Here is a 115,343-nt window from a genome sequence, read left to right as displayed (position 1 = left end):
TCCGCGGTTCGGGGCTCGCGTTGCCGTTCCGCACGTCCTCGGTGGACATCTGCTTCTCCTCCAATGTGGCCGAGCACGTCAGCAAGCCGTGGGCGATGGCCGACGAGATGGTCCGGGTCACGAAACCCGGCGGCCTGATCGTCTTGTCGTACACGTTGTGGTGGGGACCGTTCGGAGGGCACGAAACCGGCCCGTGGCATGCGCTGGGTGGCGAATACGCCGCCCGCCGGTACGCCCGGAAAACCGGTCGTGAACCCAAGAACCGCTACGGCGTGTCGTTGTTCAAAGTCGGTGCCACCGAAGGTCTTCGGTGGGCCGAACGCACCACCGACGCCGAGCTCCTCGCAGCGTTTCCTCGCTACCATCCGCGGTGGGCGTGGTGGATGGTGCGGGTCCCGGGCCTGCGCGAATTTCTGGTGAGCAATCTCGTCCTCGTGCTGAAGAAGCGCTGACCGTGGCCCGCCTGGCGCTCGATATCGGCGGCACCAAGATCGCCGCCGGACTTGTCGCCGAAGGCGGCACCGTCCCGGAACCGTCGATCACCCCGACCCCCGCGTCCGGAGTCTGGGACGCGTGCGCCACGCTGTTGCGCGAAGTCGCGGCCGACGCCACGATCACCTCCGTCGGCATCGCCTGCGCGGGACCGGTCGACTCGACGAGCGGTCGTGTCTCCCCCATCAACATCGACGAGTGGTCGGCCGGGTTCGGCCTGGTCGACGCCGTCCGCGACCTCTTCCCCGACGCGCGGACGCGGCTCGCCATGGACGGCGCCGCAGCTGCCCTCGGCGAGCATCGCCACGGAGCCGGGCGCGGAACGGCGGATCTCGTCTCCCTGGTGGTCTCGACGGGCATCGGCGGCGGTGTGGTTCTCGGCGGACGTATCGCGACCGGGCGCACCGGGAACGCCGGGCACATCGGTCACCTGGTGGTCCCGGGTGGCACCGAGGCCTGCACCTGCGGCGGCGTCGGCTGCCTCGAAACGGTGGCGAGCGGTCCCGCGGCCGTGCGGTGGGCGCGTTCGCAGGGCTGGCACGGTACGACGGGCATCGACATCGCGGCATCGGCCGTGTCGGGCGACCCTGTGGCCGTCGCAGCACTCGACCGCGCGGGTACCGCCCTGGGCGTCGCCATCGCCTCCGCTGCGGCGTTGCTAGATATCGACCTCGCCGTCGTCGGCGGCGGATTCGCCCAGGCCGGTCCGGCGCTGTGGCAGCCCCTGCGCGCGGCCGCCGCCCGGCACGCCCGCTTGACGTTCGTCTCGGATCTGCGCGTCGTACCCGCGGAGTTGGGCGCCACCGGAACGCTCGTCGGGGCCGGAGTTCTCGCGCTCGACAGCTGAAGCCCCCCTCGATCCGGGCGCCAGTTCTCCCCTTCTATTCCGAAATTCTGTAACGTGTTCTAGTGTTCAGGGTCACACCACGTTCAGTCGAGGAGGAGGTGACTCGTGAGCACGAGCGCTGCCCGATCTGCCGACGACTCCACCCATCAGTCCGAGGTCGCCCGACCCAGCTGCTCCAAGCGCGACCCCGAAATCCTGCGCGAACGGCTCGAGCGGTGGCTGTCCGCCCAACTGCCCGTCGGCACTGCCGCCGAGGTCACGCACGTCCACCTTCCCGACGCCAACGGAATGTCCAGCGAAACCATCCTGTTCGACGCCGTGTGGTCGGGCGAACGATATCCGCTGGTCGCCCGGGTAGCCCCGGCCGACAGCACCATGCCCGTCTTCCCCCGCTACGACCTCGACAACCAGTTCCAGGTGATGACTCAGGTCCGCGAACACTCGTCGGTCCCTGTCCCGGTCGTCTACTGGTCCGAGACGAATCCGGAACCACTCGGTGCGCCGTTCTTCGTCATGGCCCGGGTGTCCGGCCAGGTCCCACCGGACGTGATGCCGTACAACTTCGGGTCCTGGGTGACCGAGGCGACCGACGCCCAGCGCGCACTACTCCAGCACACCTCGGTGGAGGTGCTCGCGAAACTGCACGACATCGACCGCCCGTGGGACCGGTTCGATTTCCTGCGACTCCCCGATGCCGGCCCCACGGCCGCCGAGTCCCTCGCCGCGCACATCCGCCAGCAACGTGAGTACTACGAGTGGACCACCCTGTCGGGGCCGCGGTCCCCGCTGATCGAGCGCAGCTTCGCCTGGCTCGAGGAGAACCGCCCCGACGATTCGTCACCCGCCGTCTTCTGCTGGGGAGACGCCCGCATCGGCAACATCATGTACGAAGATTTCCGGCCGGTGGCGGTACTCGACTGGGAGATGGCCACACTCGGACCGCGTGAACTCGACCTCGGATGGATGGCGTACCTGCATCGGTTCTTCGAAGACATTGCCGAAGTCGCGGGCTTGGGCGGTCTCCCCGACTTCCTGCGCGTCGACGACATCGCCGCGACCTACGAGGAACTGACGGGCCACGCTCCCCGCAACCTCGAGTACTACACGGTGTACGCGGCGCTACGGCAGGCCACCATCATGCTGCGAATCCAGACCCGCGCCATCCACTTCGGGCAAGCCGTCGCACCGGAAGACCCCGACGACATGATCATGCACCGCGCGTCGCTCGAAGCGATGCTCGACGGCACGTACGGGGAGAAGCTCCGATGAACGCAGACTTCGCGGGCAATCCGCTGTCGCCGATGGACGACTACCCGGTGCATCAGGTGGCCGAGCCGATCCGCCGGGTGGGGACGTCCGACCGGAATTTCTACGACCGCTATTACTTCAATTGTTACCCGTCGGCCGAGACGGATCTGTTCCTCATCGTCGGCCTCGGCCAGTACCCCAATCTCGGTGTGGCGGACGCGTTCGCGGTGCTACGCCGCGGTGACGACCACATCGTCGTGCGCGGTTCCAGGGCCCTCGGTCCCGACCGCTCCGACACCACTGTCGGACCCTTCCGCGTCGAGGTCCTCGAGGGCCTGCAACGACTGCGGATCGTGCTCGAACCCGGCGAGTACGACCTCTCGTTCGACCTCACCTTCGACGCCGCCGTCCCCGCGACGCTCGAGCCACGACATTTCCGCCGCCAGCTCGAACGGGTCACCTTCGACACCAGCCGCTTCGTCCAGACCGGTACCTGGACAGGCGAGCTGACGATCGACGGCGCACCACGATCGGTCACGCCGGACAGCTGGCGCGGCAACCGCGACCGGTCGTGGGGAGTACGCCCGGTCGGCGAATCCGAGCCGCCCGGCAGACGTGCCGTGGATGGTATCCAGAACTTCTTCTGGATCTACTCGGTCATGCAGTTCGACGACTACTCGATCTGTGTGGTGCTGCAAGAAGACGAACGCGGCAGGCGCATCGTCGAAGAGGCGGTCCGCATCTGGCCCGACGACGGTCGTGAGCCCGAGTGGCTCGGCAGGCCCGAGCACGAGCTGAAATTCGAGCCCGGCACCCGGGACGTGACCGCGGCTTCACTCACCTTCCACCGGCCCGGGCGTGAGACCGTCAGTGTCACCTGCGAATTCCTGGTTTCAAATTACATCGGGATCGGCACCGGCTACGGGCTCGAAGCCGACTGGCGGCACGGGATGTGGCAGGGCGAACTGGTGGTTCAAGGACTGCGCAAGCAGGCGTCCGAGATCGAGCCGGGACTGCGCATGTTCTGCCCCGTCGACAATCTGACCCGCTTCCGTCTGGACGACGGTGGCGACACTGTGGTGGGCACGGGACTTTTCGAAGTCGCGGCGATCGGCCCGCACGCACGTTATGGATTCGACAGTTTCACCGACACCGCTCGCTGACCGGGTGGGCAATCAACGAGGGAATGGAAGAATGACCGACTACGACAAGCTCTACATCGGCGGCAAGTGGGTAGCGCCGTCCACCGATCAGGTGCTCGAAGTGTTCTCTCCGGCAACCGAAGAACGTGTCGGCTCGGTTCCGGTTGCCGGGCCGCAGGACATCGACGCCGCCGTCGCCGCCGCAAGGCGCGCATTCGACGACGGCCCGTGGCCACGCATGTCGCCCACCGAGCGGGCGCAGGTGATTGCGAAGGCCGCGAAGCTCCTCGAAGAACGCGCGGCCGAGATCGCCGGCGTGCTCTCATCGGAGATGGGTCAGCCTCCCGCGTCGGTGCAGATGATGCAGGTGACTCCGTCCCTCGCCACGATCAACTACTTCGCCGGACTCGCCGATTCGTTTCCGTGGACGGAAGAACGTTCGGGTGCGTTCGGCCGCTCCCGCGTCACTCGGGAGCCGGTCGGTGTCGTGGCCGCCGTGATCGCCTGGAACGTGCCCCTCTTCCTGGCGATCAACAAGTTGGGCCCGGCCATGCTCGCCGGGTGCACGATGGTACTCAAACCCGCCCCGGAGTCACCGCTGACCACCAATATCGTCGGCGAGATCTTCACCGAGGCCGGTCTGCCCGAGGGTGTGCTGTCGCTCGTGCCCGGTGGCGCCGAGACGGGTGAGTACCTCGTCTCGCACCCCGACATCGACAAAATCACCTTCACCGGCTCCACCGCGGTGGGCCGCAAGATCGGCGCCATCGCAGCGCAGAATCTCAAGCGCTGCTCCCTCGAGCTGGGCGGCAAGTCCGCCGCGATCGTCCTCGAGGACGCCGATCTCGCGTCGACGATGCCGATGCTCGTGATGTCGGGGCTGATGAACACCGGTCAGGCCTGCGTCGGTCAGACCCGCATCCTGGCGCCGCGGTCGCGGTACGACGAAGTGGTCGAGGGCATGGTGGCCACTGCCGCTTTCTTCCCTGTCGGACTACCGTCCGACCCGGCGGCGCAGCTCGGTCCTCTGATCTCCGAGAAGCAGCGGGAACGAGTCGAGGGCTACATCGCCAAGGGCAAGGAGGAAGGTGCGCGCCTGGTGCTGGGCGGCGGACGTCCAGCAGGCCTCGAGACCGGGTACTTCGTGGAGCCGACGATCTTCGCGGACGTCGACAACTCCATGACCATCGCCCGGGAAGAGATCTTCGGGCCCGTGCTGTGCGTGATTCCCTACGGTTCCGTCGACGAGGCCATCAAGATCGCGAACGACTCCGACTACGGGCTCGCCGGCTCGGTGTACACCACCGATGTCGAGAAGGGACTCGAGGTGGCAGCCCAGGTCCGCACCGGTACCTACGGAATCAATTGGTACGCCTTCGATCCCGGTTCCCCGTTCGGCGGATACAAGAACTCGGGCATCGGGCGCGAGGACGGACCGGAAGGCGTCGAAGCCTTCTGTGAGACCAAGTCCGTGCTCTACCCGCCCGGCTACACAGACTAGGCGGCTCCGCCGCCCGTGCGCCTTTCTGGTAGCAGCAGCTACCAGAAAGGCGCACGAGCGCGAAGCGCTTCGACGTCTAGCTGCCGAACTGGATGCCATCCAGCGGGCCGCCGACGAAGACGATCTGCGGCAGCGTGGTCTGCGGGTTCGCGACGGTGCTGAGCGAGAGGCACTCGCCGATCACGGCGTAGGCGCCGTCCGCGAGTTCCGATGTGGTGAACGTCTTGACCGCGTCACCGGTGGCGTTCGCAACCACCCGTTCGGGCAGTGGAGTCATCCACGCCGCAAATCCCGGCTGGAGAACGACGGCGGGGTTGGAGAGGACTTCCGGGAGCCTGGTGGCGTCGAACGCGACTGCGCCACAAGACTGTGGATCGGTGAGCTCGAAGACATTCGGGTTGGTCACCGTGATGTCGAGGGTGTTTCCGTCCACCTCGGTCACCACGGTCGGAGGGGCTACCTCCGTTGCTGCCGAAGCAGTCGCCGGCATGGCCATGGATACGGCGGCCGCAGCGGCCGCAGCACATGCGGCACCTCCGGCGAGTCGCTTCATGCCCTTACTGGTTCCTGGCTGCATTCGTCAATCCTTTCGTCGGTGAGCTTCGAAATCATGACACTTACAGACCGAATGGTATGGGATTGGCGGCAGTCCTGCCGGGTTCCCTCCGAATCGGTCGGGTTTGTTCAATGCAGACACCTGCCCGGGCGGCACACTGGGACCATGACCAATACAGACGCTGTGCGCCCTGTACCGCACGGATACACGACCATTACGCCGTATCTGGTGGTGGCTGGCGGAGCCGCGGCCATCGACTACTACACCGAGGTGTTCGGCGCGACCGTTGTTCAGCGCATGGACGGCCCCGACGGTTCCGTCATGCACGCCGAGCTCGACTTCGGCAACGGCCGGCTGCAGCTCAGTGATCCGATGCCGACGATGGGCCTCCACGCACCCGACGGCACGAACACCGTCAACCATTCGTATGTGTTGTATTGCGAGGACGTCGATGCCACGTTCCGCCGCGCCGTCGAGCGCGGGGCAACCGTGTTCGAGGAGCCGTCCACTTTCGTGACCGGTGACCGCTTCGGCTCCATCCTCGACCCATTCGGGCACCGGTGGGCGATCATGACCCGCGTCGAGAACGTCTCGGACGAGGAGGCCCAACGGCGAGTCGAGGAGTGGGCAGCCGCGCAGGGCTGACCGTAATCGCCCCTTCGACGCCGAATGCCGCAGTGGTTCAGTCAGACTGAACTACTGCGGCATTCGGTTGTGTACAGGGACTAGCCCAGGCGCTGCTTCAGTGCCTCGAACTCGTCACGGATACCGGACGGCACCTTCTCGCCGAGGAACTCGAACCATTCCTCGATGAGGGGCAACTCCTGCTTCCACTCGTCGACGTTCACCTTCAGTGCCTCGTCCACGTCCGCCGTGTTCACGTCGAGACCGTCCAACTCGAGGTCAGCTGCGGTCGGGACGTAACCGATCGGGGTCGACTCGGCGCCGGCCTTGTGCTCGATACGGTCGACGATCCACTTCAGGACGCGCGAGTTCTCGCCGAAACCTGGCCACAGGAAACGGCCGTCGTCGCCACGGCGGAACCAGTTGACGTAGAAGATCTTCGGCAGCTTCTGGGCGTCGGCGTTCTTGCCGACGTTGATCCAGTGGTTCAGGTAGTCACCGGCGTTGTAGCCGATGAACGGCAGCATCGCCATCGGGTCGCGGCGCACCGTGCCCACGGCACCTTCCGCGGCTGCGGTCTGCTCGGACGACAGGGTGGCACCGAGGAACGTGCCGTGCTGCCAGTCGAACGACTCGCTGACCAACGGGACCGTGGTCTTGCGACGTCCACCGAACAGAATCGCCGAGATCGGCACACCCTGCGGGTCGTCCCACTCGGGAGCGAGGATGGGGCACTGGGACATCGGGGTGGTGTACCGCGAGTTCGGGTGGGCGGCCTTCTCACCGGACTCGGGCGTCCAGTCGTTGCCCTTCCAGTCCGTCAGATGCTGCGGGTCGCCTTCGAGGCCTTCCCACCACACATCACCGTCGTCGGTGAGGGCGACGTTGGTGAAGAGCGTGTTGCCCGACTCCATCGTCTTCATAGCGTTCGGGTTGGAACCGTGGTTCGTGCCCGGTGCGACACCGAAGAATCCGAACTCCGGGTTGACGGCGTACAGGCGGCCGTCTTCGCCGAACCGCATCCACGCGATGTCGTCACCGAGGGTCTCGGCGCGCCAGCCCGGAACGGTGGGCTGGATCATGGCGAGGTTGGTCTTGCCACATGCGCTCGGGAAGGCTGCGGCGATGTAGTACGCCTTGTCTTCCGGCGAAATGAGCTTGAGGATCAGCATGTGCTCGGCCAGCCAGCCCTCGTCGTGGGCCATGGCCGAGGCAATGCGCAGCGAGTAGCACTTCTTGCCGAGCAGGGCGTTGCCGCCGTAGCCGGAACCGTAGCTCCAGATTTCCCGGGTCTCGGGGAAGTGGGTGATGTACTTGGTGTCGCTGCACGGCCACGGCACGTCGGCCTGACCCTCTTCGAGGGGAGCACCCACCGAGTGCAGTGCCTTGACGAACGGCTTGTCCTTGCCCAGCTTCTCGAGGGCAGCGGTACCCATGCGCGTCATGATGCGCATCGAGACGACCACGTACTCGGAGTCGGTGATCTCGACGCCCAGTTTCGGATCCTCGGCACCGAGAGGTCCCATGCAGAACGGGACGACATACATGGTCCGACCCCGCATCGAACCGCGATAGAGGTCGGTCATGAGGGCCTTCATCTCGGCCGGGTCCATCCAATTGTTGGTGGGACCGGCTCCGATCTCCTCATTGGTGCAGATGTAGGTCCGCGATTCGACACGTGCCACATCCGACGGGTCCGAGTTGCCGAGGAACGAGTTCGGCTTCTTCTCCTCGTTGAGGCGGGTGAACGTACCGGCGTCGACCAGTTGCGAGGTCAGTCGATCCCATTCGTCATCCGAGCCGTCTGCAAAGACGACGCGATCGGGCTGCGTGAGTTCGGCAACCTCTCGAACCCAGGCGAGCAGCTCACTGTGCTCCGTGGGGGGCGTGCCGTCAGTTCCGTTCAGACCGGGAATGGTCGCTGAGGTCATCAAACTCTCCTGGGGTGAGCCGGAACCGGACCATCTGCCGTCCGTTGCGAAAGAGCCCCTCGCAACGAGTGCCAGACGGTCCGATTTTCCCCTCTCGGCGGGGTCCAGCCAGGCCGTCCATGCCACATGGAAGACGCGGGCGCCGGGTGTCCTATCCCTAGAGGTTAACGCCGCGGGTCCCATCTAGGGGAACCGGGTGCGGTAGGAAAGGTCACAGAAACGATTCAGTAGAGCCGTCCGGCGCCTTTCCCGCGCCTGACGGGCGTTTTCGGGGAGATACTAGCCGTTACCGAGGGTCCCGTCATCAGTCTGTTTCCACTGCGCGACGCCGTCCGTGCCGCGGTGGAATTCCCAGGATGCGTACGCGCCGTTGTCGGAGATCGTCGTCAGGTGGTCGGCGTCGCCGTCGCCGTCCATATCCGAGACGACTACCAGGGCATTTCCGGATTCGAAGGTCTGCGTGTCGAGGAGGCCGTCACCGTCGATGTCATGCGTGGGAGCGGTCAGAACCACCGCTCCGGAGTCCTCACCGAACGTGTCGGGATTGAACGAGGGCACATCGGGGACCAGAAAACTCTCAGCGGTGGCCACGGCGATCTCCCTTCACATCCCACAGTTTCACAGAGAGGCGGACGCAATTCAACATGGTTCCACACACATGTGGACACATTCGGCCGACCGCCTCTACGTAATCTGACGTTCCGGACGATGTTTCGGTTCCCTCGAGATGTCGCGAATTTCCCGCAACCCGCGATCAATGGCCGCGATGTCCCGTTCGCATGAAGCAAGCTGACCGTTGCGCCTCGACGTCAGTGTCCGCAACTCTCCGTCGATCGACGCCACCCGACTGTCGACCTCCTGGGCGCGCGACCTGCTTTCCTCGAGGATCATCTCGCTGATCTCCGCTTCGGCGGACAACAACCGGCCGAGAACCAGCTGCTCCCATTGCGCACGCACGGTCGTGAGCGACTCGGTGGCCCACTGACGCACGTGGGAGCGCTCGGCGATGTGACCACGCGCACGGGCGAGCCACCACGCCACCACGCCGCCGAGGGTCAGGGTGAGCGGAACGGACGCGATGTCGAGGGCGGGCACCACCGACAACGGTGCCACCATCAGGCGGCCCAGCCCGAGACCCGCCGATGCCCCGATCAGGATCGTCATGCGGTCTTCCAGCCCCCGGTGGCGGGGTTCGGGGCGTCCCGAGAAGAGGTAATCGGGTTTCGGGCCGGTGTCCCGCGGAGCGGGCGCGGCGACACCGGCGCGCGCACGCAGGTGGTCGAGTCGCGTGGTCACCACGCCTTCGAGGTCGGCGCCCAGCTGTGCCACGACGTCGGCGAGCCGGTCCGGGTAGTCGGCGAGATCCGCACGTCCCGCCCGATCGATGTCGGCGCGCACCGCCACCCCCGCCGCCCGGATCTGCGTGGACACCTCATGTATCAATTCGACCTTGCCGAGCTGCACCTCGCTGCGCAGTCGAGCAACCCGCTCGGCACGCCGGCCATCGCGGTGCGCGAGCAGGTGGGTCCGTTCGGCACGAAGGTCGGCACCCGAATCGGCCTCCCGAATGGATCGGCCGGTGGCCACGATCATCCGGCGGGTCTGCTCGAGAACCCTTTCGGTGCTCGACCGCGCGCTCCTCGATTGGCCGCCTGCCGCGGACAGGAGTGCCTCGAGCAGTGCCTCGACCCCCGATCCGCGTGCCGGGCCTCCCCCGACTCCGGCCGCGACCGGGTGGATGGTCACGTCGGCGAACCGCTCCGCATGACCGGCGAGCAGGGCGCGGTCACGCTCGCGGACGGTGGCCCACTCTCGGTGGACATCGATTTTCGTCAGGGCGAACACCACCGGGCATGCGGGACGCAAGACCACGTCGAGAACGGACAGTTCCTCGCGCCCGAGTGGCGCGGCGGCGTCGAGCACCATCAGCACCACGCCGGCGTCGAGCGGGTCGTCGACAAGGTCGAAGGCGGACTCGTCGAGGAAACGGAGCGCGTCGACGAGGGTGGTCTTGCCCGCCCGACGGGGCCCGGCGACGAAGAGCTCGTGTGCGGAGTCGGTCCGGGCCCCGAGCCGGACGGTTGCGGCGGGATTCCATCGGGAAACGACATCGACGGTCTCCGCGGGCAGATCCGTCAACTCCTGCGTCATCCGGGCCCGCGGACGGCGAGGGTCCGGCCGTCGTCCGGACTGCCGCCCATCCGCTGCCAAATCCGTAGGTAATGCCGCCGGACGTCGACGATGGCCCGTCGTTGCCGGGCAGTGGGGTTTCCACTGAGTTGCGTGCGCCACCAGTGCGCGCACCGGACGGCGTCCTCGGCGGTGCCGGGCTCGGCTGGGGCCTCCCGATTCCAGTCGACGAGGTGGAGTCGGCCGGCCGCGGCCGCGAGCGCCACGGCGGAATCTCCCGTGAGGTACTCCTCGAGTGCGTCGCGGACCCCGGCGTTGCGGGCAGCCAACGACCGGAGAGAAAGGAGCGCACACTCGCCTCGGCCCGCCCGGACGTGCGCCACCCGAGCGGCGACCGCTCCCACTACCTCGTCCACACCGCTGGCCGTGCGCAACAGGGCGGTGACTGCCGGCGCGTCGAGTTGCGCATTCGCCTCGAGCGCCGCGCTCGCTACCGCGACACCGTGGGCATCCCACACTGAAGAAAGGCCGCCCGGACGCTGACGAAGGACGGGCAGGTCGGCCTCCGTCACAGCTCGTGCGGTCGCCAGGGAGCCGATCAGCGGCAGCACGGGCAGGCCGGCATCCGACGAGCACTCCGCCGCCCGCGCGAGCGCCGCCGCCCACACGTCGGCCGGCTCGCGTGATTCGCCGAGTGCGTCCACCTTGTTGAGTACGAGCAGTGCGCGCTCGGCGTCCACCCCGTCGACTGCCACACGGTCGGCGGCACGCACTGATTCGACGAGAACACACACCACGACGTCACCGTCCAGAACGGGGTCGGGCGCGCCGGGCACATCGAGCGGACCGGGCTCTTCGATCACGGCACCCGGAATTGCACCTTCTTTTACTGCGGTCGCGACAGTGGTTCTCCCCACACCCGCACGACCGGTGATGTGCACGCGAATCGGCGCGCGGAGTAGTGCCGCGACCTCCCGAACGCTCTCCCCCGCCGCACGGTCCGATACCGCCACCCGATCTGCGAGTTCGCCCAATTCCCCGCCCCCGGCATCTACAGTGCCCATGACGCGATCACCCCCCTTCGTACCGTCAGGATTCTGTCAGACTTCCGCGAAACCGGCGTGGGCAACCATGCAGGCTGCGCCGCCGATCGACCAGAAAGTCTCAATGTCAACTTCAGACCCGTATGCCAGAAACGCCCCCCATGCGTGACAATGGTCCGGTGAACCACGCCGATCAGGAAGCACCCGCCGTCCCCGAGGAGGGACAGACTCCGCGTAAGACGGGATCTCGACTGCACCCCCGGGTGACGAGTTTCCGCTCCCGCCGGGGGGCGCTGACCCCTGCCCAGCAGGAGTCGTGGGATCGGCAGTGGCCGAAAATCGGTGCCGAGGTCTCCGACACCCGCCTCGACGCGGTCACTTGGTTCGGGCGCGACGCACCCCTGATCCTGGAGATCGGCTCGGGCACCGGAACCGCCACAGCGGCGATGGCGAAAGCCGAACCGCACGTGAATCTGATGGCCGTCGAGGTGTACCGCCCCGGGCTCGCACAGCTACTGCAGCAGATCGAGCGCGACGGCATCCCCAACATCCGTGTTCTGCGCGGTGACGCCATGGACGTTCTCGAGAACATGGTCGAACCCGAATCACTGACCGGTGTCCGTGTCTTCTTCCCGGACCCGTGGCCGAAGGCCCGTCACCACAAGCGCCGCCTGTTGCAGGCCCCCACCTTTGCGCTGATCGCGAGTCGGTTGAAGCCCGGTGGTGTGTTGCACGTTGCAACCGATCACGCCGAGTATGCCGAGGCGATCGCCGAGGCGGGCAACGCGGAACCGCTGTTGACCTCCCTCGACTGGGAGTCTCCGATGACACACGAGCGTCCGGTGACGAAGTTCGAAGACAAGGCCCATCAGGTCGGGAGTGCGATCACCGAGTTGATTTGGGGGAAGATCAGGTCATGAGCGTCAGCGAGCAGTACATCTCCGGCGGGTTGCCTACGGGCTCTGCCGGCACCGCGGTGTCGTCAGGATCTCCCGTGGTGGGTGCACGTGACGGACGCCACCAGAAGCGAGTCCTTCTCGTCTGGGACGCGCCGAACCTCGACATGGGCCTGGGCGCCATCCTCGGCGGTCGCCCGACGGCGGCCTACCGGCCACGATTCGACGCCCTCGGCCGCTGGCTCCTCTCCCGGACCGCCGAACTGTCGGCGTCCGGCACCGACACACTCGAACCCGAAGCGACCGTCTTCACCAATATCGCGGCTGGCAGCGCCGATGTTGTGAGACCGTGGGTCGAAGCCTTGCGTAATGTGGGCTTCGCGGTGTTCGCCAAGCCGAAGATCGATGAGGACAGCGACGTCGACTCCGACATGCTGGACCACATCGCGCTCCGGCATGGTGAGGGGCTGGCCGGTGTCATGGTCGCCTCCGCCGACGGTCAGGCATTTCGTGAACCGTTGGAGAACATCGCCGCGACCGGCATACCGGTCCAGATACTCGGGTTCCGCGAGCACGCCAGCTGGGCGGTTGCGTCCGATCTTCTGGACTTCGTCGATCTCGAGGACATCCCCGGCGTGTTCCGGGAACCACTTCCTCGGGTCAGCCTCGACACATTGCCCGACGAGGGTGCCTGGTTGCAGCCGTTCCGACCGCTTTCCGCCCTGCTCGTCGGGCGGAAGAGTGCTGCCGAGTAGGAGTTGATCAGTGTTCGCGAGCTGGGGAAGCGTCGTCTACCGGGCCCGATTCACCGTCATCGGCATCATGGTGGCTTTGTTGCTCGGTTCCGCCGCATACGGTCTGGGTTTGGAGAAGCATCTCAGCCAGTCCGGCTGGGATGATCCGGGCTCGGAATCGGTCGCCGCGTCCAAGCTTGCCGACAGCACCTTCGGCCGCGACACCAACAGTGATGTGGTGGCGCTCTACACGGCTCCCGAGGGCAAGACCATCGAGGATCCGGAGTTCCAGGCGAAGATCGTCGCCAACCTCGAATCGCTGGCCGCGGAACACCCCGACAAGATCCTCAAGATCAACGGCGGGTACTTCAAGGTCGGGTCTGCCCCGACTCTGAGCGCCGCCTCGAGCCCGGACAAGCAGCACGCGATCGAGAGCATCGCCATCGTCGGTGACAACGACACCGAGGTCACCGCCAACTTCCGCGACATCAAGGACGAGTTCTACATCGACGGCGTCGACGTGCAGCTCGCCGGCTTGCAACCGGTGTCGGGCGCGTTGAACGACACGATGGCCAAGGACATCAAGCGGATGGAGATCCTCGCGATCCCGGCCGTCGGCCTCCTGCTCTTCTTCGTGTTCGGTGGTGTCGTGGCGGCGGCGCTGCCGCTGATCATCGGCGGTCTCACCGTGGTCGGCGCCAACGGTGTCGTCCGTCTCATCACCAACTTCACCGAGGTCAACTCGTTCGTCGCGCCCGTGGTCTCCCTCGTGGGTCTCGGCCTCGCCATCGACTACGGCTTGTTCGTCGTCAGCCGTTTCCGAGAAGAGATGGCGGAGGGGTACGACACCCGCTCCGCCGTCCGGAGAACAGTGATGACCTCGGGACGCACCGTGGTGTTCTCGGCCACCATGATCGTCGCCAGCCTCGGTGGTCTGCTGCTGTTCCCGCAGGGCTTCCTGAAGTCCGTTGCCTACGGCGCCATTGCGACGGTGGGACTCGCGGCGCTCACGTCCATCACGATCCTGCCCGCGATTCTGGGCATCCTGGGCAAGCGCATCGACGCCCTCAGTTTCGAGCGCTTCCGTCAAACCAAGAACACGGAGGAAATCGAGGCCAGCGTCTGGGGCCGCCTCACCCGCTGGGTGATGCGCAATCCGCTGAAGGTCACCATCCCGATCGTGGTCGGGCTGCTCCTGTTGATCGTCCCGTTGACGGGCATCAAGTTCGGTGGCATCAACGAGACGTACCTGCCGCCGGACAGCTCGACTCGTGCCGCGCAGGAACAGTTCGACGAGATCTTCCCCAGCATGCGCACCGAACCCGTCAAGCTGGTGGTGTCGAACGCCGACAACAAGGCGCTGGGCCAGATCATCAAGGAAGCCAGCGGCGCGCCGGGCCTGATCGAGAAGTTCTCCCCGGAGGGCGCGGTCAAGGACGGCGTCGTCGTCCTCAAGGCGGGCCTGGTGGACCGTAACGAGTCGAAGCCCACGATCGACTATCTGCGCGCAATGGACGCTCCCGACGGCACGCAGGTGCTGGTCGGTGGAACGCCGGCCATCGAGCAGGACAGTATCGCCGCACTGCTCGAACACCTGCCCACGATGGTGATCTCTGTCCTTTTCCTGACGACGTTGCTGATGTTCCTGACGTTCGGGTCCCTGGTGCTGCCGATCAAGGCCGCGCTGATGAGCGCCTTGGGTCTCGGCTCCACGCTCGGCATCTTGACTTGGATCTTCATCGACGGTCACGGGTCGGCCTGGTTGAACTTCACCCCGGGCCCGATCATGTCGCCGGTGCTGGTGCTCATCATCGCCATCGTCTACGGCCTCTCCACCGACTATGAGGTGTTCCTGCTCTCACGCATGGTGGAGGCGCGTGCGCAGGGCGCGAGTACCACGGAATCCATCCGCATCGGCACTGCGCACACCGGGCGGATCATCACCGCCGCCGCCCTCATTCTCATCGTCGTCACGGGCGCGTTCGGGTTCTCGGAACTGGTGATGATGAAGTACATCTCCTACGGCATGATCGCCGCCCTGATCATCGACGCCACGCTCATCCGTATGTTCCTCGTCCCGGCCACGATGAAGCTTCTCGGCGACGACTGCTGGTGGGCGCCCGCGTGGATGAAACGCATCCAGGAGAAGACGGGTCTCGCCGAGCCGATCCTCGACAGCGAACTGATGCCTGCGGACGTCCCCGAACTGACCCCCGTGGGGGCAGCACCACCGCGCAGGAAGCCTTCGGCGCCGCCCGCTCCCCGTAAGCCCGAACCGCTCACCGAGCCGATTCCGCTCGTCACCGCTCAGGCGCTCGCCGCGAAGATGTCCGAGGACGAGGCGAAAGCACGGCGCGCGGAGACCGAGGCCCGTCGGTCGGCCACGGGCAGGCCTGCCCAGCCGCCGAAGCGGGTCGACGACGCACCACCGGCCGAGCCCCCCACCACGGTTCTGCCCTCGCCGGCTGCTCCGCGTCCTGCCACCGCTCCGTCGCGCACCAATCGGCAGACCCGTCCCGCGCAACCGCCTCGCCCGGCCCAGCAGCCGCCACGGCAAGCGACCACGGCTCCCGGGCCTGCCACGCAGTCTCGACCGATCGAGAGTTGGCTCGCAGACCTGCGGTCCACCTCCGCGGCGGGACCCCGCCCGGTCTCGTCTCCCGCGGAACCGCGGCCGAGCACGCCCACGCAACAGACGCCGTCGCTTCCCACCCGATCGCCGCGTTCGGTGCCGGCGCCGGACGAGCAGGAGACCCCCCAGTCGTCTCCTGCCCGGCCGGTTCCCTCGATGCCGACCCGGCGTCGTGCCCTGCCTGACCCCCCGGACCCCGCGACTAGCACTCGACGCGCCGGTGGCACCAACGGCAACAACTCTGGTGCCACCGACGGCACGGCACACGTCAGTCCGGCAACCAACGGGAGTCCGGGGACCAACGGGAGTCCGGGGACCAACGGCGGCACGGGGACCAACGGCTCCCGTCGACGCGGCGTCGAACACCCGCCGGCCGACCAGGAAGACACGTCGAGCGGCAGGCATCGCGCGGACGACGGCAACGCCGTCAGTGTCAGCGAACTCATCGCTCGGCAGAATCGGCGCTGACCGACGAGCCGCGCCCGGTGTCGCGCTCCGCGAACTCCCTGGCGTAACGCGTTCCCGCGAGCAGTAGCAGCAGGCCGACCACCAGGAAGGCGAGTACGCGGAACAGGCCGTCGAGCATGGCCAGGTCGAAGACGAACAGTTTGGCCAGTGCGGCCGCAGTCAGCGCCAGTCCGGCACCCAGTGCGGTGTGGGCGTACTCGCGGTGAGCCAGACCGAACACGAGTGCAGCAGTGGCGGCCATCATCCACACGATCGTGGCGACGCAGTGACCGGCGATGAAGCCGACGGATGTGCCCGTGATCGCCGTACCCACCGACACCGCGACCGTGGTGACCGCATAGAGGATCACGAGTCCGGCAAGAACCCAGAGGGGTTGTGCGGTAGCGCTGCGGATCAGCCGCAGCGAGTGCGCGTACCAGACGAGCAACACCACCGTGCCGACGAGAACCAACCCGGACAGCACAGTCGTGATCCCGAGCAGGTCGACCGCGCTGTGCTCGTCGCCGAGGACGAACGGCGGGGCGCTGTCGAGGAAGATCAGACCACCGATCACCGCGAACGCGGCCCCGACCGCGTAGGCGATGCGCGAGGACGCCTGGCCACCGATGGTGAGGAACAGCGTTGCCATCCCGAGTACGACGAGCGGTGCACTCCCTCCGCCGGCACCGACCAGGCAGGCGAGCAGCAGCGCGAGGGCCCCGGTGCCTGCGAGCGCACTGCGCGCATGCAGAGGCAGCGGCCGCACCGCCATCCAGGTCCCGAACATCGCGGCCGCGAGCGCGAGTGTGATCAAGGTGGACTGCACTCGGCCGAAGAGGTCTGACACCAGAAGCATCGGGACTGCGGTGGTCACGATCATCGCGGTCGCGGTGATGTCACGCCCATTTCTCCGGAGCAGCAGGATCGACGAGACGAGACCGAACGACGCGACCAGCACCGCACTGGCCAACGCCCAGTTTCTCATCTGCCCGTCGTCGGCCTCGAGGTCGACGATCACGATCAGCAGCGCAATCACCACGGGAAGGGTGCGCGTGATTGCCAGATACGGCCACGCGCGGCCGAGTTGGGCCGGGAAGCCGGCCACCTGGACGACGAAGAGGAACCCGATCAGGGTGAGCGATATTCCGTCGGTCAGGACCGGGGCGAGCACCGCGGCACCCGTCACGACCAGTACGGCGAGCGGTTGCGACGACCATCTGACGGCCAGAGCGACGCCGACTCCGGCGACCCCGAGTGCCACGACCATCGCCAGGGCTGGAAGCAGCCAGTGATACACGACGGCGACGGCGACCACGTCGAGATACGCACCCGCGATACCCGTTGCGGTGAGGGCGATTCCGCCGAACCTGCCACCCGGTCGGTCGAACACACGCGCACCGAGGACAACGAGCACCACTGACAAAATCGCTCCGGAAGCGACCCGCAGTCCCGGACCGAAGAACCCGGCCTGGGCGGCCAGCACCAGAAGCATGACAACCCCGATGAGCGTCACACCCACACCCGCGACCGCGAGGATGCGGCTGATGACACCGTCGCGTTGCCACCACGGTTCCCGGGCCACTCTGGGCGGCGGGGTGGGTGCAGGCCGGAACTGCGGCGGCGCCTGGGGTACCGGAGGCGGAGGCGCAGAAGGATGAGGACCCGGCGGCCGGTACATCTGCTGGGCTTGCGCAGGTTGCTGGACCTGCGGAGGTTGCGCCCATCCGGGCTGCGGTACGGGTCCGGGCCGAGGTGCCGGCTCGGAGGAAGGCTGCGAAACGGTCGACAACTGCGCCTGCAGGATGGCGAGATTTTCGCCCACGTGCCGCATTTGCTGGCCGAGTGCGGAGAAATCGCCGGACAGCTGGGCGATCAGGCGCGGATCGACGGACGGATTCCCGGGTGTGGACATGTATTCATCGTCCGGCGACCAGTCCGTCCGCACATGAGTAGACCTACTCGAGCGGGGTGGGGGTTTCGACGAACCCCCTTACTGAAACATGTTGCGGAGTGAGGTGCCGAACGGATGCCGGGCAGTGACGGTGCCGAACCGGACTTTGCCGCGCACCACCAGGTGCAGGGGGCCGATGGGCGGGCCGCTGCGCACCTTGTTGGTGGCGCTGCCGCCCACCGTCTCGATCCCGTTGAGGTCGACGGTCGCCTCCGCGGGGACGATCAGGGTGAGGGAACTCGCGTAGTCGTCGACATCGAGGTACACCACCTGTGTCGCCATGACCGCGCGAGTGAAGTCGAGATTTACGCTCGACACCCGGGTGTCCACTTTCAGGGACGCCGGCACACTCCATGAGCCCGTGCGGGTGACGGAGGACATCCGACCGCGGATGATCTCACCGGGCGGCGGCACGGACACGTGGTGGCCTACCGACGGTGCAGGTGCCGACGAGGGTGGGATCGGCCGCGCGGCGTACGGCCGGTCGGGATACGGGGGCGGGACGAACTCCGAGATCAGCTGTATTCCCGGGAGGTCGACGAGGACGGCATTGAGTTCGCCGCGCGTTTTCGCGGCCAGCGCCGTATCCATTCGTTCTGTGAACTCCCCCAGCGACAGCATCCCCTGGCCCACCGCTCGCTGCAGCAGTTCACCGACGTGTTCGCGCTCCGCATCGGATACGCGTAGATCCCGTGCCTCCATGCCGACCAGGTTAGTGCGCCTCCGCCGCCCGTGAGTACTTGTTAACAACGCGTTGTTAACAAGTACTCACGGGCTACTCGAGGCCCTGCTCAATGGCGTACCGGGTGAGTTCGACGCGGTTGGCCAACTGCAGCTTGCGCAAGGTGGCCTGCACGTGGTTCTCGACGGTGCGGTGGCTGAGCGACAGCTTGGTTGCAATCTGCTTCGCGCTCAATCCTTTCGCGACGAAACGCAGGACCTCCGTCTCCCGCTCGGTGAGCTTCGGAACGGCGGGTCCCCGCTCATCGGCGGGCGCACTCGACATCCGGCGATACTCGCCGAGAACCAGGCCGGCGAGGCCCGGTGTGAACACGGCCTGCCCGGCGGCGGTGGCTCGCACAGCCTCCCGCAGCTCCTCCACCGACGCGCTCTTCACGAGGTACCCGGATGCACCCGCCTTCACGGCGTCGAGGACGTCGTCGCGTTCCGACGACGCCGACAGCACGAGGACCCGGCTGTCGGGCGACACCTCGAGCACCGCAGCGGTGGCGGTCGCCCCGTTTCCGTCGGGCAGCTGCATGTCCATGAGTACGACGTCCGGGCGCGCTGCGGCGGCGCGGCGGCCCGCGGCGGCGACGCCGTCAGCCGTCGCGACGACGGTGAACCCTGCACCCTCGAGGTCCCGGGCGACGGCGTCGCGCCACATCGGGTGATCGTCGACCACCATCACGGTGATGTGACCGCCGGCTTGCTCCTCATCCATGCTGGTCCTCTCCCTTCGGCACGCGGATCTCCCATTCGGTGCCCTGCCCGGGTTCGGTGTCGAGTTCGGCAGTCCCGCCGAGTACTCGGACCCGCCCCAGGATCGACTTCGATATTCCCATGCGCCCTTCGGCTTCCGCCTCGGCCAGTCTGCCGGGGGCGATCCCGGCGCCGTCGTCGCGCACGCTGACGATCACCTCGTCCCCGAGGTCTTCGAGCAGCACGTAAGCCCTGGCTCCGGCCCCGGCATGCTGCGCCACATTGGACAGCGCCGTGTCGACGATCGCGGCCAGTTCCGTGGCCCGTCCCCGCTCGATCGTCACCGGGTCGGCCGGCGTCGACACCGACACCGTGGTGCTGGCCCGGGTGCTCAGGAGGAGCCGCAGGTCGATCGCCGCACCGCCCAGGTCTGCGGTCACCCCGGCGCCCTGTTCGGAGATCAGCATGCGCAGCGCCACCTCCTGCTCCCCCGCCAGGTCCGCGAGTTCGGCTGCGGGACCACCGATTTCGTTTCCGCGCCGACGAACGAGGGCAAGTACCTGGAGAACCCCGTCGTGGACTTCGCGGGCGAGGCGTTCGCGTTCCTCCGTCGCCGCTGCCAGCCGTACGGCCCGTTCCAGCTGGGCCTGCGCCCGCCTCGCCGTCGTGGTGGCAAGCCCGAGCGCAAGTCCGACCGACACCAGCACAGGCGCCGTGGCGTCACGCCACAAATCCAGGTTGACCTGGTCACGCACCACCGCGCTCACAGTGGCCATCAGGACGCCCGATGCCATCCCCAGCCACGGCCCGCCGAAGACAGCGGCCGAGATCACCGCGTTGGTGACCCACAACGTCGTCGGCAGAGTCTGGTGGTGCTGATACCAGTCGGGGTCGGACACGAGTCTCGTCGACGCCATCAAGGCGATGACGACGAGTTGGTCCGCGATGACGATCTGATAGCGCGGTATTTTCCCGTGCGAGAGCAGCACCGCCGAGACTCCCGACCACACCGCCATCAACGCAACGAAGAACCAGCTCAGCCGCTGATGGGAGTAGTACTGAACGGACACGAACTGGTAGCTGACCGCATACACCAGGGTGACCAGCCGGAACGCCTGCGCCGCACGCCACAGCGGTGCATCCGGCTGGGTGTCTCGCTCGGCGGCGGCTCGCACGGTCGGCCGGTAGTGCAGCCGAGTGCGGCGCTCATGGTCGTCGGTCATGGGGAACTGTCGGATCTTGAGTGTTGCGGTTCTTCCGGTTCGTCGGGTTCCGCGGGGTAGAGGGGAACGGCGGGATCATCGACCTCGATCGCGTCGAACGTGGCCTCGGGGTCCCCGGACAGCAGCGACCGGACCGCCGTGTTGAGCACGGCGACGATGGGAACGGCGAGTAGCCCGCCGACGATCCCGGCGAGCACGATCCCGGTCGTGATGGCGAGAACCACCGCGAGGGGATGCAGCCGGACGGCGCGACCGAGCAACAGCGGTTGCAGCACGTGGGCCTCGAGCTGCATCACGCCGATGATGATGCCCAGCACGATCAGCGCGGTGAGGAAGCCTTTGGTGACGAGGGCGACGAGGACAGCGAGAAATCCGGTGAGGAACGCGCCGACGATCGGGATGAACGCACCGATGAAGACCAGCGACGCCAGGGGAAGCGCGAGAGGCACCCCCAGGATGGCGAGTCCCGCGCCGATGCCGATGGCGTCGGCGGCTGCGACAGCAACGGTGGCGCGGACGTAACCGATGAGCGAGCCGAACCCCTGGCTTCCGGCCAGCCGAACGCGGGGGCGGGAAGCAGCAGGCACGAGGCGGGTGACGAACTCCCAGATCTGGCTTCCGCCGTAGAGGAAGAAGATGAGAGTGAACAGGGTCAGCAGTGCCCCGGTGAAGATCTCCCCGATGACGGTGGCCGTGGTCAGCGCACCGCTGGTGAGCTGCTCGCGGTTGTCCTGGATCGACTTGACCACGGAGTCGCCGGCCTGGTGGATCTGATCCTCGCTGAAGTGGAACGGCCCACTGGTGAACCAGTTCTGAATCTGGTCGATGCTCGCCTCGAACTGGGCGGTCAGCCCGGGAAGACCCGCGACGAACTGCTCGACCACGAACGTCATGATCCCGGCGACGACACCGATGGACACGACCAGGACCACCACCACCGCCGCAGATCGGGGCACACCCTTCTCCTGCAGCCAGTCCACGAGTGGCACGAGCAGAGCAGAGGCAAGCAGTGCGAGCCCCACGGGAATGAGCACCGTGTCGAGCCTGGCGACGATGTAGCCGAGGGTCAGCAGCCCGGCAACGATGACGAGCAGGCGCCACGTCCACTCCGCCGCCACCCGCACCACCGGATGCACGGACGCCGAGGCACGGTGCCTACGTTCCGCTGCGGTCACGGGTGTCGAGCCCTCGTTCGAGTTCACCTGCGGAGCGTATCGAGCTTCACCAGGTTGCCGGGGAGTTCGCGGCCGAAACAGGCGTGTCCGGACCCATTAGGGGATGTGTCCTGCGCTGCCGAACTTGCCCACCGCTAAATTGAACGGCGTGCGGAAATCATATAGAGCGATCGCGGCGACGGTCCGCAGCAGGTGGCCGCTCTATATGGTCTCGATGCTCCTCGCCAATTTCATCGGCGCCATCCTGGTTTTCGCGTTCGTGCGCTATGGCGTGCCGATCCCCGAATCGCAGGCCATCATCGCCGACCGGGTGCGCAATGTCGCGATCTTCGGCGGCTACCTGGCCTTCGCCGCGGTGGTGAGTCTCACTGCCGCAGCGATGATGCTGCGGTCCGTCATCCGCTGGCAATTACGCGGCGGCCCGCCCACCCGCAGTGAACAGATGTCGGCGCTGCACGCACCGCTGCGGCAGGCGATCGTGCATCTGGTCCTGTGGATACTCGGCGGCATCATCTTCGTGCTGCTCACCATCACCGAGATGCCCGAACTGGCGGTCGCGGTGATCGTCACGGTCTGCATGGCCGCGACCACGACCTTCGGCTTCACCTACATGCTCGGGGAACGCATTCTGCGCCCGGTGGCGGCGCGCGCCCTCAGCGAGGGGGAATTCGACCGGACCATGGCCCCCGGGGTCGGCACCCGCCTGGCGATGACCTGGGGCCTGGGCACATTGATGCCCGTCATCGGCATCATCCTGCTCTGCGTCACACAGTTGACCACCGACCTCGTATTCTCCCCCAACGCACTCGCCTGGGCGATCATGCTGCTGTCGATCATCGCGATCGCACAGGCCTTCGCGCTGTCGATGCTGACCGCCAGCCAAATCTCCGACCCCATCAAGCAGCTGCGGCGGGCCATCGAACGGGTCCAGCGCGGTGCCACCGACGTGCGGGTGGAAGTGTTCGACGGAAGCGAGATCGGACGGCTGCAGGTCGGGTTCAACCGGATGATGCGCGAGTCCGACGAGCGGCGACTGCTGCGTGAACTGTTCGGCCAGCATGTCGGGGAGGACGTGGCACGGCGAGCACTCCAGTTCGGCACCGAACTCGGCGGCGAGACGAGGTTCGTGGCCGTTCTGTTCGTCGACATGGTCGGGTCCACCGGTGCGGCGGCCGAACGTCCGCCCGGCGAGGTTGTGAATCTGCTCAACGAGTTCTTCCGCGTCGTCGTCGATGTGATCGACCGACACCACGGATTCGTCAACAAGTTCATGGGTGACGCGGCTCTCGCAATCTTCGGCGCCCCGCTCGACCGCCCCGACGCCCCGACCGCCGCACTGGCAGCTGCGCGGGAGCTGAGGTTCGCGCTCCACGAGATCACCGGCCTCGACATCGGGATCGGCGTGTCCGCGGGCCTGGCCGTCGCCGGAAACATCGGTGCCGCAGAACGATTCGAGTACACCGTGATCGGCGACCCCGTCAACGAGGCGTCGCGACTCACCGAGCTCGCCAAGCTTCATCCCAGCCGCGTCCTGGCGTCCACCAGCGCGCTGTACTTCGCCGACGAGGAGGAGCAGGCGCACTGGGAGCTGGGCGAACAGGTGCAGTTACGTGGGCGTCGTCGCAATACCCATCTGGCTTGGCCGGAGGACTATCCGGAGTAATCCGCTACCCGTTGGTTACGCTTGGGATGTGGCCCTGCCTCGTTCCGACCCGCCCACTGCCGAGCCCCCTCGGCAGCGAAGTCGATTCTGGTGGATCAAATGGCTGCTCGGGGCCGGGCTGCTCGCCCTCCTGACCATCGAGGGCATCTACCTGTGGCCGACCCTCAGCGATTCGTGGAAAGCACTCACCGAGATCCACTGGGGATGGGTCGCTGCCTGCATCGCGGCGCAGGCGGTGTCGCTGAGCGGCTACGGCGCCGTCCAGCAGCGGTTGCTGCGAGCCGGGGGCGTCGTCGTCTCCCAGTTGAAGTCCGTGTCCGTCATCTACGCGAGCACTGCGATGGCCGTCAGCCTGCCGGCAGGCCAGGTCTTCTCCACCGCGTTCACCTACAAGCAGACCCGAAAGTGGGGCGCGACGCCTGTCGTCGCATCGTGGCAGCTCGCGATCTCCGGGGTGATCGCCGCAGGTAGCCTCGCGTTCCTCGGCGTGGCCGGCGCGTTCGCCGTCGGAACCAGAGTCAGCCCCATCACCCTGGTGCTGTCGCTGATCGCCGCATTCGCCCTGTTCTACGGCTTGCGATACATATCCCGTAACCCCGACTGCATCGAGTCGACGGGACATCGGGTTCTCACTCGGTACAACAGGTTCCGTAAGAACCCTCCGGAAACCGGCGTCGAGCGGTGGAAGGAGATCCTCAGCCAGCTCGATTCGGTGGAGCTGGGCCGGCGCGATTCCCTCGCCGCCTTCGGGTGGTCGGCGGTGCACCGCCTCGCCGATGTGGCCTGTCTCGGGTTTGCCTGCTGGGCCGTCGGCGCCGAACCCTCGTTCGCCGGTTTGCTCATCGCGTTCGCTGCCGCCAAGGCGGTTGCCAGTATTCCGCTGGCACCGGGGGGACTCGGGTTCGTCGACGGCACCTTGATCGCCACCCTGACGGCGGCGGGAACGACGGCGTCGCAGGCGCTCGCAGCGGTCTTCGTCTACCGCATGGTGAGCTACATTCTCGTGGCCCTGATCGGGTGGATCGTCTTCCTCATTCTCTTCCGCCACAATCAGCACGAGGACCTGGAGATGGACCTCGAGTTCGAGCGCCGGGACCAGCCGGGAGCGGAACACACCCCGCACAGCACCGGCGAAGCCGACACTGCCTAGCTGCTGGTATTTTCGCGCCGAGCCTCGGCGAGCTGGTCTTCGAGCGAGACGATGCGGCAGGCCGCTTCGACTGCCGTGCCGCTGTCGACGAGCTCCCGGACGCGGGCGGCAAGCCGGAGCTGACGCCGCGAATAGCGGCGATGTCCGCCCTCCGAGCGGTACGCCACCAGCAATCCCATGTCGTCGAGACTTCGAAGAAACGCTGCGGTGACGCCGAGAAGATCGGCGGCGCGCCCCATGGTGTAGGCGGGGTAGTCGTCGTTGTCGAGTTCATTGGTGGTGCCGGTGGAGTTATCCACAGTTCCTGCGTCGAGCCCTTCCTTGCGTCGTAAGGGACCCCGGCGCGAGCTCGCGCCGGGGTCCGAAGGGGTTATAGCTGCACCGGCCGCGGCCGGCACAAGGACAAGACATTCATTGCATACGGATCCTGATGATGGATACGCAACACCCGCCTCTCACCTCGACTTCTTGTGAACAGCGTGAGTAGCTGACCTTCTCCTTCTCACGCCGGGTGTTCGGGGGGCGGAGCCACCTCTTCGTGCTTCCGGCTCCGCCCCGTGCCTTCGTCTTTCCTCGGTAGCCCGTCGGCCACCCCGCTAGTTGATTCCCTCTGTTGACGATCAATACTTTAGAACCGTCGCTACCAAAAGTCTACAGTCTCGGCTGGAGATTTTGAGGAGATGGTCAGCCCGGTCCACGTCGCCCGGATGCTGCGCCTCGTCTGCGAGAACAAGAGTCGGCCGTGCCCGTGGGTCGCATGTGCTGCCGCATTACGCTGATCGGGTGAAGAAGTTCCTTCCCGCACTTGTCGTCGATGTCGTGCTCGTGGTCGTCTTCTGCGCCATCGGCCGCCGCAGCCACGACGAAGCCAACGCGCTGACGGGACTCGCCATCACGGCGTGGCCCTTCCTCAGCGGCCTCGCCGTCGGCTGGGTCGCGACCGTAGCGCTGTACCGCGACAAGTTCGACGCCGTGTTGATCGTGCCGACGGGGCTGCTGGTGTGGTTCTCGACGCTGGTGGTCGGCATGCTGCTCCGCGTCGTCAGCGGTCAGGGCACGGCCTTCAGTTTCATCCTGGTGGCGGGCACTGTTCTGGCGGTGTTCCTTCTCGGCTGGCGTGCGGCCGCGAGAGCCGTCACGAAGGTACGCACGCCCAGCTGATCGGCAGCGGATCCGCCGCGTCGCCGCCCGAACCGACGTGCGAAGTGGGACAGTCGTTGCATGAGTGACACCGTCGATCCGCGGCAGGACGAAAAGCGAGCCGACACCGGTTTCTTCGGCCAGCCGTTCGCCCTCGCGAACCTGTTCGGCGTGGAGATGTGGGAGAGGTTCTCGTTCTACGGGATGCAGGGCATCCTGATCTACTACCTCTACTATTCGGCAGCCGACGGCGGTCTCGGAATCTCCGAGGCCTCGGCCACCAGCATCGTCGGCGCCTACGGCGGCACGGTGTATCTCTCGACGATCCTCGGCGCGTGGATCGCCGACCGACTCCTGGGTTCCGAGCGCACCCTGTTCTACAGCGCGGTACTCGTCATGCTCGGGCACATCGCACTGGCCGTCTTCCCGGGCCTGTGGGGTGTGGGGGTCGGACTCGTCTGCGTGGCCTTCGGCAGTGGCGGTCTGAAGGCGAACGCGACCTCGCTGGTCGGCGACCTCTACGACGAGCACGACGAGCGCCGCGACGCCGGGTTCTCCATCTTCTACATGGGTATCAACCTCGGCGCCCTCGTCGGCCCCCTGCTGACCGGCTGGGCGCAGGACACCATGGGCTTCCACGCCGGGTTCGCCCTCGCCGCCGTCGGCATGGCGTTCGGTCTGGTTCAGTACACGCTGGGCCGCAAGCATCTGCGCGGCATCGGTGCGACCGCCCCCAACCCGCTCCCGTCGGACCAGCGCACCAAGTGGATCGCCATTGCCGCCGCAGCAGTGATCGTGATCGCGGCGGCGTGCCTGACCGGTCTGGTCACCACGAGCAACATGTCGGATGTCGTCGTGGCGCTCACTATCGTCGCGGCCGTCGGCTACTTCGCCATCATCCTGTCGAGCCGCCGCATCACCGCGATCGAGCGGAGCCGGGTCTACGCGTTCATTCCGATGTTCATCGCGAGTGCCGTCTTCTGGTCGCTGTTCCAGCAGCAGTTCACCACCGTCGCGGTCTACTCCGACAAGCGACTCGACCGCAACCTCTTCGGATGGGACTTCCCGCCCTCCTGGGTGCAATCGATCAACCCGGTCTTCATCATCATTTTCGCGGGCGTGTTCGCCGCCGCATGGACGAAGCTCGGGCCGCGCCAGCCGTCCTCCCCCGTCAAGTTCGCGATGGGCACCATGATCATGGGGCTGGCGTTCCTGGCGTTCATTCCGATGTCCGGTGGTGGCGCCAACAGCGCTCCGCTGCTCGGCCTGTGCGGCATCCTCCTGCTGTTCACCTTCGCGGAACTGCTCCTGTCGCCGGTCGGGTTGTCGCTGTCGACCAAGCTCGCACCGGAGGCTTTCCACACGCAGATGGTTGCCCTGTTCTTCCTGTCCGTGGCGCTGGGTACCGCGATGGCGGGCACGTTGGCCGGTTTCTACAACGAGAACAACGAGGTTCCCTACTTCACCGCTATCGGCGTCGGGTCCATCGCGGTGGGCGTGCTGCTGGCGGTCGGCTCACCGTGGATCAAGCGTCTGATGAAGGGAGTGCATTGACCCCGGTTCGTGGTCGTCCGCTCACCGCATCCACAGCCACCCGGCGAGGCCGAACCCTGCCACCGCGATCACGACACGGAGTATCGACGGCGGAATCCGCTTGACCACCGGCGGGCCGCACCACCCGCCGGCAAGGGCACCGATCGCCATCGCCGCCGCGGCGCCCCAGTGAACGGGTCCGAACACCGCGAAGCCGAGAGCCGCCACGAGGTTCGCGATACCCAGGAGGAAGCTCTTCAGGATGGTGGCGCGCCAGATCGTCTCGGACGTGAGGATCAGCGCGCTCGCCAGGAAGATCACGCCGGCTCCCGCGCCGAAATAGCCGCCGTAGATTGCGACGACGAACAGGGACAGCATGTAGGTACGGGGCAGGTCGCGCTCCCCTGCGAACGCGCGGATCCGCGGCTGCAGGAGCAGGGCAAGCGCGGCGAACGCCACCATGAACGGCACCACGGCCTCGAAGGAACCCTCGGGGGCGCCCAGGAGGATGGCGGCCCCGACGATTCCACCGGCAGCGGACGCCAGAACCCAGCGCCACAACTTCGGGCCCGTGTCCGCCACCTCGCGCGTCGAGTTGGAGAGTGCGCCGACGCCGACGGCCACCATCGCAACGGTGTTGGTGACGTTCGCGGTGACAGGCGGCAGGCCCGCGGCGAGTAGGGCCGGGTACGACACGATGGAGGCCAGTCCGGTGACGAAGCCGACCAGTCCCGCGAAGAACCCCGCGACGACGAGTAGACCGATATCGAGCAGGGGCACAGGTGAAAAACTTACCCTTGCGTACTTACTCCTTCAGCGCCGCCGCACGACACCGGTGAACGCAGGGTCAGCTCGCCGGCTTGGCCATCTCCCGGAACAGCATGTCGGTCATCTTCACGGCGCGGTCGCCACCGTCCGCGTCGGCAACGAGCACCGCGAAGGCGAGGTCTCCGCGGGATCCGTAGAACCAGCGGTCATCGCCGCTGGCCCCGTTCATGCCGATGAGGTCGGGGTAGCCGTTCAGCAGAGAAGCGCCGCCGCGCACCACGTTGTCCCGCATCATTGCGCGCAGCTGATCGGTGACGTTCGCGGGAAGCGGCTGCGCCCCCACCTCGGTGGTCCCCGGCTGACCCTGCACGATCATCGGTGCGGGCGCACTGCCCCGGGCGATCGACGCCGCCACCATCGCCATTCCGAACGGTGTCACGGCGGGTAGGTCCTCGTTCTTGCGGTTCATCACCTGGTTCATTCCCGACTGGTCGGCAGTGAACACCGCGGTCTGGTGGTCGAGCCCCGGAACGTTGTAGTTCATCCCGAGTCCGAATTGGTTCCCTGCCTTCGCGATGTCCTCCAACGACAGCGACGACGGGTCGACGCCCTTCTGCAGTCCTGCGGCCTTCTTGATCAGGTCGAGGTTCGACCCGGCCGGGTAGAGACCCTGGAAGGTGATCGGCCCCTGCTCCATCGCCTGGTTGTTCTGCGCTGCGGCGAGGACGGCCCCGGTGGACGGCTGGATCGCGATGATCGATGCCGGGGTGCCCACACTGACCACCGCTTCCTCCGCAGCCAACTGCAGCCGCGAGTCCATGGTGGCGACGATGTCGGGTCCGGGTGGGCCCTGGAATCCCGCCTGCGGGATCAGCGTGCCGTCGGGATCGACGAGGTGCACGGCCCAGCCGGCGGTGGCGTCACGGTTCGCTTGCCACACCTTCCGCAGCGGGTCGAGCAGCGGGGTGGTGATGCGGCGATCCGCTGTGATCAGTTTCGGTGTCTTGATCACCACGACCCCGGGGATGTTCAAGTCCTCCTCGAGGTACAGGTAGTCCTGATCGCGCAGGAGGACTGCGGTGACCTGCTCTCCCGGTTTCTGGGCGAGATCGGCCATCATCGTGTCTGCCGTCACCAGCGGAGCCACCGGTTCGAGAACTTCGGCAAGGCGGCGGGTAGTCGCGACGGGATCCGGCATCGTGGCCGGATCCAGGGTGATCGCATTGATGGTCTGCTCGTTCATCAGCAGCGCACCGGCGGCGTCGAAAATCCTGGGCGGAGCGGCGTCCGTCCGGTCGTAGCGGACGATACGCCCGTTACCGAGGTCGGGCGCGAGGATCGACGGATCCCACGAGATGCGCCAGCCCACCGACAGATGCCGTACGCCGCCCTGCACCTGATAGCTCCAGTCCTTGCCCTTACCGAAGTTCCACGCGGCACCGACGGTGAAGAATCCGGAGTCGGAGCCGAGGTCCATGAACTGGGTGAGGTCGAACTGGGCGTCCTCGGGTTTCAAGCCGTCGAACATCTGCTGAATCGCCGACTCTGCGGCGTTGGGATACGAGGTGTGTGCGGCAGCGGCAGCGGCATCGCGCTCGTTCAGCGCTTCGACGAAGGAGGCGACGACCGACTTGGCGTCGGCCTCCTCTGTCGACATCACGCAGGACGCCAGAACGACCGCTGATATCACAGCCGTTATGAGGGCGATCACGTATTTGTTGCGGCGTCCAAGCGATCGTCCATTCCCCATGTCCACCATCTTGCTTTCAGTCACATGCGTAACAAGCACAACTTGCCTACGAAGGAGTTACGGTTGAGCCACAACTTATCTCGTCGAGCACGACCAGCGAACCGGTTTAGCGCAGAAAACGCCCCGCGGCCTGCACAGCAGGGGCCGAGCTGTCTCCTGTGGCGACAAATACGGCAAATGCGAGATCGTCCTTGATTCCGACGAACCAGCCGTGTGCCGGACCGTTACCGGACTCCGCCGTGCCGGTTTTTCCGAGCAGTCCCGGAATGTCCTGCAGCGCAGTAGCGGTACCGCCGGTCACGGTTTCACGCATCATAGTCCGCAGATCCGCGGTCACCTCGGCAGGCACCGGCGGGGCCGTCCGATCGGCAGTGCCCGGCTGGCCCGCCACGATCATGGGCGCCGGCGTGGAGCCGTGAGCGATCGACGCCGCGACCAATGCCATTCCGAAGGGGGACGCGGTCACCTGACCCTGACCGATCGCCGATTCGACACGAGCCGCCGGGCTGTCGGCGATCGGTACGTTGCCGGTCACGGTTGTCAAACCCGGTGTCACATAATCCACCCCGAGTCCGAACTGCAGGGCCGCGTTCTGTAGGGCATCGGCCGGAAGCCCCACAGCCAACCGGCCCATCGTGGTATTGCACGATCGGGCGAAGGCGGTGTGCAGCGGGACCTGACCCAGGTCGAATTGATCGTCGTTGGGTATCTGCCTGCCCTCGATGTTCTCGGTTCCGGGGCAGGGCAGCACCGTGTCGATGGTGGCGGATCCGGCCTGCAGGGCAGCCGACGTCGTGACCGTCTTGAAGGTGGACCCCGGCGGGTACAGGCCGGTGAGCGCGATCGGGCCGAGCGCGTCGGCGGGAGCGTTCTGCGCGACCGCCAGCACGGCACCGGTGGACGGGCGCAGGGCGACGATCGCGGCCTGCTGCGGCATGTCCGCCAGTGCCCGCTCGGCCGCCGTCTGCATCGGGAGGTCGAGGGTGGTCGTGATGTCGGGGGCGACGGGGCCGTCCTCCCCCGCGATGCTCTCCGCCGAGCCGTCGGCTGAGACCAACTGGACGGCCCACCCGGCGGAGGCGTCCTGCCCCTGCTGCCACAGGTCGGCGAGTCCGGACAGCGTCGGGGATGCCAGTGCCTTGTCGGTGCTCAGCAGTCGCGCCTGCGGGACGAGCGTCACCCCCGGAAGTGCGGTCAGTTGCGCCTCGATGGGCGCCAGATCCTCCGCACGCAGGCTGATCGCGGTGACGGGTTTGCCCTGGGCATCGGCCACATCCTTCTGCAGCGACGCCGGGGTGATCGTGGGTGCGAGGGGGGCGAGCAGCGCTGCGACCGCGGCGGTGTCCGCACCCTGGTCCAGGTTCACCAGAGTGACCACTTGCTCCGTGAGAATCGGCGCGCCCGACGCCGACAGCACCTTTGGCGGCCGCCCGGTCGTCGGGGTGTAGCGAACGGTCGTGTCTTCCGTGAGCCCGGGCGCAAGCACAGCCGGGTCCCAGGTGATCTTCCAGTCGTCACCCTGCTTCGCCGCGTTGCCACTCGTGCTGTACTTCCACTGCTGACCTTCGGCGAAGGGCCAGGTGACCTCCATCGTGAAGGTTCCGGCGTCGTCGCCCGACTCCTGCACTTCGGTACGGGCAAAGGTTCCGTCCTTGTTGCCCAGCCCGTCGTAGAGGGCGGTGATGGCCGCCGATGCGGCGGCGGGGTCGGTGGTGAGGGCCGCGGCTGCCTGGACGTCATCGGCATTCAGAGCATCGACGAACTCCTGGCTGACGGTATCCGGCTGATCCGGTCCGAAGAGGCCGCAGGCGGACAGCGTCATCGCGAGGACGGCTATGCCGGCGATGGCCTTACGTCTGGGGCCGGTGGGACTGTGACGAACTGTTGAGGTGCGCACGTAGTCGATCATGCCTGAGATGCTGGCGGCCCTGACGATACGGGTGTAATCATGTAATCAGTGCTTCGTCACACAGACAGAGCACCCAGGCTCCCAGGAGGACGCCATGAAGAACGCCCAGGCCCCCGGAGACCGCCGTTTCGGCCGTCCCGGCGGATGGCAGCAAGCAGATGTTCCCGATGCGAGCGACGCGGCCGACTGGTTCGCCGGCCGACTGCCCGACGACTGGTTCACCGGGCCGGCCACCGTCGAGGTCGACCGTGAGGAGATCGTCGTCGTGGGAGAGCTGCATCCCGTCGAGTCCGGCGACTCCGCCTCGGAGGCCGCCGTCGACGGGCGCATCGCACGCTTCCGCGAAAGCACTCGCGCCGACCGAATGCGCATCGCACACGAGGCCGAACTCCGCTACGGACGGAAGGTGGCGTGGGGAGTCACCCTCGACGGCCGCCGCTCGCTGTTCACTCACCTCGCCGTGCCGGTGATGACCCGACTTCGCCAGCCCGAACGCAAGGTTCTCGACACACTGGTCGACGCCGGGGTGGCGCGATCTCGCTCGGACGCCCTGATGTGGACGGTTCGACTCGCAGGCAAGCACAGTGAGCAGTGGCTCACCGAACTGCGCGAGGCGATGGCGAAGGTGGACGAACTGCGCGCGGACGGCCCGCAGATTTAATTCGATTGCCGCGGCATCGGGTGGGCCCTACCCTGAACTCACCCGATGCGCGCAGGGCGCGTCAGACGAAAGGACACGGGCCGTTGCTCCTGACGAGGTAGTTCCGCGAGTCTTCATCCGCACACACCTCGGAGTACCCCATGGCCCAGTCATATCTGTCCCTGTCCGATCTCACTTTCTCGTGGCCTGACGGCGAACCCGTCTTCCACGGCGTCGACGCCGTGTTCGGCTCGGGCCGTACCGGCGTGGTCGGCCTCAACGGCACCGGAAAATCCACCCTCCTTCGCCTGATCGCCGGCGTACTGCAGCCCGACCGGGGGTCGATCGTGACACGCGGGGAGGTGGCCTACCTGCCGCAGGACATCACCCTCGATCCGGGTCTGCGGGTAGACCGCATCCTCGGTATCGCTGATCTTCGCCACTCGCTGCACCGGATCGAATCCGGGGTGGGCACCCCTGAGGACTTCGACGCTGCCCAGGGTCGCTGGGACATCGAGGAACGCGCGATCTCGACGCTGCACAAACTCGGGCTCGAGCGGGTGCTCGGCTCCGCGAGCGACCTCGATCGCACGGTCGGCACACTGTCCGGGGGTGAAACGGTCCTGCTCGGCCTCACCGCAAAGCTGCTGACCGAACCGGAGATACTTCTGCTCGACGAGCCCACAAACAATCTGGACGGAAGTTCGCGCCGCAGGCTCTACTCCGTCGTCGAGCAGTTCTCGGGCGCCATGCTGGTGGTCAGCCACGACCGTGATCTGCTCGACCTGATGGACGCCACCGCGGAGCTACGCGGCGGCGGTATCCGGATGTTCGGCGGCAACTTCAGCGTCTACCAGGAGATCGTGGAGGCGGAGCAGGAAGCTGCATTGGCCGCGGTGCGGGACGCGCGTGGTGACGTACAGAAGCAGAAACGGGAGCTCGCCGAGGCGCGGATCAAGTTGGATCGGCGCAAACGCTACGGCCAGAAGATGTTCGAGACCAAGCGTGAACCGAAGATCGTGATGGGGATGCGGAAGCGTCAAGCCCAGGAATCGGCGGGGAAGCTGCGGAACAACCACATCGCGAAGGTCGACGAGGCCAGGGAGTCGTTGACGGAAGCGGAGAGTGCCGTCCGGGACGACCGCGAGGTCCGCATCGAACTTCCCGACACGGAGGTGCATTCGGGCCAGGATGTGATTTCGGTGCAGGACCTGGAACTCGGCAGCGGACAACGGGTGTCGCTGCACGTCGTCGGGCCGGAGCGTATCGCACTGGTCGGGCGCAACGGTGTCGGCAAGACGACGCTGCTCGACGCAATCGTGGCAGCGGGACCGCGCGTACCGTTCAAGTCCCTGCCACAGCGGCTCGACGTCTTCGACGAGACGCTCACGGTGGCGCAGAATGTCGCCGCCGCCGCGCCGCACGCCTCGCAGGAGCAGATTCGTGCACAGTTGGCTCGGTTTCTGTTCCGCGGGAACGACTCCGACGTGCTCGCCTCGGCATTGTCGGGCGGCGAACGGTTGCGAGCAGCTCTCGCAACGATGTTGCTGGCCGAACCTGCACCCCGCCTGCTACTGCTGGACGAGCCGACGAACAACCTCGACCTCCCGAGTCTGTCGCATCTCACGCAGGCGCTCCGCAGTTTTCGGGGAGCACTGATCGTGGTGAGTCACGACCGTCGTTTTCTCGAGGACATCGGGGTGACGCGGCGGCTCGAACTCACCGAGGACACGCTGCTGTAGGACCGACGGAAAGATCGTGCACACTGGGCGGGTGAAGCACGCTACCAATCCCGTCGACGGTGTCCGGGTCGCGTACGAGACCGTCGGCGACGGGGAACCCTTCGTCCTCATCCACGGCACTGCGCTGTCACATGCCATCTGGCGCGGGTTCGGTTACGTTCGCGCACTTCGGGATCGGTACCGGTTGGTCCTCGTCGATCTGCGTGGACACGGCCGCAGCGACAAACCGCACGATCCGGCCTCGTATGCCATGGACTTGATGAGCGCCGACATCGTGGCGGTCCTCGACGAGGTCGGGCTGCCCAGCGCGCACGTTCTGGGCTATTCGCTCGGTGGGCGTGTCGCGCTGGCACTGGCGGTTCAGTACCCCGAACACCTCGAGAGTCTGATCATCGGAGGCGGCAGCAGCCTCCCGCAGGCCGGCGCTTTCGATCGCTTGTTCTTCCCCGGCTGCATCGACGTGCTCGAGCAGGACGGGATGGATGCGTTTCTCGAACGATGGAATGCCCGGCGCTCCTGGCCGATCGACGCAGGCACGCGTGCGGCATTCAAAGCCAACGACGCGAAGGCATTGGCCGCGTACATGCGGCGTTCGGGTGACGAACCGGGTGTAGACGACGAGGTGCTACGTCGGATAACCGTCCCGACGCTGCTGTTCGTCGGATCCAAGGATGCCGAACGCCTCGGTGACACGCGGCGGGCGGCGTCTCTCATTCCAGGGGCGTCGTCGGTGATTCTTCCTGGCTTCGACCACTCGAGCGCGGTGGCCGCGAGCACCGAAGTGCTCGCGGCCGTCGAGCCGTTCCTGGCTTCGGTGTGAACGGCTACACCCACTCCACCAACTGGATGATCACTCCGTTCGGGTCGCTCATCTGGAAGTAGCGCTCACCCCAGGGTTCCGTTTCGATGGGCGTGACGATCGGGACACCCTCGGCCTGCAGCCGCTCGTACTCGGTGTCGATGCCGTCGACGACCAGCGCGATGAGCAGTCCCTGCCCGGCCGCACCCGCGATGTGCGCGGGCTTGAACGTTTCGAGTCCTGTCCGCAGGAAGACCAGGCTGAAGCCGACGTCCTCACGCTTCAGCGACACGAATCCGTCGGCTGCCATGTCCTCGACGAAACCGAGATGGGTCTTGGCGAAATCGGCCGATGCAGTCGGGTCGGCGACGTTCAGTGACAGTGCGCTTGCCGTGACCTTCACAGTGGTGTCCTTTCCTTGACGACACCCCTCTAACGTACGCCGTACGATATTTGTTCCCGAGGTGTCGACGACCTCAGACGCCGAGCAGACCCTTCGCGATGTGCGTCACCTGAATTTCGTTGCTCCCGGCGTAGATCATCAGCGACTTCGCGTCGCGCGCCAGCTGCTCGACCCGGTACTCGGCCATGTAGCCGTTACCACCGAACAACTGCACCGCCTCCATCGCCACCTCGGTGGCCGCGCGCGAGGAGTACAACTTCATCGCTGACGCCTCTGCCAGCGTCACCGGGTCCCCCGCCTCCGCCCGTTCGATGGCATTGAAGACCATGTTCTGCACGTTCATCCGGGCAATCTCCATCTCGGCCAACTTGAGCTGCACCAGCTGGAACTGTGCGATCTCCTTGCCCCACAACTTGCGGGACTTGGCGTAGTCGACACACAGACGGTGACATTCGTTGATGATCCCGAGCGACAACGAGGCGATGCCGATACGTTCGGCGGCGAAGCTCTCCTTCGCACTGGACTTCCCGTCGGATGCACCGCCCTCTTCCGTCTCGCCGAGCAGTCGATCGCGGCCGACGCGGACGTTGTCGAAGAACAACTCACCGGTGGGCGAGGAGTTCATCCCCATTTTCTTGAACGGCGCCCCCTGGGTGAGTCCCTCCATGCCCGCGTCGAGGACGAACGTAAGCACCTTGCGGTCGCGGCGGTCAATCGACGCGTCGCCGTCGTCGAGCTTCGCGTACACGATCATGACGTCGGCATAGGGCCCGTTGGTGATGAACGTCTTCTGCCCGTTGAGGATGTAGTCGTCTCCGTCGCGCCGGACATAGGACTTCATGCCACCGAAAGCGTCCGAGCCGGAATCGGGTTCGGTGATGGCCCAGGCGCCCACTTTCTCGAAGGTGACCAGGCCGGGTAGCCAACGTTCCTTCTGCGCCAGAGTGCCTCGACTGCGGATGGTGCCCGCCGCCAGGCCGAGGCTCACGCCCAGGGAGGCGACGAGCCCGAGACTCACCCCCGCCAGCTCGGCATTCATGATGACGCCCATGCTGCCCGCACCGAGACCGGCCGAGTTCTTGCCTTTCTCCGCGGATCCGGGGTCGTCGCCGCGTTCGCGGGCCAGCGACTTCTCGAGGGCGTCCCGCGCCATCTCGTCGATACCGAAAGTGGCGAAGAGCTTGCGGATGATGTCGAACGGAGGCAACTCCCCGGTCTCGAGCTTGTCGACGTGGGGTCGAATCTCCTTGTCGATGAAGCCGCGGATCGCGTCGCGGAACATCAGATCGGTGTCGGACCACTGATACATGCCGGGGACTCCAGTCGCTGAAAAGACAAGGACACTTCCCCGCAAATATAGAACAGGTTCTCGTTATTGGGAACGAGAACGCGCCCGCTACCGGATGAGCCCCAACCGTTGCGCCAGCCAGGGCGTTTCCTTCTCCAGTCCGGCAGACCACACGGCGAAGCTGTGACCCCCGGGGACCTCGAGGTACTGCACATCCATGCCCGCATCCTTCGCGGCCTGGAAAACCTTCTGCGCGCCGGGCCGGTAGTCCGCGTCGTCGCTGCCGACGACGAAGACCCCGGCCGAGTCCGGGTACTTCTTCGTCGCCATCAGATCGAGCGGATTGACTTTCTCGAATGCAGACTCGCTTCCGCCGAACGCTGCGTCGAGCGTCCGCTGACGATCACCGAGTGTGGGCTCCTCCTGCCCGGAGATGTCGAGGAACGTGGGGTACACCTCGGGATAGTTGGTTGCCATCTGCAGCGAACAGGTGCCGCCGTAGGAGAGGCCACCTATCGCCCAGGCTCGAGGGTCCCGGTTGACCTGAAGGTTCGAGGTCACCCAGGCCGGAACATCTTTGGCCAGATAGGTGGCCACGTTGCCCAGGGGCGAGTCGACGCACAACGGGTTCGCGATCTGTGAGCCGGTAGCGTCCGCAACCACGACGACGGGAGCGAGACCTTCGTGCTCGGCCGCGAAGGCATCCATCGTAGAGGTCAGCTTGCCTCCCGCGAGCCAGTCCTCCGGAGCGCCGGGCTGACCGGCGAGAAGTATCAGCACGGGCAGGAGAGGTCGAGGGTTCGTGAAATACGCAGGAGGCAGGTAGATTTCGGCGTCTCGGGCGGTGAAATTCGATTGCGTGGCGGGGATGTGCGCGGTGAGGACGCGACCCTGATCGCCCATCCCCGGCGGAGGAGTCCACGACGCGTCGAGTGGCGTCCCGGTGACAACCTTTTCGGTGACACCCCCCAGATCGTGAAGATCCACGCGATCGAACGGTTCGTCTCCGAAAGCGGTGCCCACAGTGGGATACGCGTCGAACACCAGATTGATCTGCGTCGCCGACGCGAGCACGACGGCGATCACCGCCAGTACCGACACCGCCGCCGATGCCGTCGTACGTCCGGCCCGAATCCTTGGAATCAGCAACAGAATTGCGGCCAGACCCACCCCGATCCACACATAGATGGAAATTTCGATCGGGTCGGGAAAGGGTCGGAGGACCTTCTCGACGGCGATGTAGACGGCGAGGGTGACCACGGCGGCTACGGCGAGACAGAGCGGCAGGGCTTTTCTGCGAAACCACGGGGCGCGGGCGGCCAGCAACCACACGCCACCGAGTGCGCCCAGGCCGGTGAGAATCCAGGGCAGAGGCCCTGAAATCACGGTGAGGTCGCTGAGCCATTCCACGTCACGAAGCCTAGAGCGCGAACCCGCACTGCGTCGGCTACTCGAAGCGACCGTTAAAATCGTGTGGTGACATTCATCAAGGTCTGCGGTCTGCGTGACCAAGCCTCGGTCGATCTGGCCGTGCGACTCGGTGTCGACGCCGTGGGCTTCGTCTTCGCCGAGAGCGTGCGCCGAATTGCGGTGGAGGATGCGGCGTCGCTGATCCGCTCCGTCACCGGTCCCACCGTGGCGGTGGGGGTGTTCAAGGGAAGTTCTGTGCCGGAGGTGATCGAGGTCGCGGCCGCAGCCGGGCTCGGCGCCGTCCAGGTGCACGATCTGAGGTCCGCCGAGGACGTCACCCGATTGCGAGAGGCAGGGCTCACGGTGATCCGTGCGGTGGTTGCCGGGGATTCGTCCGGCGATTTCGGGGCCGACCGCCTCCTCGTCGACGGGGCGACAGCCGGCGCGGGAGTGCCGTGGGACTGGGCGGGGCAGGCCCGACCCGATGGTGAGTGGATCCTCGCCGGCGGCCTGAATCCCGGCAACGTCCGGACCGCAATCGACGCCACCGGCGCGTGGGGTGTCGACGTGTCGAGCGGTGTGGAATCTTCCCGCGGCGTCAAGGACGCGGCGCTGATCGAGCAGTTCGTTTCCGCGGTCCGATCAGGGGCGTGACTCAGTCGGGCATCCCAGTCACGGAATCTTCGGCGTCCCAGGAGGCAAGTACCGTGCGGATACCCACCACTAGCGCCAACGGCTGGTCGATCATCACGTGATGCCCCGCGTCGGGGATGTCCGTCACCAGCGCGGTCGGGCCGAATCGCGCCCTTATAGTCTTCATCATCTCTTCGTCGACGATCCCGTTCTCGGCACGAAAGTACGCGATGCGGCAGCGGGGATCTGCCGCGACGAGCCGTTCGCTGCCGCTGCGGGCGAAGAATGCGGGGTCGAACTTCCACGACCAGCCGCCTTCCACTTCCTGCATCGAGGTCTCCGCGACGTGGTATCGGACGGCCGGAACCGCCGACTCCTGCGGCGGCACGAACCGGAAATGCGCGAGCGCATCGGCCTTGCTCGGATACACCTTCTTGGGCCCGAACGCCCGCTGCTGCCGCGCCGCTTCCTCCTCAGGTGTCTGGGCGCGAATGGGTGAATCGATCAGTTGGACACCGGCCAGATCCTCGCCGAACAACTGGGCGGCCACATACGACACCATTCCGCCCATGCTGTGTCCGACGAAGACCGGTGGACCGGAGATACCAGCGGGTTTCGCGACGGCCAGGGCCTCTTCGGCCCACTGCTCGAGCCCGTAGTGCTCGCGAGAGTCACTGTCTCCGTGTCCGGAGAGATCGAGAGCGACCACCCGTCGTCCGGTGGCCAGCATGGGTGCGACGTGATCCCACCACCTGCTGTGTGCCGCTCCACCGTGCACCAACACGATTCCGGGGGATCCCGTCGGCCCCCACGCGCGGTACCGGATCTGTGCGCCGGCCACATCTACCTGGCCGACCTCCACCGGGCAGGCCAGGGCCGAGGCGAACCAGCGGGGCGCGTCACTCTGCACGTTGCTCATCAATCGAACATACCGATCACTTTTTCCGACGCTGACGAAGGTCGAACATCGCGGCGACAGCACGGTCGACCACGGGAAACTTGTCCGGAGCCAGGTCGTGGCGCGCACCGTCGAACTCGACGAGGATCGTCGTCGCCGGAATCAGTTCGAGTGCCGATTCCATTTCTTCGGTGGTCGCGAACGGATCCTTCGAACCATGCACGATCACGGCGGGCGTCCGCAGGTCCGGAAAATGGTCTGTGCGACGCTTCTCGGGTTTCGCCGGCGGATGCAGCGGATACGACAGCAACAGCAGGGCATCGATCCCGGCGGGATTCTCCGCGGCCAGCATGGACGCTTGACGACCGCCGTACGAATGCCCGCCGGCCCACACCGGCCCGGGCCCGAAGTCACGCATGACGGCGACGGCCTCCGCAACGCCCTCGCGATCCTCCGCCGCCCTCGACGGATGCGGCGGGCCCGACGCACGGCGCTGTCGAAAGGGCAGGTCAAAGAGCAGGACCAGCACGCCTCGTTCCACGAAACCTTCGGCCATCGCTCGTAACAGCTTTGTGTCGCAGTTACTTCCCGCCCCGTGCGTCAGCACCAACCCAGCCACCGGATCACCCTCCGGGCGATGCAGCTGCCCCCGCACCCCCTGCTTCTGCAGCAGTTCGCTCATTCGATCACGGTAGCCGGTTCCGTTCCCTGGCCACCGCGCCCGCCCACAGGTTGGTTTCGATTGGCTTTCGATCTGTTTGCCGAGGGGGTCGAGTGGGTATCTTTACCCTACGACTGCTGGGAGTAGCACATGGATACCACCACGACCATCATCTGGATCGTCGTCGCGATCGTCGTCGTCCTTGCCCTGATCGCGCTGGCCGTTGCCGCAACGCGCAAGCGCAAGCAAGCACGGCTCCACGAGGCCCAGGACATCCGCGCGAAAGCCCAGGAACAGGCCTCCATCGTCGGGCAGCGTGAAGCGATCGCCGATCAGACGGCCGCCGAGGCACGGCGGGCCCAGGCAGATGCCGAGGCCAAAGCCGCGGAGGCGTCGCGCCTTCAGCACGAGGCGGCGACGCACCAGCGCACTGCCAGCACGTCCCGGGAAGACCTGGACAAGGAGTGGAAGCGGGCCGACAAGCTCGATCCCACCACCAAGTCCACGAATGCGGACGCAAACACGAACACGAACACGACCGGCACTCGGTCGAACGACACCCGGTCCAATGACGTCCGATCGAATGAGACCCGGTCGAACGACACGCCCGGTGCCCATTCAAAGCCGACCGATACAACACCGACGTAACACAGTCGGCGCGGCCTGCCTCGCCCCACAGAAGCAAAGTGTGACACTGTGCACCGGCTCGAGCCGGCACTCACCATGGGAGGTCGGAAATGCGCATCGGACGACTCGTCACGATCATCGTCGTGGTGTGGTTGATCATCGGGGCTATCGCCGTCTGGCAGCGCGGCTACTTCAAAGAAGCCAACGCCGACTGCGCGAGCGCGGGCACCATCGCCGTCACTGTCATCGCGGGCCCACTCAACTACGCAGGCGTGAACCCGAAGGTGAATTGTGAAGTGCCACAGCCGAGTCAGTAGTCTCGGTCCGTCGAAAAGGAAATGAGGCAATACCGTGATCATCCTCGGAATCATTCTGCTGATCATCGGTCTCGTCGCGAAGATTTCGATCCTCACGACAATCGGGATCATCCTCCTGGTCATCGGTCTCGTCCTGATGGTGCTCGGTACGACAGGGCGCGCCGTCGGCGGGCGAAAATACTGGTATTGACGGCTCGACCGTCCTCCGGTAACTGACCCTCTCCGACCGCCGTCGATCCCGACGGCGGTCGGAGATGCACGGGGATGGCAACTGGTCCGGCTGTCCGGATTTCAGCTGTCCGGGCTTCAGACGGTGGCGAGGACGTACGAGAGAACGAAGCCGGCCGCAGTACTCAACGCGACTGTCGGACCGCCTTTTTCGTATGCCTCGGGCATGAGGGTGTCGGCGAGCGAGGCCAGTACGGCGCCGGCGGCGAATGCAAGTGGCAGAGATATCGTCTCGGGTGAACTCGTGGCCAGTGGCCCCGCGCCGATGACGACGGCCGCGGTGAGCAGAACGGCGCACACCACCCAGGTGCCGACAACGAAGGCCTGCGTCCTTCCCTGTGCACGCATCGACGCACTGCCGACCAAGGCCTCAGGAAAGTTGGAGACGAAGATCGCGACGAGAAGGGTTACGCCCCCGGTACCCTCACCGAGAGACACGCCGAGCGCAATGTTTTCCGGCACGCCGTCGAGCGTCACCGCGGCGAGGAGGGCGAATCCGGCCATCCCGCTCACAGAAGCCGTCGAGGGGGCAGTCTCCGACGCGGCTGCGTCGAGGTCGAGTTTCTCACTCCCCTGACGTTGTCGATGCGTGCCCTCCGCGAGACGGTCGAGCCGCTCGCTGAGAACGGTGAAGACTACGGCCCCCACAGCCAGCCCGAGGACCGCCCGCCAGATACCGCCCTTCTCATACGACTCCTCGAAGAGTTCGAAGGTCAACGCCGTAATCAGGGCGCCCGAGGCAAACGCCAGCATGCCGGCGAGCATGCGTTTGGGAATGGTGAATCGGCCGCCGACCAGCGCTCCGATAACCAGTGCGCTCGACGCGATCACCCCGAAGATCAGCGACTCGACGATGAGGTTGCCTCCACGTGCGGAGAAGGCCCGATGACCTTCATGGATACACCGAGTACCCCGCACAGACGAGTTTGCGCAGCACCGACGAAATCATGTGGTTCAGCGGAGAAAATGCGACGGCACCGGCCGGATGGTAGAAGATCGCACCATGGCTTCTCGTTCGTGGATCGACACCCATGTCCATCTCGTCGACTTTCTGCAAGCTCCCGCCGACACCGCCGAGCTGCGCGACGCGCTCGTCCGTAACGGAGCCCGGCGTGCCGTAGTCTTCGGGCTTCCGGTGAAGAAGAAATGGTCGGTCGCCGAGCCCGTTCGGCCCGACTACTACCTCGACGACAATGCACCGTGCCACTACCATTCGCTGACCGATGCGACGGTCCTCGACCTCCTCCCCGACCTCGAGGCGGAGGGGCAACTCGAGGTGGCGCCGTTGATCTGCGGCTTCGATCCCACCGACAAGCTGGCGATCGACCACCTGGAATTCGTCTGGAGTCGCTCGGACCGGTGGGCCGGGATCGGTGAGGTGATGTTCCGCCACGACGATCTCACCAACCTGACACTCGGCGACGTTCCCGCACCCGATCACGAGGCCATGGACGCGGTTCTCGATTTCTGCGCCCAGCGGAAAGTCCCGATCTCCCTGCACCACGACTCGGCGTCACCGGGCCTGCCGGACCGGCACGAATACGTCGGCAAGCTCGAGAATGCGCTCGACCGGCATCCGACCACCTCGGTGGTCTGGTGCCATGCCGGTGTCTTCCGCCGCACCCGTCCCTCCAACCAGCTGGATCTGGTGCGCCAACTGATAGAACGTCACGCCCGCCTGACCATCGAACTGTCCTGGGTGCTGCTCGACCACATCACCGACGGCACCGACACCGACCCGGACTGGATCGCGCTTCTCGCCCGCCACCCCGATCGCTTCGTGGTCGGCACCGACACCGTCGCAAGCGCGGACACCGTCGACACCCGCGCCCGCCAGATCCACGCCCTGCTCGACGCTCTCCCCGACCCCGCCGCGAGGTGCGTCGCCGAGGACAACGCGCAGGCACTGTGGTTCCCCTGACAGTGCGCTACCGCGCCCGTGAGTACTTAGTAACCGCGGAAGGTTAATAAGTACTCACGGGTGCCGGAGGCGCTACTCGGGAGCCTGATCCTCGGGCTCTACCGGCTCGACCTCTTCACGATCGGACGCGTTGCCCTCGACTCCTTTGGCCTCACGCTCGGCGGTCAGACGGTCTTCCATGTCGTCGACGAGGTCGGCAATCCGCTGATGCTCGGGGAGGTGCTGACCATGTCGATCTTGGTTCGCCTTCATCACGCTCCTTCCGGGTGGGTGCGGGAGTTCGGTATCGGTCCGACTCGGGTCCACACATTTCGAACTGTACGCCGATCGACGTCCGGCGTCGGGATATGCGACACGGTACTGGACGCCCGTCCTGGTCGCGAAATACCGACAATGAAACGCGTTGCGGACCAGCGGCATACGCTCGACAGCACTGCGAATGTGCCACTGCGCTCGACTATTTCGCCATTGTGATGGCTTGTCCACTTCGACACGGCACGGACTTCGATACGCAATCGACACCGTCTTGTGCATACGGACGGCGAGCACCTCGTACTCTGGACCGGGTACCACCCGAAGGAGGATCGAGATGCCGGCAGTCACCACCCCCCATGTCTACGTGCACCGCGCCGGAGATCGGCTGAAAACCAGGATTTCCTGGTTGGATTCGAAGCATTCGTTCTCCTTCGGTCAGCACTACGACCCGGACAACACCCATCACGGACTCCTGCTCGTGAACAACGACGACACTGTGCTTCCGGGACAGGGATTCGAGACACATCCCCACAAGGACATGGAGATTGTCACCTGGGTGTTGCGTGGCTCACTCGTGCATCAGGATTCGATCGGCCATTCGGGCATCATCTATCCCGGTCTCGCTCAACGCATGAGTGCGGGCACAGGAATCATGCATTCGGAGAAGAACGACAGCTGGCGGCTGGCCGGCGAAGAACACCACGAACCCGTTCATTTCGTGCAGATGTGGGTGGTGCCCGACGAGGCAGGACTGACACCGAGTTACGAACAGCTCGAGATCGAGGACGAGATCTTGAAGGGTGGACTGGTACCGGTGGCGTCCGGAATGCCCGAATACCGCGACCATTCGGCCATCCGTATCAACAACAAGCACGCCGCACTACACGTCGCCCGCGTGTTTCCCGGCACACCGATCAGGTTGCCCGAGGCACCGTTCCTGCACGTCTTCATTACTCAGGGCACCGCCGACATGGAAGGTGTCGGCACCCTGTACGAGGGCGATGCCGTCCGTACCAGCGCATCCGGTGGTCAGGAGATCTCCTCGCATTCCGGCGCAGAGGTGCTGGTCTGGGAAATGCACGCCCGCATCGGCGGGTAAACGGTGTAAGTATGGAGCCATGACCACGGCTCAACGCTCAGGCATCGACCTCACACACCTCGGCAGCGGCATCCGTGCCCAGGACGACCTCTTCCTCCACGTCAACGGCGGCTGGATCGACAGTTACGAGATACCCGCGGATCGGGCCATCGACGGCGCGTTCCGCACGCTGTACGACAAGGCCGAAGTCGACGTCCAGAACATCATCGAGGAGGCTGCCGGTTCGGGCGCTCCGGCAGGGTCCGACGCTCAGCGTATCGGTGACCTGTACGGCAGCTTCATGGACTCCGACGTCGTGGAAGCCGCAGGCCTGACGCCGATCGCCGACGAACTCGCAGCCGTCGCCGAGGCCGGCGATCTCTCGACGCTGGCCGGAGTGATCGGCCGCCTGCAGCGGACGGGCGTGGGCGGCGCGGTCGGCCACTACGTCGACACGGACGCCAAGAACTCCGAACGCTATCTGGTGCACTTCAGCCAATCCGGCCTCGGACTGCCCGACGAGTCCTACTACCGCCAGGACGAGCACGCGGAGATCCGGGCCGCGTACGTGGCGCACATCGGCAAGATGTTCGAGCTCGCCGGTGTCGGGTACGACGCCCAGCGCGTGTTCGACCTGGAGACGAAGATCGCGGCCGGACACTGGGACGTCGTGAAACGGCGCGATGCGGAATTGAGCTACAACCTGGTAACCCTCGACCAGCTGCCGGAAGGCCTGGACTGGGCCGCGTGGATCGACGGGCTGGGCGGTACCCGTGATCAGTTCGCCGAGATCGTGGTCCGCCAGCCCGACTTCCTCACCACACTCACCGGGCTGTGGACGTCCGAGGATCTGGAGACGTGGAAGGCGTGGGCCACGTGGAACGTCATCCGCTCACGGGCGCCGTACTTGACGCAGGCACTCGTCGACGAGAATTTCGCGTTCTACGGTAAGACGCTGACCGGAACCGAGGAGAACCGTGAGCGCTGGAAGCGCGGGGTGTCCCTGGTGCAGGACCTCCTCGGTGAGGCCGTCGGAAAGTTGTACGTCGAGCGCCACTTCCCCGCCGACGCCAAGGCCCGTATGCAGGAACTCGTCGCCAACCTGCAGGAGGCGTACCGCCGCAACATCGCCGACCTCGAGTGGATGAGCCCCGCGACTCGTGAGGCCGCGCTGCGCAAGCTCGAGAAGTTCACGCCGAAGATCGGCTACCCGGACAAGTGGCGCGACTACTCGTCGGTCACCATCTCCCGCGACGACCTGGTGGGCAACTATCGGCGCGGGTATGCGGCCGAGTACGACCGTGACCTGGGCAAAGTGGGTGGCCCCGTCGACCGCGACGAATGGTTCATGACCCCGCAGACGGTGAATGCCTACTACAACCCGGGAATGAACGAGATCGTGTTTCCGGCCGCGATCCTGCAACCGCCGTTCTTCGACGCCGCCGCCGACGATGCCGCTAATTACGGCGGAATCGGTGCGGTCATCGGCCATGAGATCGGTCACGGATTCGACGACCAGGGCGCCAAGTACGACGGTGACGGGAACATGGTCGACTGGTGGACCGACGACGATCGCAGTGAGTTCGGTAAACGCACCAAGGCCCTGATCGAGCAGTACAACCAGTTCGAGCCGAAGGCACTGCCCGGCCATGCGGTGAATGGGGAGTTCACGATCGGCGAGAACATCGGCGACCTCGGTGGCCTCTCCATCGCGATCGCCGCCTACAAGATTGCGACGGAGGGAACGGAGCCTCCGGTACTCGACGGGCTCACCGGTCTACAGCGCGTGTTCTTCGGCTGGGCGCAGGTGTGGCGAACCAAGGCACGCGATGCCGAAGCTCTCCGGCGTCTCGCGGTTGATCCGCACTCGCCGCCGGAGTTCCGGTGCAACGGAGTGGTGCGCAACCTCGACACGTTCCACGACGCGTTCGACGTCCAGCCCGGCGACGCCCTGTATCTCGATCCGGAGCAGCGCGTCAAGATCTGGTAGCGGCCGGTCCCCCACCGACGCCCCGCTTGGAAAGGCCGTAGCCCGCACAGCGAACTGTGCGGGCTACGGCATGGTGTTTGGGATCAGATTCAGCGGTTCCAGTCACCCAGACCGTCGGAGCCGCTGAGCACGCCGCCGGCGGTGTTCTGCACGACCACGGCGTCGCCTTTCTTGGAGTTCTCGTAGAACCACTTGGCGTCCTCGGTGCTCACGTTGAGGCACCCGTGGCTGACATTGGTGTTGCCCTGCGCGTCCAACGACCACGGCGCAGCGTGGACGAAGATGCCGCTGTACGACATGCGCGTGGCGTACTCGACGTAGGTGCGGTACCCCTCTTCGGAGTCGACCGGCACCCCGTACGTGGACGAATCCATGTACATGTCGCGGAACTTCTCGCCGATGATGTAGGTGCCGTTGGGGGTCTCGTGATCCGGCTTACCCATCGAGGTCGGCATGGTCTTGACCACCTCACCGTTGCGGGTGATCGTGATCTGCTTGGTGTTGTCGTCGGCGGTCGCCACCAGGGCGTCGCCGATGGTGAACGTGGAATGCGCGTCTCCGGCATCCACGGTGACCTGCGTGTTGGCCGGCCAGAAGTCGGTGGGCTTCCAGCGCACCTGGCTGTCGTTGATCCAGTAGAAGCCACCCTCGACGGGCTGGCTGGTGGTGACCTTGATGGCACGCTCGGCGGCGGCGCGGTCACCGATCGCCTCGTTGAACCGGATGATCACCGGCTGCGCGACTCCCACGACCTCACCCTCGCCGGGGTTGAGGGACGGTGCCGAGAAGTTGGCCGGCGCGGGCGCCGGTTCGGGTAGCGGAAGCTGTGGGGCGCTGGGCAGACCGGGAAGGGTGGGAATCTCCGGTCCACCGGGGAACAGCGGGACGGCCTGAGCGGGTCCTACCAGCGCCGTTCCGGAAACCACCACTCCGGCCACTGCGACGGCGACGCGCGATGACCAGCGCTGATTCCGCGAAGTACAGATTCCTGTCTTGCCCATATGACCACTCTCGTTCGACGACGTGTGTTGACGCGCGTCCCCGACGGACCTAACAATCGCGCACTGCCATTAACACACATCATCCGGCGCCGAGCAATTTACCCGCAATCGTTGCCGCTCTGCGCCCTGTGAGTACTTGTTATCACTGGAGTGTTAAGAAGTGCTCACGGCGAGGTGTCGGCACGGGCTGCGGCCAGCATGCTGTCGATCGTCACAAGCTTGGTGCGGGCCCGGCCCGCGGCCCGGCCCCCAGCACGCTCGGTCTTGTCGATACGCTGCCAACCTTGGTAGTCGATCGCGTCGGGCGCACGTTCGGCAATCAACCGGTCGAGGGCCTCCCGGTCTTCGGGCGCGTCGAGCCGGCCCGCCGAGAAGTCATCGATCACCATGTGCACGGTCTCGGCCGAGCAGTACTTGTTCGTGCCGATCACGCCTGTCGGGCCCCGCTTGATCCACCCCGCCACGTACACACCGGGGATCGGCGTGCCCGACTCCGGGTCGATCACCCGCCCGTTCTCGTTGGGGATGACCCCGCGTCGGTCGTCGAACGGGAGCCCCGCCACCGGACGCCCCCGATAGCCGATCGATCGCAGAATCAGCCCGGTGTCGAGCGTCTCGATGACATCCGACGGTTTGGCACCGAGAACCCCGGAGGCGTCCGCGACCATCTCGTTGCGGGCGATCCGCACGGATTCGACGTGCCCGTCACCGAGGATGTCGACCGGTGAGGTGAGGAAGCGAAGCACGATGCGCTTGCGTGAGGGGTCGGCGGTTCGCTGCGCGAACTCCTCCACCTGCTTCACCTTCAACTGCAGCGACGGCTCCGCATCGTCCGCGTCGACGAGTGCACGGCTGGCCGGATCGAGCACGGCTTCCTCGGGGTCGACGACGACGTCCACGTTGGGCATCCGGCCCAGGGCAAGGAGTTCGGGGTTGGTGTATGCCGCCTGGGCAGGACCCCTGCGCCCGAGGATCACGACCTCCCGGATGTTGCTCGACCGCAGCGCTTCGAGCGCATGGTCGGCCAGATCCGTGGTCGCCAGGACATCGGGATCGGTGACCAGGATCCGGGCCACGTCGAGCGCCACGTTGCCGTTGCCGACGATGACGGCGCGCTCGCCGGAGAGGTCGAAGGTGCGGTCGGCGTAGTCGGGATGGCCGTTGTACCAGGCGACGAACTCGGTGGCCGCATGGCTGCCCGGCAGATCCTCGCCGGGTATGTCGAGCCTGCGGTCACCCGCAGCGCCGACGGCGTAGATCACGGCGTGGTGGTGCCGCAGCAGTTCCTCGTGGGTGACGTCCTCGCCGACTGCCACGTTGAAGTGGCAATGCACATTCCGTTTGCCCACTGCCGAACGGAACTGATCGGTGACACCCTTCGTGCCCGGATGATCGGGGGCGACACCGGCGCGCACCAACCCGTACGGGGTGGGCAGGCGCTCGAACATGTCGACCTCCATGCGCGGTTTGGCGGTCAGTTCCATCGCGGCGTAACAGGCCGCGGGACCGGACCCGACGATCGCGACGTGCAGCGTGCCGAGCGCGGCGTCGATCGACGGCAGCTTCACCGGATCCGGCCAGTCGGGACCGATGGGGTGTTTGGTGTAGTACTGCGCATTGATGTCGAGGTAGGGGGCGTCGACTTCTTCGAGGTCGTTCTCCGCATAGATCGCCTCGACCGGGCATTCCTCGACGCAGGCACCGCAGTCGATGCAGGTGTCGGGGTCGATGTACAGCATTTCCGTGGTCGCGAACGGTTTCTCGTCCGGTGTGGGATGGATGCAGTTGACCGGACAGACATCGACGCACGAGGCGTCGTTGCAGCAAGGCTGCGTAATCACATAAGTCACGGCTCTCCCCTACCTGAGTACACGCAGTCCGACGTCGACTGAAGCCCAGACTATAACGTGTTCCACTTTTGCGCGAGGATGTGACGAAGGGGACGTTCGCCGGGACAGCGTCCGTCCCCCTCCCGTCAGACCGCTCCGCCCGGCTCCAGCCGGAATCCGACCTTGAGTGTCACCTGGAAATGCGCCAGCGCACCATTCTCGATGTGGCCCCGTGTCGAGACCACCTCGAACCATTCGAGGTTGCGTACGGTCTCCTGCGCGCGCCCGATGGCGTTTTTGATAGCTCCGTCGATGCTGTCTGGCGACGAACCTACGACCTCGACGACCCGGTACACGTGATCACTCATCATGATTCCTTTCGTGGTTACTTGTCGTGACGTACGAGCGCTTGCGCTTCGACCCCGAGCCGCGCCAGACGCAGATCACCGAGAGCGGTGAACGAACTGCCGAGCCGGTTGGTGACGAAGCCGAGGGACAACCCGCTGTCCAGGTCCGCATAGGCCCCGGACCCGCCGACGCCGTAGTGCCCGATCGCGTTCCGTGGTTGCTCTCGGGACGCCAGGATCGGGCGGTGATAACCGAGCGACCACTGGGGCCGGATACCGAGCACGTAATCGCGGTCGCGGGTCTGCACGGTCGACATCTGCTCGATGGTGGATCGGCGCAGGAAACGGCGTCCGTCGAGCACACCGCCGTTCGCGATCGCGCCGTACATGCGGGCGAGGGCGCGGGCACTGAACACACCGTTCCATCCCGGCATCACTGCGCCGTGCACGGCCGGGTTGCGCACCAGCACGTCGAATCCGGTGGGCATGGCCGCCTCGGCGAGCCCGCGCGTGGGGCCGACGCGCGCGAGGACGGTGGACGTGAGCTCCCAGTTCAATCCGGCGGGGTTGATGTGCGGAAACAGCTTTGCGATCCGTGGCCGGTGCTGCTCCGGGACCAGGTACCAGAAGTCGTCGATTCCGAGGGGACCGGCGATCTCCTCCTCCACCACCTGGACGAACGGTTTCGCCGTCACCCGTGCGACGAGTTCGGCCACCAACCACCCGTAGGTGACGGCGTGATATCCGGGACCGCGGAGTCTGCGTGGGTCGGCCGGGGTCGACGCGAGAGCCTGCACGACCGCGTCGTAGTCGAGTAAATCGAGTGGGCTGCGCATCAGACCTCGCACTCGATGCAAACCGGCGCGATGTGTCAGCAGGTCGCGGACCGTGATGGCGTCCTTGCCTGCCGCACCGAACTCGGGCCAGTAGTCGGCCACCCTCGCGTCGTAGTCGAGCAGACCGCGCTCGGCGAGCCTGTGCACGACGGTGCTGGCCACCCCTTTGCCCGTCGAGAACGACAAGGCGACGGTGTCGCGGTCCCAGCGGCGATCACGATCGGCCCAACCCGCCCAGATATCCAGCACCTTCTCGCCGCGGAAATACGCGGTGAGGGCGCCGCCACCCTGCTGAGGTTGCCGGTACATCGCGAAGAAGCGGTCGGCGAGGGGAAGGAACCGAGGGTCGACATGCAGCTCGGTCCGGGGCGCGGCCGCGGGCCTGTGACTTCGAACGCTGGTCGTCATCGACCACCTCCGATCTACTGCCGCTTCATGCGGCAGATGCGTCAGCCCATTGTGACTGCCGTCACCATACGACGCCGACCGGGGGTGTGATCAGGAAACCCGCCAGACCGTTACCCCATCGGTGAAACATGCTTGACCTGCAAGGAAATTGATGGCAAGCGCCGGCCCGCCGGAGCACACGACACCGCGGGCCGGGTCGGCGACGAGGGCCTGACCCCCGGGGCCACTCAACACCAGCGCGGGGCCTGATCCGGCGACCGTCCCGATGGCGACGCTTTTCGGTCCGATCGCGATCGCGGCAACGCCGCCGCCGCGAGCTTCGGCGGCCCCGACACCCCCGCCAACGCCGGCGCCGAGTGCCGCCCCCGCCTCGGCGGCGTCGGCGAAACCGACACCATCGTTGCCGAGCGCTGCAGAGTTGCTGCTCGGGTCGGATTTTGCGCCGCACGCGGTGCGGTCGATGATCGAGGTGGTGTCGCGGCCCGGAGGCGACACGCAGGACAACGATCCTGCCGACGCGGTGGCCGGCGTCGTCATCAGAGTTCCGAGTGCCGTCGCAACGACACCGAGAACGAGTCCGGCAGCACCGGCTGTCGAACGCTCCATGAAGACCTCCCCATGTTCGGACGCAAGTCGCCCGCCTGAGCGTACGTCAGCGTCGGCTACTTTCGGTCTCGGTCCCGACTCGGTTGCACTCGCTTCGGTTCGCCCGGCATCTTGGGATAGTTGGGCGGGTACGGGAGATCGCCCAGGCCGTTCGCGGCATCCCGGTCTGCCATGTCGACTAGGACGTCGAGCGACTGCTCCACGTCACGGATGGTCGCCATGGGGTCTCCACGCTTGCCGAGCAGGGCGGGCACGGTGGCGATGGTGAAGTCGTCGGGGTCGACGTCGACGAGTTCCGCCCAGGTCACCGGCGTCGATACCGTCGCGATAGGAGTCTTGCGGGCGGAGTATGCGGAGGCGATGGTCTTGTCGCGCGCATTCTGGTTGAAGTCGAGGAAGATCCGTTCGCCGCGTTCCTCCTTCCACCACGACGTGGTGGCCCGGTCACCGCTGCGCCGCTCGATCTCCCGCGCGAGGGCGATGCCCGCCCGGCGCACCTCCACGAAGTCCCACCGCTGCGCGATGCTCAGATAGATGTGCAGGCCACGACCACCGGACGTCTTCGGGAAGCCGACCAGGCCGAGCTCGTCCAAAAGGGGCTGCACGACTTCGAGAGCCACCGCACGGGCATCGTCGAAGCCGGTGCCGGGCTGCGGGTCCAGGTCGATTCGCAGCTCGTCGGGATGGTCGACGTCGGGGCAGCGGACCGCCCACGGATGGAAGGTGATGTTGCCGAGGTTCGCAGCCCACACGATGTCGGGTGCGCTGCGGACGCGTAATACGTCCGCCTTTCGTCCTGACGGGAAAGTGACCTCGCAGGAACCGACGTGTTCCGGACGCTTGGCCGGCACCCGTTTCTGGTAGATCTCCTCGCCTTCGACTCCGTCGGGGAACCGCTGCAGATGCGTCGGCCGGTCCCGCAGCGCATCCAGCAGCGCACCCTGCAGGGCGACGGAGCGGTAGTACTCCACGAGGTGCCGTTTGGTGCCACCGTCCGCACCGAGTTTCGGGTAGTAGATCTTGTCGGGGTTCGACAGGCGAACGGCGACGCCGTCCACGTCGAGTTCGACGGCCGGGCTCGCCATCACGAACCTCCGGCCAGCACGTCGGCAAGGTCGTATCGCACCGGAACCTCCAGTTGTTCGAATGTGCACTCGTCGGGCGTCCGGTCCGGTCGCCAGCGCAGGAACCGCGCGGCGTGCCGGAAGCGTGCGCCTTCCATCTGGTCATACGCCACCTCCACGACCCGTTCAGGTCGTAGTGGCACCCATGTGCGATCGTTGCCCGACCGCCAGCGGGTGGGCTCACCCTCGGCGACGACGTCGTCCCCGACCCGCAGCTCTTCCAACTCGGCGAGCAGTTCGATTCGCCTCGCCGAGGTGAAGGCCGACGCACCGCCCACCATCGACAGCTGGTCACCGTCGTAGAGCCCCAGGAGCATTGACCCGATTCCGGGCTGGCTCTTGTGTGGCCGGTAGCCGATGACGACGCAGTCGGCGGTGCGGGCGTGCTTCACCTTCACCATTTCCCGCTTGTTCGGCAGGTACGGCCCGGCGAGCTTTTTCGCCACTACTCCGTCGAGGCCGGCGCCCTCGAACGTCTGGAACCACTCGGTTGCCAGCTCGCTCGACTCCGTGGCCGCGGTGACATGGCAACTGGGACCGCCACCGACGGCGCCGACCAGCTCCTGTCTGCGAATCGAGAAGTCCTCACGACTGAGATCCCGGTCGCCCAGGACCAGCAGGTCGAAGGCGACGAACTGAGCCGGGGTCTGCTCCGACAACAGTGTCACCCGGCTCTCCGCCGGATGAATGCGCTCCGACAAGGATTCCCAGTCGAGCCGGGTGTGGCCGTCGACAGTGCGGGGCACCACGAGCTCACCGTCCACCACACAGCGCTCCGGGAGCTCCGCGACGGCGGCCCGGACCATCTCGGGGAAGTACCTGGCCAGGTCTTTTCCGCCACGGGAGCCGAGCACCACCTCGTCACCGTCCCGGAAAACGAGGGCCCGAAAACCGTCCCACTTCGGCTCGTACGACCACACGAGACCCGACTCCGGTTGCGTCGGAACGGACGACGCGGACTTCGCGAGCATCGGTTGCAGAGGAGGCATCACGGGGAGATCCACCCGTCCATAGTGTCATTACGATTGGTAAATCGGTGACCGATGTAATCAAATAATGCGCGACACGGCATGCGCGTGGAGCCCGGGATGGCAAGCGGTCATCCGGGAAAGTCGGTGGCACCGCCATCCCGGGATTCGGGTGGCACTGCCATCCAGAACGAGGTGGGGTTGAGATGGCAGGTCTGGTTCGGCGGGTGTGCACCGCGGTCGTCGCACTGTCGGCGACGGCGGTTCTCGTCACGGGGTGCGGCTCGGAGGTCACTCCCACGGCAGTGCCGGAGTCGGGGGCTTCGGCCACCACCACTGAGTCGACGACCGTGATCGACGGACAGGAAGGTGAGGACGCCGGCGGAGACGTCGACTTCGAAGTAGCGATCGGCGAGTGCGTCAAGCTCGGCGGCACGATCACCGACGCCGAGATCGACAAGGCGGCGTGCGGCAGCCCCGAATCGAACTACAAGGTGATCGCCAAGGCGGAGCAGAACAGTCAGTGCATCAGCGACGCCGACTCGTACTACTACGAGACCCTCGGCGGAGTCGAGCAGGGCGCGATCTGCCTCGACGTCGACTGGGTCATCGGCGGATGCATGGACGTCGGTGGTGAGGATCCCAAGCGCATCGAGTGCACCGACCCCACCGCCGTCGACGGGGTGAAGGTGACCGAAATCGTGCAGGGCGCCACGTCCGTGGATTCGTGCACCACGTCCTCCAACGGCTACGAATACCCCGAGCGCAAGTTCGTCGTCTGCGTTGACGAGCTCTGACAGCGTCTACTTAAATCTCATACTATCTGCCACTGACGCGGCCGATGCCGGAGATGTAGGTACTTCACGGCTACCCGTAACAACATGCGATGCTGGTGCGGGTTTGACCGTGTCCCACACCGACGCTCGAGGTGCAGGAACAATCTTTTTCTGATTCACCCCCGCCTGGGGTGTCGCGGTGGGAACACTGCGGCGGACCCGGCGATGACGCGGGCGGCTCGGGGTGGGACTGGTCTTGTCGCGGCACTGCCGGACCGGCGCATGCGCGGTAACCCGAATCTCCGGGTTCTTCCCGCGCTTGTGAACAACTTTGCTGCGCCCGAGTAGTGCACGTTTGGCGAGGTTCACCCCTGCTACGTGGTCACGATTGCCGCCGACATTGCACCGTGGGCACCATGCCCGGTGATAGCCGCCTGGGCGGGAGAGTGTGTCGTTGCAGCCCGGGCACAGTGCCGACGTGCCGCGTGCCGGGACGGACACCACCGTCACACCGACCCCCGCGGCGGTGTGTGCGAGAGCGTCGACGGCTTTGCGGCGGGCGGACTGCGCGGCCCGGTTGTTGTTCACCCGGCCGTGTCCCCGGGTTTCGAGGGTGGTGAGGTCTTCGACCCCGATCACCGTCGCGCCCGCCGCGGTAGCGTAGTCGGTCACTTCCCGACCGAAGTGGAAGGCGAGTTCACGGTTGATCTTGCCCCGTTTGACACCGACCGCGGCGCGGTGGGCGTCGAGGACCGCGATCTTGCCTTCAAGTTCGGCGCGCACCTCGGGTGGTGCGGTCGCGGCGAGCCGCGTCAAACGTGCGGCTTTGCGGTGCAGGTGTTGGCCTTCCGCTTGCAGCCGGGCCAGCTTGATTCCCAGGCCCCGGTCGTCGTAGGTGAAGCCCCGGTAGTCCGAGACCAACCCGTCCTGGCGTTCGGTGACGATCGCGGCTGCTCCGAGGGTGGCCGGTGACCAATCCACCCCCACCGCCGTCGATCCCGACGTCAGATCGGGTGCTGGAACAGATTCGGTGGCCGCGCAGCGCAGCAGCAGGCCACGGTGGTCGAGGACGAGAGTCGGCAGATGCCAGTCCGTGATTGCTCTGGTGTGCAGGTGCGGTGGGATCGCGGCGATCAGGCGGACCCGCTGCCACTGCGCCCGCCCGGCCGGGGCCGGATTCGTGGGAAGTTTGACCGTCAACGTCAGCACGGCGTCGGTGACGGCGATCTGGGAGAGTTGCTTGTCGGCGGCCGAGAGCCTAGCCATCACCGAAGTTCGCGGCGGTCTCTGCACATCGGTGATCCGCAGCCGTTCATGGCTCGCATCCCCGGCCCGGCGGAAGCGCGCTCTCAGCTGCCGTACCACGCCGCGGGTGAAACCGGCCGGCACACACTCACCCGCGGCAGTCGGCGGCGCCAGTCGGCCGGTGACGGGATCGAACCTGGCCGCCAGCGACCCGATGGCGGTGTCCCGATACGCCAAGGTACGCAGAGTGCCGACCGTCTGGGAGGTGACCACCCGGGTTACCCGCGAGGGCACGTACACCCCGGTCGGGTAGCTCGGGTGCCAGCCCAGACGCGCCGCAGCGACATGCCCCTGCATCGGGAGCTTCCGGTCCGAACCGTCACGGCCGGCGGCGAGGACATCGAAGGTGGCCGGGTGCCACAACCGTGACACCAACTCAGACTCGGCACACGAAATCAGGTTCAGCATCCACCGGACACGAAGGTCGATGGTATCGAGCCCGATCGAGGTGTCGGTAGCGTCGTCGACCGCCGCGTACGGGCGGGTGGTGAACGAGAACTGACGCGGCACAGTGAACCCGGCAACAGTCATCGGCTATCCCTCCTCCAACCTCGCTGCCGCATCGCCCGAGAAGTCGGCGTTGATTCCGTTTCGACCGCAGCCGGTAGAACCGGCCCGAAAACGACGCGAGCAATGCATTGAAGTCATCCATCAACTCCTCCCCCAGCGATGTGTCGCCATGCTCCCGCAACACCTCGACCGTAACCCCGACCACCGACAAAAAACCTTTCGATCCAGGCGACTCCGAACCGGGCCAACCGATCCCGCCACACCACCCGCACCACCGTGAAGTAGCCTTGGGCGGCGTCGTCGAGCATCCGGTCCACACCGGCCCGCGTTTCCCTCACACCAGAACCGCGATCCCTGCACACCCGGAACACGGCCCCGGAAGCGCTCTCGCGCAACATCGACTCCTGATCGGCGAGCGAGGACTCCTGCCCCGTCGAGCCGGACACCCGGCACCACAACGCTTCCACCCGGTCGGCCGGAGCCTTGTCCAGGGCAGGAGGACGGCCGAGGTAGGCATCGAGGTCAGTGCGATCAAACACGCGCTGGCCGGAACCTGTACGCCGGGAGGGCAACCGGCCTTCCGACGCGGCCTTACGGACGCCCACGACTGACATGTTCAGATACGCCGCGGCCTCACCAATTCGCACGAATCGAAAGTAGCAAAAAGAATCAGGGAGTATCATATGTCACATCAACTGTTGAGAGCCCGAGGCTGCGGGTCGATGAGCTTTAACTAGTTGTCAGGTCGGCTGCGGGAATCACCCGCAGCCGACCTCGCTCACAACCAGCCACGCCGTTTGAAGATGGTGTATAGGCCCGCGCACGTGAGCATCATCAGCGACAGGGCGAACGGATACCCGCCCACCCAGTGCAGTTCCGGCATGTGGTCGAAGTTCATGCCATACACCGTCCCGATGAGGGTGGGGGCGAACAGGATTGCCGCCCAGGCCGATACCTTCTTGATTTCCTCGTTCTGCGCGTAGCTCGCCTGGGTGAGGTTCCGCATCTCCTCGTTCTGTTCCTGCGACACCAGAGTTGCATTGACGGTGAGGATGTTGCCGAGCAACTGACGGAACCCGTCCGCCCGCTCCACGACGACCGTCGCGTGATCGGTGACGTCGCGGAGATACCGCTGCAGCTCCTCGTCGGTGTTGTACTTCTCGAATCCCGCCGACAGCCCGCGCAGCATTCCGAGCAGCGGCCTTGTGGCCCTCTGGAATTCGATGACCTCGCGCGTGAGTTCGTAGATGCGCCGCGACACACCGGGTTCGCCGCTGAACACTTCGGTTTCGATCTCGTCGATGTCGTTCTGCAGTCCCGACACCACCGGGGCGTAGCCGTCGACCACCGCGTCGAGGATCGCGTACAGGACCGCCTCGGGTCCCAGCTTCAGCAGGTCCGGGTTCCCTTCCATCCTCCTGCGCACCGCCGACAGGTCGGGTGACTCACTGTGCCGCACGGTGAGCACGAACGTCGGCCCACAGAAGATGTGCAGCTCGCCGAATTCGACGCGCTCGGTTTCGTCGCAGTACCGTGCGGCCCGCAGCACCACGAACAACGTTTCGCCGTAGCGTTCGAGTTTGGGACGCTGGTGCGCGACGATCGCGTCCTCGACGGCCAGCTCGTGGAGATCGAATTGCGCTGCTGCAGCGTACAACTGGGCGTCGTTGGGCCGGTACATGCCGATCCAGGCCATCGACGATGCGTCCGGCAAGCTGCCCAGCGCTTCCGACAGCGTGGCCGGTGTGGCGATCTTCTTTCCGTCGCGGTAGACGGCGCTGTTGACCACAGTTTCTTCGGCGGGCGTCGGTTCGGGTGCGCGACGCGGGGTGACGTGACCGGTTTCGGCGTCGGACAGACCGGCGGAACGGCTCGGGAGCAGCGAACGAATGGGACGCAATTGTGGCATGGCACTGGTCTTTCGAGGAAGGATATGCAGCGCGGCAAGTGGACACACGACTGTGAAACCGTTCCCCGGCGAGGTGAAACGGTTTCAGTAAATACTGGGAGGTTGGCTTCTCATGGGACGCCTCACCTCCACTTCCTCGACATGCTCACAGACGTGAGCGGCGACTGCACTCTGCAGACCGCAGGACAGACTACTCCTGTCGGGCCGATTCAGGGAAGCACGCCTATGTCCGCCCTGGCCGGGTCATCGTTCACGAACCTTGAGCGAGCGTGCCAGGACGGGCCCGATGACGGCGAGGGACTGCGGTTCGATCATGTCGTTGTGCCCGCAATCCACGGGCTGCTCGTCGATCCGGCCGGTCACGAGCGACCGCCACTCCTCGGCGGACCGCGCGCGGGCGCCGCCGTCTCCGTTGCGCATGGCAGGGAAGAAGAGCACGTTGCCGTCGTACACCCGCGGAACGAACCGGTACCCGAGACGCTTGGAGTTCTCGTACCCCGCAGCGATCCGTTCGAGATGCTCTGCGGTGACGCCGGCTTCGGCCCCGAATGTTTCACCGAGCAACTGGGCCGCACGCTCGTAGGTGAGCTGGTTGTCCGACAGGTCGGTCTCCACGCCGAGGCCCCGGAGCAGCTCCCGCAGGTCGAGCTGACCGACTGCGGGTTGCTCTCCGTCCTCGGGGTAGCTGTCCATGAGGGCGAGGGTGGCCACCTCGTCTCCCGACGCCCGGAGTTCGACGGCCATGGCATGTGCGATGATTCCGCCGAGCGACCAGCCCAACAGGTCGTAGGGACCTTCGGGCTGTATGTTCCTGATCTCGTCGACGTAGCGGCGGGCGAGTTGTTCGATCGACTCGGGTAACGGCTCACCGCTGATCGCGGGAAGCTGCAGTCCGTACACCGGCCGGTCCGGCGGTAGGTACCGGACGAGGCCGGCGTAGCCCCACGAGAGCCCGATTCCTGGATGCACGCAGAACAACGGGGTACCTCTTCCCTGCGCCCGCAACGGAATCACGACGGCGAGTGCCTCTTCCACACCGGTGGCCCGGGCCGGCAGTTCGAGACGGTGGGCGATCCCCGCAGGCGTGGGGTCGAGGAACATCCATTGCAGCGGAACCGTCCGCTCCAGTCTGGCCTCGAGGGCGCTGACGATCCGGGTGGCGAGGAGGGAGTTTCCGCCGAGGTCGAAGAAGCTGTCCGCGGCGCCGACCCGCTCCACGCCGAGGACCTCGGCGAACACTTCCACGATCACGCGTTCGGTGTCCGTGGCCGGTGCCCGGAACGTCGCTCCACTGGAACCGAATTCCGGTGCGGGCAAGGCTTTTCGGTCGAGTTTGCCGACAGGGGTCATCGGGATTTCGTCGAGGACGATCACCGCGGCCGGCGTCATGTGTGCGGGTAGGCGCTCGGACGCGTAGGTGCGCAGTTCCGTGGGCCGCACCTCCAGTCCGTCCTGTACCCGCACATACGAGGCGAGTACGGCGTCGCCCGAGGGAGCTGTGTGACCGATGGTGGCAGCAAAGGCGACCGCCGGATGGCGGGCGAGCACGGCGTCGATCTCGCCGAGTTCGATGCGGAAGCCGCGGACCTTGACCTGGAAGTCGCTGCGCCCGATGTACTCCAGGGTGTGCGGTGTGACATCCCCCGTCGCCGGACTCGCCGACTTGCGCCAGCGCACCACGTCGCCGGTCCGGTACATCCGGCACCCCGGCTCGCAGAAGGGGCAGGCGACGAAGCGTTCGGAGGTGAGTGCCGCCCGGTTGTGGTACCCGCGTGCCATACCCGGCCCGGCGATGTACAACTCGCCGTGCACGCCGACGGGCACCGGTTGCAGTCGCTCGTCGAGGACCAGGAACGCAAGTCCTACTGCCGGCCCCCCAATGTTCACCCCTTCACCGGCATGCATCGGGGCGCTGACACTCGCCTGGATGGTGGTTTCCGTGGGTCCGTACCCGCTGTGCAGGCTGCGACCCGGCGCCCACTGCGCGACGACCTCCGGCGGGCATGCCTCGCCGACCAGGTCGAGGACACGAAGCGAGTGGAGTTCGTCGTTGTCGAGCGCCGCCAGCGCGGTGGGTGTGATGGTGGCATGGGTGACTCGCTCGCGCCGGAACAGATGAGCCAGTTCGCTGCCACCGACGATGGTGGGCGGAACGATCACCACCCGCGCCCCGGCGCTGAACGCCATCATCAGCTCGAACACCGAGGCATCGAAACTCGGGGACGCCAGGTGCGATACCCGGGCCTCGGGCGTGACCTCGAAGCAGTCGCGCGTTTCCGCGGTGAAGTTGGCCATGCCCTGGTGAGTGACGACGACGCCTTTCGGTTTCCCCGTCGAACCGGAGGTATAGATGAGATACGCCGGGTGGGCGAGTAACAATCGGCTCGTCCGGTCCTCGTCTGTCAGCGGCGCGGACGACTCCGCCGCCACCTGCTCGGTGACGTTCTCGTCGTCCAGCACCAGCCACGCAACAGTGTCCGGCAAAGTGTCTCGGTGAGCTCGCACGGTGATGCCCAACGAGGCTTGGCAGTCGGTGAGCATGAAGTCGATGCGCTCGCGTGGGTAGGCCGGATCGACGGGCACGAAGGCCGCGCCTGCCTTGGTGACCGACCAGATCGAGACCACGGCCTCGATCGAGCGGGGCATTCCGAGCGCGACGAAGGTCTCCGGCCCCACCCCACGGCCACGGAGGACGCGGGCCAACCGGTTGGACCACTCGTCGAGTTCGCGGTAACGCACGTGCCTGCCCTCGCAGGACAGCGCCACCGAGTCGGGGTCGAGTGCGGCGGCAGCGGTGAGCAGGTCGGGCCACAGTTCCGGGCGCATGTCGGGTGCGCCGCGGGCAGGAACCAGCGCCCGCGTCTCCACCTCGTCGAGGAGCGGGAGGTCGCCGACCGGCCGGTCGGGGTTCTCGGCCACAGCGTCGAGAATCCGCAGGAACCGGTCGGCGAAACCTCGGACGGTGCCGGCATCGAAGAGATCGGTCGCGAAATCGACGGCGCCATCCATGCCTGCCGGTGCACCGTTCGCGTCGAACTTCTCGGCCAGGAGGAATTCGAGATCCACCTTGACGACGGCGAGTTCCGGATCGAGTGCACGAACCTCCAGATCCGGCAGTGTCAGCACTGGTTGCTCGTTGTTCTGGAATTCGAGGGAGACCTGGACGATCGGTGAGTGCGCCGTCGATCGAGTCGGACCCACTGCCTCCACCACGCGTTCGAAGGGAACGTCGGCGTGGGTGAAGGCACCGAGGTCGACATCACGGCACTGGGCCGCCAGGGTGGTGAAGGACGTTGCGGAATCGACCTGCGTGCGCAGGGCGAGCGTGCCCACGAACATGCCGACCAGATCGTCGAGCGCGGGTTCTCCGCGGCCGGCGATCGGCGTTCCGATCACGACGTCGTCGGTGCGGCCGAGCCGCGCCAGCAGTACGGCGAGTGCGGCATGGACGGTCATGAACTCCGTGGAGCGAAGGCGCCGCGACAGTTCTTTGATCCGTCGATGAAGGCCTTGGTCGACGGTGAAGCCGATGCGGGCGCCGCGGAAGGATTGCTGGGGAGGCCGGTCGTGATCGGTGGGCAGTTCGAGGAGGTCGGGTGTTCCTGCCAGCACGGTCCTCCAGTAGGCGAGCTGCGTCCCGATCAGCGACTCGGGGTCGTCGGCCGAGCCCAGCAGCTCCCGTTGCCACAGGGTGTAGTCGGCGTACTGCACCGGCAGCGGTGCCCACGCGGGCGCGTCGCCGCGGGCGCGGGCTTCGTATGCCGTCATCACGTCGTGCACCAGCGGGACCATCGAGAACCCGTCCGCCGAGATGTGATGCACCACTACGGCAAGCACGTGCTCGGTGGCGGTGAGCGAGAACAGGCGCACCCGCAGCGGTACCCGCGCGGTGACATCGAATCCCGCCGACACCAGGCGGGTCAGCTTCTCTCGCAGATGATGCTCGTCCACGGCGACCGGGATCAGTGTGAGCGCTGCGCTCTCGGCGGGCAGAATTCGTTGGACGGGCCCGTCCTCGCCGATCGGGAACGTCGTTCGCAGGGACTCGTGCCGGGTAAAGACATCGGTGATCGCCGAGCTCAGTGCCCGCACATCGAGCGCACCGCTCAGTCGGACCACGATCGGGATGTTGTACGCGGCCGAGGTGGTGTCGAGTTGGTTGACGAACCACATGCGCTGCTGAGCGAACGACAGCGGGATGTTCTCGGGTCGCGTGCGGGGTGCGAGCACCGGGCGTTCGGACTGCCGCGCACCGGCGTGCTCGATCCGTGCGGCCAGCGCGGCCACGGTGGGCGCCTCGAACAGGTCACGGACCCCACAGTCGATGCCGAGCAACGCCCGCAACCGGGCCATCGCGCGGGTCGCGCTCAGGGAATTGCCGCCGAGGTCGAAGAATCCGGCATCGGCACCCACCCGTCCTAGTCCGAGTACGTCCGCGAAGACGTCGGCTACCGCTTCCTCGATCGGGTCGGCCGGCGGCCGGTATGGACCTGTCGTGGAAAGGAAGTCGGGCTCCGGCAGTGCCGTGCGGTCCAGCTTGCCGACTGCCGTCAACGGGATTCGATCCAGCAGCACGGTCGCGAACGGCACCATGTGCGACGGCAGACGGCGCTCGAGACGCCTGGTGAGCACGGCACTGTCGAGGACGCGACCCGCCGCCGGCACGACGTAGGACACCAGCAGCGTGTCTCCGGCGGGGCCGCGGTGCGCGATCGTGGCCGCGAACCCGACGTCCGGCTCCGACATGAGGGTGGCGTCGATTTCGCCGAGTTCGACGCGGAAACCCCGGACCTTGACCTGGAAGTCGCTGCGGCTCAGGTACTCGATGCTGTGGTCGGCGGTCCACCGCACGACATCCCCGGTGCGGTACATCCTTTCGCCGGGTCGTGTGGGATCGGCGACGAACCGTTCGGCCGTGAGCGCCGGTCGACGGTGATAGCCGCGGGCCAGACCTGCCCCGGCGAGATACAGTTCGCCCGGAATTCCGACCGGGACCGGTTGCAATCGGGTGTCGAGTACCAGTTCCGTCACGCCGCGGATGGGGCCGCCGATGGTGATCGGGCCGCCGGGAACCAGCGGTTCGCTGATGTTGGACATGATCGTCGCCTCGGTCGGCCCGTACCCGTTGTACAGCCGACGGCCCGGTGCCCAGCGGGCGATCAGGTCGGGTGGGCACGCTTCACCGCCGAACACCACGTCCGCCAGGTGATCCAACCCGGCTGGGTCGAGTGACGCCAGCGCCGAGGTGGTGATGAACGCGTGGGTGACCTCCCGTTCCGCGAGGAGCCGTGCCAGATCTTCGCCGCCGTATACCGTGGGCGGCGCGATCACCATCGTCGCGCCGGCCCCGAAGGCCTGCAGATACTCGTATACCGATCCGTCGAAGCTGGGCGTCGAGAAGTGAAGGGTGCGCGATTGTGCTGTCGCGCCGCATCTTTCGAGTTGGTCGAGGGCGAAGTTGTCGAGACCACGATGGGTGACGAGGACACCCTTGGGCAGCCCCGTGGACCCCGAGGTGTAGACCAGATAGGCGGCCGTGTCCAGCGCGATCGGACCGGTCCGCTCGACTGCGGTGACCGGCGCCCCCGAACAATCGGCGCATTCGGTTGTGAAGTCGGGGTGGTCCAGTATCAGCCAGTGCGCGGTGCCCGGGAGGCGGCCACGGTGCTGCGTGGTGGTCACGCCGAGTGCGGCTCCGGAATCGGTGAGCATGTGCGTGATGCGCTCGTCGGGGTAGCTGGGGTCGATCGGCACGAACGCCGCTCCCGTCTTCGCCACCGCCCATACCGACAGCATGGAGTCGAGGGACCGCGGTATTCCGATGGCCACGAAGCTCTCCGGTCCGACACCGCGGGCGATGAGTGCGCGCGCCAGACGATTCGACCGCTCGTCCAGCTCGCGGTAGCTCACGTGCTCGTCCTCGAAGGACAGTGCGATCGCGTCCGGATCGAGCGCGGCGGCATCGGCAAAAATTTCGGGCAGAGTGCGGGCCGACCCGCCGGGACGACCGCGGACCGGAACCAGCTCGGCGCGCTCGTCGTCGGTGAGCAGCGACAGCGCGGCCAACGGCTGTTCGGGCCGGGTGCAGGCGTCGAGTACCCGCAGCACACGCCCGGCGATGCCTTCGACTGCGTCCACCGCGAACACGTCGGGCAGGTACTCGAACTTCAGGTGCAGACGAGTGTCGACAGACGCGACCAGGCTCAGCGGGTAATGCGCGGCATCGTGCGCATCCACCCCCGTCACGCGCATACCGGCGATATCGGTGTCGGTCGACAGCCCGGCGCGATCGACCGGGTACGACTCGAACACGGTCAAGGTGTCGAAGCCGACCTCGGGCCCCGCGGCGCGCTGAATCTCGGCCAGACCCAGATAGTGGTGATCCAGCAACGCCGCCTGCTCGGCCTGGACACGTTCGAGGAGCGCACCCATTGATTCTTCGGGACGCAGCTCGATCCGGACGGGCAGTGTGTTGATGAACAGTCCGATCATCGTCTCGATGCCCGCCAGCTCGGGAGGCCGCCCCGAGACGGTGGCACCGAACAGTACGTCGTCGCGGCCGGTCGACGTACCGAGCACAATTCCCCAGCACACCTGGACGAGCGTGTTGATCGTCACCCCGCGAGAACGCGCCAGCTCGCGCAGGCGGGTGGTCTCGTCCTCGTCCAGATCGAACACCCACTCCTGCGGAATGGTGGACAACTGCCGGCCCCGTGTGACCGCTTTATTCCCCCTCGCTCCGCTCGACCGGGCTGAATTCCCCCTCGCTCCGCTCGACCGGGCTGCCAGCAGGGTCGGACCCTCCACCCCCGCCAGAGCCCGGGCCCACACCGCCCGGGAGGGTTCGAGATCCCGGTGCTTCATCCACGCCAGATAGTCGCGGTAGCCGCGCACACGTGGGAGGGGTGACGGGTCACCGTCGGTGGCGTAGAGGGTCAGCAACTCCGTGATCAGCAGCGGCATCGACCAGCCGTCGAGAAGGATGTGATGGTTGGCCGACACCAGCCGGTATCGGTTCTGCGCCAACGCGATCAGCGTGAAGCGAATCAGCGGGGCAGAAGTCAGGTCGAACGGGCGGATCCTGTCTTCGGCCTCGAGTCGTCTGATCTCGGACGCCGCCGCGGTGTCGTCGAGCGCGGTCAGATCGACCTCACGCCAGGGCACCTCGACGTGTCGCCGGACGACTTGCATGGTGTTGCCCTCGGCGTCGTGCAGGAAAGCGGTGCGCAGGTTGGCGTGTCTGTCGACCAGAGCGGCGACGGCGCGACGCAGGCGAGGTGCATCCACCGCACCGCGAAGGTCGAGACCGATCTGCACGAGGTAGGCATCGACGGAGGCGTCGGCAAGCTCGGCCTGAAAGAGCATGCCGAATTGCAGAGGCGACAGCGGCCACACGTCGATCAGGTCGGGGCAGCGACGTTCGAGGGTCTCGATCGCATCCTGCCCCAGTTCGACGAGATCGAAATCCGATGGCGTGAAGCCGCCACCGCCCGACTCGACGTGCGCACCGAGGGCGGCGAGTGCCTGTACCCACAGTTGCGCGAGTTCGTCGACCTCCTCTCGGGTGAGGACGCCCGGCGGGTAACTCCACGTGGATTTCAGCTGCGGGCCTTCGCCCGCGTCGATGGTCATCGCATTGACGTCGACGACCGCCGCGACGGGCAGGTCTGCAGCCGCCTTCTCGCGTAGGGCGGGTTCGTCGACGGGCACCCATCCCTCGGCGTTCTCCGGAGCTGTTCCGCCCATTCTGCCGAGATAGTTGAAACTGACCTGCGGCGGCGACAGCGGTGAAAGTGTCTCGGCAGTTTCGTTGTTCAGGTAGCGGAGCAGTCCGAAGCCGATGCCGTGGTCGGGTACGGCGAGGAGCATTTCCTTGACAGCCTTCACCGCGGCTCCTGCGGACGGGCCTCCCGCGAACGCGTCGTCGAGGTTCACTCCGCCGAGATCGAAACGCACGGGGAAGATGGTGGTGAACCATCCGACCGTACGGGAGAGATCTGCCCCGGGCACCACCTGCTCTTCACGGCCGTGGCCTTCGAGGTTTACCAAGGCGTCCTGGACATCGATCCTCCGGTGTCGCCGCCACCGGATCAGCGCCATGGTCAGCGCCGTCAACAGCCCGTCTCCGACGCTGCCGTGGAATGCCCGTGGCACGGTTGTCAGCAGTGTCTCGCTCAACGGCGCCGGAAGGTGCACTTCCACGTCCTCGGCGATCAGGGCGGTGTCCGATTCGGCCACGGGACGTGAGCCCAGGATCGGGTCGGGCTCGTCCAGTATCCGTTGCCACAGTTCGAGTTCGGCTGTTCGTCGAGGCTCGTGCGCGGCGTCGGCGAGTGCATACGCCCATCGGCGCATCGACGTTCCCGGTGGCTCCAGCACCGGTGTCGCGCCGGACTGCAGTTGCGCGCACGCCGTGGCGAGGTCCGGGATCATGATCCGCCAGGACACTCCGTCCATCGCCAGGTGATGGACGGCGATCAGCAACCGGCCATTCCCGCGGCGGTCGGCGTCGAGCCAGACCACCTGCATCATCACGCCCGTTTCGGGGTCGAGCCGATCGAGGGCCGCGTCGAGTTCTCTCGCGGCGAGATCGGAGACGTCGTCAACGTCCACCGGCACCCGGCGTACCAGCGTGTCCGCCCGCACCGCCCCTTCTGCCTGCACCTCCATCGACCAGCCGTCTTCGGTGTGCGAGGTGCGGTACAGACGCGACCGCAGGAGGTCGTGCCGATCGAGCAGGGCCTGGACGGCCTGCGTCAGGGTGTCCTCGTCCAAGGTCGCAGGCACGGTGAACAGCGCGGTCTGCGAGTAACGCCGGAAATCTCCGCCTCGGCCGAGGAGCCACCGCACGATCGGGGTCAACGGAATCTCCCCGACGCCGCCGCCGGGCAACTCCTCGAGGACAACTGTCTCGTCACCCTGTCCCGCGATCTCGGCCAGAGCCGCAACCGTTTTGCGTTCGAACACGTCTCGCGGCGAGATCACGACCCCGGCTGCCTTGGCGCGGGTGACCAGCTGGATGGACATGATCGAATCGCCACCGATGGCGAAGAACGAGTCGTCGACGCCCACCGTGTCGAGGCCCAGGACCTCGGCGAACAGGCCGGCGAGAATGCGTTCGATCTCGGTGAGGGGGGTACGGCTCGTGGTGACCCGTTGACCGAAGTCCGGTTCGGGCAGAGCTTTCCGGTCGAGCTTGCCGTTCGCCGTCAACGGCATCTCGTCGAGAACCACCACTGCTGCCGGCACCATGTGCGAAGCCAGCCTCTCTGCGGCTGCCTCGATGACCACCGCCGGGTCGATCGATACGCCGGTCTCCGGCACGGCGTACCCCACCAATCGACTCCCGTGTACCGTCACCGCAGACTGCGCCACTCCTTCACACGCGAGGAGTGCCGACTCCACCTCGCCGAGTTCGATCCGGTAACCCTTCATCTGCACCTGGAGGTCGTTGCGGCCGAGGTACTCCAGTTGCCCGTCGCGGTTCCACCTGCCGAGGTCACCGGACCTGTACATCCGCGACTCCGGCAAGAAGGGGTCGGGAACGAACCGGGCGGACGTGAGGGCGGGACGGCCGAGGTATCCGCGCGACACCTGCTCTCCTGCGACGTACAGTTCCCCGGTCACGCCCGGTGGCACCGGATGCAGCCGGTCGTCGAGGACATAGACGCGCAGCCCGGGTAGGCCCCGGCCGATCACGGATGCGGGCTGCTCCGTCACGGTGTCCCGGTCGATCGGCAGGTGGCTGACATGCACCGTCGTTTCCGTGATGCCATACATATTGACCAGAACCGGCGCGGTGTCGTACCGGCGTGCGTACCAGCGCTGCAGTTGCGCGAATTCGAGGGCTTCCCCACCGAAGATCACGTACCGGAGGGACAGTGCGGGACCACCGGCCAGACGATCCGCCTCTGCCAACTGGTAGAAGGCAGTGGGAGTTTGGTTCAGGACTGTGACGTGTTCGCCGCGCAGGAGTTCGAGGAACTTCTCGGGTGAGCGCGCGGTGAAGTAGTCCACGAGTACCAGCCGGCCACCGTGCGCGAACGCTCCCCACATTTCCCACACCGAGAAGTCGAATGCGGCGGAATGGAACATGGTCCACACGTCTTCGGGCCCGAAACCGAACAGCGACTGGGTTTGTGCCAGCAAGGCAACCACGTTGTGATGCGCGACCTGCACACCCTTCGGCCGTCCAGTGGAGCCCGACGTGTAGATCACGTACGCCACCGAGTCCGGGTGCAGCGGGCTACACCGGTCGACATCCGTGATCGGCAGTGGCGAGAAGCGTTGCACCGAGGTCAGGGTGTCGGGGTCGTCCACGACAATGACCGGGGCGCGGGCAGTACCGACAACCGGTGCGTCCGCGGTGGTGGTCAGTACACATCTCGGCTGGGCATCGCTCAGCAGGAAGGTCAGCCGCTCCGGAGGAGAGGTCACATCGACCGGAAGGTACCCGGCGCCCGACTTCACCACTGCCAGAAGCGCAACCACCAAGTCTACCGACCGCGTCATGACCACGGCCACCAGTGTTTCCGCGCCCGCTCCCTGGTCGGCCAGCAGTCTCGCGAGCCGGTTCGCCCGGTCGTCGAGTTCCCGGTAGGTCACGGACGAGCCGTCACAGCGCACGGCGACGGCATCGCCGGCGGCAGCCACCGCACGGTCGAAAACGTCCGCCAACGTCGACGGCGCGACGTGCTGTGCCGGTCGATGCGCGGACGTGAGTACGAACTCGCGCTCGGCCGGGAGGAGGAGATCGATGTCGTCCACGAGCACCGTCGGGTCTGCCGACACGGTCTCGACCACACGGAGGAAACGCTGCGCGAGACGCTCGACCGATGCCCGATCGAACACGTCGGTCGCGTATCGGAATCCGGCGGTGATCCCGGTCGGCATTCCGTTCTCGTCGAGCCGCTCTGCCAGGCTCAGCTGCAAGTCGAATTGCGCCACTTCGAGATCGACGTCGAGAGATTCCACTGCCAACCCGGGCAGTTCCAGGCGTACGCGCGTGTCGTTCCGGAACTCCAGGAGCACCTGGAACAGGGGTGTGTGCGCAGTGGACCGCTCGGGCACCAACTCGTCTACGAGCCGCTCGAACGGGATGTCCGCGTGCTCGAATGCGCCGAGGTCAGCCGAGCGCACCTCGGTGAGTACGTCGGCGAAGGAGGCCCCCGACGGCACCGACGTGCGGAGCACCAACGTGTTGACGAACATCCCCACTACATCGTCGAGCGACCGGTGGCCGCGGCCCGCGATCGGCGTTCCCACCACCACGTCGTGTGAGCCGGACAGCCGTTGGAGCAGCACTGACCAGGCGGCGTGCATCACCATGAACAGCGTCGAACGAGTATGGCGTGCAAGGTCGAGCAAGGCGGAGTGCACGGTAGGCGCGATGTCGCTGGTGATGACGGCACCCCGGGAGGATCTTTGTGCGGGTCGCGGTCGGTCCAGCGGCAGCGGCACAACCTCCGGGCTCCCCGACAGCGTCCGGATCCAGTAGCCGAATTGCTCCGACAGCACCGACAGGGGCTGGTCCTCGGTGCCCAGGACCTCGCGCTGCCACAGGCTGTAGTCGGCGTACTGCACGGGCAGTGGTGCCCAGCCGGGCGCGCGCTGTTGTTTGCGCGCGGTGTAGGCAAGCATCACGTCGCGCGCCAGGGGCGTCATCGAGAAGCCGTCGGCCGCAATGTGATGTACGACGAGTGCGAGGACGTGCCTCTCGGGAGCGAGGCTCACCAACGTCACCCGGATGGGAAGTTCCTCGGTGACATCGAATCCCCTGCCGAAAAAGGTGGCGAGGAGATCTCGAAGGTCCCGTTCGGCAGCGGGGGTCGAATCTAGTTCGGGGATGGCGGTTCTCGTCTCCACGATGACCTGATGGGGTCCGTCGGCAGAGCCGGGATACACGGTACGCAGTGTCTCGTGCCGTTCGATGACGTCACCGAGTGCCGCCCGGAGAGTCTGCAGGTCTATCACGCCGTCCATACGTAGCGCGACCGGAATGTTGTAGGCCGGTGAGGAGGTGTCGAACTGGTTGATGAACCACATACGCTGTTGCGCGAGAGAAAGAGGAAGCCGATCGGGCCGCGGTCGCGCGGTCAGTTCCGGGGCGGCGGATTCCGTCAGCAGGGTCGGCCCGACCCGATCGGCCAGGTCGGATACCACGGGGTTGTCGAACAGCACGCCCACGGAGAGTGTCGTCTCCAGCGCGCTGTTGATGCGGGCCACCGCCCTGGTGGCGCTGAGCGAATCGCCACCGAGAGCGAAGAAGCTGTCGTCCGCGCCGACGCGATCGACACCGAGGACGTCAGCGAAAGCTGTTGCGACGGACTGCTCCACGGGTGTCGTGGGAGCGCGATACCCCGCTGTGGTGAAGTGGGGTTCGGGGAGGGCCTTGCGGTCGAGCTTGCCATTCACCGTCACCGGCAACTCATCGAGCACCACCACCACCGACGGCACCATATACCCCGGCAACACCCCCGCCACCCACTCGACCACCGCCGGACCCTCCACCACCACCCCACACTCAGGAACCACATACCCCACCACGAACTCCCCACCCGACCCACCCCGCAACACCACCACCGCCTGCGCCACACCCCCATACCGCAGCAACACCGCCTCGATCTCCCCCAACTCCACCCGCTGCCCCCGCAACTTCACCTGAAAATCCACCCGACCCACATACTCGAGCTCCCCACCCGACAACCACCGAACCCGATCCCCCGTCCGATACAACCGCGAACCACACCCGAACGGATTCGCCACAAACCGATCCGCCGTCAAATCCACCCGACCTCGATACCCCCGCGCCAACTGCACACCCCCCACATACAACTCCCCCACCACCCCCACCGGCACCGGCCGCAACCACCCATCCAACACAAACACCTGCGTATTCCACACCGGAACCCCGATCGGCACCCCGACCACATCCGCATCGGTCACCTCATGAAACGTCACATCCACCGACGCCTCCGTCGGACCGTACAAGTTATGCACCCGCACACCCGGCACCAACCCCCGCATCCTCGACGCCACCGACGCCGACAACGCCTCCCCCGACGCGAACACCCGCCGCACACTCACACACCGCGCCACCGCCGGCTCCGCCGTGAACACCGCCAACATCGACGGCACGAAATGCACCGTCGTCACCCCATTCCCGACGATCACATCCACGAGATAAGCCGGATCACGATGCCCACCCGGCTCCGCCACCACCAACCGCGCCCCCACCAACAACGGCCAAAACAACTCCCACACCGACACATCGAACGTCACCGGCGTCTTCAACAACACCACATCATCGCAGCCCAGCCCATACTCCCCCTGCATCCACAACAACCGATTCACAATCCCCGCATGCGAAACCACCACCCCCTTCGGCCGACCCGTCGAACCCGACGTGAACATCACATACGCCGGATTCTCCCCACGCACCACCCCCAACCGCTCCCCATCCGAAATCGGCTCCCCCGAAAACCCCGACACATCAACAACGTCCAACTCCACCACCACAACCGAACCCGGCAACCCCACCCGCTCCACCGACGTACTCAACACCAACACCGGAGCGGCCACACCCAACACATACTCCACCCGCTCCACCGGCTGATCCACATCCACCGGCACATACCCACCCCCCGCCTCGAGCACCGCATAAATCCCCACCACCAACTCCACCGACCGCCCCACCGCAACCCCCACCAACGACTCCGGACCCACCCCCAACCCCATCAACAACCGCGCCAACCGACGCACCCGCACACCGAACTCCCCATACGACAACACCACCGAACCAGACACCACCGCCACCGCATCCGGCACACACCCCACCCGCTCCTCGAACAACCCCACCAACGACACCCCCGAAACCACACACCCCGTCGCATTCCACCCCCCCAACACCAACTCCCGCTCACCCGGCGCGAAGAGATCGACGTCGCCTACCAGAGTGTCGACGTCCCGGGCGATGGTGCCGAGAATCGCGGTGAGTCGCCCCGCCATTCGGGTAACCGTCTCGTGGTCGATGGCATCGGCCTGGTAGCGAAGGCTCAGCCGCAGTTGTGGCTCGAGACTCGTCATCAGGGTGAGGGGATAGTGTGTGGCGTCGCGGGCATCGACGCCCGTCACTCGCATGCCTGCGATGTCGGTGCCCTCGCCCAATCCGGACGTGTCGATCGGATACGATTCGAACACCGACAGCGTGTCGAACAGGGTTCCCAGACCGACTCGCTGCTGAATGTCACCGAGCCCGACGTGGTGGTGATCGAGCAGGGCAGTCTGCTCCCCCTGCATGCGGCCGAGCAGTTCCGCGATGGTCTCCGCCGGGTTCACCCGTACCCGCACCGGCAGGGTGTTGATGAACAATCCCACCATGTTCTCGACGCCGGGTAGGTGCGGCGGTCGGCCCGAGACCGTGGCGCCGAAGATCACGTCTTCGCGGGAGAGCAACCGCGACAACAACACTCCCCACGCCGCCTGGATCACCGTGTTCATCGTGCCGCCGAGGCGCCGTGTCACCGCCGCCAGCGGGGCGATCACATCGGCGGGCAGGTCGACGTCGACCTCGCCGGGCACTCCGTACTGCGTCGCCGACGCGTGTGGCGCCACCAGTGTCGGCTCCTCGACGCCGTCGAGGGCCCGCTCCCAGGCCCGGGCCGACGCCTCCCGATCGCGGTTCGCCACCCATTCCAGATAACTGCGGTACGACGGCGCCTCCGGCAGGATATCCGAGCTGTCATCGGCGTAACGCACGAGCAGTTCCCGCACCAGCAGCGGCATCGACCAGCCGTCTAGAACGATGTGATGGTTGGTGATGGCGAGCACGTAGCTGCCAGGACCTGTGTGCAGCAGCATGAATCGCACGAGCGGGGGTGCTTCCAGATCGAACCTGGCGCTGCGGTCTTCGTCGAGGAGGCGTGTCAACTCCGCGGCGGCCACGGGCCCGTGTCCGGTCAGATCCACCTCCCGCCACGGCACCTCCACCGCATCGAGCACCAGCTGCGCCGGAACCCCGTCGTCGTCGTAGACGAATGCAGACCGCAAGTTCGAGCGGTGGGCCAGCAGTCCGGCCGCGGCAGCCCGCAGACGCTCGGTGTCGACCGTCCCCTCCAGGTCGATCCGCATTTGCGCCGTGTAGACGTCCACCCTGTCGGTGACCAGCGACGCGTGGAAGAGCAATCCCGACTGCAGCGGCGACAGCGACCACACGTCCCCCAGCGCCGGGAACCGCTCTTCCCAGCGCTCGATCTGCTGCTGGCCGACCGACACCAGCGGCACATCGGACGGTGTCAGCCCGCCCGCTCCCGGCCCTGCCACGTGCGCCGCAAGTCCGCCGAGCGCGCTGCGCCACAGATTCGCGAAGGCCGTGACGTCGGCGTTGTCGAGTACGCCGCGGGGATAGGCGATCGTCGCCCTCAGGCGGGGGCCGTCGGGGCGGTCGTCGATCACGGCGTTGATGTCGAGAACGGATGCAACGGGCATGTCGGTGTTCTGGGTTCCGCCGAGCGTGCTCTCCACCGGGAGCCAGTCCTCCGTTCCGCCTGTGGTGACGACCCGGCCCAGATAGTTGAAACTGACCTGGGGAGAACGGAACCGGCGAAGCGCCATTGCCGTGTCTTCGTCCAGGTAGCGCAGCATTCCGAAACCGATCCCGTGATCCGGAATGGCGAGCAACTGTTCTTTGACCGCCTTGACTGCCTGCCCTGCCGCGCGGCCTCCGGTCAGGGCGTCGTCGATATCGATCCCGGTGAGGTCCACTCTTACCGGGTACACAGTGGTGAACCAGCCGACGGTGCGGGACACATCCGCGCCCGTGACGACGTGCTCCTCGCGTCCGTGCCCTTCGAGTGTAATCACGGTGTCCGCTGCGGCACTGCCCTGTTCGCCTCGCCAGGCGGTCAGTGCCAATGCCAGCGCGGTCAGCAACCCGTCGCCGACGCTGCCGTGGAAGGCCGCCGGAAGCGTGGTGAGCAGGTCGGCGGTCACGCGCGGCGGCACGTCGACGGTGACCGTGTCCACGGTCGCGGCGACGTCGACTTCGGGGTCCAGCGGGCGCGAACCGATCAACGGATCGGGGCCGTCGAGAATTGACTCCCACATCGGCAGTTCCGGCATTCGTTGCGGCACCGCGTCGCGCAGGCCGTGCGACCACCGCCGCATCGACGTTCCTACATCCGGCAGAGTAGGAGTCGCGCCCACCTGAAGTTGACTGCACGCCGACGCGAGGTCGGCGACGAGAATGCGCCACGACACACCGTCGACCGCGAGGTGATGGACCACCACGAGTAGTCGCCCGACGCCGTTCGGAACGTCGAACCACACCACCCGCAGCATGGCTGCGCCGGCCGGATCCAGGTGGTCGGCCGCAGCATCGAGTTCTGCGGCCGCGAGCGCTGTGAAGCCGTCCCCGTCGACCGTCTCGACCGGCATGTGGCGAACCAACCCCTGCGCCCGCACCGAACCCGATGGCAGCACTTCCATACCCTGGTCGTCGGCGAGCAATCGTGCCCGGAGCATGTCGTGCCGATCGAGCACCGCGTCCACGGCACCGTCGAGAACGTCCCGAGTGAGGCCGGCGGGGGCCGCGAGCAGCAGCGCTTGGGAGAACCTGTCGAGTCGGCCGCCGCTGCGCTCGATCAACCAGCGCGCCACCGGCGTCAAGGGCAGGGTGCCGACGCCCCGGCCCGGCATCTCATCAAGCGCGACTGGACCTCCGTCGTCGAAACGCGCCACCTCCGCGAGGGCGGCCACCGTTCTGCGATCGAACACGTCTCGGGGAGAGAGGATTATCCCGGCGGCCTTGGCGCGGGCCACCAACTGTATCGACATGATGCTGTCGCCGCCGAGCGCGAAGAAATCGGCCGTGGCACCTACCGAGTCGATCCCGAGAACGTCTGCGAAGAGTCCCGCGAGAAGCTCCTCGGTCTCCGTTCGCGGCGGCCGGCTCTGCGGCATCGAGGCTCCGAAATCGGGGGCGGGAAGCGCTGCGCGATCGAGCTTTCCGTGAACCGTCAGCGGAAGCGCGTCGAGTACGACCAGCGCGGCCGGCACCATGTACAACGCCAACCGACCACCGACGAAGTCGAGCACTGCCCTCGGGTCGATCACCACGCCGGATTCCGGCACGAGGTAACCGATCAGCCGATCACCACTGCCGTCCCCGTTCCACACGCTTGCGACGGCCTGGGCCACATCGTCGTGGGCAAGCAGGGCGGACTCGATCTCACCGAGTTCGATGCGAAAGCCCCGGATCTTCACCTGGGTGTCGTTGCGGCCGAGGTATTCCAGTTGCCCGTCCCTCGTCCAACGCACCCGATCCCCGGTGCGATACATCCGGCTGCCCGCCGGGCCGAAGGGATCGGCGACGAAGCGTTCGGCCGTCAGAGTGATCCGTCGGTGATAGCCGCGCGCGAGGGCGGCGCCTGCGAGATACAACTCCCCGGGCACATTGACTGGTACCGGCTGCAGACGCGAGTCGAGCACGACCTCGGAGAAGCCACGAGTAGGCGCGCCGATCGTGACCGGCGCCCCCGGTGACAAGACGTCGCTGATACTGGACACGACTGTCGCTTCGGTCGGACCGTACGCGTTGAACATTCGCCTCCCCGGCGCCCACCGCGCACACAGTTCCGGGGGACACGCTTCGCCGCCTGTGACCACGCACTCGAGGTCGGTGAGTTCAGCGGCATCAACCGACGCCAGCGCGGCCGGGGTGACGAAGCAATGCGTCACCCGCTCGTCTTCCAGGAGTTGCGTCAGTTCGGCGCCGCCGTACACGGTCGGGGGTGCGATCACCATGGTGGCGGCCGCCCCGACGGCCAACAGCAATTCCAATACGGAGGCATCGAAGCTCGGTGACGCGAAATGCAGCACTCTGGACGCGGCCGTCGTGGCGAAGGTCTCCCGCTCCTGCAGGGCGAAATCTGCCAGGCCGCGATGCGTGGTCACCACGCCTTTAGGCCTGCCCGTCGACCCCGAGGTGTAGATCAGGTAGGCCGGATTGTCGAGCCGGACCGGCGAAATCCGCTCGTCCTCGGTGACTGCCGACGCCGGGTACGTCGACAGCCCGTCCGCGTCGTCCACCACCAGCCACGGCACCCCGCCGGGCAGTGCGCTGCGGTGCGACGAGGTCGTCACACCCAACACGGCCTCGGAGTCGGTGAGCATGTACTCGATGCGCGCCGCCGGGTGCTGGGGGTCCACCGGAAGGAACGCGGCACCCGACTTGGCCACCGCCCACACGGCCAGAACGGACTCGACGGAGCGGGGCACGCACACGGCCACCACGGTTTCCGGCCCCGCCCCACGCTCGATCAAACCGCGAGCCAATTGATTCGAACGTTCATCGAGTTCGCGGTAGCGCACGTGACGACTCTCGAAGATCAATGCGCCGGCGTCCGGATCGTGGGCGACCGCCGCCGCGAGCAGTTCCGGCAGCGTCCGCGCCGCACCCGCCGCAGCGCCCGTCACCGGAATCAGGTCGGCGCGTTCGCGAACGCCGAGGATGTCGATGTCACCGACCGGGGTGTCCGGGCCGGCCGTAACGGTCGCGAGGATGCGCTGGAGTCGTTCCGCGAACCCGGCCACCGTAGCCTCGTCGAAGAGGTCGGTCGCATAACCGAGTCCCGCGGTGATCCCTCCGGGGTTGCCATCCGCGTCCACGTTCTCGGCCAGCGTCAACTGGAGGTCGAAGTTGGCGGTCTCGATCGCCACATCGATGCTCCGCACCCGCAGATTCGGCAGTTCCAGCGTGGGTCGCTCGATGTTCTGGAATTCGAACATCACCTGGAACAGCGGTGAGTAGGCCGTCGAGCGGGACGGACTCACTGCCTCCACCACGCGTTCGAACGGAATATCGGCGTGCATGAAGGCACCGAGGTCGGTTTCCCGAACATTGTCCAAGAACTCGGTGAAGGTGGCGCCGCCGTCGACTCGGGTGCGGAGGACGAGCGTGTTCACAAACATCCCCACCACGTCGTCGAGTTCACGCTCGCCACGCCCGGCGATCGGCGTCCCGACGGCGATGTCATCGGACCCGCTCAGTCGTGCCAACAAGATCGCCAGCGCGGCATGCACTGTCATGAACACCGTCGTGGTGTGTTGCCGCGCCAACGCCACCACGCCGGCGTGAATCCCCGGAGCGATCTCGAACTCGACGCGTCCGCCGTGAAGTGATCGGACAGCAGGTCGGGGACGGTCGGTGGGTAAGTCCAGTACTTCGGGCAGGTCTGACAGCGCGGTGGTCCAATAGCCGAGCTGTCTCGACATCGGTGAGGTTTCCTCTGCCTCCGAGCCCAGCCACTCGTACTGCCACAGCGTGTAATCGGCGTACTGCACGGGTAGCGGGGCCCAATCCGGCGCGGTCCCATCCGCTCTCGACACGTATGCATCCATGACATCGCGGGCCAGCGGAGACATCGAGAAGCCGTCGGCCGCAATGTGGTGCACGACCACCGCGAGCACGTGCGCATTCTCGTCGAGCCGGAAAAGGCTCGCGCGCAATGGAACTTGCTGCGTCACGTCGAATCCCTCGGACAGCACCCGCAGGGCACGTGCACGGAGTTCGGCCTCTCCCGTCACACCGACCGGAGTGAGGTCGGGCAGCGCGCTCGTCGTCGGCACGATCACCTGACGCGGTCCGTGGTCGGTCAGGGGGAAGAGGGTGCGCACGGCCTCGTGCCGCTCGATCACGTCGGCGACCGCCGCCTGGAGCGCAGGTATGTCGAGTTCACCGTCCAGCCTCAACGCAAACGCCACGTTGTATGCGGACGAGGAGGTGTCGAATTGGTTGATGAACCACATCCGCTGTTGGGCGGGTGACACGGGAACTTCCGCACCGCATTCCCTCGCCTTCAGCGGCGGGCGAGATTCACGCCCTTCGTGCGACTGCGCCAGCATCGCCAGACCGGCCGCGGTGGGGGCGTCGAACACGTCGCGAACGCTGATCCGGTTTTCGACCGCGGCATTGACGCGCGCCACCAAACGAGTGGCCGTCAGGGAGTTTCCGCCAATGGCAAAAAAGTTGTCGTTCACTCCCACCCGCGGAATTCCGAGCAGGTCGGCGACAACCGTGGTCACAATCTCCTCGAAAGCATCACGGGGAGCTACGTATCCGAGCATCTCGGCGCCGAAGTCAGGTTCGGGGAGGGCCTTGCGGTCGAGCTTGCCATTCACCGTCACCGGCAACTCATCGAGCACCACCACCACCGACGGCACCATATACCCCGGCAACACCCCCGCCACCCACTCGACCACCGCCCGACCCTCCACCACCACCCCACACTCAGGAACCACATACCCCACCACGAACTCCCCACCCGACCCACCCCGCAACACCACCACCGCCTGCGCCACACCCCCATACCGCAACAACACCGCCTCGATCTCCCCCAACTCCACCCGCTGCCCCCGCAACTTCACCTGAAAATCCACCCGACCCACATACTCGAGCTCCCCACCCGACAACCACCGAACCCGATCCCCCGTCCGATACAACCGCGAACCACACCCGAACGGATTCGCCACAAACCGACCCGCCGTCAAATCCACCCGACCCCGATACCCCCGCGCCAACTGCACACCCCCCACATACAACTCCCCCACCACCCCCACCGGCACCGGCCGCAACCACCCATCCAACACAAACACCTGCGTATTCCACACCGGAACCCCGATCGGCACCCCCACCACATCCGCATCGGTCACCTCATGAAACGTCACATCCACCGACGCCTCCGTCGGCCCGTACAAGTTATGCACCCGCACACCCGGCACCAACCCCCGCATCCTCGACGCCACCGACGCCGACAACGCCTCCCCCGACGCGAACACCCGCCGCACACTCACACACCGCGCCACCGCCGGCTCCGCCGTGAACACCGCCAACATCGACGGCACGAAATGCACCGTCGTCACCCCATTCCCGACGATCACATCCACAAGATAAGCCGGATCACGATGCCCACCCGGCTCCGCCACCACCAACCGCGCCCCCACCAACAACGGCCAAAACAACTCCCACACCGACACATCGAACGTCACCGGCGTCTTCAACAACACCACATCATCGCAGCCCAGCCCATACTCCCCCTGCATCCACAACAACCGATTCACAATCCCCGCATGCGAAACCACCACCCCCTTCGGCCGACCCGTCGAACCCGACGTGAACATCACATACGCCGGATTCTCCCCCCGCACCACCCCCAACCGCTCCCCATCCGAAATCGGCTCCCCCGAAAACCCCGACACATCAACAACATCCAACTCCACCACCACAACCGAACCCGGCAACCCCACCCGATCCACCGACGTACTCAACACCAACACCGGCGCGGCCACACCCAACACATACTCCACCCGCTCCACCGGCTGATCCACATCCACCGGCACATACCCACCCCCCGCCTCGAGCACCGCATAAATCCCCACCACCAACTCCACCGACCGCCCCACCGCAATCCCCACCAACGACTCCGGACCCACCCCCAACCCCATCAACAACCGCGCCAACCGACGCACCCGCACACCGAACTCCCCATACGACAACACCACCGAACCAGACACCACCGCCACCGCATCCGGCACACACCCCACCCGCTCCTCGAACAACCCCACCAACGACACCCCCGAAACCACACACCCCGTCGCATTCCACCCCCCCAACACCAACTCCCGCTCACCCGGCGCGAGAATGTCGATAGTGCCCAGTGCCGCAATCGGATTCGCCGCCACAGCACGTAGAATTCGAAGGAATCGCTCCCCGAAACCCACCACCGTCGGCCGGTCGAAAATATCCGTCGCGAACGTGAAGGCTGCGGAGATACCTGCGGGACTGCCGGATTCGTCGTAGCGCTCCGCGAGCGTCAACTGCAGATCGAATTGGGACACACCGGTGTCGACCTCGATGACCTCTGCGGTCAGTCCCGGCAGTTCCAGGTGAGCCGTCGCTGTGTTCCGGAATTCCAACATAACCTGGAACAGGGGTGAATAGCTGGTCGACCGGCCGGGATCGAGCGCCTCCACGACACTCTCGAAGGGCACTTCCGTGTGCCCGAACGCTCCGAGGTCGGCGTTCCGTGCACGGGAAATCATGTCGTCGAACGTAATTCCGGAATCCACGGTGGTTCGCAGAACCAACGTGTTGACGAACATCCCCACCAGGTCATCGAGCGCTGCTTCGCCGCGTCCCGCGATCGGCGTCCCGATCGCGATGTCGTCGGATCCGCTCAGCCGCGCCGCCAGCACCGCCAGAGCCGCGTGCATCACCATGAACATCGTCGCGTCATGTCGACGCGCGAGCACCAGAAGCTCGCGATGCAGTTCCGCAGGCACCGAGAACGGGGCAGTGTCGCCTCGCAGCGTCCGGTTCGCGGGTCGCGGACGATCAAAGGGAAGGGCTATCGCGTCGGGGAGGCCGGTGAGTGTCCTCTTCCAGTAGTCCAATTGCGCCGACATCACGCTCTCGGGGTCCTGATCACTCCCGAGGACCGCCCGTTGCCACAGGCTGTAGTCGGCGTACTGAACCGGGAGTGGAAGCCACTCCGGCCTCTGCTGCCGAACTCGCGCGGAGTACGCCACCATCAGGTCGTGTGCCAGCGGTGCCAGCGAAGCGCCATCCGCGGCGATGTGGTGGACCACGAGAAGGAGGACGTGCTCGTCGGGGCCGGTTCGCAGCAGTGCACCACGCACGGGTACTTCACCGCTGACGTCGAAGCCCTGACGAGTCAGCGCGGCAATGTGTTCGCGAACCCCGTGCTCGTTGTCGACGACTCTCGGCGTGAGGTCGGGAACAACCTGCGGCGCAGTCACGATCAATTGTTCCGGTCCTGCTGCCGAGTCCGGGTATTTGGTGCGCAGGGATTCGTGTCGTTCGATGACATCCTCGGCGGCGGCCCGGAGTGCCTCCGCGTCGAGGGTGCCGGACAGTCGGACCGCCATGGGAATGTTGTATGCAGGCGAAGAGGGGTCGAACTGATTGATGAACCATACGCGCTGCTGCGCAAGCGAGAGGGGTATATGGTCCGGACGCTCGCGTGCGACCAGACTCGGGCGGTCGGTTCTCCGCACGTCCGCAGGCTCGATCCGCCCTGCCAACTTTTTCACCGTCGGCGCCTCGAAAAGGTCCCGGACACCAAGGTCGACGCTCAGCGCGGCATTCACGCGAGCGATTACTTTGGTTGCCACGAGGGAGTTTCCACCGAGATCGAAGAAGTCGTCGTCGACACCGATGTGCTCCACTCCCAGCACGTCCACGAATACCTGCGCGACAGTCTGCTCCACCGGATTCGCCGGGGCGCGACGCTCGGTGGCCGCGCCGCCGAATTCCGGCGCAGGCAGAGCCACACGGTCGAGCTTTCCCACCCGCGTCAACGGCATCTCGTCCAGCACCATGATCGCGGAAGGAACGAGGTATCGCGGCAGCTGTTTTCGGGCATAGTCCATCACATCGGCAGTCGAGAGCCGCTGGCCGGGAACCGGCAGTACGTACGACACGAGGACGGTGTCACCGGACGGCGCGGTCCGCGGTATCGTCACCGCAGCTCTCACCCATGGATGAGTGTGGAGAACCGTGTCGATCTCGCCGGGTTCGACACGGAACCCACGGATCTTCACCTGGAAATCGCTGCGCCCCACGTACTCGATCGTGTGATCGGCCCGCCACCGTACGACATCTCCGGTTCGGTACATTCGGCGGCCAGGGTCGCCGAAAGGATTGGCGACGAAGCGTTCCGCGGTCAGCGCCGGCTTGCCGTGATAACCGCGCGCCAGCGCGTCACCCGAGAGGTAGAGGTCCCCGGCCACTCCTATCGGTACCGGTGTCATTCGCGCATCGAGGACCACCTCGTGGAATCCGCGGAGCGGACCGCCCAGGGTGATCGGTCCTGCAGGCGACATCGGTTCAGTGATGTTCGCCATGATGGTGGTCTCGGTCGGTCCGTATGCGTTGCACAACCTGCGGCCCGGGGCCCACCGCTTCACAAGTTCCGGCGGGCACATCTCGCCGCCGAACACCACGTCCTGGAAGTCGGTGAGTCCGTCCGGGTCGATCGATCCGAGCGCAGCGGTAGTGATGAACCCGTGAGTGACCCGCTCGAGTTTCAGGATTCGGGCCAACTCGGTGCCGCCGTATATCGTCGGCGGAACAATCACCATGGTGGCACCGGCACCGAAGGCCTGGAGATACTCGAACAGGGACGCGTCGAAGCTCGGTGTGGAGAAATGCAGGGTCCGTGAGGTCTGCGTTGCTCCGAATCGGAGGCGCTGCTCCACCGCGAAGCTGTCCAGGCCACCGTGGGTGACCGACACTCCTTTGGGGAGTCCCGTCGAACCGGACGTATAAATCAGATAGGCCACATTCTCCATGCGCAGCGGTCGCACCCGTTCGATGTCGGTGACGGCGGAGACTGGGAATGCCGCACAGCGGGTACGGAACTCGGCGTCGTCGAGTAACAGCCACGGAATCGAATCGGGCAGCCGGGATCGCTCGGCAGACACCGTCACACCCACGGCGACGCCGGAATCGGTGAGCATGTGCACGATGCGCTCGGCCGGATAGTTCGGGTCCACCGGCACGAATGCCGCGCCCGATTTCGCTACCGCCAGCATCGACAGGACCGACTCGATCGAGCGCGGCAAGCCCAGCGCGACAGCGTCCTCCGGACCGATCCCACGTGCCATCAAGACCCGCGCCACTTGGTTGGAGCGTTCGTCCAATTCTCGATATGTCACTTCGACGCCGCGGAAGGTGAGTGCGATGCCGTCAGGATTATTTCTTGCTGCCAGGTCGAAGATTTCGGGCAGCGTGCGTTCGGATCGACCCGGCACTCCCGATACGGGGACGAGAGTGGCGCGTTCGGGGTCGGTGAGGATATCGATCTCGCCGACACCTGTCTCCGGGTTTGCGGCGACCGTCGCCAGGATGCGTCGAAATCGCATTCCGAGCCCGATGACCGTCTCCGGGTCGAACAGATCGGTGGCGAATCCGAGACTCACCGTGATTCCGGACGGAGTGCCGTCGGCGTCGAAGAATTCTTCCGTCGCCACCCGAAGGTCGAATCGGCCGGTCTCGGGCCGGACACCCTCCGGGTCGTCGCGACGCTCGAGAAGCACCTGGACAATCGGCGAATACGTCGCGGAATCGCCGATCTCGAGCGCCCGCACCACCTGCTCGAACGGAACGTCCCCATGGTGGAATGCTTCCTCTTCCACCTGGTGCACGTGGTCGAGCAGTGCGGTGAAGGCCAGGTCCGGTCGAACGCGCGTCCGCAGCACCACGATGTTCCGGCCGCCGGCCGCGGCGGCAGTCGTCCCGACGGCCACATCCGAGGTACCGGCAAGCCGGCTCAGGAGCACTGCCAGGGCTGCGTGCAGCACTGGAAAGGTTGTCGTACCGCGTTCCGATGCCAGCGCGACCACCCGACGATGTGTTTCGGCACTGATCGGGAGTCCCACCCGGTCTCCCCGCAGGGATTGCACGGCGGGCCGGGTTCGATCGGAGGGCAGATTCAGCACCTCGGTAAGACCCGACAACCGTGCTGTCCAGAACTCGAGGTGACCCGCTTCGAGGCGGAGTCGCTCGCCTATGCGGGCGGTCGTCTGGTGCACGGTCGACAGGGGCACGTGCGTGTCGGCCGCGATGAACTCCTCGAGCAACTCGACGAATTGCCGGTGATGCGTGCGCAGCGCCGCGTCCTCGTACCGATCCGGATTCGCCCGGAAATCGACGGAGACGTCTGCCGGCGTGCCGCTGGAATACACGTTGACCAGCAGATCTTCCACCGGGCCGGAGGTGACGATGTGGTATTCGCCCACCAAGTCGCCCAGCTGGACGTCATGCGGGAAGAGCATGACGTTGACCATGGGCCCGTACAGCCGGGCGGCACTGCTCGCGCTCATGTCGCGGCGGATGTCGTCGATGCTGCACCTTTGATGGCGCAGCGCGCCCATCAGTTCACGCTGAACCCGCGACACGAGGGCCTCGACCGTGTCCCCTTCCTCGACCGAGATCGACAGTGGCGCGACATTGACCATCATGCCGCCGGAATTGCGCAGCAACGACGTGGTCCGGCCGGACAGGGGAACGTGCACGAGTACATCGGTTTTTCCGGTCAGGCGCGACAGGTAGCAGGCGAATGCGGCGATGATGGTGGCCGCGGCCGCCGCCGTTGCCTGCCTGCCGGACCCGTGGAGGCCGGTAGTCGCCGCCTCGGACAGCACGGCGCTTTCGACCTTGCTCCTAGCCACCGCCGGCGCGGGCCGCTCGGCCAGAGTCGATCCCTCTACGGCCTCGATGCGTTGTGCCCAGTACGTCCGATCCGCCGTGTACCTATCCGAGGATCGGTAGCGGGCATCGATGTCGTACAGCTCGCGCAGGGTCGCCGCCCGGCTCTGGTCCGGCTCCCGCGCGCTCACCGAGGCCGAATACCGGTGCGCGATGCGGCTGAGCATCGTCATGGCAGCGTATCCGTCCAGGGCGACGTGGTGGATGCGGCTGTACCAGAGGTAGTGCGACTCGCCCACACACAAGATCGACGTCTCGACCAGTCGATCGGCCTCGAGGTCGAGGGGGGTTCGGTAGTCCTTGTCCATCCAGTCGTGGGCAGCCGCGACCGGGTCGTTCTCGCCGCGGAAGTCGAGGAAGGCGATCGACGTGTCGGTCGTGTGGTCCACGTACTGCATCGGCCGGCCGTCGACCTCGACCACCTTCAGAAAGGGTGACTGAAATTCGCGACCGGCGGCGACGGTTTCCCTCCGCAACAGGTCGACGTCGAGGTCGCCGTGCAGCTCCACGTACTGCGCGATCGAAATCGGCACCGCGGGCTCGAGTTGCTGCGCGAACCACGTGGCACGCTGCGCCGCGGACAGCGGGAAGAGTGCCGCGTCCGGATTGTGCGTCAGGGGGCTGGGCGTGTCGAGACGTTTCACGGCGGCTCCTCCGCGTACGGTATCCCCGACCGAAGAAATCGTGGCCGCGTCCGAACCTGGACACGCGCTTGTGTGAGGCGGACGCTTCTCCCCGCCCCCCGGCTCATCCGTTCGGCTTCACCACAAAACACAACACTTCATGCTTGCATAGCTACACGCCTCTTTTGGGCGGATTCGGCCGGTCGCGATGACCGGTGTGTCAGGTCTGCTGAGCTGTGCAAACCTGCGATCATCCCGTTTCGTTCGACCGACTCCGCGTCCCCTCGATGCGCTGCCGCTGCCGGGCCCCGTACGCCGCCTCCGTGACGGCGGCGTCGTCCTCGAGGCCCGACCCGAGCGCCCCACCGATGGTGGCGATGGACGCCAGCAGCCAGGCGAGCGTGAGGTAATCGGAGAAGTTGACCCCGTGCCCCAGAATGCGGGACAGCAGTTCCGGGGGAAGAGTGAGGCACGCCGTGAACAGCAGCAGGCAGAACAGGGCCACGTGGAGGACGATCACGCCGATGACCAGGGTGACGACGGTTGCGGTGTTGTACAGCACCGAACGGTCGCGTTCCTCCGGCGACCGAGGCCGCTCCCAGAGTTCATGATCAAGGATCAACCAGAGAATCATCGCCACGATCGACAGGACCGTTGCCGCACTCATACGCCACGGACCCATCGTGTCGGCGAACATCCAGATCGTGCTGGTAGCCAGCGCGACAGCACCAGTGGCGAAGGCGCCGACGAGGACCTTCGACAGTCCGGTGACCAAGCGCCACGGCCGGTTGGCCCGCACCATCCCCGACAGCAGTCGAAGTCGCCGCAGACCCGAGGGCGCGAAGTACCGGATGCCGTCCTCAATCTCCACACACGGGAACCGTCGCGCCGCGCCCGGCGCCGTCAGTTCCGGTTCACCGAGGATGCGGGCGATCGCGAGTTCGGTGACAGTGCGGACGCGGCCCTCGATGTCGACTCCGCCCACCCCGACGACCGAGATCAGCGCAAAAAGGTGGTCGGCGCTGACGTCGGCGACCACCGGCAGGGTGTCCTCGCGGCGCGGCAGATCGGTGAGGTACACGACGATGTCTTCCCCCTCGGAGGACGGATCGACCGCGTCGATGACATCTGCGAAGTTCGCTTGCTCGTCTGAGAGGTACGGCTTGCTGCGCACGCACGCCGTCCACCGGCGCTCGAGCCGGTCACGGCTCCGCAGGCGCTCGGGCAGGTACTCCGCGACGCGTTCCGCGAGAGCCTGAGGCTTGCCCGGATCTGCGATCAACAGCACCGAAGCCTGCTCACCTATGGCACCGGGCCCTCCCTGCAGATGCTCGTTCGCCTTCACCTCGTTCGCGTACCCGCTCGTTCCGACCCGAAACTAGTGGCGCGGTCTTTCCGCCGCACGGCAGTCGCCACCTGATCTGCGAGCGGACTGTAGCAAAACGGGACACTGCCACCGATGTGAGCCAAGTTACATTGCCAGGGAGGAATCAGCTCAGGAATTCAGTAGTTATGTAAGGTGGCTATGAGTATCTACAAGGCGCGCCGCGGGCCATGGAACGAACGTGACCGATTCCGGCCATCAGCGCCATCGCGAGAGAACCAAGAGTTGAGCAATCTCCGACCCGAGATCGAAGCGTCGTGGCGACGGTGTGAAGTTATCGGCGTCTCGTCCGGCGATGACGACCTTCCCTACACGCCGGACGTGGATCGCGACAGCCGGTTGAGAAGAGCCGCCGATCCCGTGATCGACAACCTCGTCCTCCATCTGCTGGACGCCCCCGCGACCATCCTGCTGGCCGATTCCGCCGCGCAGATCGTCGACCGCAGGGCTGGCAACGCTGGGTTGCGAGCGCGTTTGGACCGCGCCTACGTGGCACCCGGATTCCGGTATGCCGAGGAGGACACCGGCACCAACGGGATCGGCACCGCGTTGGAGGAGCGACGACCGTTCCAGGTCAGCGGTGGCGAGCACTACCGTGAGGCGCTACAGAGCCTGGCGTGCGTCGGTGTTCCCATCATCCATCCGATCACCCGCACCGTGGAGGGGATACTCGACATCACCTCCAACCTGTCGGATTCCAACGCGCTGATGGGCGCCCTGGCGAAATCAGCCGTTCGCGAAATTCAGTCGCGCCTCTATGCCGAGTCCTCCGATCGCGAGCAACGGCTTCTCCAGTCCTTCCTGCAGGCCTCTCGCCGCGGCTCCTCCGCAGTGGTGTCCTTGAACCAGGATGTCATCATGACCACTCCGATGGCCGCGCAGATCATCGACACGTCCGACCAAGCGCTCCTCTGGGATTGGGCATGCCGAATGCTCGCCGGCCGCGACGAATTCATCGGGGAAGTCAGGCTCGCCGACAACGTCACGGTATCCGCGACTGCACGTAGAGTCGGAGACTCCCGATCGCCGGCGGGCATCGTCATCGAGATGCGGCAGCATCTCCGCGATACGAAGAAGTCGTCCGCCCGTCAATTGGCGTCAGCCTCCGCCGTCGAAAAACGCGCGGAGACTGTCAAGATTCCCGGCCGCAGCTTGTCGACGAAACGACTGCAGACCGAACTCGAGCGGCTCGCCTCGATCGACGCGCCTGTCCTCGTCACCGGAGAACCCGGCGTCGGCAAGTTCTTCGCCGCGACCGCCCTCCACCGGATGCAGGATGCCGACGGCCGTTTCACCGTGTTCGACGCTGCTACCGCCTCTGTCGACCCCGACGCGTGGATTACCGGACTGGTCAATTGGAACAAGGTCGACGGCGCCCTTATCATCCGGCACCTCGATCTCCTGCCGGAAAAACTGGTCCCCAACGTCTGCGCGGTCCTCAGTGAGGCAGTCGACCATCGCGCGCAGATCATTGCCACCGCGGGCGAAGCGATCCGTCAAGGTCCCGCCGGACGACTGTGCGATCACTTCATGCGCCGCATCGAGATCGATCCACTGCGACTTCGGTCCGAAGATATCGCCGACATCAGTGTCGCCCTACTACGTAAGCACTCCCCCGACCGAAACGGCCTGCGACTGCAACCCGCTGCTCTGCAACTGCTGGTCGCGCGGGACTGGCCGGGAAATGTCCGAGAACTCGAATCGGTTCTGGCGTCCTCGCTCCTGCGGTCGATGGGCTCCGACATCGGAGTGCAGCATCTGCCCGACGGTTACCGCGACGGTGATCTACGCCGCCGAAATGCCTCGACGTCGCTCGAATTGGCGGAGCGTGACGCGTTGCTCAAAGCACTCGTCGAGACCGACGGCAACAAACTACTGGCTGCGCAACGCCTGGGGGTAGCTCGCTCCACCCTCTACCGCAAAATGCGCGCCCTGGGGATCGACGGGAGCCGGTTCCTTCCGCAGTAACGCCAGTCGATGACGGAACCGTGCCGAGCGCGAGATGGAGCGTCAGTCACCGGCTCGCGCCCAGGCCTCGAGCATGCGCCTCGCAATCGAGGCTGCACCGGGCAACAACACGTGCGCCTTCGTCGAACTCGTCCAATCCCCGGCAGCCAGAGCCTCCCGTACCTCCGCGCGGGTGCACCAGACAGCTTCGCCGATCTCGCCATCCCTGAAGACGAACTCGTCTCGGGGGTCGGCCGTCGCATGGAATCCGAGCATGAGGGAGCGCGGGAAGGGCCAGGGCTGACTTCCGACGTAGACCACATCGGAGACCGTGAGACCGACCTCCTCTGCAACTTCCCGTGCCACACAGCTTTCCAGAGACTCGCCCGCCTCGACGAAGCCCGCGAGCGTCGAGAAATTCCGTGCCGGCCAGTTCGCCTGACGCGCCAGCAGGACTCGGTCTGCCCCGTCGTGCACCAGACAAATGATCGCGGGATCGGTACGCGGATATTCCTCCCGACCGCACGCCGTGCACACGCGCATCCAACCACCTGAGGTGATCGTTGCCGGCGCCCCATCCTTGACGCAGAAAGGGGCGTCGTCCTGCCACGTCAGCAAGGCCATCGCTGTGACATACCGGTCGGTGTCGGCAGCGTCGAGGATTGCTCCGTGTGAGCGCAGGTCACCGAGCTCGACCACGGTTCCTGTCGTGGAATTGTCAGCGAGGGACTCGTCCCGCACCGCCCACTCGTGAACCGAGCCACAGACGCCGAGCAGTACGGCGTGCGCGGGAGGCTCGGCGTAGAAATCGGTGGCCGGTTCCAGCATCAGTTGTCCGTCTACAAGCCGGACCTGACCACGCCCGTTCACACGAAGTATTCGCGCATCCGGCCACGCCTCCACCCACGCGGTCGAGTCGTCACGCACCGAGACGGGACGGCTCACCGGCACAACGTGATTCAACATGGTGAATTCTCCCTGACTTCATAATTCGAACGTGGCACTCCCGGTACCCGGCTTAAGTTCCCGGTCAGATCAGTACAGGGATTGCTCCCACAACGCCACCGTCTCCGGAGCGTTCTCCACCATGGGGTAGTGCCCGGCTTTGCCCCGCACGGTCCTCAGGTTCCCGTGCGGCAAGGCCACCAATGTGTCCCCTAGGTACTCTGCCGTCACGAAGGGGTCGCTTTCACCCACGATCAGGGTGGTAGGCCCTTCGTAGGTGCCTATCCGGTCGAGGAAGTCGGGGCTGGTCCAGTTCTTCAGGTAGGACTCCCACGTCGCCTGGTCCATCGTCGAGCGGTTGCGGTCGGCGAGGTTCTTCAAATCTGTCTCGTCGATGTGTGGTGCCAGTGCGCCCCGGATGGCTGCACCCGGATCTGCCCAGGCCGCGGCGAAAGATTCGTAGGTCGCCTGGTCCAGAGGGGTACCCGCCGGGGACACGGGCGTCAGTGCGACGACCGAGGTCACGCGTTCAGGTGCGAGGGTCGCCACCCGAAGAGCTGTGGTGCCGCCCATCGAATGTCCGAGTACGGAAAAGGTCGACCATCCGAGCTGGTCGGCGGCGCCGAGGGCGACCGCGGCCATCCCGTCGATTCCGTCGGCCGGCGCCTCGGGACGGTTCACCCCGTATCCCGGAAAGTCGACGTACGCGTAGGTGAAGCGGGACTGATCCGTCAGGGCGCGTGCTTTGAGCCACACGCTGCTGTCCAGCGCCCAGCCGTGCAACACCAAGACCCGATGGTCACCGTTTCCTTCGATCGCTGCAATCGCGTTCACTGCCGTACCTCCCTGTCGGCGACGCTGAAACTCCAGCCGTCGGTTGATCACTCCGAACGAACCTAGAACCGCAGTAAGGCGTCGGCGTGTCCGATTGTGAAACACACCCACGCGGCGGATGCATGTGCCATTTTCGGACACTTTCCGCGCCGGACGCGCACATAGTGTGGCGCCACCTGCCTGCTGAACAGACTTGCCCATGACACGAAGGAGAACACACCATGGCACTCGATCCTGCGGTCAAGAATTTGATAGACACTCTGAACGAGCAGGGACTGAAGTCGTTCGAGCAGATGAGCATTGCTGAAGTCCGTGAGGTCGTCGAGTCCTTCAGCGGCCTCCAGGCACCGAAGGCAGACGTCGCGCGTGTTGTCGATACGGTCTACCCCGGACCCGGTGGCGATCAGGCAATTCGCCTCTACATCCCGGAGTCCGACACTCCGCTGCCGGTCGTGGTGTACATCCACGGTGGTGGCTGGGTCGCCGGCAGCCTCGACGTCACCGAGCAGCCATGCCGCGCGCTGGCATCCGACGCGCACGTCATCGTCGCCGCACCGAGTTACCGGAAGGCACCCGAGCACAAGTTCCCTGCCGCACCCGGCGATGCGTTCGCCGCACTGAACTGGGTGGTCGAGCACGCAGCCGACTTCGGTGGCGACAGCACGCGGGTAGCCGTCATGGGCGACAGCGCCGGAGGCAACCTGGCCGCGGTCACGGCCCTCCGAGCGCGCGACAACGGCGGCCCGGCATTGCGCGCTCAGGTATTGATCTACCCGGTCATCGACGGCACGGCACGATTCCCGTCGCGCGAGGAGAACGCCGAGGGGTACTTGATCACCACGGCAGCGATCGACTGGTTCTGGGAGCAGTACCTGGCCACGCCGGAAGACGCTGAGAATCCGTACGCCTCCCCGGCCAAGGCCGCGGATCTGTCTGAACTTCCCACGACCTTGCTGTTGCTCAACGAATACGAGGTCACTCGGGACGAGGGCGTGGACTACGGCCGGCGGCTGGCCGACCATGGCGTCCCCGTGCAGGTCGAACTGTATGAAGGCCTTGTCCATGCCGTGTACTGGATGACCGGTGCCATTCCGCGCAGCGCTGAACTGCACAGCGCCGTCGTCGAATTCCTCGGCAAGCAGTTCGCCGACTGAAACACTGCCCGAGCGAGTACGCAATTGCCCCTAGAGGTTCTATCCCTCCGAGTGGTCACCACCCAACGCAATGTTACGTATATTTGTAATAGACTCCTTTATTGCGGAAAATCACCACGACTGTCATAGTCATAAAAATGCTTCCTGTGCAGCGAAAGAGGTTCCAGTGGAACTCACACCCGGCGCTCTCCATGGTCTGCGCGTCATCGATCTGACGACCGTGATCATGGGCCCCTTCGCCACCGCAACCCTCGCCGACATGGGCGCAGACGTCATCAAGGTCGAGAGCCTCGACGGTGACATGAGCCGAGATATAGGTTCCCGCCGCCATGACGGGATGAGCGCTCTGACACTCAACCTCCAGCGCAACAAGCGCAGCATCGCGATCAACCTAGCCTCCGAGGAGGGCCGCGAGATCCTCGACGATCTGGTGCGCAATGCCGATGTGCTGGTGACTAATCTACGGCCACGCTCCCGGCAGAAGTTGGGCATCACCTATGAGCGGCTCTCGGAGAACAATCCGGGACTGATCCTCTGCACCGCACAGGCATACGGCTCCGAAACCGCCTTTCGCGACTACCCCGCCTACGACGACATCGTGCAAGCAGCGTCCGGCGCCGCGAAACTCACGGAACTCATCGACGGTGAACCTCGCTACGCGCCATACGTCATTGCCGACAAGGTCGTCGGTCTCTACATCGTCATCGCCGTCCTCGCCGCCGCGATGGAGAAGAGCCGCACCGGCCTCGGCCAGGAGGTCGACGTGCCGATGGTCGACGCAATGATCGGTTTCAACCTCGTCGAACACTTCGGTGGCCACACCTTCGCCCCGGCCGAAGGGAACTTCGGATGGGCACGCGTGCTGACACCGGAACGAGTCCCACACCAAACGGCCGACGGCTGGATTTGCATTATGCCGTACTCGGCGAAGAACTGGAACGACTTCTTCACCATCGCCGGCCGCGACGACCTGGTGAACAATCCCCGCTACGCCTCGGTGAACGACCGCCACACTCACATGGGCGAACTTCTCTCAGCGATCCGAGAGGCCGTCCCGAGCCGAACCACCCAGGAATGGCTGACCTTGTGTGAAGCACACGGAATTCCCGCGTCCGACCTACTCGATCTCGCCCACGCGCACGAAAACTCCTACGTCCTGGACCAAGAACTGATCACCAAGCGTGAACATCCCACCGAAGGCGAGTATTACGCCACCCGCACTCCGTTCACGATGTCGCGCACACCGATCTCATTCAGCCGGCACGCTCCCCTGCTCGGCGAGGACACCTTCACGATCCTCGAAGATCTCGGTTACTCCGCCGATCGCGTCCATGCACTGGCCGATACATCCGTCGTGAGGGCGACGTCGCCTCAGGGGACCTCCTCCTAGACGGCGCCCTTGTGCAGTAGCGCTCACGGGGCATCGACCAGGCCGTGTCTGCAATTCGGATGCCCATTGGCCAGGTTTCAAGCCGAACGACATTCACGAACTCCTGATTGCCGTCGCCAGTCGTGCGCCGGCCACGTGGCATCGTTCGTCGTCCATCGTGGCCACCAGGTACACGGCGCGATCGGCAAAACCCGCGTGGACGAGCTGCGGGAATCTACCAATCCCGCCCTGGCCGGCGCTCGCAATTCGGATCCGCCCAAGACTTGTAAAAAGAACTCCGTGGAAGCGTCAATTCACTTCCACGGAGTTCTTCGTTTCTCGAGCACGTCGCGTGTCGGTGGAGGCGGCAGTTCGCTTCTCCCTGAGGGTGTTGCCTGCCTCGGTGTGATCGGTCGTCTGCTGAGCCAGCGCCTGCACGGCAGCGGGTATTTCGAGCAGCCTGTCGAGGCTGGTGCTGTCGCTCGCGCAGGAGCCTCGTGCCCATCCGTACCGAGTGAGGCGTATCGCTGCCACCCGGCCAGGAGCGCGGGCTTCGTCGAGCAGCCACGTGCCACCGTCACCCCGGACGATTCCCACTTCACGAAGCTCCCTTTCACCGGCAACGCGGAGGTCGCACCTGGGGGCGAGGTCGCATCCGGCACCGATGGCAGGGCGGTTTGTCTCGAGAACCCGCCGCGTAGGAAGAGGACTGGACGATCCATGAGTGTATTTCCCCAATCTTTACTGCGATCGATCCTTCGACTGGTGCTCGACCGGTGCACATACGAACTCGGCGGCGGCCTAAACCGGTGTAGACCGGTATAGACCGCCGCCGCGAACACTTTCACCCCTTGTCGCCGAGAACCTTCGCCTTCATACGCATGCTGCGCATTTGAGGTTCAGGCGAGGCCCAACTTGGGACGCAGCCACTGGGCGATCCGGCTCAGCGCTTGATCCGCCTCGGGTGCCCGACCCGCATTGAAGTGGAATACGTGCTGTTGCTCATCGACCACGTCCAGCACCACCTCGCCGCTCACCTTCTCGATCAATTCGGCCAACCGACGTGAGTCGTCGAGAAGCGTCTCATAGCCTCCGACCGATACGTACACCGGAGGGAAGTCGGTGTAGTCGCTGAGCAGTGGGTTCGCCCGCGGGTCCGTTGCATCTGCGGGTTCGGAGAGAAACATTCCCCGCATCGTTTCCAGAACCGCCCTCTTGGCCAAAACGTCGACTGCGTCGTTCGATTCGACTGTCATCCCCTTGATCTCCATATCGAGCCATGGTGAAAGCGCGACGACGGCAGCAGGAGTGGGAAGGTTTAGACCCGCGAGCTCGAACGTTGTCGAGATCGCGAGATTGGCACCCGCCGAGTCGCCGGCGGTCGCCGTGTACTCCGCCTTGTAACCCTGCGTGCGGAGCCACTTCTGGACGGCCATGCAATCTTCGAGTTGGGCTGGGTGCTTGTGCTCCGGCGCGAGCCGGAAGTCCACGATCAGGGCGTGAACACCCGTCAGCTTCGCCAGGTGTGCTGCAAGCTTGCGGTGTGAGAAGCGTGAACCCGTCGCGAAGCCGCCACCGTGGGTAAAGACGATTACGCGGTCTTCGGCGGCCCCCAGAGGCTTGGCCCACATTGCCGGCACACCGTTGGCTGTCACTTCCTCATAGGTGACATCGGTAGGCTCGATGGTCGGAAGATGCCACTCTTCGAACATATCTCGCTGACTGGCGAGGTCCATTCCTTCGGACCGGGTCAGCCACGACGCGTACAGGTCGTTGAGGAACAGAGATTCTTTGCTCACGGACATGTGTTGCTCACTTTCATCACTACTCGAGGGAGGGAGATTGACTGTTCAGGAAAGCGCGAAGCCCTTGTATCCCGCACACACGGTCTCGTCCCACTTGGCCAGGTAGAGGGGAAGACCACCGGGGTAGTTCAGCAACTGCCGCGGCTTACCCGGGACGTTGGCACCCATGTACCAGGAGTCGGCTTTGTCGTAGAGCGCCTCGGCCGTCAGCTCGGCGACGTGATCGGACCAGGCAGCATCCGCATCCGCCTCGGATTCGATACGGCTCAACCCGTTGTCCCGCATGTAGTCGATGGTGTTGATGACGAGGTCACCTTGGATCTCGGCGCAGCTGGGCCCGTTACAGAAGCCCGACGGGCTGAGTGGTCCGTAGAGGAACAGCAGGTTGGGGAATCCTGCCGTCGCGACCCCAAGGTTTGCCCGTACACCGTTCGACCACTTGTCCCGGAGCAATGTGCCGTCGGTGCCGCGAATGTCGATGGCGGTCAGGCCACCGGTGACGGCGTCGAAGCCCGTTGCATAAACGATGATGTCGAACTCGTGCTCTTCCGAAGCGGTCTTCAGCCCGGTGCGCGTGATCGTCTCGATCGGGTCCTCGTGCAGATCGACGAGACGCACGTTGTCCTGGTTGAAGATGTCGTAGTACGTCTGCTCGAGCGAGGGGCGCTTCACGCCGAAGGGGTACGCCTTCTTCATCGGCGCCAGCTTCTCGGCGATCACCGGGTCCTTGATCCGGGCACGCGTCCGGTCACGCCAGAATTCGTAGGCCGTGTCGTTTGCAGCATCGTCGACGAAGACGTCTTGGTACGTTCCGAGCCAGAACTCGAAACCGTGCTCCCACAGTCGCTCATAGGTGGCGGTTCGCTCTTCGTCGCTCACCTCGAGGGCTGACTTGGGAATGAAGTCGAAGTCGAAGCCGGAGAATGACGCCGGACGACGACTGAACCTGTCCGCCAGATCGGACTTGATCTTCGAGTTGTCCTCGTCGGAGAGCCGACGCTGGCGCATCGGGAGCGCCTGGACGGGGGTGCGCTGGAAGACGGTCAGCTGTGCGGCTTCCTTCGACGCCTCCTGAGCGACCTGCACGCCACTGGCGCCGGTACCGATGATGGCGACTCGCTTTCCTGCGAAATCGATTCCGCCTTCGGGCCACAGACCGGTGTGGTGGTTGATCCCTGCGAAGCTGTCCATTCCCGGGAGATTCGGGAAGATCGGCTTTGCTGCGAATCCGGTGCACAGAACGAAGTACTGACAGACGAAAACGTTTCCGTTTTCCGCGATCACGGTCCACGTGTTCGCCGTCTCGTCGAACTCGGCGGAAGCGACCCGGGTGTTGTAGTAAATGTCCTTGCTCAGGTCGAGCTTCGCATCGACGTACTTGAAGTAGCGGCGCAGTTCGTCACCTCCGGGATAGAGCTCGGAGAAGGCGAATTCATCCCACAGGTCGGGGCGGGTGAACTGGTAGATGGGACCTTCGCTGTCTACTCGGGCACCCGGGTAGCGGTTCCAGTGCCAGATCCCACCCAGGTCCTCACCCGCCTCGACTACTTTCACCGAGTACCCTCGACTCCGCAGATTCTCGAGCTGGTACAACCCGGCGAATCCTGCTCCTACAACGAGGACGTCGAGTACCTCGGTTACGGCTGGTGCGGTAGTGCTCATTGTTGTCTCCTCTTGTTACCAATTGCTGCTTGGGGTCTGCTGCCTGGGGTCTGTGTATTGCGCTCTGCGTCGCAGATTGTGGTGAGCTGAAGTATCGGAATCCTGTCCGGCGCGGCTTCTAGGTCCAGCGGACATACGCGGTCTTGGTGGTTGTGAAGAAGGTACGTGCGGCCTTCCCCTGTTCTCGGCTCATGCTGCTCGAGCTCTTGAGCCCACCGAACGGCACATGTGGCTCGACACTGCTGGTCTCGCGATTGATGTGCACCAACCCCGATTGTGTGCGCCGGATGAAGGTCATCGCGGTCGCGATGTCTCTGGTGAACACTCCGGAGGACAGGCCGTAGTCCGTGTCGTTCGCGGCCTTCAGCGCATCGTCGAAATTATCGACTTCCTGCACGGTCACGACCGGTCCGAAGATCTCCTCCCGGACGAGCCTGCTCTTCTCCGACACTCCGGTCAGGATGGTGGGTGCGATATAGCAAGTGTCGGAATCGAACTCCCGCCTCGTGAGAAACTGGACGTTCTCGTCGCGGGCGAGTTGCAGGTAGCCGGCCACCGTGTCACGTTGCTCCACCGAGGCTAGTGGGCCGATATCGGTGGCCGCGTCGTACGGATTACCGACGACGAGCGCGTCAGCGTGCTTCACCAGCAGTTCTTGTAGTTTGGGAGCGACGGCGCGGTCGACGTAAACCCGGCTCGTCGCGGTGCAGCGCTGTCCCGTGTGGAGCATCGCGCTCTTCACGATCTGTAGCGCTGCATCCTCGACATCGGCGTCGGCGAGAACAATGGACGGGTTCTTGCCGCCAAGCTCGAGCTGGACCTTGATGTTGCGATCGGCGACGGCTTGACGGAGTCGCGACCCGACTGCACCCGAACCGGTGAAGGTCAAGGCTGCGAGTCGCGGGTTCCCGGTGAGTGCCGCCGAGAGCTTTCTACCACTGCCTGTCACCAGATTGACGACCCCCGCGGGCAACCCGGCTTCTGCGAGAATCCTCGTCAGGAACACTGCGGATCCGCAGGCCGGTTCGGCGGGCTTCCACACAACGGCATTCCCGAAACCTATTGCAGCCGCGATCTTCCACGCCGGAAGCGCGAAAGGAAAGTTCCACGGTGTGACTACACAGACGACACCGAGCGGCTCCTCTACCGTCATCAGCATCGTGTGTGAGTCGGCACTGGGGTATGTCTCTCCACTGGGTTGCAGTATTTCACCGGCGTAGTAGCGGAGGATGGCGACACTGCGCAGGACCTCGGCGCGTGCGTCACGGATCGCCTTCCCCATGTCTGCGGTGATTGTGAGGGCAGCTTCGTGAACGCGGCTTTCCAGAAGGTCAGCGGCAGAACGAAGATAGTTCGATCGCTCGATTGCTGTCGTCTCGGACCACGCTGGTTGAGCACCGCCTGCGGCCGCGTACGCAGCGTCGACATTGCCGGGAGTCGCTGAAGCGTAGATTCCCGTCACCCGGCGGAGATCGGAAGGATCTAGGCGCTCGAAAGTGTCGGTGGCGGTGCTCCATCGACCCGCGATATACAACGTGGTCCCGTCAGCGATCGACGACGGCAACGTTGGGCTGTCCAAGTTCACGGACATCTTTGTTCCCCGATCTGTGTAGGCGCAGAGGTTGTTGGATTCGCCCTCGGCGCGGAGGTGTTGTGTCTTGTCACCCGCACGCGCAAAGCGGCGGGTGTGCCGGTATGAAAATCTTCTCGGCAATCTTGTAGTGCGTGCTGTCACCGCGGGCGTGTCGATATCGGACGTTCCGGTCTCAGTGCAGTCGAGCGGCGGTAGTCGAAGTGACTGGGAATCCACTCTTTTGTGGCGATAGCCAGTGGGCGGCCAAAAGCCCTCGGACACCTCACAAAACGATTCAGCAATGACCACTCGAGTGACTTGGAACACGCTGTAGGGAAAGCATGACACCCGGCCTCTGAAAATACAATAGGGGAATTTTTTACGTATATAAGCAATCTTTGGAATGCATGCAGCGGGAAGATGCGAGCCAATCCGACTTGCCTTCAAGGACTTCGAAACCCAGCGCTCGAGAGCAGGTATGACCGTCACTCCCGGTCCCCGACGCCATTGTTCACTGAAGGGCACGTGGGGTGGCAGCCGCGACTGTGGCTGGAACTAATGCATTTTCATAGAAAAAAGACTTCACTGCCATATCGCCACCGGCAAGGTTGCCGGGCCACGCAAATCGCTAGAAAGGCACCTGGCGGAGGTGGGGTTCAGAATAAGAGAACGGCAAGCCCGTTCGTCTGAACCAACACCGCCGACCAAGTACTCACCGCGGCAAACCGCCAAGTAACTTCAACAGCGAGCCACTAGGGACTGAGGTCTGCCGCATTCGCCATTAGACGCCGACGAGAGGGCCTATGACTGGATTCCATTCGTAGATGCGCTCTCCTACGACGACGCCCTGCGTGACGTAAGGATCCTCCGCAAGCAGAGAACGCAAGGCGTCTTCGCTGTCCGCTTTGAACACCAGTAAGGCCCCGGCGCCGTCGGCCCAGGCGCCGGCCTCCTGCAGCACGCCTCGGGCAGCGGCATCCTTGACGAAAATCAGATGTTCAGCACGCGCAGCCTCTTTGACCGACGCATCGGTGGTATACGACCAGATCACAGCGAACAAGGCCATGGTTGCTCCTCAAACGGGGGAATGAAACGGCTCCGAATATGCGCATGAACTGCACACTCGAAGAGGGTAGAAGTACGGATGAGGTGACTCGTGTCCTATTTCGCGACACTGATTGCTCCATGAGTGGAGGTATGAAACGGAATCGGATCTGACCAGCGTGTCGCAACCGTCCGACGAGGCCCTCGATGACGTTCGCGCCGGTCTCACCGGAGCCGCACCTCTCCCGCCAAGAGGGAGATCCCCTGCTCCAGCGGCTCGAGTGCCGTTACGTTCAGGCCATGGTAGACGAGAAGGTATACGTGGTCGATCGTGTGGTCACAAAACCCGGACGTGCCCGGGAGTTCGTCGACGCGTACGTCACCGAGTACGTACCGGGGGGACGGACACGCGGAATGACCCTGGATCGAATTCTCGTCAGCCCCCCGATCTGGTGGGCGGACGAGCCCAACACCATCACGATCACGTGGGTGGTCGACGGGGTCGACGCCTGGTGGGACATGACCCGGCGGGGCCGCCCCGACCCGGAGCTCGGCCGGTGGTGGTCGCGGATGGACCCGATGATCCTCGACCGAACCCGTTCCATGGCGGCAGCGGCCGAGGACGTCGACGGTGTGTGCGATGTATAACGTCACGAGGGTCGTCCACTTCACCGAGGCAGCCGATGCCACTGCGCGGGAAGAGTACGCGAACAATGCGCGTCGAACCATCCTTGCCGCCGGCGTGGAACGGATACTCATCGCCCCGACTTTGCCGGGAGTCATCAACGGCGGCGACCTGATCGTGCACCTACAGCTCACCGACACCGCCAGCTGGCGGAACCGCGCGGACGACATCGACTCCGCACTTTCCCAGCCGATTGCCGACCGAGTCGACGGGGTCGAGTACGCCCCTGGACTCGGCGGTCGGGGGCCCGGACAGCATTCGAGCCGCCTGTACCGCGCACTGCTGCTCCGTGTGGAGTCGGGTACACCGGACTCCGTCGTCCAACGGTTCGAGCGGGAACTACTCCGGATGCCCGAACATATTTCGTCGATCACGGCGTGGCAGCTCAGCAGAGTCGACGCGGCCCTGGGTCCGCAGCGGTGGACTCACGTGTTCGAGCAGGAGTTCACCGACCATAGTGCCGTGTCGGGTCAATACCTGAATCATCCGATCCACTGGAGCGTCGTGGACCGGTGGTTCGATCCCGAGTGCACCGACATCATCGTCCGAGACCGGGTGTGCCATACCTTCTGTGAACTCGACGACCTCGTCATCCCCGACCGGTAGTTCCCCCGAAAAGCGCTGTGGTGCGGCCGGACCGGTGACCGGTCGACCGCACCACAGGTAGCGCGGGTGCTATGCGTTACCGAGTACGTCGCGCACCATTTCCCAGATCTGTTCGCGCGCCGGCGCGGTGAGCGAGAGCGAAGGGAAGGTCAGGAATCCGTGGAAGAGTCCGTCGAACCGGTGGTGCCGGACTCGGACACCGTCCGCGGTGAGGCGCGCCGCGTACGCGTCACCCGATGAGCACGGCGGATCGAGTTCGGCGGTAATCACCACCGCCGGCGGCAGACCGGCCAGTGTCTCCGCCCGGGTGGGAACGAGACGCGCATCGTCGGTCCCGTTCGGCGCGTACTGCTGCCAGTACCACTTCATCGCCTTGGTGGTGTTGTAGTACCCGGTCCCGTAGAGGCGGTACGACTCGGTGTCGAAGTCGTCGTCGATCACCGGATACAGCAGCACCTGCGCGGCGACGGCCGGGCCACCCCGGTCGCGGGCCGCAATCGCGACCGTCGCGGCGAGGTTACCTCCGGCGCTGTCGCCCGCCAGTGCGATCCGGGTGGGGTCACCGCCGTATTCGGCGGCGTTCTTCGAGGTCCACTCCAGGGCGGCGTAAACGTCGTCGTGCGCGGCCGGGCCGGCATGCTCGGGAGCCAGGCGGTAGTCGACCGACACCACGACCACGCCGGCACCTTGCGCCATGGAACGGCACAGTTCGTCGTGACTGTCGAGGTCACAGAACACGAACCCGCCACCGTGGGCGAACACCACCACAGGCAGTTCCGGATCGTCGCGATAGGGCCGGAAGATTCGTAGCGCGAGGTTGCCGTCGGCAGTCTCGATCGTGAGATCGGTGACCTCACGCATGTCCGGCAGTTGCTGCAAGGGCGCCCGCCGGTCGCGGATCAACTCACGCAGTTCGGTGGGCGGCACAGCCGTAATGTCCGGAAACCCGGCATTCAGGGTGGCGAGCATCGCTGCAACTTCGGGATGCAGGGTGGGTCGAACTGCCATGGTGTGGTCTCCTGGTCGGTCGGCGCGTTCCTGCGGTCACGGTAAGCGCGCCGCCGGATGAGCCGGAACCAGGATTCCCGATCAGCGGTCGCCCATCATCCCTTTCAGTTCATGATCCATCCGCCGTCGATGGCGGAGACCATACCGACTATTTCCAGACATCCCAGATCGGGATTACAGGGACGAGTGTTTTCTAGCCGGAGGCGGCACCGAGGGCCGCCTGAGTGAGCTCAGCCGCAGGGTCTTTCGAGCCGAATGTGAAACGGGACCGGTAGCTTCTCACAATCAAACCCCAGCCTGCGGCCCGTGAGTGGTTAACGAGTGCAGGGACTCGTTAACCACTCACGGGCGGCGGAGCCGCCTCACCGAAGGGTCAGGACACTCTTCCCGACGGTTCGGCGGTGTTCGAGATCGAGCAGGGCCTCGGCCGCCGCCTCGAACGGGTACCGCGTCGGCTCCGGAATCGTCAACGCGCCCGATGCGAGCAAGGGACACAATTCGATCCACTGCGCCGACAGTCGTCGGGGGTCCTCGGCCCACCACGAGCCCCACGCGACTCCGACTGCGGACGCGTTCTTCAGGAGCAGTCGGTTCACTTTCACCGAGGGGATGTCCCGGCCGGTGAAGCCCATCACCAGAATCCTCCCGCCCGTCGCCAGCGATCGGACGCTGTCGGTGAAGCGATCGCCCCCGACAGGGTCGACCACGACGTCCACCCCGCGGCCGTCGGTGATCGCGAGGACCTCGTCCCGCCAGTTCCCGGTGGCCACGACGTCGGAGGCGCCGAGACTCCGCACGTACTCCGCCTTCTCCTCACTGCTGACGACCGCGATGGTCCGCGACGCGCCCAGGTGAGGCGCCAGTGTCATCGCGGCGGTGCCGATGCCTCCCGCAGCGCCGTGGACGAGCACCGACTCCCCCTTCTCGAGACGCCCACGACGAACCAGTGCGAAATGCACGGTGAGGTAGTTGAACAGCAGGGCAGCGCCCGCGGACATCGAAATCGTGTCGGGGAGAGAAAAAGTCGTCTCCGGCGGCAGTGCGACCAGGTCGGCCATGGCGCCGCCCACACCGGTCAATCCGACGACCCGGTCCCCCGGAGAATATCCGCTGCCGACAGGCGCTGACCGCACGATCCCGGCGACCTCGCCGCCGGGGACGAAGGGCAATTCCGGCTTGTACTGATACCGACCTTGGGTGAGAAGCAGATCCGGGAATGACACCCCGACCGTATGAACCTCGACGAGGATCGCGGAGTCGTCCGCGACGGGTTCGTCGACCTCGACCGGGGCGAGCGCCCGGGGACCGTCGAGCGCGGTGACCATCAGTGCGCGCACGCGGTTGCCCCCGCTCCTGTGATCGGGAGTTCGCGGACGGCAGCCCGGCGCAGCTTTCCGACTTCGGTACGCGGGAGGTCGGATCGGAAGTCGACGACTTTGGGTGCCGCGTAGGGCCCAACGCGCTGCGCCACAAGGTGTTTCAGTTGCGTGACAAGGTCGCCGTCGTCGGCCCGAGTGTCCGCGCGGACGACGACGGCCCGGACCACTCCGCCGCGAATCGGATCGTCGTACGCGACTGCCGCGGCGTCGGCGACCGCCGGGTGCTGCAACAGCGCGTTCTCGACCTCGACCGGGCTGATGTTGTGCCCCGACGCGATGATCATGTCATCGTCCCGGCCCAGTATCTGCCACCGCCCCTGTGGGTCTGTGACGGCACGGTCCTCGGTGAGGAATACGTCGCCGCGCCAGCGGTCGGCCCACAGGTCGGGGGCGTTCTCGTAGCCGCTGGACATCTGGTGCCGAGGCTTTCGTACCGCGATCAATCCCGGTTGGCCGTCGGCTACCGGTTGACCGTCCCTGTCTGCGAGGAAGGTGTCGAAACCCGGAATCGTGGCGGACATCCAGCCCGGACCGGACCGCGTTTCGGTGCCCTGGGTGTCGCCCAGGAGCATGCCGACCTCGGACAGTCCGTACCCGTTGCGCACGACGGGGGCACCGGTGCCGGCCCACTCCGCGGCGACCGCTGCGGTGAGCGGTTCACCGGCAGCGGCGACTGTCCGGAGGGATGACGGCACCCTGTCCTGCCCGAAGGTCGCCGTCAGTCGCCGCAGGGCGGCCGGGGCGGTGGTGAGGATCGTGGCCTTCTCTTCCCGGATGACGCGATGCCAGGCCTCGGGGACGAACTTCCCGGAGTACATGACCCGCGGCACGCCCAGCGCCATGACGGCGGCGCCGGTGCTGTACAGCCCGAACGCCCACGCCGGATCCGACGTCGAGAAGACGACGCTGTTGCGGGTCGCCCCGAGAACGACCTTCGCGTAGGGCATGACCGAGACGAAGGCGGCGTGGGTCATGGTGCACGCCTTCGGTGTTCCGGATGTTCCGCTGGTGAACAGCAGGGTGGCGGTGTCCCCGAGTGCCGTGGTCGCGAGCGGGCCGTCGGCGTCGGCCCGGTCGACCTCGGTCCAGAAGGACCGGTCGTCGTTGCCGGCCGCGACGTCGCCGACGACGAACACCGCGGGATCGAGTCCGTGGGTCGCCTGTGCTTCCGCGAGGGCCGGCCGGTACCGCTGATCGACCACGACCGCGCGGACTCCGGCCGCGTCGAGGCGCAGGCCGATCGCGTCCGGGGCGAACCCGCCGAACAGCGGCACGTACACCAGCCCGGAGCGCCACGCCGCCAGTGCGGTGATCCAACTCTCGACCTGTCGCGAGAGCAGTCCGCCGACGCGATCTCCCCGCGTCAGCCCCGCGCGTGCGAACACCCGTGCCGCCTTGGCCGCGAGCCTGTCGAGTTCGCGGTACGTCCAGCGGTCGGCCGAGCCGTCCTCGTGCCGGACGGTCAGCGCCACCCGCTTCGGATCGGCCGCGTAGCGGGTGCAGATCTCGTGGGCGGTGTTGAAGTCGCCACCGAACGGGTCGCGGTCCAGCAGAGATTCGATGTCCTGCCAGGCACCGGCGAGTGCGGACGATGCGAGTCTGTCGAGAGACATCAGTGATTCACCTTTGCAGTTTTCGTCAGGGTCAGGACCAGGACCGTGATGGCGCACGCCGCGGCGATGTACGCGGCCAGTGCCCATGAACCGTCCGTCTCCGCAGCGATCGCCACCGCGATGAACGGTGCGGGAGCACTGAACACGACACCACCGAACTGGTAGGCGACGGACGCGCCGGTGTACCGGACTTCGGCCGGGAACAGACCGGTGACGTAACCGGCCACCGCGGAATAGGTGACGGCGTGACCGATCGTAATGATGAGAATCATCGCCAGCAAAACTGCGGCACCGGCGCCGGTGGACAGCAACCAGAAGAACGGGTACGCGATCGCCGCCATGTAGAGGGACCCGTAGATCAACATCTTCCGTGCTCCGATCCGGTCCGCGATCATCGAGGCGTAGGGCACCGACAGGATGTCGAGGACACACGCGACGAGGATGCTCAACAGGATCGTCTGCCGCGAGATGCCGAGTTCCTTCGGACCGTACGACAGGACGAAGACGGTGACGAGGTAGAACGGCACGAGGGAGGCGGCCTGGGTGAGAATCCCGACGCCCAGCGCGCGCTTCTCACCCCGCAAGACCGCGAGGATCGGGAAGTCGGCAATCTTCTTGTTGCGCTTGACGTTCTCGAACTCCGGCGATTCGACGACCTTCAGTCGCACGTACATGCCGACCGCGACCAGTCCGGCGCTGGCGAGGAACGGAAGACGCCACCCCCACGCCTGTACCTGGTCCTCGGGAAGCTGCTCGACCAGCAGGAACGCGAGCGTCGCGAGCACGAGTCCGGCAGGTACACCTGCCTGCGGCCAGCTGCCGTAGAACGCCCGCTTCTCGCGCGGTGCGTGTTCGACTGCCATCAGCACCGCGCCGCCCCATTCGCCACCGACCGCGAAGCCCTGCGCCAGGCGCGCGAGGACGAGGAGCACGGGCGCCGCGAGGCCGATCGCTCCGTAGGTGGGGATGAGTCCGATCGCGACCGTCGACGACCCCATCAGCACCAGGGAGAACACCAGCATCTTCTTGCGGCCGATCCGGTCTCCGAAGTGCCCGAAGACGATCGCGCCTGCGGGCCGCGACACGAATGCGACACCGAATGTCGCGAACGCGGCCAGCGTTCCCGACAGCGGACTCAGCGACGGAAAGAACGCCTTCCCGAATACCAGGGCGGCCGCGGTCCCGAAGATGAAGAAGTCGTACCACTCGATTGCCGTTCCGACGAAGGACGCGAAGGCAACCTTCTGGGGTTTGACCCGAGTGACCTCCAGGTCGTCGATGACTCTCATATCGAATCTCCCATCGCTGCTGATGTGGGGCGGTGTGGCTGCCGTGTCGATCCGGTGCCACCGCGCTTGTGATCGGGCCGTCGGGCCTCGTCCAGGGCTCGCCGATCGGACATTGCCTCCGCGCCGTCACCCTGTGTGGCCACAGTCACAGGTCTAGCACACCGCACACACCATCGCAAGCATTCTTGTACCGATCGATCCAATTCGAGCTGCCAGATAAAAGTGCAGTACAACCAACTTGTAAGAAGGCTTTAGCGAACACTCTGGACTATTTTTGGATCGATCAGTACATTCCTTGTCATGAACGAGAACGATCACGACGCCGCCCGCGTCGCGCTGGTCTCCGGCGGGTCCCGCGGCATCGGGGCCGCCGTCACCACGGCCCTGATGCAGCGCGGCTGCCGGGTGGGATGCACGTATCGGACCAGACGTGACGAGGCCGAGAAGCTCGCCGCGGACGCCCCCGAACAGGTACTCCCGATCCGCTTCGACCTGCATGACGACACCACGGCGCCCACGGCGGTGGAATGCGTCGTCTCCCACTGGGGACACCTCGATTCGCTCGTCCTGAACGCGGGCCAGTGGTCGGGCGGGCGGCTCGTCGAGACGGACCCGGACGCCTGGTGGAGCGTGATAGAGACGAACCTCCGCGGCACCGTCGCCCTCGCCCGGGCCGCGCTACCCCACCTCCTCCACGGCAGGTCACCGAGCATCGTGCTGGTGTCGTCGGTCGTCGGCCTGATCGGTCACGCCGGCGACACCGCGTACGCGAGTGCGAAGTCCGCGATGATCGGCTTCGGTCGCTCACTCGCCAAGGAGGTCGCACCTGACGGCATCCGGGTCAACGTGCTGGCCCCCGGCTTCGTCACCACCGACATGACCGACGCGGTGCCCGACTCCGCACGCAGGCGCATCGAACGAGAAACCGTCCTCGGCCGATTCGGCACCGTCGACGAAATCGCGAAGGCCGCAGTCTTCCTCAGCGAAGACGCCACATTCTGCACCGGCTCCGTCCTCACCGTCGACGGTGGCTGGGCGCTGTGACGCCCTGCCTTCCGTCACCGCTCACCAACGAAAAGGAAGTTCACACCATGACCGCGACACTCCACACGGCCAGCCTCCCCGAGGAGGACTACATCACCCTCCGGGATCGCATCTTCGAGGCGATCTGGTCCGAACTCGATCCGCTGGAACAGCGAATCGAGGACGACGAGCAGGTTCCGCACGACATCGTCATGCCCATCCTCGACCGGATCGGCGCGCTCGGCCTGCTCGTCCCCCGCGAGTACGGCGGCAGCGGCCTCTCGATCGCCCAATACCTGCCGATCATCGCCGAATTCGCCAAAGTGCAGGGCGGGCTCCGGGTCATCGTCCACGTGCACAACTCCTTCGCCCACGCACTCTCCGAGATCGGCAGCGACCGGCAGAAGGCGGACGTGCTGCCGGGCACGGCCACGGGCAAGAACTCGGTCGCGTTCGCGCTGACGGAGCCGGGTTTCGGGACGGGCGCCGACCTCGGGTCGACCGCGGTGCGCGAAGGTGACGGCTACATCCTGAACGGTGAGAAGTGGTTGATCACCAACTCGGACATCGCATCTCACTTCATCGTCTTCGCGAAGACATCCGACACCGACGTCTCCGCGTTCCTCGTTCCCCGCGAGACCGAGGGTCTCTCGATCGCAGCGCTTCCCGAGACGATGGGCTGCAAGGGCACCGAGCACGGACGCGTCACCCTCGACTCCGTCCGGGTGCCCGCCACCGCCCTCGTCGGCGCCGAAGGGCAGGGAAACGAGCACCTCGAACGCGCACTGGAGATCAGCCGGGTGTTCATCGCGGCAAGCTCCCTCGGCACGTCCGAGCGTGCCCTCGAACTGTCGATCGCCCACGCGAAGAGCCGTGTCACGTTCGGCAAGCCGATCGGCACACGGCAGGCCATCCAGCGCTACCTGGCGGAGATGGCCACCGATGTCTACGCCCTGCGCGGGATCCTGGCCGACGCAGCGCAGAAGTGGGATGCCGGCGAACGGATTCCCGCCGAGGCCAGCATGTGCAAACTGTTCGGCCTCGAAGCCGTCGGCCGGGTCACCGACCGGGCCCTGCTCATCCACGGCGGAATCGGATACACACGCGCGCATCCGATCGAACGCCTCTACCGGGACGCCCGCCTCAACTGGCTCGAGGAGGGAACCCCGACGATCCAGTACCTGGTCACGGCGGGACGACTGCTCGACGGGTACGAGTTCTCCGACGCCTTCGAGACGTCGCGCAACAACTGACACCAGTTTCCCTGCGGCCGGGACCGGCCGCAGGGAAGCACCACGCTCGCGAAGGAGACGAACAATGACCGACCACGACCCCACCGTCCTCGTCGCGGGGGCGCGAACCCCGTTCGGACGTTTCATGGGATCCCTGTCGAGCCTGAGCGCCCAGGAACTGGGTAGCCATGCGATCGGTGGTGCGCTGGAATCGGCCGGCGTCGACGCACGCGCCGTCGACCACGTCCTCATGGGCCAGGTCCTCACCGCAGGCAGCGGCCAACTGCCCGCGCGCGTCGCGGCAGCGGCCGCGGGAATCCCCATGACCACACCGGCACTGACCATCAACCGGATGTGCCTCTCCGGAATCGACGCGATAACACTGGCGCACCAGATGATCGTCGCCGGCGACGCGGACATCGTGGTCGCCGGCGGTCAGGAATCGATGAGCACTGCGCCGCACCTGCTGACGAACAGTCGGCGCGGGCACAAGTACGGCGACACGGTACTGATCGACCACCTCGCATTCGACGGGCTCCAGGACGCGTTCACCGGGTCGTCGATGGGGGCGCTGACCGAGTCGCGGAATCCCGAGTACGGGATCGGCCGCGCGGCCCAGGACGAGTGGGCCGCACGCTCACACCGTACGGCCGCACGCGCGCGCAAGGACGGTGTCTTCGCGGCCGAGATCGTTCCCGTACCGATCACGTCCGGTCGGGGTGAGTCGACCGACGTGAGCCACGACGAGGGCATCCGGGCCGACACCTCGGCAGCGGACCTCGCAGGTCTACCTCCGGCCTTCGCCGCCGACGGCTCGCTGACCGCGGGCAACTCGTCACCGATCTCCGACGGTGCCTGCGCCGTCGTGGTCACGCGGAAGTCGACCGCCGTCCGGCTCGGACTGTCGTGGCTGGCCGAGATCGGATCACGCGCCGTGGTAGCCGGACCTGATTCGGGTCTGCACGAGCAGCCGTCGAACGCCATCCAGGCCGCGTGCCGACGCGAGGGGATCGCGCCTCGCGACCTCGATCTCGTCGAGATCAACGAGGCATTCGCCGCCGTCACACTCGTCTCGTCCCAACGCCTCGGTCTCGACACGGACCGGGTGAACGTCAACGGCGGCGCGATCGCGCTCGGCCACCCGATCGGCGTCTCGGGCGCACGGATCGTCCTGCACCTCGCGCTCGAGCTGCGACGCCGCGGCGGTGGCGTCGGCGCAGCGGCGCTCTGCGGGGGCGGCGGCCAGGGGCAGGCCCTGATCGTGCACGTCGAACGGTAATTCGATGAGCACCAAGTACGAGCTCAACCGCGCCGAAATTCTGCGCGTGTCCGCCGAGCTGTTCGCGAGGTCGGGCTACCACGGCACCGGGATCGCCGACCTTGGCACGGCGGTGGGACTCGGCCGCGGGGCCCTCTACCACTACATCGGCAGCAAGGAGGAAGTTCTGTTCGCGATCAGCAGCCGGCAACTCGCGCAGATGAACGACGTGGCCGACGAACTCGCCCTGACCGAACCGGATCCGGAGCGCCGCCTCCGCGGTCTCGCGCGGGCCCTCCTCCGCAACATCGCCGAACACCGTGCGGAGTGGACGGTGTTCTTCCGTGAGTACCACGCCCTGACCGGTGATCGGCGTGCGCGGGTCGTCGCGGCCCGCGAACGGTACGAATCGCATTGGCGGCACGCGTTCGACCAGGGCGTCCGCGACGGGGTGTTCACACTGTTGCCGCCGTTGATGATCAAGGGTGTGCTCGGCATGTTCAACTACAGCTACCTCTGGCTCACGGCCGACGGGGCCCGCACCCCCGAGGAGATCGCCGACGGGTTTCTCGACGCCCTCATCACCGGGCTGGCCGCGCCGAAGCCGTGATCTGGGCCGTCTAGACTCACACCTTCGACCGCCGGGAAACAGAGGGGCCCTTCGATGAGCGACAAGTACGACGCCAACCGGGACCGAGTCCTGCAGGTGGCCGCCGAATTGTTCGCGAAGTCGGGCTACCACGGCACTGGAGTCGCCGAGATCGGTGAGGCCACCGGACTGGGGCGGGGCGCGCTGTACCACTACATCGGCAGCAAAGAGGCAATCCTCTACGAGATCAGCAGCCGGCAACTCGCGCAGATGAACACGGTCGCCGACGAACTCGCGCTTTCCGAGGCTGATCCGGAGAAGCGGCTTCGCGGTCTTGCACGTGCGCTCATGCGGAACATCGCCGACCACCGTGCGGAGTGGACGGTCTTCTTCCGTGAGTACCACGCCCTGACAGACGAGCGTCGGGATCGGATCATCGCCGAACGTGAACGCTACGAATCACATTGGCGGAACGCATTGGCGGAGGGCATTCGCGACGGACAGTTCCGTCCTCTCCCGCGGCTAATGGTCAAGGGCCTGCTGGGCATGTTCAACTACAGCTACCTGTGGATCACACCGACCGGCGCCGAGACCCCCGAAGACATCGCGGACGAGTTCCTCGACGCCGTCGTCACGGGGATGCGGGCGTGAGGCGCTTCGCGCCCGTGAGTGGTTAACGAGTGCAGGGACTCGTTAACCACTCACCGGCGGCGGAGCCGCTGACTTGGACGCACCAAACCAGCGAGGACTATCCTCGTCGCATGAGTCCGTCGCCGGCCACCCCTGCCCGTTGCTCCATCGCGCGCACCCTCGAAGTCCTGGGCGACAAGTGGACGCTGCTCATCATCCGCGACGCCTTCTGGGGCCACCGTCGGTTCTCGGATTTCACCCGCAGCCTCGGTGTGGCGTCCGACGTGCTCACTGCACGGTTGGCGATGCTCGTCGACGAAGGAATCCTCGAACGCCGCGCCTATCGTCAGGAAGGATCACGGGAACGTCAGGAGTACGTGCTGACCGAGAAAGGCAAGCAGTTGCACGTCGTGATCGGGGCACTGGGCCAATTCGGTCGCGACCATCTGCCGCGTCCGGGTAGCACCTCCCCCGAGTACACCGACGAGACCACCGGCGAGGCCGTCTCCCTGGCGTTCGTCACCGACGACGGTCGACGCGTGAGCACGTCTAGCCTTCATGTCCAGCAATCTGATCCGGCCCCGACAGCCGGTAAACAGGGTTAGTCCTCGTCGATCGCAGCTCATTCTTGTTCGTGAAGCTCCCTATGCCTTGACGAGAAGCGCCTCCCGTACAGCAGCTCGAGGCCAATGGCTCACAGGCGCATGGGTAACTCGTGCAGCCCGCAGAGGTGCCTCGTCATAACCATGCTAACTTGGTATTTCCAAGCTAGAGAGAATCGAGGCAAAATGGCAGTGCAACACGGAGTTCGCGCAGTCGAGAATTTCTGGGCCGAGGTGTGGCAGTCACCCCAGAATCCCCAGGCGATCGACGAACTCGTCGTCGATGATTTCGTCATCGTCACCGGCGGACAGGCGATCCGCGGCCGAGACGCCTTCAAGGAATGGGTGCTTAATTTCCAAGCCACCGTCGAGGATCTGGAGTTCATTCCCATCGAGACGTTCCAGAACGAGGACGGTTCCCGCGTAGCCTCGCTCTGGGAAATGACCGGGCGCAACCGCGGCATCATGGGCACCGAACCGGACGGGCAACCGATCCATCTGACAGGCACCGCGGTGTGGAACGTCCGCGCAGATGGGCTGCTCGAATCCAACCGCGTCGAGCGCAATGCCTGGGAGCTGCACCGGCGGCTGACGGCCTAGGATTCGCCCCACTCACGGAGCCGAAGATGATTTGTCGAGATCGTGACTCGTCCAGCCACGATCTCCGACACCGCCTGCTTATCGCGGCGACACCCAACCCGGTGACGTGAGGTTCCCCTCCTCACGTCACCGGAGCAGTCTGCACCCCGTGTCCAATCCAGCCTACCGCCGAGCCGGAACCATCCTGTGCGTTTGCCGGCCCCCATCGACTGACGAGCCCAAGGAGCACTTACATGCCCCTCAGGTTGCAACCGCACACGACTCGGGTAATACCCACCAAGAGCACAGAAACCACCGATGCAACACGAGTTTTGGAACCGAGCGGGCCTTTACCCGCTACCTGGCAGACACCGTCGTAACAACTCCGCTGCCGAAAGCCAGTCCAATGCCATTACCTCGCCTGAGCGCTCCTCACCAACACATCCGCGAACTTTAGCCTCGAAGTCCTCGCTGGATACAGGCCTACGCGAATGCCCCAGCGGGAGTTCCTCTACCGCTTCGACCAGTGATCCGTCATTGAACTCGACAGTTACCCTGCAGTTGCCGTCGAGTACCCCATTCCCCTCAGGATCAGCTATCAGGCCGATGCGGTCGAGGATGCTCCGCACCTCCGGGCGCTGTACAGCAGCATCCGTGAAGCTTGCGATATCGGGGAACCCGTCCAACAGGGTGGCGGCTATGCCGTAATTCAGCGAAAACTTGCCTTCCAGACCCGTACTCGGATAGTCGTGAATCAACGGTAGAACTGCACTCCGTGGAGTGTGCAGTCGAATGCGGGCAATCTCGTTGATCGGGAGCGCACCCAGCGACCGAATCGCGGTGATAGGGCGCTGAAGGGCGTAACAGCACGGATGGAGCTTCAGCCCCAGACCATCCGGAATGAGGGGTCCTGAAAGTTGCGGGGAGTTCCGGCCTCCGACGAGCCGAAACCACTCATCGACAGCGCGCGGGTCGGCAGTCGCGCCTGCTGCGGCGAGTCGGGCTGCACGTACACCGGCATCCGCAGCGAATCCGACCTGCATCGGCTTGCCTGCGGTGCCAAATGCTTGACGGACACCGCCTGCGGCGGGAACAGCGTGTGCCATCGCTGTAGCAACGCCGTCTGAGTCGAGCCCGAGAGACAGCCCCGCTGCGACAGCAGCCGCGATGGCACCGACCGTCGCGGTGGAATGCCATCCCTGCGTGTAATGGTTCCAACCGAGAGCGCTACCAAGGCGCGCCATCACGCCCGCCGCCGCTAGGTACTCTCGCGCACCACCGCCCGCTGCCAACGTGGCGGGCACGCACACCACACTGATGTGCGTCGTGGACGGTATGTGCAGATCGTCGAAATCGAGTACGTGCCCGACCGTTGCCCAACGCAGCGCAGCCGGCAGGCCATCAGTCCACGCGACCACCGGATCATTCAGTGCCGCAAGGGTAACGGTGACGGTATCGATCAAAGCACGTTGCGCAAGCTCGAGATCTGCGGACGTTGGGTCGATACCGGCGGCCCATCGTGTGAGTTCACGCATGCCGACGACGCTTGACTCCTGCACCGCACCAGTCATCACCGCTCCTTCTCTGCAGAGTTTCCTTCAAAAGTATCCAAGTTCGGAACACCATACCGCTGAGCGGCATACCCCACAAGCTTTGCGGGCGGCCTTCGCCATCAGCCATGAGCCTCGTTCAACCTGGCACGAGTGGTGGCAACCACCGCGTGCACGTCAACCTTGACAGCTGTGACCCTAAGCACGATACTTAAATGGCGAAACGCTGTGCCGCTCAGCAGCACGGACGGGTTCGCTCTCCTACGTCCGCACTCGCATCGAACGTCTTACTTCGACTGCAACGACCGTGCCGCAGTGGCATCGAAGCCGGAACCGAGTTCACCTGTAGAGGCACTCCCGCGCATCTTGTTCCAAGAATCCGGAGGTTCCTCAACGGTTCTTACCGGACCGAACGCCACCACGCGGAACCACCCAGGAACCTTCGAAACCACCGTCAACGACCTCATCCTCCGCGAAAGGCGCCCAGCAAATGAAAATGGACACATCCGATGAGACGGCGATAATAAACCCGAGACGGCAGCTGATTGCCGGCACTATCGGACACTCGGTGGAGTTCTTCGATTTCCTCGCATACTCCTACCTAGCGGTGTACTTCGCGTCTTCCTTCTTCCCTTCCTCGGAATCGTCGGGACTAGTGCCCCTTCTGAGCGCATTCGGAGTTTTCGCCGTCGGGTTCCTCGCGCGGCCGTTAGCAGGACTCTTCATCGGACTCTTCGCAGATAGGTACGGCCGCCGACGAGCCCTGAGTCTCACCATCACCCTTATGGCCGGCGGTAGCTTGCTCATCGCCTTATGCCCTACGTACAACCAGATCGGCGTCGCCGCGCCCATAATTCTGACTGTTGCCCGCATCCTGCAGGGATTGTCCGCAGGAGGCGAGTACACGACGGCGGGTGCATTCATCGTCGAATCCGCGCCAGCCGGTCGGCGCGGCTTCTACTCGAGCTTCATGTTCGTCGCCTCCGGCCTGGGCAAATTGACGTGCCTTGCCTTCATTACTGCGTTCGTCGCACTCATCGGTGAAGACGCTATGCGCGACTACGGTTGGCGAATTCCCTTCGCTGTCGGCGCATTAGCCGCGGTCGCCGCCTGGTATATCCGCCGCGGGACCCAAGAAACGCTCAAAGTGACCGACTCCGAATCGGGTGCCACGCCGACAGGCCGCAATCCACTCGCTGCTCTGCAACGTTATCCCCGACAGTCCATCATTGTGTTCGCGATCGCAACCGGAATGGGCGTGGGACAGTACTTCTGGGCTACCTACTTGACAACTTACTTCCAGATCCAGAACGGTGTCTCTGCCACCACCGCCATGACGGTCGGGATCATCACCCTGATTCTTTACACCGCTGCCCAGCCACTCGCCGGGTTGATCTCCGACAGATACGGGCGCAAACCATGCATGTATGCATTCAGCATCGGTACTGTGATCGTCACACCTTTCCTGCTCTCTATCTCGAGCACGAACTTCACAACACTCATCATCATCCAGCTCATCGGCCTACTGCTCTTGAGCCTGTGCACATCGATCACGTCAGCCGTGATGGTCGAGAATTTCCCGCCGCACGTCCGAGTGAGCGGCCTGGGATTCCCGTACTCGCTCTCAGTGGCGCTCTTCGGCGGAACAGTCCCGCTTGTTGCCACTAGCCTGGCCAATGCAGGCTACGCCCGATATTTTCCGTGGTACATCGTGGTCACTGCCGTAATTACGCTGCTCGGTGCTATATCGGTGCCGGAAACGTATCGAAGCGACATTTCGGGTGATGCCGATCGGAAGCCTTCGGTGCCCGCGTAGCTTCACCTTCACGCTGCCGCGCGGTGATCGCCAACCCTCGGCCGCTACAGACAGCATCATGCCAACGCTGTAGCGGCCGAGCGGTTGACCGACCGAAGCATCATTACCACGGTCCCGAGGATCACCATTCCGATGAGTGCGGGAATACGTGGACTCGCGTGAGTATCACCGATGGCGCCAACTGCGTCGATCGAAGCCGGCAGAGAACCCAACACGCGGACGCCGAAGCTGAGCGCATTAGTCTCTTCGCCAGCATGCGGTCACCTCACGGGGCCCTACTCCGAGGTGATGACCCTCGGCGAAAGTTTCGGCGAGCGCCATCAAAGGAATATCTCGAGCACTTCGGCATGACAGCCCGCCGGTTCACCGAACGGCTGTGCCAGCTCACTCCTGCGTCACATTGTGCTCTTTACGCCTTGGCGAGCGAGTATCCACCACCAC

Annotated in this window: 82 protein-coding genes (1 of these 82 cut by a window edge); 37 read left to right on the top strand and 45 right to left on the bottom strand. The window is 65.6% G+C overall.

The genetic code is table 11. From position 1 onward, the window contains the following. The 5 genes from L1080_RS32010 to L1080_RS31990 form a co-directional block, all read left to right on the top strand. On the top strand, window positions 1–452 hold the 3' portion of the coding sequence (locus L1080_RS32010) for a class I SAM-dependent methyltransferase (RefSeq protein ID WP_250776606.1). Its footprint begins 304 nt before the window's first position; only the last 452 of its 756 coding nucleotides appear in the window; the start codon falls outside the window, past its left edge; the stop codon is at window positions 450–452. A 2-nt stretch (window positions 453–454) separates the two neighbouring features. Continuing rightward, window positions 455–1,339, top strand: coding sequence for an ROK family protein (locus L1080_RS32005; protein ID WP_250776569.1), 885 nt, complete (start codon window positions 455–457; stop codon window positions 1,337–1,339). 105 nt (window positions 1,340–1,444) lie between these two features. Beyond that, complete coding sequence (locus tag L1080_RS32000) at window positions 1,445–2,608, top strand: phosphotransferase family protein (protein ID WP_250776568.1); 1,164 nt, start codon at window positions 1,445–1,447, stop codon at window positions 2,606–2,608. Beyond that, window positions 2,605–3,750: a hypothetical protein gene (locus tag L1080_RS31995; RefSeq protein WP_250776567.1), complete on the top strand. Its 1,146-nt coding sequence runs from the start codon at window positions 2,605–2,607 to the stop codon at window positions 3,748–3,750. Before L1080_RS32000 ends, L1080_RS31995 begins: the two co-directional genes overlap by 4 nt. A 31-nt stretch (window positions 3,751–3,781) precedes the next feature. Continuing rightward, entirely contained in the window at window positions 3,782–5,230 is a 1,449-nt protein-coding gene (locus L1080_RS31990; RefSeq protein WP_250776566.1) for an aldehyde dehydrogenase, read from the top strand. Window positions 5,231–5,306: 76 nt separating this feature from the next. On the opposite strand, the gene L1080_RS31985 is transcribed toward L1080_RS31990, so the two are convergent. After that, window positions 5,307–5,807 carry a hypothetical protein gene (locus tag L1080_RS31985; protein WP_230989960.1) on the bottom strand — a complete coding sequence of 167 codons (501 nt, stop codon included), beginning with the start codon at window positions 5,805–5,807 and terminating at the stop codon, window positions 5,307–5,309. A gap of 144 nt (window positions 5,808–5,951) precedes the next feature. Here L1080_RS31985 and L1080_RS31980 point away from each other — a divergent pair, with 144 nt between their 5' ends. After that, window positions 5,952–6,431: a VOC family protein gene (locus tag L1080_RS31980; protein ID WP_250776565.1), complete on the top strand. Its 480-nt coding sequence runs from the start codon at window positions 5,952–5,954 to the stop codon at window positions 6,429–6,431. An 80-nt stretch (window positions 6,432–6,511) separates the two neighbouring features. Here L1080_RS31980 and L1080_RS31975 read toward each other — a convergent pair whose 3' ends face one another. From L1080_RS31975 to L1080_RS31960, 4 genes are all read right to left on the bottom strand, one after another. Continuing rightward, window positions 6,512–8,341: a phosphoenolpyruvate carboxykinase (GTP) gene (locus L1080_RS31975; protein ID WP_159924125.1), complete on the bottom strand. Its 1,830-nt coding sequence runs from the start codon at window positions 8,339–8,341 to the stop codon at window positions 6,512–6,514. A gap of 279 nt (window positions 8,342–8,620) precedes the next feature. Further along, entirely contained in the window at window positions 8,621–8,932 is a 312-nt protein-coding gene (locus L1080_RS31970; protein ID WP_250776564.1) for a DUF6802 family protein, read from the bottom strand. A 93-nt stretch (window positions 8,933–9,025) separates the two neighbouring features. After that, window positions 9,026–10,492 (bottom strand): GTPase Era family protein, encoded by a 1,467-nt coding sequence (locus L1080_RS31965; RefSeq protein ID WP_250776563.1) that lies wholly within the window; start codon window positions 10,490–10,492, stop codon window positions 9,026–9,028. After that, window positions 10,489–11,535: a hypothetical protein gene (locus tag L1080_RS31960; protein WP_250776562.1), complete on the bottom strand. Its 1,047-nt coding sequence runs from the start codon at window positions 11,533–11,535 to the stop codon at window positions 10,489–10,491. The genes L1080_RS31965 and L1080_RS31960 overlap by 4 nt, the downstream gene beginning before the upstream one ends. A 122-nt stretch (window positions 11,536–11,657) precedes the next feature. Between L1080_RS31960 and trmB the strand changes: the two genes are divergently transcribed. The 3 genes from trmB to L1080_RS31945 are packed head-to-tail and all read left to right on the top strand — an operon-like array spanning window position 11,658 to window position 16,244. Further along, window positions 11,658–12,434 carry a tRNA (guanosine(46)-N7)-methyltransferase TrmB gene (gene trmB / locus L1080_RS31955; RefSeq protein WP_250776561.1) on the top strand — a complete coding sequence of 259 codons (777 nt, stop codon included), beginning with the start codon at window positions 11,658–11,660 and terminating at the stop codon, window positions 12,432–12,434. Then, a complete protein-coding gene (locus tag L1080_RS31950) occupies window positions 12,431–13,165 on the top strand; it encodes an NYN domain-containing protein (RefSeq protein WP_109333301.1) in 735 nt (244 codons plus the stop codon). Before trmB ends, L1080_RS31950 begins: the two co-directional genes overlap by 4 nt. Window positions 13,166–13,175: 10 nt before the next feature. Beyond that, entirely contained in the window at window positions 13,176–16,244 is a 3,069-nt protein-coding gene (locus L1080_RS31945; protein ID WP_250776560.1) for an MMPL family transporter, read from the top strand. Here the strand turns inward: L1080_RS31945 and L1080_RS31940 are convergent. The 5 genes from L1080_RS31940 to L1080_RS31920 all read right to left on the bottom strand — a co-directional run bounded on the left by L1080_RS31940 (window position 16,219) and on the right by L1080_RS31920 (window position 21,955). Next, window positions 16,219–18,135, bottom strand: a complete 1,917-nt coding sequence (locus tag L1080_RS31940) for a DUF2339 domain-containing protein (protein WP_250776559.1) — start codon at window positions 18,133–18,135, stop codon at window positions 16,219–16,221. The two genes, L1080_RS31945 and L1080_RS31940, sit on opposite strands and share 26 nt — an antisense overlap. Before the next feature lie 78 nt (window positions 18,136–18,213). Next, a complete protein-coding gene (locus L1080_RS31935; RefSeq protein WP_159924113.1) occupies window positions 18,214–18,876 on the bottom strand; it encodes a DUF1707 SHOCT-like domain-containing protein in 663 nt (220 codons plus the stop codon). A gap of 73 nt (window positions 18,877–18,949) precedes the next feature. Then, window positions 18,950–19,618 (bottom strand): response regulator, encoded by a 669-nt coding sequence (locus tag L1080_RS31930; RefSeq protein ID WP_159924111.1) that lies wholly within the window; start codon window positions 19,616–19,618, stop codon window positions 18,950–18,952. Beyond that, the gene (macS, locus tag L1080_RS31925; protein ID WP_250776558.1) at window positions 19,611–20,819 is read right to left on the bottom strand and encodes a MacS family sensor histidine kinase; all 1,209 of its coding nucleotides are present in this window, start codon (window positions 20,817–20,819) and stop codon (window positions 19,611–19,613) included. Before macS ends, L1080_RS31930 begins: the two co-directional genes overlap by 8 nt. Next, on the bottom strand, window positions 20,816–21,955 hold the full coding sequence (locus L1080_RS31920) for an AI-2E family transporter (RefSeq protein ID WP_236603516.1): 1,140 nt from the start codon (window positions 21,953–21,955) through the stop codon (window positions 20,816–20,818). The genes macS and L1080_RS31920 overlap by 4 nt, the downstream gene beginning before the upstream one ends. Window positions 21,956–22,199: 244 nt before the next feature. On the opposite strand from L1080_RS31920, the gene L1080_RS31915 reads away from it, so the two are divergent. Both L1080_RS31915 and L1080_RS31910 read left to right on the top strand, forming a co-directional pair. Further along, window positions 22,200–23,657 (top strand): adenylate/guanylate cyclase domain-containing protein, encoded by a 1,458-nt coding sequence (locus L1080_RS31915; RefSeq protein WP_109333310.1) that lies wholly within the window; start codon window positions 22,200–22,202, stop codon window positions 23,655–23,657. A gap of 28 nt (window positions 23,658–23,685) precedes the next feature. After that, a complete protein-coding gene (locus tag L1080_RS31910) occupies window positions 23,686–24,807 on the top strand; it encodes a lysylphosphatidylglycerol synthase transmembrane domain-containing protein (RefSeq protein ID WP_159924107.1) in 1,122 nt (373 codons plus the stop codon). Here the strand turns inward: L1080_RS31910 and L1080_RS31905 are convergent. Continuing rightward, on the bottom strand, window positions 24,804–25,046 hold the full coding sequence (locus tag L1080_RS31905) for a helix-turn-helix domain-containing protein (RefSeq protein ID WP_159927393.1): 243 nt from the start codon (window positions 25,044–25,046) through the stop codon (window positions 24,804–24,806). The two genes, L1080_RS31910 and L1080_RS31905, sit on opposite strands and share 4 nt — an antisense overlap. Before the next feature lie 544 nt (window positions 25,047–25,590). Between L1080_RS31905 and L1080_RS31900 the strand changes: the two genes are divergently transcribed. Both L1080_RS31900 and L1080_RS31895 read left to right on the top strand, forming a co-directional pair. Next, a complete protein-coding gene (locus tag L1080_RS31900) occupies window positions 25,591–25,968 on the top strand; it encodes a DUF3054 domain-containing protein (RefSeq protein WP_250776557.1) in 378 nt (125 codons plus the stop codon). Window positions 25,969–26,028: 60 nt separating this feature from the next. Next, the gene (locus L1080_RS31895) at window positions 26,029–27,501 is read left to right on the top strand and encodes a peptide MFS transporter (protein ID WP_250776556.1); all 1,473 of its coding nucleotides are present in this window, start codon (window positions 26,029–26,031) and stop codon (window positions 27,499–27,501) included. 21 nt (window positions 27,502–27,522) lie between these two features. On the opposite strand, the gene L1080_RS31890 is transcribed toward L1080_RS31895, so the two are convergent. The 3 genes from L1080_RS31890 to L1080_RS31880 form a co-directional block, all read right to left on the bottom strand. Further along, the gene (locus L1080_RS31890) at window positions 27,523–28,260 is read right to left on the bottom strand and encodes a sulfite exporter TauE/SafE family protein (protein WP_159924101.1); all 738 of its coding nucleotides are present in this window, start codon (window positions 28,258–28,260) and stop codon (window positions 27,523–27,525) included. Window positions 28,261–28,327: 67 nt separating this feature from the next. Beyond that, on the bottom strand, window positions 28,328–30,007 hold the full coding sequence (locus L1080_RS31885; protein ID WP_250776605.1) for an NTF2-like N-terminal transpeptidase domain-containing protein: 1,680 nt from the start codon (window positions 30,005–30,007) through the stop codon (window positions 28,328–28,330). Window positions 30,008–30,104: 97 nt separating this feature from the next. Continuing rightward, entirely contained in the window at window positions 30,105–31,907 is a 1,803-nt protein-coding gene (locus tag L1080_RS31880) for a penicillin-binding transpeptidase domain-containing protein (protein ID WP_250776555.1), read from the bottom strand. 94 nt (window positions 31,908–32,001) lie between these two features. Here L1080_RS31880 and L1080_RS31875 point away from each other — a divergent pair, with 94 nt between their 5' ends. From L1080_RS31875 to L1080_RS31865, 3 genes are all read left to right on the top strand, one after another. Beyond that, window positions 32,002–32,568, top strand: a complete 567-nt coding sequence (locus L1080_RS31875) for a hypothetical protein (protein ID WP_250776554.1) — start codon at window positions 32,002–32,004, stop codon at window positions 32,566–32,568. Between the two features lie 140 nt (window positions 32,569–32,708). Then, window positions 32,709–34,289, top strand: a complete 1,581-nt coding sequence (locus L1080_RS31870) for an ABC-F family ATP-binding cassette domain-containing protein (RefSeq protein WP_250776553.1) — start codon at window positions 32,709–32,711, stop codon at window positions 34,287–34,289. A gap of 13 nt (window positions 34,290–34,302) precedes the next feature. Next, the gene (locus L1080_RS31865; RefSeq protein ID WP_250776604.1) at window positions 34,303–35,109 is read left to right on the top strand and encodes an alpha/beta fold hydrolase; all 807 of its coding nucleotides are present in this window, start codon (window positions 34,303–34,305) and stop codon (window positions 35,107–35,109) included. Between the two features lie 4 nt (window positions 35,110–35,113). Here the strand turns inward: L1080_RS31865 and L1080_RS31860 are convergent, their stop codons facing one another. The 3 genes from L1080_RS31860 to L1080_RS31850 form a co-directional block, all read right to left on the bottom strand. Next, window positions 35,114–35,491, bottom strand: a complete 378-nt coding sequence (locus tag L1080_RS31860; protein WP_159924097.1) for a VOC family protein — start codon at window positions 35,489–35,491, stop codon at window positions 35,114–35,116. 73 nt (window positions 35,492–35,564) lie between these two features. Beyond that, a complete protein-coding gene (locus L1080_RS31855) occupies window positions 35,565–36,800 on the bottom strand; it encodes an acyl-CoA dehydrogenase family protein (RefSeq protein ID WP_250776552.1) in 1,236 nt (411 codons plus the stop codon). Between the two features lie 87 nt (window positions 36,801–36,887). Next, entirely contained in the window at window positions 36,888–38,189 is a 1,302-nt protein-coding gene (locus tag L1080_RS31850) for an alpha/beta hydrolase (RefSeq protein ID WP_250776551.1), read from the bottom strand. A gap of 66 nt (window positions 38,190–38,255) precedes the next feature. Between L1080_RS31850 and L1080_RS31845 the strand changes: the two genes are divergently transcribed. Next, window positions 38,256–38,843 carry a phosphoribosylanthranilate isomerase gene (locus L1080_RS31845; protein ID WP_250776550.1) on the top strand — a complete coding sequence of 196 codons (588 nt, stop codon included), beginning with the start codon at window positions 38,256–38,258 and terminating at the stop codon, window positions 38,841–38,843. A 1-nt stretch (window position 38,844) separates the two neighbouring features. Here the strand turns inward: L1080_RS31845 and L1080_RS31840 are convergent, their stop codons facing one another. Further along, complete coding sequence (locus tag L1080_RS31840; RefSeq protein ID WP_250776549.1) at window positions 38,845–39,741, bottom strand: alpha/beta fold hydrolase; 897 nt, start codon at window positions 39,739–39,741, stop codon at window positions 38,845–38,847. A 16-nt stretch (window positions 39,742–39,757) separates the two neighbouring features. Further along, window positions 39,758–40,402 (bottom strand): alpha/beta hydrolase family protein, encoded by a 645-nt coding sequence (locus tag L1080_RS31835; RefSeq protein WP_250776548.1) that lies wholly within the window; start codon window positions 40,400–40,402, stop codon window positions 39,758–39,760. Window positions 40,403–40,531: 129 nt separating this feature from the next. On the opposite strand from L1080_RS31835, the gene L1080_RS31830 reads away from it, so the two are divergent. The 3 genes from L1080_RS31830 to L1080_RS31820 all read left to right on the top strand — a co-directional run bounded on the left by L1080_RS31830 (window position 40,532) and on the right by L1080_RS31820 (window position 41,515). Further along, window positions 40,532–41,029 (top strand): hypothetical protein, encoded by a 498-nt coding sequence (locus L1080_RS31830; protein ID WP_250776547.1) that lies wholly within the window; start codon window positions 40,532–40,534, stop codon window positions 41,027–41,029. 89 nt (window positions 41,030–41,118) lie between these two features. Next, complete coding sequence (locus tag L1080_RS31825) at window positions 41,119–41,325, top strand: hypothetical protein (RefSeq protein ID WP_159924088.1); 207 nt, start codon at window positions 41,119–41,121, stop codon at window positions 41,323–41,325. Between the two features lie 34 nt (window positions 41,326–41,359). Beyond that, complete coding sequence (locus tag L1080_RS31820; protein ID WP_201453406.1) at window positions 41,360–41,515, top strand: DUF6131 family protein; 156 nt, start codon at window positions 41,360–41,362, stop codon at window positions 41,513–41,515. Window positions 41,516–41,631: 116 nt separating this feature from the next. On the opposite strand, the gene L1080_RS31815 is transcribed toward L1080_RS31820, so the two are convergent. Then, on the bottom strand, window positions 41,632–42,471 hold the full coding sequence (locus tag L1080_RS31815; RefSeq protein ID WP_250776546.1) for a ZIP family metal transporter: 840 nt from the start codon (window positions 42,469–42,471) through the stop codon (window positions 41,632–41,634). 85 nt (window positions 42,472–42,556) lie between these two features. On the opposite strand from L1080_RS31815, the gene L1080_RS31810 reads away from it, so the two are divergent. Beyond that, complete coding sequence (locus L1080_RS31810; protein ID WP_250776545.1) at window positions 42,557–43,474, top strand: amidohydrolase family protein; 918 nt, start codon at window positions 42,557–42,559, stop codon at window positions 43,472–43,474. A gap of 72 nt (window positions 43,475–43,546) precedes the next feature. Here L1080_RS31810 and L1080_RS31805 read toward each other — a convergent pair whose 3' ends face one another. Continuing rightward, window positions 43,547–43,726 (bottom strand): hypothetical protein, encoded by a 180-nt coding sequence (locus tag L1080_RS31805; protein WP_159924084.1) that lies wholly within the window; start codon window positions 43,724–43,726, stop codon window positions 43,547–43,549. A gap of 337 nt (window positions 43,727–44,063) precedes the next feature. On the opposite strand from L1080_RS31805, the gene L1080_RS31800 reads away from it, so the two are divergent. Together L1080_RS31800 and L1080_RS31795 are read left to right on the top strand one after the other, a co-directional pair. Beyond that, entirely contained in the window at window positions 44,064–44,828 is a 765-nt protein-coding gene (locus L1080_RS31800) for a pirin family protein (protein ID WP_250776544.1), read from the top strand. A 19-nt stretch (window positions 44,829–44,847) separates the two neighbouring features. Further along, the gene (locus L1080_RS31795; RefSeq protein ID WP_250776543.1) at window positions 44,848–46,797 is read left to right on the top strand and encodes a M13 family metallopeptidase; all 1,950 of its coding nucleotides are present in this window, start codon (window positions 44,848–44,850) and stop codon (window positions 46,795–46,797) included. Window positions 46,798–46,886: 89 nt separating this feature from the next. On the opposite strand, the gene L1080_RS31790 is transcribed toward L1080_RS31795, so the two are convergent. The 7 genes from L1080_RS31790 to L1080_RS31760 all read right to left on the bottom strand — a co-directional run bounded on the left by L1080_RS31790 (window position 46,887) and on the right by L1080_RS31760 (window position 53,952). Next, entirely contained in the window at window positions 46,887–47,798 is a 912-nt protein-coding gene (locus L1080_RS31790) for a L,D-transpeptidase (protein ID WP_250776542.1), read from the bottom strand. Between the two features lie 164 nt (window positions 47,799–47,962). Beyond that, window positions 47,963–49,648, bottom strand: a complete 1,686-nt coding sequence (locus tag L1080_RS31785) for an FAD-dependent oxidoreductase (RefSeq protein WP_250776541.1) — start codon at window positions 49,646–49,648, stop codon at window positions 47,963–47,965. Window positions 49,649–49,773: 125 nt separating this feature from the next. After that, window positions 49,774–49,995, bottom strand: a complete 222-nt coding sequence (locus L1080_RS31780) for a dodecin (RefSeq protein ID WP_250776540.1) — start codon at window positions 49,993–49,995, stop codon at window positions 49,774–49,776. Window positions 49,996–50,012: 17 nt separating this feature from the next. Next, entirely contained in the window at window positions 50,013–51,218 is a 1,206-nt protein-coding gene (locus tag L1080_RS31775; protein ID WP_159924073.1) for a serine hydrolase domain-containing protein, read from the bottom strand. Window positions 51,219–51,308: 90 nt separating this feature from the next. Further along, window positions 51,309–51,824 carry a DUF6764 family protein gene (locus L1080_RS31770; protein WP_159924071.1) on the bottom strand — a complete coding sequence of 172 codons (516 nt, stop codon included), beginning with the start codon at window positions 51,822–51,824 and terminating at the stop codon, window positions 51,309–51,311. A gap of 56 nt (window positions 51,825–51,880) precedes the next feature. Further along, entirely contained in the window at window positions 51,881–52,909 is a 1,029-nt protein-coding gene (locus L1080_RS31765) for a DNA polymerase domain-containing protein (protein WP_250776539.1), read from the bottom strand. Then, entirely contained in the window at window positions 52,909–53,952 is a 1,044-nt protein-coding gene (locus L1080_RS31760; protein WP_250776538.1) for an ATP-dependent DNA ligase, read from the bottom strand. The genes L1080_RS31765 and L1080_RS31760 overlap by 1 nt, the downstream gene beginning before the upstream one ends. 170 nt (window positions 53,953–54,122) lie before the next feature. On the opposite strand from L1080_RS31760, the gene lppU reads away from it, so the two are divergent. Next, window positions 54,123–54,713 carry an LppU family putative lipoprotein gene (gene lppU / locus L1080_RS31755; protein ID WP_159924065.1) on the top strand — a complete coding sequence of 197 codons (591 nt, stop codon included), beginning with the start codon at window positions 54,123–54,125 and terminating at the stop codon, window positions 54,711–54,713. Window positions 54,714–54,719: 6 nt separating this feature from the next. Here the strand turns inward: lppU and L1080_RS31750 are convergent, their stop codons facing one another. The 5 genes from L1080_RS31750 to L1080_RS31730 all read right to left on the bottom strand — a co-directional run bounded on the left by L1080_RS31750 (window position 54,720) and on the right by L1080_RS31730 (window position 86,671). Next, on the bottom strand, window positions 54,720–56,528 hold the full coding sequence (locus L1080_RS31750) for a zinc ribbon domain-containing protein (RefSeq protein WP_250776537.1): 1,809 nt from the start codon (window positions 56,526–56,528) through the stop codon (window positions 54,720–54,722). Window positions 56,529–56,641: 113 nt separating this feature from the next. Beyond that, window positions 56,642–57,190, bottom strand: a complete 549-nt coding sequence (locus L1080_RS31745; RefSeq protein ID WP_284708814.1) for a recombinase family protein — start codon at window positions 57,188–57,190, stop codon at window positions 56,642–56,644. A 95-nt stretch (window positions 57,191–57,285) separates the two neighbouring features. Continuing rightward, window positions 57,286–58,416 (bottom strand): magnesium and cobalt transport protein CorA, encoded by a 1,131-nt coding sequence (locus L1080_RS31740; protein ID WP_109333359.1) that lies wholly within the window; start codon window positions 58,414–58,416, stop codon window positions 57,286–57,288. 243 nt (window positions 58,417–58,659) lie between these two features. Further along, on the bottom strand, window positions 58,660–85,347 hold the full coding sequence (locus L1080_RS31735) for a non-ribosomal peptide synthase/polyketide synthase (RefSeq protein ID WP_459032131.1): 26,688 nt from the start codon (window positions 85,345–85,347) through the stop codon (window positions 58,660–58,662). Between the two features lie 229 nt (window positions 85,348–85,576). Then, entirely contained in the window at window positions 85,577–86,671 is a 1,095-nt protein-coding gene (locus tag L1080_RS31730) for a hypothetical protein (RefSeq protein WP_250769432.1), read from the bottom strand. A gap of 264 nt (window positions 86,672–86,935) precedes the next feature. On the opposite strand from L1080_RS31730, the gene L1080_RS31725 reads away from it, so the two are divergent. Next, window positions 86,936–88,678, top strand: a complete 1,743-nt coding sequence (locus L1080_RS31725) for a sigma-54-dependent Fis family transcriptional regulator (RefSeq protein WP_236603218.1) — start codon at window positions 86,936–86,938, stop codon at window positions 88,676–88,678. Window positions 88,679–88,720: 42 nt separating this feature from the next. Here the strand turns inward: L1080_RS31725 and nudC are convergent, their stop codons facing one another. Beyond that, complete coding sequence (gene nudC / locus L1080_RS31720; RefSeq protein ID WP_250769436.1) at window positions 88,721–89,623, bottom strand: NAD(+) diphosphatase; 903 nt, start codon at window positions 89,621–89,623, stop codon at window positions 88,721–88,723. 69 nt (window positions 89,624–89,692) lie between these two features. Beyond that, complete coding sequence (locus L1080_RS31715; RefSeq protein WP_250769439.1) at window positions 89,693–90,436, bottom strand: alpha/beta fold hydrolase; 744 nt, start codon at window positions 90,434–90,436, stop codon at window positions 89,693–89,695. Window positions 90,437–90,657: 221 nt separating this feature from the next. On the opposite strand from L1080_RS31715, the gene L1080_RS31710 reads away from it, so the two are divergent. Both L1080_RS31710 and L1080_RS31705 read left to right on the top strand, forming a co-directional pair. Next, on the top strand, window positions 90,658–91,590 hold the full coding sequence (locus tag L1080_RS31710; protein ID WP_250769442.1) for an alpha/beta hydrolase: 933 nt from the start codon (window positions 90,658–90,660) through the stop codon (window positions 91,588–91,590). A 166-nt stretch (window positions 91,591–91,756) separates the two neighbouring features. Next, window positions 91,757–92,980, top strand: a complete 1,224-nt coding sequence (locus tag L1080_RS31705; protein WP_250769445.1) for a CaiB/BaiF CoA transferase family protein — start codon at window positions 91,757–91,759, stop codon at window positions 92,978–92,980. 288 nt (window positions 92,981–93,268) lie between these two features. Here the strand turns inward: L1080_RS31705 and L1080_RS31700 are convergent, their stop codons facing one another. The 5 genes from L1080_RS31700 to L1080_RS31680 form a co-directional block, all read right to left on the bottom strand. Next, on the bottom strand, window positions 93,269–93,556 hold the full coding sequence (locus L1080_RS31700; RefSeq protein WP_250770164.1) for a Clp protease/crotonase-like domain-containing protein: 288 nt from the start codon (window positions 93,554–93,556) through the stop codon (window positions 93,269–93,271). Between the two features lie 302 nt (window positions 93,557–93,858). Continuing rightward, window positions 93,859–94,764, bottom strand: coding sequence for an alpha/beta hydrolase (locus tag L1080_RS31695; RefSeq protein WP_250769448.1), 906 nt, complete (start codon window positions 94,762–94,764; stop codon window positions 93,859–93,861). A gap of 45 nt (window positions 94,765–94,809) precedes the next feature. After that, window positions 94,810–96,426, bottom strand: coding sequence for a flavin-containing monooxygenase (locus L1080_RS31690; RefSeq protein ID WP_159924045.1), 1,617 nt, complete (start codon window positions 96,424–96,426; stop codon window positions 94,810–94,812). A gap of 118 nt (window positions 96,427–96,544) precedes the next feature. Next, window positions 96,545–98,017 (bottom strand): aldehyde dehydrogenase family protein, encoded by a 1,473-nt coding sequence (locus tag L1080_RS31685; RefSeq protein ID WP_250769452.1) that lies wholly within the window; start codon window positions 98,015–98,017, stop codon window positions 96,545–96,547. Window positions 98,018–98,780: 763 nt separating this feature from the next. Continuing rightward, a complete protein-coding gene (locus tag L1080_RS31680) occupies window positions 98,781–99,065 on the bottom strand; it encodes a YciI family protein (protein WP_250769456.1) in 285 nt (94 codons plus the stop codon). A gap of 278 nt (window positions 99,066–99,343) precedes the next feature. Here L1080_RS31680 and L1080_RS31675 point away from each other — a divergent pair, with 278 nt between their 5' ends. Both L1080_RS31675 and L1080_RS31670 read left to right on the top strand, forming a co-directional pair. After that, on the top strand, window positions 99,344–99,691 hold the full coding sequence (locus L1080_RS31675; RefSeq protein ID WP_250770088.1) for a hypothetical protein: 348 nt from the start codon (window positions 99,344–99,346) through the stop codon (window positions 99,689–99,691). Further along, window positions 99,684–100,334: a Dabb family protein gene (locus L1080_RS31670; RefSeq protein WP_250769458.1), complete on the top strand. Its 651-nt coding sequence runs from the start codon at window positions 99,684–99,686 to the stop codon at window positions 100,332–100,334. The genes L1080_RS31675 and L1080_RS31670 overlap by 8 nt, the downstream gene beginning before the upstream one ends. A gap of 69 nt (window positions 100,335–100,403) precedes the next feature. Here the strand turns inward: L1080_RS31670 and L1080_RS31665 are convergent, their stop codons facing one another. From L1080_RS31665 to L1080_RS31650, 4 genes are all read right to left on the bottom strand, one after another. Next, window positions 100,404–101,342 carry an alpha/beta hydrolase gene (locus L1080_RS31665; RefSeq protein ID WP_250769461.1) on the bottom strand — a complete coding sequence of 313 codons (939 nt, stop codon included), beginning with the start codon at window positions 101,340–101,342 and terminating at the stop codon, window positions 100,404–100,406. Between the two features lie 362 nt (window positions 101,343–101,704). Further along, window positions 101,705–102,679 carry an NADPH:quinone oxidoreductase family protein gene (locus tag L1080_RS31660; RefSeq protein ID WP_250769464.1) on the bottom strand — a complete coding sequence of 325 codons (975 nt, stop codon included), beginning with the start codon at window positions 102,677–102,679 and terminating at the stop codon, window positions 101,705–101,707. Beyond that, window positions 102,667–104,334 carry an AMP-binding protein gene (locus L1080_RS31655; RefSeq protein WP_250769468.1) on the bottom strand — a complete coding sequence of 556 codons (1,668 nt, stop codon included), beginning with the start codon at window positions 104,332–104,334 and terminating at the stop codon, window positions 102,667–102,669. The genes L1080_RS31660 and L1080_RS31655 overlap by 13 nt, the downstream gene beginning before the upstream one ends. Next, the gene (locus L1080_RS31650; protein ID WP_250769471.1) at window positions 104,334–105,623 is read right to left on the bottom strand and encodes an MFS transporter; all 1,290 of its coding nucleotides are present in this window, start codon (window positions 105,621–105,623) and stop codon (window positions 104,334–104,336) included. Before L1080_RS31650 ends, L1080_RS31655 begins: the two co-directional genes overlap by 1 nt. Window positions 105,624–105,923: 300 nt before the next feature. Between L1080_RS31650 and L1080_RS31645 the strand changes: the two genes are divergently transcribed. The 7 genes from L1080_RS31645 (at window position 105,924) to L1080_RS31615 (ending at window position 111,557) form a co-directional block, all read left to right on the top strand. After that, window positions 105,924–106,667 (top strand): SDR family NAD(P)-dependent oxidoreductase, encoded by a 744-nt coding sequence (locus L1080_RS31645; protein WP_250769474.1) that lies wholly within the window; start codon window positions 105,924–105,926, stop codon window positions 106,665–106,667. 47 nt (window positions 106,668–106,714) lie between these two features. Then, window positions 106,715–107,899, top strand: coding sequence for an acyl-CoA dehydrogenase family protein (locus L1080_RS31640; RefSeq protein WP_250769477.1), 1,185 nt, complete (start codon window positions 106,715–106,717; stop codon window positions 107,897–107,899). Between the two features lie 64 nt (window positions 107,900–107,963). After that, the gene (locus L1080_RS31635) at window positions 107,964–109,157 is read left to right on the top strand and encodes an acetyl-CoA C-acetyltransferase (RefSeq protein WP_250769479.1); all 1,194 of its coding nucleotides are present in this window, start codon (window positions 107,964–107,966) and stop codon (window positions 109,155–109,157) included. 4 nt (window positions 109,158–109,161) lie between these two features. Beyond that, window positions 109,162–109,746, top strand: a complete 585-nt coding sequence (locus L1080_RS31630; RefSeq protein WP_159924023.1) for a TetR/AcrR family transcriptional regulator — start codon at window positions 109,162–109,164, stop codon at window positions 109,744–109,746. 54 nt (window positions 109,747–109,800) lie between these two features. Further along, window positions 109,801–110,376 (top strand): TetR/AcrR family transcriptional regulator, encoded by a 576-nt coding sequence (locus L1080_RS31625; protein ID WP_159924021.1) that lies wholly within the window; start codon window positions 109,801–109,803, stop codon window positions 110,374–110,376. Between the two features lie 110 nt (window positions 110,377–110,486). Next, entirely contained in the window at window positions 110,487–110,960 is a 474-nt protein-coding gene (locus L1080_RS31620; RefSeq protein WP_159924019.1) for a winged helix-turn-helix transcriptional regulator, read from the top strand. 183 nt (window positions 110,961–111,143) lie between these two features. After that, window positions 111,144–111,557, top strand: a complete 414-nt coding sequence (locus L1080_RS31615; protein ID WP_159924017.1) for an ester cyclase — start codon at window positions 111,144–111,146, stop codon at window positions 111,555–111,557. 329 nt (window positions 111,558–111,886) lie between these two features. On the opposite strand, the gene L1080_RS31610 is transcribed toward L1080_RS31615, so the two are convergent. Next, the gene (locus tag L1080_RS31610) at window positions 111,887–113,107 is read right to left on the bottom strand and encodes an MmgE/PrpD family protein (protein WP_159924015.1); all 1,221 of its coding nucleotides are present in this window, start codon (window positions 113,105–113,107) and stop codon (window positions 111,887–111,889) included. Window positions 113,108–113,582: 475 nt separating this feature from the next. Here L1080_RS31610 and L1080_RS31605 point away from each other — a divergent pair, with 475 nt between their 5' ends. Then, entirely contained in the window at window positions 113,583–114,902 is a 1,320-nt protein-coding gene (locus L1080_RS31605) for an MFS transporter (RefSeq protein WP_250769481.1), read from the top strand. Window positions 114,903–115,343: the final 441 nt, after the last annotated feature.

This window comes from Rhodococcus sp. MSC1_016, from assembly GCF_023667485.2.
GTDB classification, from domain to species: Bacteria; Actinomycetota; Actinomycetes; order Mycobacteriales; family Mycobacteriaceae; genus Rhodococcus_F; species Rhodococcus_F oxybenzonivorans.
Note: the sequence above shows the minus strand (reverse complement) of the source record. Positions and strands in the feature narration are given on the sequence as shown.

Coding starts and splice junctions, on each gene's coding strand:
- L1080_RS31765 (WP_250776539.1), bottom strand. CDS start 52,909: ATGGCGAGCCCGGCCGTCGAACTCGACGTGGACGGCGTCGCCGTTCGC.
- L1080_RS31670 (WP_250769458.1), top strand. CDS start 99,684: ATGTATAACGTCACGAGGGTCGTCCACTTCACCGAGGCAGCCGATGCC.
- L1080_RS31905 (WP_159927393.1), bottom strand. CDS start 25,046: ATGGGGCGCGCCGCCGATCTTCTCGGCGTCACCGCAGCGTTTCTTCGA.
- L1080_RS31780 (WP_250776540.1), bottom strand. CDS start 49,995: ATGAGTGATCACGTGTACCGGGTCGTCGAGGTCGTAGGTTCGTCGCCA.
- L1080_RS31685 (WP_250769452.1), bottom strand. CDS start 98,017: ATGTCCGTGAACTTGGACAGCCCAACGTTGCCGTCGTCGATCGCTGAC.
- L1080_RS31835 (WP_250776548.1), bottom strand. CDS start 40,402: ATGAGCGAACTGCTGCAGAAGCAGGGGGTGCGGGGGCAGCTGCATCGC.
- L1080_RS31870 (WP_250776553.1), top strand. CDS start 32,709: ATGGCCCAGTCATATCTGTCCCTGTCCGATCTCACTTTCTCGTGGCCT.
- L1080_RS31995 (WP_250776567.1), top strand. CDS start 2,605: ATGAACGCAGACTTCGCGGGCAATCCGCTGTCGCCGATGGACGACTAC.
- L1080_RS31610 (WP_159924015.1), bottom strand. CDS start 113,107: ATGACTGGTGCGGTGCAGGAGTCAAGCGTCGTCGGCATGCGTGAACTC.
- L1080_RS31675 (WP_250770088.1), top strand. CDS start 99,344: ATGGTAGACGAGAAGGTATACGTGGTCGATCGTGTGGTCACAAAACCC.
- L1080_RS31990 (WP_250776566.1), top strand. CDS start 3,782: ATGACCGACTACGACAAGCTCTACATCGGCGGCAAGTGGGTAGCGCCG.
- lppU (WP_159924065.1), top strand. CDS start 54,123: ATGGCAGGTCTGGTTCGGCGGGTGTGCACCGCGGTCGTCGCACTGTCG.
- L1080_RS31745 (WP_284708814.1), bottom strand. CDS start 57,190: ATGATACTCCCTGATTCTTTTTGCTACTTTCGATTCGTGCGAATTGGT.
- L1080_RS31980 (WP_250776565.1), top strand. CDS start 5,952: ATGACCAATACAGACGCTGTGCGCCCTGTACCGCACGGATACACGACC.
- L1080_RS31775 (WP_159924073.1), bottom strand. CDS start 51,218: ATGACGACCAGCGTTCGAAGTCACAGGCCCGCGGCCGCGCCCCGGACC.
- L1080_RS31880 (WP_250776555.1), bottom strand. CDS start 31,907: ATGATCGACTACGTGCGCACCTCAACAGTTCGTCACAGTCCCACCGGC.
- L1080_RS31695 (WP_250769448.1), bottom strand. CDS start 94,764: ATGTCCGTGAGCAAAGAATCTCTGTTCCTCAACGACCTGTACGCGTCG.
- L1080_RS31770 (WP_159924071.1), bottom strand. CDS start 51,824: ATGGAGCGTTCGACAGCCGGTGCTGCCGGACTCGTTCTCGGTGTCGTT.
- L1080_RS31800 (WP_250776544.1), top strand. CDS start 44,064: ATGCCGGCAGTCACCACCCCCCATGTCTACGTGCACCGCGCCGGAGAT.
- L1080_RS31915 (WP_109333310.1), top strand. CDS start 22,200: ATGGTCTCGATGCTCCTCGCCAATTTCATCGGCGCCATCCTGGTTTTC.
- L1080_RS31690 (WP_159924045.1), bottom strand. CDS start 96,426: ATGAGCACTACCGCACCAGCCGTAACCGAGGTACTCGACGTCCTCGTT.
- L1080_RS31630 (WP_159924023.1), top strand. CDS start 109,162: ATGAGCACCAAGTACGAGCTCAACCGCGCCGAAATTCTGCGCGTGTCC.
- L1080_RS31960 (WP_250776562.1), bottom strand. CDS start 11,535: ATGGGCACTGTAGATGCCGGGGGCGGGGAATTGGGCGAACTCGCAGAT.
- L1080_RS31650 (WP_250769471.1), bottom strand. CDS start 105,623: ATGAGAGTCATCGACGACCTGGAGGTCACTCGGGTCAAACCCCAGAAG.
- L1080_RS31795 (WP_250776543.1), top strand. CDS start 44,848: ATGACCACGGCTCAACGCTCAGGCATCGACCTCACACACCTCGGCAGC.
- L1080_RS31615 (WP_159924017.1), top strand. CDS start 111,144: ATGGCAGTGCAACACGGAGTTCGCGCAGTCGAGAATTTCTGGGCCGAG.
- L1080_RS31625 (WP_159924021.1), top strand. CDS start 109,801: ATGAGCGACAAGTACGACGCCAACCGGGACCGAGTCCTGCAGGTGGCC.
- L1080_RS31655 (WP_250769468.1), bottom strand. CDS start 104,334: ATGTCTCTCGACAGACTCGCATCGTCCGCACTCGCCGGTGCCTGGCAG.
- L1080_RS31875 (WP_250776554.1), top strand. CDS start 32,002: ATGAAGAACGCCCAGGCCCCCGGAGACCGCCGTTTCGGCCGTCCCGGC.
- L1080_RS31750 (WP_250776537.1), bottom strand. CDS start 56,528: ATGACTGTTGCCGGGTTCACTGTGCCGCGTCAGTTCTCGTTCACCACC.
- nudC (WP_250769436.1), bottom strand. CDS start 89,623: ATGTTGAATCACGTTGTGCCGGTGAGCCGTCCCGTCTCGGTGCGTGAC.
- L1080_RS31975 (WP_159924125.1), bottom strand. CDS start 8,341: ATGACCTCAGCGACCATTCCCGGTCTGAACGGAACTGACGGCACGCCC.
- L1080_RS31810 (WP_250776545.1), top strand. CDS start 42,557: ATGGCTTCTCGTTCGTGGATCGACACCCATGTCCATCTCGTCGACTTT.
- L1080_RS31620 (WP_159924019.1), top strand. CDS start 110,487: ATGAGTCCGTCGCCGGCCACCCCTGCCCGTTGCTCCATCGCGCGCACC.
- L1080_RS31965 (WP_250776563.1), bottom strand. CDS start 10,492: ATGACGCAGGAGTTGACGGATCTGCCCGCGGAGACCGTCGATGTCGTT.
- L1080_RS31740 (WP_109333359.1), bottom strand. CDS start 58,416: ATGCCACAATTGCGTCCCATTCGTTCGCTGCTCCCGAGCCGTTCCGCC.
- L1080_RS31645 (WP_250769474.1), top strand. CDS start 105,924: ATGAACGAGAACGATCACGACGCCGCCCGCGTCGCGCTGGTCTCCGGC.
- L1080_RS31985 (WP_230989960.1), bottom strand. CDS start 5,807: ATGCAGCCAGGAACCAGTAAGGGCATGAAGCGACTCGCCGGAGGTGCC.
- L1080_RS31640 (WP_250769477.1), top strand. CDS start 106,715: ATGACCGCGACACTCCACACGGCCAGCCTCCCCGAGGAGGACTACATC.
- L1080_RS31830 (WP_250776547.1), top strand. CDS start 40,532: ATGGATACCACCACGACCATCATCTGGATCGTCGTCGCGATCGTCGTC.
- L1080_RS31885 (WP_250776605.1), bottom strand. CDS start 30,007: ATGGTGGACATGGGGAATGGACGATCGCTTGGACGCCGCAACAAATAC.
- L1080_RS31790 (WP_250776542.1), bottom strand. CDS start 47,798: ATGGGCAAGACAGGAATCTGTACTTCGCGGAATCAGCGCTGGTCATCG.
- L1080_RS31825 (WP_159924088.1), top strand. CDS start 41,119: ATGCGCATCGGACGACTCGTCACGATCATCGTCGTGGTGTGGTTGATC.
- L1080_RS31710 (WP_250769442.1), top strand. CDS start 90,658: ATGGCACTCGATCCTGCGGTCAAGAATTTGATAGACACTCTGAACGAG.
- L1080_RS31680 (WP_250769456.1), bottom strand. CDS start 99,065: ATGGCCTTGTTCGCTGTGATCTGGTCGTATACCACCGATGCGTCGGTC.
- trmB (WP_250776561.1), top strand. CDS start 11,658: ATGCCAGAAACGCCCCCCATGCGTGACAATGGTCCGGTGAACCACGCC.
- L1080_RS31930 (WP_159924111.1), bottom strand. CDS start 19,618: ATGGATGAGGAGCAAGCCGGCGGTCACATCACCGTGATGGTGGTCGAC.
- L1080_RS31855 (WP_250776552.1), bottom strand. CDS start 36,800: ATGTATCAGTGGTCCGACACCGATCTGATGTTCCGCGACGCGATCCGC.
- L1080_RS31635 (WP_250769479.1), top strand. CDS start 107,964: ATGACCGACCACGACCCCACCGTCCTCGTCGCGGGGGCGCGAACCCCG.
- L1080_RS31935 (WP_159924113.1), bottom strand. CDS start 18,876: ATGGAGGCACGGGATCTACGCGTATCCGATGCGGAGCGCGAACACGTC.
- L1080_RS31605 (WP_250769481.1), top strand. CDS start 113,583: ATGGACACATCCGATGAGACGGCGATAATAAACCCGAGACGGCAGCTG.
- L1080_RS31840 (WP_250776549.1), bottom strand. CDS start 39,741: ATGAGCAACGTGCAGAGTGACGCGCCCCGCTGGTTCGCCTCGGCCCTG.
- L1080_RS31665 (WP_250769461.1), bottom strand. CDS start 101,342: ATGGCAGTTCGACCCACCCTGCATCCCGAAGTTGCAGCGATGCTCGCC.
- macS (WP_250776558.1), bottom strand. CDS start 20,819: ATGACCGACGACCATGAGCGCCGCACTCGGCTGCACTACCGGCCGACC.
- L1080_RS31940 (WP_250776559.1), bottom strand. CDS start 18,135: ATGTCCACACCCGGGAATCCGTCCGTCGATCCGCGCCTGATCGCCCAG.
- L1080_RS31895 (WP_250776556.1), top strand. CDS start 26,029: ATGAGTGACACCGTCGATCCGCGGCAGGACGAAAAGCGAGCCGACACC.
- L1080_RS31805 (WP_159924084.1), bottom strand. CDS start 43,726: ATGAAGGCGAACCAAGATCGACATGGTCAGCACCTCCCCGAGCATCAG.
- L1080_RS31950 (WP_109333301.1), top strand. CDS start 12,431: ATGAGCGTCAGCGAGCAGTACATCTCCGGCGGGTTGCCTACGGGCTCT.